Genomic DNA, 114540 nt, shown 5'->3' with positions numbered 1-114540 from the left:
GCCCGGCCGACGGATCCCGGCGGGGCGTCACCCGCCGGGGGTCACTGCTCGGAGAGCCGGGCCGGTGGGGTGGTCGGGAACAGCGGGAAGCCGGCGCCACCGCCGGAGGGTGTGGTGCCGGGCGTGGGGCTCGGCGTGTCGGACGGCGTCGGCTCGACCTGCGGCACGCTGACCACGATCGTCACCGTCCTACCCTTCGCGAGGTTGCTGCCAGGTTTCGGGCTCTGCGAGAGGACCCGCCCGGCCTCGGCCGCCGGCACCTCCCGGCCCTGCTCGACGTCGACGTCGTAGCCGGCGGCCTTCAGCTCGTCCTTGGCCTCCTTCTCGGTGGAGCCGACCACGTTCGGCACCCGGCCGACGTTGCCCTTGGAGACGGTGACGACGACCGTGGTGCCCTCCGCCACCCGCGTGCCCGAGGCCGGCGACACCTCCAGGACGATGCCCTCCGGCTGCGCGCTGTCCTTCTCTTCCTTCCTGACCTTGAAGCCCTCGGTCGTCAGTCGCTCCTCCACGTTCTCGAAGGTGGAGCCGACGAGGGCGGGCGGGATGGCCTTCGTGGCCGGGCCGCCGCAGACCTGGACGACGACCTCCCGGTTGGGCTCCAGGGCCGAGTTGGCCGCCGGCGACTGGTTGACCACCTGGCCCTTCTTGCAGGTGGCGTCGAAGTGCTGCTCGCCCTCCCGGGGCACCAGGTTGGCCTGCTGGATCCGGGTGAACGCCTCCTGTTGCGTCAGGCCGGTCACGGTGGGCACGGTGACCTTGTCGTCGCCCTGGTTCAGCAGGGCGGCGGCGAGCGCGATCACCGCGAGCACGCCCACCGCGGCGAAGGTCGCGATCAGCCAGGACGACGCCCTGCGCCGGCGGGGATCGCCGACCCGGGCCGGGATCTGCCGGGTCTGCGGGGCGCCGGGGGCGGCCGGGTAGCCGGCACCGGCCGGGACGACCCGCGTCGTCTCGTCGTGCGGCAGCACGGGGGTGGCCAGCACCGGGCGGCCGGCGGCGGCGCGGAGCAGGTCGGCCCGCATCTCGCCGGCGCTCTGGTAGCGGTTGAGCGGGTTCTTCGACAGCGCCTTGAGCACGATCGCGTCGACGGCCGGGTTGACGTCCGGGTTGATGTCGCTCGGCGTCGGCGGGGCCTCCCGCACGTGCTGGTAGGCCACGCTGACCGGGCTGTCGCCGACGAACGGCGGGTGGCCGCAGAGCAGCTCGAAGAGCACGCAGCCGGCGGCGTAGACGTCGGACCGGGCGTCGACCGCCTCGCCGCGCGCCTGCTCGGGCGACAGGTACTGCGCCGTGCCGATCACCGCGCTGGTCTGGGTCATCGTGGTGGCGCCGCTGGCCAGTGCCCGCGCGATGCCGAAGTCCATCACCTTGACCTGGCCGGTCTGGGTGAGCATCACGTTGCCGGGCTTGATGTCCCGGTGGATGATGCCGTGCCGGTGGCTGAACTCCAGCGCCGCGCACATGTCGGCGCAGATCTCCAGCGCCCGGCGCGGCTGGAGCCGCCCCTCGACGCCGAGGACCTCCTTGAGGGTCCGCCCGTTGACGAACTCCATCACGATGAACGGCAGCGTCTCGCCGGTCGGCGCGGTCTCCTCGCCGGTGTCGTAGACGGCCACGATCGCCGGGTGGTTGAGGGACGCCGCGTTCTGTGCCTCCCGGCGGAACCGCATCTGGAAGGTGGCGTCCCGGGCGAGGTCGGTCCGGAGCATCTTGATCGCGACGTCCCGACCGAGCCGGAGATCGCGACCGCGGTGCACCTCGGCCATGCCGCCGTAGCCGAGCAGCTCGCCGACCTGGTACCTGCCACCGAGCAGGCGGGCCTGCGCTGTCATCGCGTCTGTCGTCCTTCGCTCGTCGTCTCGTCGCCGCCCGGCCGGGGCAGTTCCTGTCGACGGTACGACGTCCGGGCCGGATCGTCGCGTCCGTCGGGCCGCAGCGCGCCGGACGTCACCGTCCGCGGGGCGACCGCGCCGGCTGCGCCGGACTGCGACTGCTCCCGCAGCTTGTAGGAAATCACGCCGGAGCAGACAAGGACCAGTACGGCCAGGAGGATGGCGAGTAACACCATCCCCGGCCGGGACCCTCGGCCGCCGGGCTGGGGCGCGGGAGGGGCAGCCTGCCCCGCGTACGCCATCGGACGGGCCGGCGGCACGGGCGCCGCACCGCGCGGGTAGCCGGGCGGGGCCCAGGGCGGGCGGGCCCCCCCCGCGGCGGGCGCGACGGTCGTGGGGCGGTGCGGCACGACGGCCGGGCGGGGGGCCGCCACGGGCGGGCGCTGCGGCTGCGGGGCGGCGGTCGGCGGCCGGTGCGGGGCGACCCGCGGGTGCGCCGCCGGTGCCGGCACCTGGGCGCGGCCGGGCGGGGCGGCGGGCGACGCCGGGGCCGCGGAGATCGGCCGACCACCGGCGCGGGCCTGCTGGGAGAGCTGGGCCTTCAGCTGCCGGGCCACCCCGGCCAGCGCGGCGGCGCTGGGCCAGCGGGCCGCCGGGTCCTTCGCCAGGGCCCGCTCCACCACGGCCCGGACCTGCGGCGGGATGTCGGCGGGCAGCGGGCGGGGGGCCTCCCGGACGTGCCGCATGGCGATCTCGAGGGGATTGTCGCCCTCGAACGGCCGCCGGCCGGCCAGGCACTGGTACGCGACCACGCCGAGCGCGTAGACGTCGGACGCGGACGTGGCGACGCCGCCGGTGGCCTGCTCGGGGGAGATGTACGAGGCGGTGCCGAGCACCGAACCGGCTGCGGTGAGCTGGGCGACCAGGTCAGACCGGGCGATGCCGAAGTCGGTCAGCACCAGGGTGCCGTTGGGCCGGACCAGCAGGTTGCCCGGCTTCACGTCCCGGTGCACGATGCCCTTCACGTGCGCCGCGTGCAACGCGTCGGCCGCCTGGGCGACCAGCGCCATCGTGCGGGCCGGGGTGAGCCGGCCCACCCGGGCCAGGGTGGCCGACAGCGCGTCGCCCTCGACGTACTCCATCACCAGGAAGGCGATCTGCTGGTCGTTGCCGAAGTCGTAGACGTCGACCACGCCGGGGTGGTTGATCGTCGCCATGGTGCGGGCCTCGCCGCGGAACCGCTCGGCGAAGTCGGGGTCGTCGAGCAGCGCGGGGAGCAGGCTCTTGACCGCGACCGTCCGGCCGAGCACCTGGTCGGTGCCGCGCCAGACGTCGCCCATGCCACCACTGGCGATCCGCTCGTCGAGGCGGTAGCGGTTGCCGAGCTGCACCCCGGGGCTGAGCATGTCAGCGGCCCCCGGGATCGGCGATGGCGGCACGCATGATCTGCCCGGCGATCCGGGCCGCCTCGGCGCTGCCGCCCGGGCCGGCCTGCTCCAGCATGACGCAGACCGCCGAGACCGGGTTCCCGTTCTTGTCGAGCGCGAAGCCGATGAACCAGCCGTGGTCCGGCCGGTCGGGCGCGGACTGCGCGGTGCCGGTCTTGCCGCCGACCGTGTAGCCGTTGATCCGCGCGTTCTCGCCGGTGCCGTTCTCGACGACGCTGACCATCATCTCCCGCAGGTCGCCGGCGACCTGGCCGCTGACCGGCTGGCGCAGCTCCCGCGGATTGGCGGTGTAGTAGCTGGTGGTGCGGTCCGGGCCGAGGAGCTGGCGGACCAGGTACGGTCGCATCTGGCTGCCGTCGTTGGCGACCGAGGCGGCGATCAGGGCCCCCTGCAGCGGGGTCATCCGGACGTCCCGCTGGCCGATGGAGGACTGGGCGAGCGCGGCGGGGTCGTCGCCGCCGTCGGCGTTCTCCATGCTGCCGGTGCGGCTGGCCGCCACCGGGTGGCCGCCCTCCCCGAGCTGGCCGACCGTGAGGTCCTCCTGCTCGAAGCCGAACTGCCGGGCCTTCTCCTTGATCTTGTCCGCGCCGAGCCGGACGCCGAGCTTGGCGAAGCCGGTGTTGCACGACTCGGTGACCGCGTTCATCAGGGTGACCTCGTCCTCGGGGCAGATCGACGACGCCGCGTTGCGGATCGGCGTGCCCGAGGTCGGCGGGGTGTAGCTGGAACCGGCCGGGATCCTGGTGTCCTGCCCGATGCCGTTCTCCAGCGCCGCGGCGGCCACCACGATCTTGAAGGTGGAACCCGGGGGCAGCACCTCGCCGATGGCCCGGTTCTTCAGCGGGCCGTTCGGGTTCTGCTCCAGCGCGTTGTACGCGGCCGTCGCCTCGTTGGTGTTGTGGCCGGTCAGCGGGTTCGGGTCGAAGCTGGGCATGGAGACCAGCGCCTGCACCGCCCCGGTACGCGGGTCGATGGCGATCGCCGCGCCCTTCGAGGCGTCGACGCGGTTGTTGCGCAACTGCTCGTACGCGACGTCCTGGGCCCGCTTGGAGAGGGTGAGCAGCACGTTGCCGCCACCGGTCTTGTCGCCGGTGAACATGTCCTTGAACCGGTCGATGAAGAGCTGGTCGCTGGTGCCGGCCAGGAAGTCGTTCTCGAACTTCTCGATGCCGGTGTCGGCCAGGTTGACCGGCTTGTAGCCGAGCACGTGCGCGTACTTGGCGCCGCCCGGGTAGGTGCGCTGGTACTTCAGCTCGCCGCTGGTCTCCTTGCTGGTGGCGAGGGCCGTGCCGCCGGCCTCGATGTTGCCGCGCTTGCGCTCGTACTCGGCGACCTGGACGCGGCCGTTGTAGTCGCTGGTGCGGTATTCGTCGGCCTTGTAGGCCTGGATCCAGTTCAGGTTGGCGAAGAGCAACCCGAAGAGGACCATCACGACGACGCCCACGCGGCGCAGGGGTGCGTTCACGGCCTGATCACCTCCGTGGGGGCACCGTGCAGCTGCTCCGGCGGGCCGCCGGACGGCCGGGCCGCCTTGCCGCCCCCGCCGGCGACGGGGCGGCGGGCCCCGTCGGAGACCCGGAGCAGGACCGCGATGAGCAGCCAGTTGGCCATCAGCGAGGAGCCACCGGCGGAGAGGAACGGGGTGGTCTGGCCGGTCAGCGGGATGAGCTTGCTGATCCCGCCGACGATCACGAAGACCTGGAGCCCGAGCGTGAACGCCAGGCCGCCGGCCAGCAGCTTGCCGAACGAGTCGCGGACCGCCAGCGCCGCCCGCAGCCCCCGCTCGACGATCAGCAGGTAGACGACGAGCAGCGCGGAGAGGCCGAACAGCCCGATCTCCTCGCCGAGGCCGGCGAAGATGAAGTCGTTCTGCACCTCGGGCAGCAGGCCGGGCTGGCCGCCGCCCGGGCCGGCGCCGAACAACCCGCCGGTGCCGAGCGCGAGCAGACCCTGGACCAGTTGGTAGCCGTCCTCGTAGGGGTCGGCGAACGGGTCCAGCCAGATCTGCGCCCGCAGGTAGAAGTTGGCGAACGGCCCGCCGACGACGTCGCCGAGGACGTACGCCAGGTAGGCGCCGCCGAAGAAGAGCACCAGGCCGATGAGCAGCCAACTGACCCGTTCGGTGGCGATGTAGAGCGTCACCACGAACATGCCGAAGTAGAGCAGCGAGGTGCCGAGGTCCTTCTCGAAGACGAGGACCAGGAGGCTGATCAGCCAGACCACGACCACCGGGCCGAGATCCCGCCCGCGGGGGAAGTCGATGCCGAGGAAGCGGCGGCTGGCCAGCGAGAGCACCTCGCGCTTGCGCACCAGGTAGTAGGCGAAGAAGACCAGCAGCGCCAGCTTGGCGAACTCGCCGGGCTGGATGGAGTAGGTGCCGATCCTGATCCACAGCTTGGCGCCGTTGATCTCGGAGAACCGGCTGGGCAGCACCGCCGGGATCATCACCAGCACGATGCCGGCCAGCCCCAGGGTGTAGGCGTAGCGCGAGACCGACCGGTGGTCGCGCATGATGGCCAGCAGCCCGGCGGCGAGGATCACCGAGAGAAGCGTCCAGGCCAGTTGCCGGCCACCGTCGCCAGCGAAGACGGCCAGGTCCGCCCGCTCCGCGGGGGCGGCGTTGCCCAGGTCGAGCCGGCGCAGGAAGCCCACCCCGATGCCGTTGAGCAGCGCGACCGCCGGCAGCAGGGCGGGGTCGGCGAAGGGCGCCAGGAACCGGATCACCAGGTGCAGGCCGAGGAAGACCGCGGTGAGCGCGGCGGCCGGCATCCAGAAGTCGGCGGTGACGGTGTCGAGCACCTTCGCCTCGACCATCGCCCCGTAAGCGGCCACCAGCACCATGGCCAGCAGCAGCAGCGACAGCTCGGCGTTACGCCGGGACCGGGCCAGGCGCACGCCGGGCTGCTCGCCCGTGGTGGCGGGCGAGGGTGCCGGGGTGGCCGCTGCGGTCACGGATCGTCCTCGGATTCGAAGCCGACACTCACTCCGGCGACCGGCAGGTGGCCGGGTCGAGCGTCGGCGAGACGGTGTCGGAGGGCAGGGCGTCGGGTGTGGTGGTCGGCGAGGCCGACGTGGTCGGACGGCCGCTGGCGGCCGGGCTCGCGCTGGCCGACGGCGGCGGGGTCGCCGGGCCGGCGGTCGGCGTCGGTGTCGTGGTGACGGCCACCGCGCTCGGGCTGGGCGGGCAGATCGGCTTCAGGTTCGGGTTCGTCGGGCTGTCGCTGGTCAGCTCGGCCAGCCGGCGCTCGGCGTCCGGCTCGCTCTTGGCCGGGATGCCCTGCTTCACCTGCTCCTGGGCGGCCAGGGTCAGGTCGTCCAGGTCGGCGGGGCTGGTGGAGTGCACGGTGGAGAGGTCCATCCCGGCGATTTCGCCCTGGATGCCCCGGAACACCGCGACCTGGCCCTCCTCCGTCGCCCCGACGTAGTACTGCCGCTGGGTGTAGCTCCAGCCGCCGAAGACGGCCCCGCCGAGCAGCACCAGCAGCGCCAGCGTCGTCGCGGCGGCGCGCACGGGCCGGCGCTTCGGGCGTTCCGGCTCGTCGTCGTCGCCGGCCGCGGGCTCCTCGGGGGCGGGGGGGCGGGGGGCGGAGAGCGCCGACGCGCGGGCGGCCGGGGTGGAGACGTCGGCGGAGGTCGCCATGCCCCGGTCCCGGGCCGCGGCGCCGCCGACGATCGGGCTCGCCTCGACGATGTCCTGGTCGGTGGCGTCCGCGATGATCACCGTGATGTTGTCCGGCCCGCCGCCGCGCAGGGCGAGTTGCACCAACCGCTCCACGCACTGCTGGGGGTCGGTGTACTCGCGCATGGTCTCGGCGATCGTGTCGGCGCTGACCACGCCCGAGAGCCCGTCGCTGCAGATCAGGTAGCGGTCGCCCGGCAGCACCTGGCGGACGCTGTATTCCGGGTCGATGTCGCGGCCGTCCAGCGCGCGGGTGAGCAGCGACCGCTGCGGGTGGCTGCTCGCCTCCTCGGCGCTGATCCGGCCCTCGTCGACGAGCATCTGGACGTACGTGTCGTCCTTGGTGATCTGCGCGAACTCGCCGTTGCGCAGGAGGTAGGCCCGCGAGTCGCCGATGTGGACCATGCCCAGCTTGCTGCCGGAGAAGAGGGTGGCGGTGAGCGTGGTGCCCATCCCCTCCAGCTGGGGGTTGGCGTCCACGGTGTCGCGGAGCTGCTGGTTGGCGGTGCCCACGGCCGAACGCAGCGCGTCGACGAGGGCGTCACCCGGGACGTCCTCGTCGAGCGGCGCCATGGCACCGATGACGATGTTGCTGGCGACGTCACCGGCGGCCATGCCGCCCATGCCGTCGGCGACGGCGAGTAGCCGCGGTCCGGCGTAGACGGAATCCTGGTTACCGTCTCGGATCAGACCGCGGTCGCTGTGGGCCGCATAGCGCAGGGTCAGAGTCATGGCCGTAATTCGAGAGAAGTGCGGCCGATCCGGATCGGCACGCCGAGGGGGACGGGGGTTGGTCCGGTGACCTTAGCGCGATCCAGGTAGGTGCCGTTAGTCGAGCCGAGATCCTCGACGAACCACTGCCCGTCGCGTGGCACCAGCCGGGCGTGCCGCGCCGAGGCGTAGTCGTCGGTGATGACGAGGGTGGAATCCTCGGCCCGGCCGATGGTGATCTGCGCTTCACCAAGGGTGATCCGCGTGCCCGCCAGTTGACCGGCGGTGACCACGAGCTGGTGCGCCGCCCTGCCCCGCTTCGCCTTCGCCGGTTTCGCCGCCTGCCCGAGCGAGGCCCCGACCGCCCGCGGGGCGGCCACCAGGCGGCCCGACCGGGCCCCCGCGAACAGGTCCCGGCGGATCACGCCGACCACCGTGAACACGAAGATCCACAGCAGGATGAGGAACCCGAACCGGGCGACGGTGATGACGAGTTCCGGCAAGGCGGGTCAGCCGTCCACGCGGAAGGTCAGCGTCGTGGTGCCGAGCTGGATCATGTCGCCGGGGTTGAGCGCGACGGCGGAGACCCGCTGGCCGTTGACCATCGTGCCGTTGGTCGACCCCAGGTCGGTCAGCACGACCTGGCCGCCGTCGAAGTCCAGCCGGGCGTGTCGCCGCGAGATGCCGACGTCGGGCAGGCGCAGGTTGGCCTGGTCGCCGCGGCCGATCACGGTCGAGCCCATCTGGAGGGGATAGGTGCGCCCGTCGCCAGAGACCAGCCGCACGTTGCGGCTGCCGCCGTGGCCGGGCGGGGGGCCGTAGCCGCCGCCCTGGTCGTACGCCGGGTAGGCGGGCGGGCCGGCGTCGTAGCCGGGCGCGGAGACCGGGGCGACCTCGCCGCCGGTGTAGACCTCGGCGGTGACCCGGAACATGCCCGTGTCCAGCCCCTCGCCGCGTTCGATCTCGACGATCACGTCGCCGTAGACCGTCCAGGCCTGCTCGCCGATGAACTCCGCCTGCGACTGGGCCAGCTCCTGGGCCAGCGCGGCAGCGTACGGCGCCAGCCGACTGTGGTCGTAGGGCGAGAGATCGATCACGTAGCGGTTGGGCACCAACGTGCGCCCACCGGCCAGGATCGCCTTGTGCGCCTCGGCCTCCCGCTGCATGGCGTTGAGGATCTCCACGGGGTGGACCACCCCTTTGAAGACCTTGGCGAAGGCTCCCTCGACCAGGCCTTCCAGACGCTTCTCGAAGCGTTGCAGCACGCTCACCGGCTCCTCCTCGGGTCCCGAGGACATGATGGTATCCGGCCGGAGCGTCCGCAGCTCACACGCCGCTCGGCCGGCTGGCGGCGGCCCGTTCGGTGGGGCCGTTGTCGTCGTGCTAGTCTTTCGTCCGCCGAGAACGGTACCGCCTCGACGGACGGTAACCGATCGACGCAACGATCACGGACTCCGTAGGATGTCCGGGGCCCGCTGGAGACAGCAGGACCGGCACAGACTACAGTGTTCGAGGTCAGGCCACGGGGAAGTGGCGGAATGGCAGACGCGCACGGTTCAGGTCCGTGTGCCCGAAAGGGCGTGGGGGTTCAACTCCCCCCTTCCCCACCAATACGCGAGGGCTCCGCAGCGATGCGGGGCCCTCGCGGCGTATCGGGGCCGTGCCGTACGTCACGCTATGCTCCGATGGATTCTGCCTCCGAGGACCAGGAGTGGCGTGTGAGTGTCGCATTCGTGACCGGGTCGGGCGGGCTGATCGGCTCCGAGGCGGTCCGGCACTTCGCCGGCCTCGGTCTCGACGTCGTCGGCATCGACAACGACATGCGGCAGGAGTTCTTCGGCGAGGAGGCTTCGACCGCCTGGAACGTGCGGCGCCTGACCGACGAGCTGGGGAGCGCGTACTCGCACCACAGCATCGACATCCGGGACCGGGCCGCGCTGGGCAAGCTCTTCAAGCGGTACGCGGGCGCCGTCGCCGTGGTGATCCACACCGCCGCCCAGCCGTCGCACGACTGGGCCGTGCGCGACCCGTTCACCGACTTCGACGTCAATGCCGCCGGCACGCTCAACGTCCTGCAGAACGTGCGCGAGCACTGCATCGAGGCGCCGGTGATCCACTGCTCCACCAACAAGGTCTACGGCGACCGGCCGAACAGCCTGCCCCTGGTCGAGCTGGAGACCCGGTGGGAGATCGAGCCGGGCCACCCGTACGAGCAGGGCATCCGCGAGGACATGTCCATCGACGGCTGCCTGCACTCGATCTTCGGCGCCTCGAAGGTCGCGGCCGACGTCATGGTGCAGGAGTACGGCCGCTACTTCGACATGCGGACGGCCTGCTTCCGGGGCGGGACGCTGACCGGGCCGGCGCACTCGGCCACCGAGCTGCACGGCTTCCTCGGGTACGTGATGCGCGCCAACATGGAGCGCCGGACGTACAAGATCTTCGGCTACCAGGGCAAGCAGGTGCGGGACGCGATCCACAGCTCGGACGTGGTCTCCGCGTTCGAGGCGTTCTTCCGCAACCCGCGTTCCGCGGCGGTCTACAACCTCGGCGGCGGCCGGCACTCCAACACCTCCAACCGGGAGGCGTTCATGCTGGCCGAGCAGATCACCGGCCAGGAGATGGTCACCGAGTACGTCGAGGCCAACCGGATCGGCGACCACAAGTGGTGGATCGGCTCGAACGAGGCGTTCCAGGCCGACTACCCGGAATGGAAGCAGGTCTACGACGTTCCCATGATCATGCGCGAGATCTACGAGGCCAACGTGGACAAGTGGGTGCCGGCAGCATGACCGCCAGGGGCAAGCGGAACGTCCTCGGCGTCCTGGTCGACGCCACCGACTACGCCGCGGCGACCGAGCAGGTGGTGGCGGCCGCGCAGGAGCGCCGCCCGCTGGCGCTGACGGCGCTGGCCGTGCACGGGGTGATGACCGGGGTGCTGGACCCGGCGCACAACGCCCGGCTGAACTCCTTCGACGTGGTCACCCCCGACGGCCAGCCGGTGCGCTGGGCGCTCAACGTGCTGCACGGCGCGGGGCTCACCGACCGGGTCTACGGGCCCACGCTGACCCTGCACGTGCTCTCCCGGTTCGCCGACGAGGGCCTCCCGGTCTACCTCTACGGCTCGACGGAGGAGACCCTGGCGAAGCTGATCCCGGCGCTCGAGCGGATGTTCCCGGCACTCAAGATCGCCGGCGTGGAGCCGTCCAAGTTCCGGGCGGTGCAGCCGGGCGAGGACGTCGAGATCGCCGACCGGATCAGGGCCAGCGGGGCCCGGCTCGTCCTGGTCGGGCTGGGCTGCCCGCGCCAGGAGGTCTTCGCGTACGCCATGCGGCCGCTGCTGGACATGCCGCTGATGGCGGTCGGGGCGGCCTTCGACTACCACGCCGGCCTGCTGCGCCAGCCGCCGCCGTGGATGCAGCGGGCCGGCCTGGAGTGGTTCTGGCGCCTCGGCCTGGAGCCGAAGCGGCTGTGGCGCCGGTACGTGATCCTCAACCCGGCCTACCTGGCCCGGCTCGCCGGGCAGAAGACCGGCCTGTGGAAGGCGGTGCCGCCGCCCCCGGCCGCCGATCGGCCGTCCACCTTCGCCGTCTGACCGGAACCGGCAGGCGTAGAAAGGGCCCCTTCCCGTCGCACAAGACGATGAGAAGGGGCCTTTCCTTGCACCTACAGCTAGAGGGTCAGGGTCCAGGTGTTGATGTAGCCGCTGTCGCCGTAGTAGACGTCCCGCACCCGCAGCTGCCAGGTGCCGTTCGCCGCCTCGCTCGACAGGTTCGCCGTGTAGGTGGTGTTGATGTTGTCCGCGCCGTCCCAGATGTTGCTGTTCTTCAGCCGGTAGGACGAACCGTCCGGAGCGACCAGGTCGACGACGAGGTCACCGCGGTAGGTGTGCGCGATGTTCACCGCGACGGTCGAGGCCGACGAGGCGTTGCGGGCGCACCCGGAGATCGGGATCGAGCTGCTCACCGTGACACCGGTGTCCGGGATCGCGACGTCGGTGCCGTTGGTGCCGGAGCAGCCGCCGCCGGTGCCGGTCACGGTCAGCGAGTAGGTGGCGCTCTTGCTGCCGGAGGCCGCCGTGCCCGTCACCGTCACGGTGTAGGTGCCGGGTGCCGTGCTCGCCGAGGTGCTGATGGTGAGCGTCGAGGAACCGCCCGAGGTGACGGTGGCCGGGCTGAACGAGGCGGTCGCCCCGGACGGCAGCCCGCTCGCGGAGAGGCTCACCGACTGGGCCGAGCCGTTGGTGGTGGCGGTGGCCACCGTCGCGGTCACCGAGCCGCCCGGCGCGGTCGAGCCGGAGGTCGGCGAGACCGAGACGGAGAAGTCGTTGGTCGGCGGCGGGGTGTCGTCGTTGACGACGTAGAGCAGCTTGTTCGGCGAGCCGGTGCCCGGGTTGCCCACCACGTTGTTGGTGGCGTTGTTCACCAGGTAGTCGCGGACCTGCTGCGGCGTCCAGGACGGGTTGGCGCTGGCCACCAGGGCCGCCGCGCCGACAACGTGCGGCGTCGCCATCGAGGTGCCGCTGATCGTGTTGGTGGCGGAGTCGCCGGTGTGCCACGCCGAGGTGATCGACGAGCCGGGCGCGAAGATGTCCAGGCAGGTGCCGATGTTGGAGAACGAGGACCGGGCGTCCGTGTTGGTCGTCGAGCCGACGGTGATGCCCTCGGCGGTCCGGGCGGGCGAGGTGTTGCAGGCGTTCCCGCCCGAGTCGTTGCCGGCCGCCAGGCCGTAGCTCACGCCCGAGTTGATGGAGTTCCGCACGGCGGTGTCGAGCGTGCTGTTCGCGCCGCCGCCGAGGCTCATGTTGGCCACGGCCGGCTTGACCGCGTTCTGGGTCACCCAGTCGACACCGGCGATGACGCCGGCGTTCGTACCGCTGCCCTGGCAGTTGAGCACGCGGACGCCGACCAGCTGGACGCCCTTCGCCACCCCGTACGCCGAGCCGCCGACGGTGCCGGCGACGTGCGTGCCGTGTCCGTTGCAGTCGTCGGCCGAGCCCCCGTCGACGGCGTCGTAGCCGGAGGTGGCCCGGCCGCCGAAGTCGCTGTGGCTGAACCGGATGCCGGTGTCGATGATGTAGGCGTGCACGTTGCTCGCCGTGTTCGGGTACGTGTAGGAGTTGTCCAGCGGCAGTGCCCGCTGGTCGATCCGGTCCAGGCCCCAGGACGGTGGGTTGGTCTGGGTGCCGGCGATCGACACGGTGTGGTTCTGCTCGACGTACGCCACGGCGGGGTCCGCGGCGATCCGGGCGGCGGCCCCGGCACCGACCCGGACCTCGAAGCCGCGCAGCGCGGCGCCGTAGGTGCGGGCCACCGTGCCGCCGTGCCGGCCGACCAGCCGTTGCGCGGTGTCACCGACGGTGGTACGGGCGACCGCGGTGTCCTTGAAGACGACGATGTAGCTGTCGGCCACGGCGGTGGCGCCGCCCGCGGCCCGGATCGTGCCGACGGGCTCGGCGGCCATGGCGGGCGTGGCGGTGGCCACCATGGCCATGGTGGCCACCCCGACGAGTAGGGACCTACGTGGAAGACCCATCTTCTACCTCCCTCCGACCGGCACCCGATCATCGACGTCCGTGGCGATAATCGATGAGTGCCGATCGAGCTGAGGGTAGAGCGGCGTCATCGGGATACAAACATGTCGAGTTCCCTATAACACCGGGAGGATGCCCCCTACGGGACGCCGTTACGGGAGGAACGGGGGCCGGCCCCGGATTCGCGTGCGTCGGGAACGGGCAATGCTCTCCGTCATGGAGAGTCACCTCACCGTGCTGGCGCCGCTGGCCGCCGTCTGGCTCGCCGCCGGCTGGCTGGCGGACGGGATGCCCCGGCTGGACCACGCCCGCGCCTTGCGCCGGCGTACCGGATGGGTGCTCGCCCTGACCCTGACCGGACTGGGCCTGACGGCCGCCGTGCTGGTTGCCGGGCTCTCCAGCGCCGGCGCGACCCCGGCGGACCGGGCCGCCGCCGGCCTCACCCTCGCCGCCGCGCCCGTGCTCGTCGTCGCGGCCTGCACCGTGCGCCGGGTGCGCCGGCTGCGGGCGGGCGCGGGGGCGTTCGCCGCGGCGCCCGGGACCCCGGCCCCGCACGGCTTGCGGGCCGCCGCGGCGCACCCGCTGGTCGGGCTCCCGTTGCAGGTCACGGGCCTGGCGATCCTGCCCGCGGTGGCGGCGGCGAGCGCCCCGGAACCGCTGTTCGGGCCAGGGGTCACCGGGCCGGCGATCACCGTCGGGGTGCTGGCGGTCGCCGCCATCGGCGTACGCCACGCGCTGCGGCACAGCCGCCTCGCCGAGCGGGCCGCGCCGCCCCGGCCGGCGTCACCGCGAGCGGCCGGAGCCCTGCACGTATAGCAGTTCCAGGATCGCCCGGGTCGCCTCGAACCAGCGGTCGAGCCACCCGGGCGGCGGGACGCTGCCCTTCGGCGGCAGCTCCATCAGCAACCCGCGGAGCAGCGGGTGGTCGGCAAGCGACTCGGTCGGCTCCATCGACCAGCCGCCCGGCGGGAACGACGGCTCGGTCAACGGGTTCGGATCCAGCGACGGCAGCGAGAGCGGCCCCGCCTGATCCGGCGCTGCCGTCGTGGCCTCCCGGCCACCGACCTCCGTGTCGGTCGACACCACCTCGGTCAGGACGGTGTCCCGGCGCGCCCCGCGGTACTTGCCCCCGAAGCGCTCCGGCTTGCCCGGTCCGTTGGTGAGGTTGTCTGACCCGATCGTCGTCATCCGTCTCGCCTACCTCGTTGGGTTGCCGATTCGTGCGGCGGGTTGTCGACCAGCGCCGTATCGAGGGGTACAACGACACGGGCCCGATGTGGCGACGGGATGTCCGGGCTTCTTCACGGCCAGACCGGACGCGGGCACGGCGATGCCCCCGCCCGGCTGCCCGCCGGACGGGGAACACCGCGTCACCTCCCGGTCGCGTCAGTCCCGGCCGAAGCCGCCGCCCCTGGCGCCGGCGACGAAGGCGTGCCAGTCGCCCGGGGCGAAGACCAGGGCCGGACCCGTCTTGTCCTTCGAGTCCCGCACGCCGACCGCCCCGGTCACGTACGCCACCTCCACGCAGTTGTCACAGTTCGGCCCGCTCTTCGAGCTCTTGAACCACGTTGCCTGCGTCAGGTCCACGGGGAACCCCTTGGTCGCCATTTCCACAACGGCTCCTCTGCCAGTTTCGCGATGTGTGCGATGGACTCCTCCGGACGAATGGCCGCCGCTCGGACGTGATCGAAGATGAAGCTGTACTTCTGCAGTTCGTCGCTCTTCTCCAGGAAGAGCCCACCCGTGGCGTTCTCCGCGTACACGACATCCGGATCACCGGGCTCGGGGAAGCTGAGGATCGTGAAGGTCCCGTCCATGCCGGCGTGCGCCCCCACCTCGAACGGCAGGATCTGCAGCGTCACGTTCGGCAGTTCCGCCACCTCGACCAGCCGGTTGAGCTGGTCACGCATGACCGCGTCCCCACCCACCGGACGGCTCACCACCGCCTCATCGAGCACCACCCACAGATCGACCGGATCATCCTGTGTCAGCAACGACTGACGGCCGAGCCGGACACGGACACGTTGTGCGACCTGGTCAGGGGTGAAGTCCGGCCGCGCGGCGCGGATCATCGCGCTCGCGTACGCCTCGGTCTCCAGCAGGCCGGGCACCACCTGCTGCTCGTACGCGCGGATCGAGCTGGCCGCGGCCTCCAGGCCGACGTACGCGCCGACCAGCACCGTGCTGTACGGGTGCCACCAGCCCTTCTGCCGCGCCTCCCGGGCGATCTGCACCAACTCGTCGCTCTCGGCGCCCACCACCCCGTAGATCCGGAGCATGTCCCGCACGTCGCGCGGCGTCGCCGTGGTGTGGCCGGTCTCGATCCGCGAGATCTTCGACGCCGAGCACTCAAGCTGCTCGGCGACGACCTCGATGGTGATCCCGGCCGCCTCCCGCTGCCGCCGCAGTTCCGCGCCGAGGCGGCGGCGCCGGATGGTCGGGCTGCGCCGCTCGCTCACGGCCTCACCACCCCGTCCGCTGGTCGGAACCACCGGCTGTCGGCCCTCACCGCCCCACCTCCGCGTCGCGCGCGCCGCTGCCGTCGCCCGCCGGGGGCGCGACCGTCGAACGGCGGGCGTCGTTCGCGGCGAGGGGGGTGGTGCCGGTCATCGGCCGGCCGCGACGGGCGAAACCGGACCCCAGTGTGCCGCCGATACGTGAACGGCTTCAAGCGTCGCTTGCGCGAGCCGCTCGCGTATCGGCAAAAGTCGACGTGCAACTTGCATGAAGCACGTCGCTGATGCACTCTGTGCGTATGGCACGGGTTACTCACCGTCTCCGTCCGCTCCCCCGCCGTGGTGATCCCACGGGCTCCGGGACGCGCGCCGGTGGGGCCGCCCGGCCTTCGACAACCAGACCTGCCCCGGGTTGATGACCCCGCCGCTGCACGCCAGTTGGCTGTGGCGGCGGGAGCGGTACCCGGAGCAGCCGGGTGATGGTCGGGTAGCGGTTCGCCACCAGCGGATACGGCCCGACCACCACCGCCCGCACCACCGGTCCACGACGGCACGACCCCGTGGCCGGCCACCGAGACGTCCCCCGACCCGCTCCCGCCGGCCCGTCCGCCGGCCGACCCTTCCCAGGAGCCCATGTGCTTCCCCGCTCCGGTGACGTACTGCACGTGACTCGCGCGGCGAGTGTCCAGTTCCTCAGGCCCATCACGTTCCGGGTCATCCGGGTGCTCGACTGGCCGACCTACGACGGCTGGATCTGGCTCGACGGCTACGAGTTGAACGCTTCGGGGGACGCGGTCAACCGGCGGTCGATCTTCGTCCAGCGGGAGGGTCTGCGCCAGTTGCAGGCAGCTCCCGAGCCCCGTACGCACGCCGTGCGGGCACCGCGGCGTCCTGTCGCCCGCACCCCGCTCCGGGTGGGCTGAGCTCCCGCGATCGGCAGCCGGGGGGCGTGCCCCGCCATAGAATGAGGTACGCCCACCCCGGCAGGTTCCACCCCGCGCGTCCAGGACCCCGAACCTGGGATGGCCATGGTCAATCAGTCCGCCGCGCGGCGGCACCACCGCTCCCGCATCGCCTACGCCTTCGGAATCCTGGCGCTGATCGGCGCCGCCACGACACTGGTGGTCGTCGTCCGCGACCCCGCCCTGTCGTCCACCACCCGGCTGACCACCCCGGTCCCCGCACCGGAGATCACCGTGGCCGACGACGACCCGTCGGACGACGACGGGCAGGACGCCGTTGACGCCCCGTACTCCCCGGACGGAGCGGGCACACTCGGCGCCGCCGACCAGCCCGGGACCGCGGTCGGGACCGACGAGCCGGTCGGATCGTCGGGCGACACCGCCGAGGCCGCCCGGCAGTCGCCGAACGACGTCCACCGTTCCCTCTTCTGGTCCGGGGTCTTCGGTCTCGCCATCTCGCTGGCCGGGCTCGGCCTGGTCGGAACCAGACGCCGGATGTGGTGACCCGGCCCGCCACCGCTCGTTCGTGCGCCACCCGGCGCGGTGACGGTCCCGCGCGGCCCGGTCAGCGGCGGATCACCTGGTGGCGGTCGGCACGGCCGTCGTCGGCGTGGGTTCGCCTCCGGACGGCGAGGGCGCGCCACGGGACACCACCAGGGTGACCTCCTCCCCGTCGGGGACGAGTTCCCCGGCCTCCGGGTCGGTGCGGATCACGGTGCCCTCGGGGCGGTCGGACTCCCGGTACTCCACCCGGTGACCCAGCCCGAGGTCGTCCAGGATCGCCTGCGCCGTCGCCAGCGGCAGGTTCACCACCGGCGGCATCGGCACCTGCGCCGCCGCCGAGGTGGTCGGCGGCGCGGAGGGCGAGGGGGTGGTCGGGACGGCCGAGGTCGGCGCGGGGGTCGTCGGCGACGCGCGGGTGACCGACGGGGAGGGCGACAGGCCCGGAACGGCCGGACCGCCGTCGTCCGCGGACTGGAGGGCCAGCCACAGCCCGACCCCGAGCAGGCCGAGCAGCAGCAGCACGACCACCCCCCACAGGATCGGCAGCCACCAGCGCCGGCCGCCGGGCTCCTCGGCGTACCACTCGGCGGCCTCGCGGGGATCCGCCGGCCGGGGCGGCGGCACCTCCGCGCGCCCGGACCAGGCCGCCGGGCCGGACCGCTCGGGCGGCATGGCGACCGTACGGTCCAGCGGGGCGGCGCGGTCGACGGGCATCGACCGGGTGGCGTCGCCCCCGGCGGGCGGAGGCCCCTCCGGGCCGGGCAGCCGCTGGGTGCGGTCGGCCGGCTCCGGCCCGCCGGACGGGGGCAGCGGGCGGGTCCCGTCGTCGTGTTCCCCGGCGGGCGGTTCCTGGCGGTCGTCGCTCATGCCGGCACTCCGCTCCGCTGCGTGCCGACACGAGACACCACCGCACTGTGCCGATGACTCGCTCGCTGACGCTCGCTCATGCCGGCACTCCGCTCCGCTGCGTGCCGACACGAGACACCACCGCACTGTGCCGATGACTCGCTCGCTGACGCTCGCTCATCGCGCGTCCCTTCCCGGCCCGGGGCGGGTGTCGTGGCCCCTGACCGCCAACCTAGCGGTCCGGACGGCCATCGGCCGGGATCAGCGTGCCGGACGCTCCGTCACGGCGTCGGGGTGGCGGAGCCCGAGCCCGCCGGCGCCGCACCGCACCAGATCCACACCTGGTCGTTCCACCTGCCCGTGCTGTCGCCGGGCGGGTTCTGGCGGGTGACGGTGCCGGTCCGGCCCGAACCGTACTGCGGGTAGAAGCCCTCGTCGACGAGGTCGTCCCCCGCCTCGTCGCAGTCGTCGCCCACCACGTCCGGCACCGTCGCGGCCGGGGCCGGACCGCTCACGTAGAGCGTCACGGTGCGCCCCGGCCGCACCTGCGTCCCGACCGCCGGGGAGGCGCGCTCCACCGTCCGCCCCGCGCCGCCCAGGAAGACCAGTCGCCAGCCCAACCGCCGCTCACGCAACTCGTCGCGGGCGTCGGCGAAGTCCTCCCCGACCACCTCGGGGACCGTCAGGCCGGCGGGGCGGGTCGGCGCGCTCGTCCGCGCCGGCGACGACGTCGACCGCCCCGGCGTCGGGTGGGCGGCGCTCCGGGTGCCGGTGGGCGCAGCGTCCGCCGCCGCGGCCGGCGGGGTGGGCCCGTCGTTCTCGCCGGCTAGGAGCCAGCCACCCGTCGCGCCGACGGCGGCGAGCAGCACGACGGCCAGCCCGCCGCCGAGCAGGGTGGTCGTCCGGCCCGCCCCGCCGTCGTCCCGCGCGCCGGCGCCCTCGCCCGTGTACCCGTCCGTCATGCCGTCCACCGCCTCGATCACCGGCGACCGTACCCGCCCCTGCCAAGCCCGACGCGGTCGCGGTCACCCCCGACGGAACCGTGACGAGTCGCCGCGCCGAGCACGGGACGTTACGCTCCCCAGCATGGCCAGACGGGGCTGGGGAGGATCGATCGCGATCGCGGTCGGCGTCGCTGCCGGCACGAGCGCGGCCCAACTGGGCTTCGGCTACGGGCTGGGCATCATCAACTGGGCACCGGCGGACGCCACCGCCGGCGCGACCGCCTGGGTGGCCGGCCTCGTCTGGGCCACCTGGATCGCGGCCACCTCGACGGTCTTCGGCGCGGTGTGCGCCCAGCGGCTGCGCGACCGCGCCCCGGTGCCCGGCGGCGCCCCCGACGACGCGACGGCGGTCGAGCCCGACGCCGGGCCCGGCGACGGCGTCCTCCGGCACGTCGCGCTCGCCGCGGCCGCCGGGGTGGGCGCGCTGGTCACCGTGCTGCTGGTGGCAGTGCCGGCACGGATGGCCGTGGCAGCGGACACCGGCTCTCCCCGGAACGTCGCCGCCACGTACGCGGCGGTCGGCGTCCTGGTCGGGGTGTCGGCGGCCGTCTGGGCCCTGCGCTCGCGGGCCGCCGCCAACAACGTGATCGCCACCGTGGGCTGGCTCTGGCTGCTCGCCGTGGTCGCCGTGCTCGACGGGGTGCTGGCCGGGCGCGGGCTGACCAGCGCCCAGCTCGGCATCTGGCAGCTCAGCTCCGACGACGGACGGTTCTGGATCCGGGACTACTTCTACTGGCCCGGGGCGCTGCTGTCGCTCGGCTCCGCGCTGGTGATCGGGGCCCTGGCCGCTCGGGGCAGCGCCCGGCACGCCGACCGGCGGGTCGGGGCGGTCGCCTCGGGCGCCGCCGGTCCCCTGTTGGTCGCGATCGCGTACTTCCTGGCGGTGCCGAGGGTGACCGCGATCAGCCCGGAGCAGGTGTCGGCACACCTGACCGCCCCGTACGCGGTGATCGTCGGGGTCGGCGGTTCCGTCCTGGTCGCCGCGCTCGCCCAGCGGGCCGCCCGGCGGGACGCTGGGCGCGGCCCGGTGACGGTGCCGCGACAGCGCACCGGCGAGCCGTCCGTCGTGCCCGGTGACCCGGTGCCGGAGGAGCACGGCCCCCCGGCCCGTGCCGACACCGGTGCCCTTCACCCGACGTCCGACGGGCAGCCCGTCGCGTCCCTGGACCCCGACCCGGAGGATCGCGGGCCCGACGGCCGCCGTCCCCGGGCCGGCCGCCGCACCCGCTGAGGGAGCGCGGGCGGACCTCACTGATGCCGGGCAGCGGCGCCACCACCGGGCCCGCCCGGGTCCCGCCCCGGCGGGGTCGGTCAGTCGACCGGCCAGGTGTGCACGGGCTCGTTGCCCCGTTGCAGCTCGGCGTAGCGCTGCACCATGTGGTGCAGGGCGGCGTCCCGGTCCATGCCCCGGTGCCGTTCGGCCGCCCAGACCGCCTCGGTCTGCCAGACGGCGCCGTTGCGGCCCGACCGGCAGCGCTGCTCGATGATGCCGAGCAGCCGGTCGCGTTCGGCCGACGCCACCCCGAACCGGTCCAGCCCGGCGGCGGCCTTGGGCAGCAGGACGTCCAGGACCAGCTTGGTCACCGGCACCTCGCCGAGGCGGGGCCAGTGCAGGACGGCGTCCATGCCGCGCCGGGCGGCGGCGTGGAAGTTCTCCTCCGCCGAGCTGAAGGTGAGCTGGCTCCAGATCGGCCGTTCCGCCTCGGCCAGCCCCCTGGCCAGGCCGAAGTAGAAGGCGGCGTTGGCCAGCATGTCGACCACGGTCGGGCCGGCCGGCAGCACCCGGTTCTCCACCCGCAGGTGCGGGCGGCCGTTCATGATGTCGTAGACCGGCCGGTTCCACCGGTAGACGGTGCCGTTGTGCAGGCGCAGCTCGCCCAACTCCGGTACGCCGCCGCCGTGCAGCACCTCGACCGGGTCCTCGTCCTCGCAAATCGGCAGCAGCGGCGGGAAGTAGCGGACGTTCTCCTCGAACAGGTCGAAGATCGAGGTGATCCAGCGTTCCCCGAACCAGACCCGAGGGCGTACGCCCTGGGCCTTCAGCTCGTCCGGCCGGGTGTCGGTGGCCTGCTCGAACAGGGCGATCCGGGTCTCCGCCCAGAGTTGCCGGCCGTAGAGGAACGGCGAGTTCGCCCCGACGGCCACCTGCACCCCGGCGATGGCCTGGGAGGCGTTCCAGTAGTCGGCGAAGCTGTCCGGAGCGACCTGGAGGTGGAACTGGAGGCTGGTGCAGGCGGCCTCGGGGGCGATCGAGTCGGTGTGGGTCTGCAACCGCTCGACACCCCGGATGTCGAGTTCGATGTCCTCGCCGCGAGCGCCGACGATCTGGTCGTTGAGCACCCGGTAGCGCTCGTCGGTGGAGAGGTTGTCCACCACCAGGTGCCGCTCGGTGAGGGTGGGCAGGATGCCGACCAGGACGATCTTCGCGTCCGACCGGGTCGCCCGCTCGTCGGCCCGGGTGAGGCTGCTGCGCAGGTCCCGCTCGTAGTCGGCGAAGCCCGACCCCTCGATCAGCCGGGGTGGCGCGTTAAGTTCCAGGTTGAACTGCCCCAGCTCGGTCTGGAAGAGCGGGTCGGCGATGTCGGCGAGGATCTGGTCGTTGCGCATCGCCGGCTCGGCGGACGAGTCGACCAGGTTCAGCTCGATCTCCAGCCCGGTCATGGGGCGGTCGGCGTCGAAGCCGAAGTCGTCCAGCATCAGGGCGAAGACGTCCAGGCACCGCCGGACCTTCTGCCGGTAACGGACCCGGTCCTCCCGGGAGAAGGCGCCCTGCTCGACGTCCCTGCCCATGTTTCCTCCCGGCGCGAGGCGCAGTCGGGACCACGCCGGGCCCGGAATGCGCGTGGTGAACCATCACGGTAAGAGCGCCGACCTCGCCGGGACCAGAGGCGGAACCCGGCTGTCCAGCGGCCGGGACGGCCGCAGCCGGCCGGCCAGCACGCTCCCGGCGGCATCTCTACCCAGCCCGTACGGCCCGCTACTCGGACCGGGCCGCGAATGAGTCGTGACAAATCGCACCGGCCGGGCTCTTGCCCGTGGACACACATCGGGCCCGCGCCGTGGTGCGGCGCGGGCCCGGCTGCGGTACGGCGGATCAGGCCTGGCGGACGGCCTCGCCCTCGATCTCGATCTTGATCTTCTTGCCGACCAGCACGCCGCCGGTCTCCAGGGCGACGTTCCAGGTCAGGCCGAACTCCTCGCGGTCGATCTCGGTCGAGGCGGAGAAGCCGAAGATGTCCTGACCGAACGGGCTGCGGCCGACGCCCTCGAACTCGACCTCCAGGTCGACCGGGCGGGTGACGCCCTTGACCGTCAGCTCGCCCGAGAGGACGAACTCGTTGCCGTCGCGGGACTTGACGCCGGTGCTGCGGTACTCCAGGGTCGGGAACGCCTCGGCGTCCAGGAACTCCGGGCTGCGCAGGTGTGCGTCCCGGTCGGCCTGGTTGGTGTTGATGCTGGCGGCCTGGATGGTCGCGGACACCGAGGACTGCAGCGGGTCGTCGGCGACGGTGATGGTGGCGGAGGCGTCCGCGAACTCACCGCGTACCTTGCTGACCATCATGTGCCGGGCGACGAAGCCCACGCGCTTGTGCGCCGCGTCCAGCGCGTAGGTGCCGGCGCTCGGGATGGTGAGGCCGTCCCAGTCGCGGGTAACCGGTGCGGTGCTGCTGGTCATGGAAACTGCCCTCCGTTGACGTTTGGTTCACTAGCTCAACGACTGCTGCAGCAACTATAGAGCCAGCAATATTCCTTGTGTCAAGTACTGCTAGGATGAACAGGTGAACCAGAACGCGTTCGACGATCCCCGGATCACCGCCGTCGGCCTGCTCTACGAGGCGCACGCCGGGCTGTCGGCCCGGTTCGCCGCCCAGTTCGAGGAGCACGGCCTCTCGCCCGTCGAGTTCGAGGTGCTGACCCGGCTCGCCCGCTCGCCGGGCAACCAACTGCGGATGACCGACCTGGCCGCGCAGACCTCCCTCTCCACGAGCGGGGTCACCCGGGTGGTCGACCGGATGGAGCGTGACGGCCTGCTCACCCGGCGCGCCTGCCCCTCCGACCGGCGCAGCTCGTACGCGGTGGTCACGGCCGCCGGCATGCAGCGGCTCGACGAGACCATGCCCGGGCACCTGCGGATCATCGAGCAGTGGTTCACCGGCCAGCTCGAGCCGGCGGCGCTGGACGCCCTGCTCGACGGCCTGCGCCGGGTACGGGACGCCGTCCACCCGGGCGCCACCGCCGGGAGCAGCGAGTCGACCCCGACCGGGGACGGCGCGACCGCCCCTGCCTGACCGGTCGATCAGGACGCGACCGGGCACCGGCAGAAAGAGCGGCAGAAGTGCCGCGCCCACGGGAGATAGTCGATCAAACCGGACGGGGTCGCGGGCGGGGGTGGGATCCTATGGGGCGGGTGGGCCCCCCCCGGGGGGGGAGGGCGCGGCCGCCGCGGGAGGGGTCGACCTTGGGGCTTCGGCCCCCGCGCCACCCCCGGCCCGCTCCGCGGGGCGCACCCACTCCCGGCCACGGCGCGGCCAGCCGTGGCCGGTCTACGTGGTCGCGGGGCCGCCGCCGCGCCGGCCCGCCGTCAGCGCGTAGAGCAGTTCCTCCTCCTGCGGCAGCAGTCGGATGCCGCTGCGACGGCAGGCCCGGTCGAGGCGGTCCAGCACGGTGGGGTCCGCCGTGCTCGCGGCCAGTCCCACCAACGCCTCCACCACGTCGCGCCGGTGCCGGCCCTCGGCGCCGGCCTCCGCGGCGGCGGCGAACCACTCCGCCGCCAGCTCGCGATCGCCCCGGCGCAGGGCCAGGTTCCCCTCGATCAACGCGCAGATCCCGTCCTCGGGGCGTGTCCCGCGCACCGGCGCCCGGCGCGCGCCCCCGGGCCACCCGGCCTCCCCGAGACGCGGCGACGGCGGCACCGGGGTCGCGGTCGGGCGCAGCTCGGCCAGCACCTCGGCCGCCTCGGTGGGGCGCCCGTCCCGGGCCAGCGCCAGGCCCACGGTGCCGAGCACCCGGCGACGGTGGCCGGGGTCGCCGGGGTCGCCGAGGTCGGCCAGCGCCGCCAGCACCCGCCGGCCCTGGTCGACGGCATCGGCGTACCGGCCCTCCAGGCGGGACACCTCGGCGAGGTCGGCCCGCGCGAGCACCCGCAGCCACTGCTCCCCGCACTGGGCGGCGAGCCGGTCGACCGCGGCCAGCCGGCGGCGGGCTGCCGCGAGGTCGCCGACCCGGATGTCGTGCCAGGCGAGGTTGTTCTGCGCCACCGCCATGTCCCGGACCCGGCCGCCCCGGGCGGCCAGCACGAGCACCGCCTCGGCCTGCTCCCGCGCCTCGTCGTGCCGGCCGACGGCGACCAGCAGCGCACAGAGCACCGTCCGCGCCTCCACCTCCCCGGTGACGTCGCCCGCGTCCCGGAACGCGGCCAGCGCCGCCAGCGCCGCCGGCACCTCCTCGGCCCCGGCGCCGTGCTCGGCGGCGAGCCGGGCCACCCCCAGGGACGCCCAGGCCCGCAGCACCGGGTCGGCGTCGGCGGTACGCGGGTCCGCCAGCAGCCGGCGCAGCCACTGCCGGCCGGGGACGTCCCGCCCCCGGAAGCGCCACCACCGGGACAGCGCCGCCGCCAACCGGAGCGCCGTCAACGGGTCGTCGACGGCGGCGTGCGCCAGGGCGGAGCTGATGTCGCCGCTCACCTCGTCCAGCCGGTGCACCGCGGCCGGCAGATCGGCGCCCGCCAGCTCCGGCGCGGTCCGGGCCACCAGGCGCGCGACGACCCGGGCGTGCCGACGCCGGATCGCGGTCAGCTCGCCGGCGCCGGTGGCCTGCTCGACGGCGAAGTCCCGTACGGCGTCGAGCAGGCGGAACCGGAACGGCCCGGTGCCCCGGACGCTCAGCAGGCCGAGTTCCAGGAACCGGTCCAGCAGCGGGACCGGGTCCACCGCGACCGTGCCGTCCCGGTCGGCGTCGTCGGCGAGCACCTCCTCGGCCAGCTCGACCGACCAGCGGTTGCCGAAGGCGGCGAGCCGGCGCAACGCGGCCCGCTCGGCGGGGGCGAGGAGACGATAGCTGGTGGCCACCGCGTCCCGCAGTGTCTCGGCCACCGCCGCCCGGTGGCCCTCCGGGCGGCTCGGCTCCGCCGTGTCCCAGCCCGGACGCTCGGCCGTCCCCGACGAGGTGGCCAGGTCGAGGACGTGGTCCCCGTACCGGTCGAGCAGCTCGTTGAGGTCGAGGATCCGGCCCCGGGCCGCCATCAGCTCGATGGCCAGCGGCAGGCCGCCGAGGCGGCGTACCAGCGCGGCCAGGGCGGGCAGCTCGGCCGGGCCGGGCGGCTCCCGGCGGACCTGGGCGAGCCGGGCGGTGAACAGCGCCACCGCGGGGTAGTCGGCCAGCGCCGACGGGCCGGCCCGCTCGCTCCCCGGCGGGGGTACGTCGAGCGGGGAGACCGGCCACACCCGCTCCCCGGGCAGGCCGACCGGGTGCCGGCCGGTGACCAGCACCCGCAGCGACGGCACCGCGCCGGCGAGCCGGTGCACCGTCTCGGCGACGGCATCGGGCGCCCGCTCGGCCGCGTCCACGAGCAGCAGCGCCGGCCGGCCGTCGAGTCGGGCGGCCAGTTCGGGCATCCGGCCGACCCCGAAGACGGCCACGGAGGCGGCGAGCACGTCGGCGGCGTCGGAGCCCTCGCCGATGAGCACGCCGGCCGCCCCGCCGGGGTACTGGTCGACGACCGCGTGGGCCACCGACAGGGCGAGCGCGGTCTTGCCGACGCCGGCCAGCCCGACCAGGCTCACCAGCCGGGGACCGCGCCCGTCGGTGAGCAGCCCGACCAGCTCGGCGAGGTCGGTGTCCCGGCCGATCAGCGCGACGGGGAGCGGGAGCGCGACCGGCGTACCGACGTGGTGGTCGGCGTCGAGGCGGGCCGGCGGCGCGCCGGCCAGGGTGACCGGCGGCGCGGCCGGCGCCTGTCCCCGGGCGGCGGCGAGGAACGCCGACCGGGCGGCACCGGTCAGCTCCAGCGCGCCGACGAGCAGCTCGACGGTGGTGCGCTGCGGCCGGGACGACCGGCCCCGCTCCAGGTCACGGACGGTGCGGACACCGACGCCGGCCTGGGCCGCCAGCTCGGCCTGGGTGAGGCCGGCGGCGAGCCGGTGCCCGCGCAACAGCTCCGGCAAACCGGTACGACCGCCCGGATGCCGCGAACGATCATGCACCGGAGTCATGGGCAGGAAGAGTACGGACGGGGTGCGACCGGCGGCAGCCGAGCGTCGCCCTGCCGACGCTGCCGTGCGGATATCCGACAGCGGGCCCGGCCGCGGGCCGGTTGACGGTGGCGCGGCGCCGGGGCCCGCCGTGGCCGGCCGCCGGAAGCGCGGGGGCCGGGACCGGCGGCGGGGGTCGACTGCCCGACGCCGCCGGACCCGGCGACGTCACATGCCCAGGTCGCGCGCGATGATCATGCGCTGCACCTCGGACGTACCCTCGCCGATCTCCAGGATCTTGGAGTCACGCCAGAAGCGCGCCACCGGGTACTCGTTCATGAAGCCGTAGCCGCCGTGGATCTGGGTCGCCTCCCGGGCGTTGTCGACGGCGACGGTGCTGGCGTGCAGCTTGGCGATGGCGGCCTGCCGCTTGAACGGCTCGCCGGCGAGCATCCGGGCGGCGGCGTCGTAGTAGGCCAGCCGGGCCGTGTGCGCCTTCATCTCCATGTCGGCGATCTTGAACTGGATCGCCTGGTAGTTGCCGATCGGCTGGCCGAACGCCTGGCGCTCCTTCGCGTACCTGATCGACTCGTCGACGCAGCCCTGGGCGAGGCCCACGGCCAGGGCGGCGATGGCGATCCGGCCCTCGTCGAGGATGCGCAGGAACTGGGCGAAGCCCCGGCCGCGCTCGCCGAGCAGGTTGGCCGCCGGCACCCGGCAGTCGTCGAAGGTCAGCTCGTGGGTGTCCGAGGCGGTCCAGCCGACCTTGGAGTAGCCCGGCGCGACGCTGAAGCCCGGGGTGCCGGAGGGGACGATGATGGTGGACAGCTCCTTGGCGCCGTCCGGGCGGATGCCGGTGACCGCGGTGACGGTGACCAGGGCCGTGATGTCGGTGCCCGAGTTGGTGATGAACGCCTTCGAGCCGTTGATCACCCACTCGCCCGTGGCCTCGTCGAGCACCGCGCGGGTCTGCGTGCCGCCCGCGTCCGAGCCGAAGCCGGGCTCCGTGAGGCCGAAGCCGGCCAGCGCCTCGCCGCTGAGCAGCTTCGGCAGCCACTGCGCCTTCTGCTCCTCGGTGCCGAAGCGGTAGATCGGCATCGCGCCCAGCGACACCGCCGCCTCCAGGGTGATCGCCACGCTGGAGTCGACCCGGGCCAGCTCCTCCAGGGCGAGGCAGAGCGCGAAGTAGTCGCCGCCCATGCCGCCGTGCTCCTCGCCGAAGGGCAGCCCGAACAGGCCCATCTTGCCCATCTGCCGGATCACCTCGTACGGGAAGGTGTGCTTCTCGTAGTGCTCCGCGATGACCGGGGCCACCACCTCGCGCGCGAATTCCCGCACGCTCTCCCGCAGCGCCTCTTGCTCCTCGGTGAGCCGGAAGTCCATGGATTCCTCCTGTGTGACGGGCCGCCGGGCGCTCGTGACGCCGGGACGGGTCGCTGGTGCGGGTCGGTCCCGCGCCGGCCGGGTGGGGCCGGCGGCGGGATCAGACCGGGGTGACGCCGTGCCGGCGCCGGGAGAAGTGCCGCTCCTTGGTGCGGGCGGCGGCGAACCGGCGGGTCAGCTCGGCGCGCAGCTCGTGCGGCTCGACGATCGCGTCCACCACCAGTTCGCTGGCGAGCCGGACGATGTCGATGTCGCGCTCGTACTCCTCGCGCTTCGCGGCGACGAAGGCGGCCCGCTCGGCCTCGTCGGCGATCGCGGCGATCTTGTTGGCGTAGACCGCGTTGACCGCCGCCTCGGCGCCCATCACCGCGATCTTGGCGGTGGGCAGCGCGATCGTGGCGTCCGGCTCGAAGCCGGGCCCGGCCATCGCGTAGAGGCCGGCGCCGTACGCCTTGCGGACCACCACGCAGATCTTCGGCACGGTGGCCTCGGAGATCGCGGTGATCATCTTGGCGCCGTGCCGGATGATGCCCTGCTTCTCCACCGCGCTGCCGACCATGAACCCGGGCACGTCGGAGAGGAAGAGCAGCGGCACGTTGAACGCGTCGCAGAGCTGCACGAACCGGGTCGCCTTGTCGGCCGAGTCGACGAAGAGCACTCCGCCCTTGAACATGGAGTTGTTGCCGACCACGCCGACGACCTCGCCGTTCAGCCGGCCGAAGCCGATGGTCAGCTCCTTGGCCCAGAGCGCCTGGATCTCGAAGAAGGAGCCGTCGTCGAGCAGACCCTTGACGTACCGCCGCATGTCGAACGCCTGCCGCTCGCTCGCCGGCACCAGCGCGGCGAGGTCGGCCTTCTCCGGTGCGGGCACGGCCTCGGCGGCCGGCGGCGCCTGCGTCCAGTTGGCCGGGAGGTAGGACAGGTAGCGCTTCACCACGTCGAGCGCGTCAGCCTCGGTCTTGCAGAGGAAGTGCCCGACGCCCGACTCGGCGCAGTGCACCTTGGCCCCGCCCATCGCCTCCAGGGTGGTCTTCTCCCCGGTGACCATCTCGACCATCCGGTCGGAGCCGAGGTACATGCTGGCGTTGCCGTCGACCATCGCGACCACGTCGCAGAACGCCGGAATGTACGCCCCGCCGGCCGCGCTCGGCCCGAACAGCGCGCAGACCTGCGGGATCGAGCCGGAGGCGCGGACCTGGTTCCAGAAGATCTTCCCGGCGCCGCGTCGGCCGGGGAACAGCTCGACCTGGTCGGTGATCCGGGCACCGGCCGAGTCGACCAGGTAGACCATCGGCACGCCGGTGGAGTAGGCCCGTTCGATGATCCGGATGATCTTCTCGACGGTCCGGGCGCCCCAGCTGCCGGCCTTGACCGTGGAGTCGTTCGCCATGAGGCAGACCTGGCGGCCGTCGATGGTGGCGGTGCCGGTGACCACGCCGTCGGCCGGCAGGCCCTCGGCCATCGCGTTGGCGTAGAGGCCGTCCTCGACGAAGGAGCCCTCGTCCACCAGGAGGGCGACCCGCTCCCGGGCGAAGAGCTTGCCCTTGGCGGCGTTCGCCGCGTGGTACTTGTCCGCACCGCCGGCCCGGGCCCGCTTGCGCAGCTGCTCCAGAGCCTCACCGTCGAGCGTCACGCCGACCCCCTACCGCCGCCACCGTGGCCCGCCGCCTCGTGGGCAACCGAACCGACCTGAACGATCGTTAGGCTAGCGCATCGGCCCGCCCCCGACACCCCTCAACCCCCACCCCGCCCCCTCGCGCCGCGATCTTGCACTTCCGGCCCCGTTTCTGCGGCATTCGTGACTTACGCCCGGGCGGGGTGAGGGTGGGGAAGGAGGGGTGGGGGTCAGGCGGGGTGGGGGGTCAGGCGGGTGCGGGGGCCGGCGCGGAGGACGCCGGAGGGGAGCTGACGGCCGACGAGGCGCTCGGCCAGCTCCGCCACCTCGATCAGGGCGGCCAGGTCGATGCCGGTGTCGATGCCCATGTCGTGCAGCATGTGCACCGCCTCCTCCGTGGCGAGGTTGCCGCTGGCGCCCGGCGCGTACGGGCAGCCGCCGAGGCCGCCGACGCTGGCGTCGAACTCGGTCACGCCCAGCTCCAACGCGGTGAGCATGTTCGCCAGCGCGGTGCCCCGGGTGTTGTGGAAGTGCAGCAGCACCGGAACCTGGGCGTTGCGGTCGCGGACGGCGGTCAGCAGTTCCCGGACGCGGCGGGGCGTACCCATGCCGGTGGTGTCGCCGAACGCCACGCGGTCGGCGCCGTCGCGGACCACCCGGTCCACGATGGCGGCCACCCGGGCCGGGTCGGTGTCCCCCTCGTACGGGCAGCCGAAGCTGGTCGCGATGATCACCTCGGCCTGCGCGCCGGCGCCGTGCAGCAGGTCGATCAGCTCGGCGATGTCGTCCAGCGACTCCTCGGTGGAGCGGTTGACGTTGCGCCGGTTGTGCGTGTCGCTGGCGGAGACCACCACCTCGATCTCGGTGAACCCGGCGGCGAGGGCGCGCTGCGCGCCCCGGGTGTTCGGCACCAGCGCGGAGTAGCGCACCCCGTCGGCCTTCGCGGCCCGCTGCCACACCTCGTCGGCGTCGGCCATCTGCGGGATCGCCTTCGGGTGCACGAACGAGACCGCCTCGATCCGCCGCACCCCCGTGCCCGAGAGGGCGTCGAGCAGCCGCACCTTGGCGTCGGTCGGGATCGGGTCCTCGTTCTGGAGCCCGTCGCGCGGCCCGACCTCCCGGATCGACACGAAGCCTGGCAGTTCCGTCATAAGGGGTCACCTCACTGTGACGTGGTGCGTGGTGGGTCCGTCCAGCGTCCCACCCGCACACCGCCCCCCGCGAGGTGGCTCACCGCACGTGCCGGTAACCGCCCCGATCGTCGGTCCACCGTCGTCGCCGACGGCCGTCGGAAATACTTCGGCCACCCGTGCAACCGGTCGACCACCCGCTGAGCACCTATCGGTGAAGGGAGCGGGATGCGCGACGAGGACGAGGAGCGGCGCCGGTTCAGCGAGTACTTCGCGGCCCGGCGTGAGCTGGTGCGGCGTACCGCATACCTGATGTGCGGCGACTGGCACTGGGCCGAGGATCTGGCGCAGGCCGCCTTCATCCGGCTCGCCGCGAACTGGCACCGGATCCGGGACCCGCAGGCGGTGGACGCGTACGTGCGCACCTGCCTGATCCGGGCCTACCTGTCGGAGACCCGGCGGGTGTGGCGACGCCGCGAGCGGACCGTCGCCGAGCCGCCCGACGTGGCCGGTCCCGACGACGCCGAGGCGACGGCCCGCCGGGTGGCCTTCGCCCAGGCGCTGCGACAGGTGCCACCGCGCCAGCGGGTGACCCTGATCTGCCGGTTCTACCAGGGGCTCGACGTGGCCGAGACGGCCGCCGCGCTGAAGTGTTCCGAGGGCACGGTCAAGAGCCAGACGGCGCGCGGTCTCGCGACGCTCCGCCAGCTTCTCGGCGACGCCGTTCCGAGCCTCGCCTGCGCCATGAAGGGAAGGGCATGACCGGGCTGCGTGAACTCTTCGAGGATGCCGCGGGCTCGTCGGCGCGGCCGAGCCGGCTGACGGCGAACGAGGTGTACGACGCCGGCCGCCGCCGGCACCGTCGACGGCTCGCGGCGGCGACCGTCGCCGGGGCCACCGCCCTCACCCTGGTCGCCGTCGCCGCCGTGAACCTGCTGGCGCCGGTACCTCCGCCGGTCGACGGGACGCCGATCGCCGGCCAGCCCACCACGACCGGGAATCCCGATCCGGCGTCCGGAAGGCGGATCCGGTGGGCCCTTGCCGCCGACCGGAACCACCTCTACCTGTCCCTGTCGACGTGCACCAACGGACCGTGCCAGAGCAAGCAGACCGTCGCCCTGGTGGGCTCCACGGACGGCGGCCGGACCTGGAGCGACCGGGGTGCGCCGATCACGGTCAGCGCGCTGGCGGTGCTCGGTCCCGACACGCTGATCGCAGCCGTGCCCGGCATCCGACCAGGCGCCGACCTGACCCTGCTGGCCAGCCTCGACGGCGGTCGCACCTGGGCCGCCGCCCGGTCCGCCGGTACGGCCGAGGCGGTGCCGGCCGGTGGTACGGCGATCTGCTGGTCGCCGCAGCTCGGGACGCCGTGCACCCTGCACGCCGTGGATCCGGCGACCCACGGGGTGGCACCACTGGCCGAGCAGCCGCCGCTGACGATGCGGACGGACGCGCTGCAGATCGAGGAGTCGGCCGGTCGCCTCCGGGTCGCGGGCACTGATCCTGTGACGGGCCGCCCCGCCGTCTCGACGAGTACGGACGCCGGCCGCAGCTGGTCCACCCACGTCTTCGCCGACGCGCCGGCCTGCCCGGAGGAGAAGTGCGAGGCACCGCTGCTGGCGGTGACCGGGACGGCGACGACGTACGCCACGACCACCGGCGGTGATGTCCGGGCCGTCTACCGCAGCGACGGCACCGGCGGACGGTGGCAGCGGCTCACCGACGCCCACCTGCCGGACGAGCCGGCCACGAACGGGTCGTTCGTGACCGCCGACGGCACCCACGTGCTGTTCCAGCTCGTGAACGGCCGGAACGCCGACGCCCGCCGCTACTGGGCGGCCCGGGACGGCGGCGCGTACCAGGCGGTCGAACTCGTGGGCCTGCCGACCACCGCCGGCCCGGTCCGTCGTACGCCGGACGGCTGGTTCTACGCCTCCGACGACGCCGTCGGCACCCTGTACGGCTCCACCGACGGCTGGCGCTGGTCGCCGGTGACCCGCCGCTAGCACTCACACCCCCCCGGAGGGGCGACCCGCTGCGCTCCTCCCTGCTCGAAAAGATAGGAAAACAGGTGATCTATTCCATGCCACCCCGCCGTCGACGGTCGTGGTTCGTCGGCCTCGGGGCCACCGCGTTGGTCGTCGCGCTCGCCGCCTGCGGCGCGGAGGACCAGCCACCGGCGGTCGCCACCGCTGCCGGCCCGGGCACCCCGCCGTCGACGTCGGCGGCCGTCACCGGAGTCGTCGCCGAGTACGTGGAGGCGCAGCGGCAGTGGGTCGCCTGCCTGCGCGAGCGCGGCTTCCAGGTGCCGGACCCGGATCCCCGGGGCAGGGTCGACCTGCGGGCGCCCGGTGTCCCGAAGAAGGGCGACCCGAAGTGGACGGAGGCCCAGAGGACCTGCGCGAAGTACAGCGTGCCGATCCCGGACGAGCTGGAGGAGAAGCCGCCGGCGCTGACCGCGGAGGAGGTCGGGCACCGGCGTGCGTACGCCAGGTGCATGCGCGAGAACGGGGTCGCGGACTTCCCCGACCCGGGCCCGGACGGCTACTGGCCGCAGGACAACGACAACGGCGGCGGCCCCACGGTCAGCGAGCAGCAGGCGGCCGCCCAGTACCGGGCCGGCCAGATCTGCGAGCCGGTGCTCCACGGCCAACCGTCGACCACACCCGACCCGAACGCCACCGGCCGCGGGTGAGCGACCCGATGGACCCGACCGAGGTGAGCCGCCGTCGCTCACGGCGGCTGCTCCGGGCCGCGGCCGGCGCCGGTCTCGTGTTGGTGACGCTCGCGCTGGCCGGCGCGGCGACCCTCGGCCTGGGTGGCCGCGGCGACACCCCGACGCCGGCCCGCACCGGACCCGCCGCCACCGCCCCGATCACCCGGCAGACCCTGGTCCGGTCCGTGGCGCTGGCCGGCGAACTCGGGTACGGCGTGGCCACCCCGCTCGCCGCGCTCGCGGCCGGCACGGTGACCTGGCTACCCGAGGTGGGGGCCACGGTCCGGCAGGGCGAGGCCCTGCTGCGCGCCGACGAGCAACCGGTGGTGCTGCTGTACGGTGCCCTGCCGATGTACCGGCCGCTGACCGTCGGCGTGCGCGGCTCGGACGTGCGGCAGTTCGAACGCAACCTCGCGGCCCTCGGGTACGGCGGCTTCACCGTCGACGACACCTTCTCCGCGAGCACCACCGCCGCGGTGAGACGGTGGCAGGACGACCTCGGGATACCGGACACCGGCACGGTGGACCGGGAGCGGGTGGTCTACGCCCCCGGCGCGATCCGCGTCTCCCGGCACCTGGTGCCCGTCGGCGCGAGCGCGACCGGCACCGTGTTGGCGTACACCGGCAGCACCCGGGTGGTGACGGTGTCCGCGGGCACCGGCGAGGCGGCCTGGGCGAAGAAGGGCACCAGGGTCACCGTCACCCTGCCGACCGGCGTCTCGGTCGCCGGGAAGGTCGGGACGGTGGCCCCGCCGACCGCGCCCGCCGGCGGTCAGGGGCCGGCCGATCCGGAGCGGCCCGGCACCGGCTCGGCCACCGTCCAGGTCACCATCGCCGTCGCCGACCAGCGGGCGCTGGGCGGGCTGACCGACACACCGGTCGACGTCCGGTACGTCGCGCAACAGCGCGAGAAGGTGCTCACCGTTCCGGTCGACGCGCTGCTCGCCCTCGCCGAGGGCGGCTACGGCGTCGAGGTCACCGGGCCCGGTGGCACCCGGATCCTGCCGGTGCGGGCGGGGCTGTTCGCCGAGGGACGGGTCGAGGTGCAGGGCGCTGGCCTGGCCGAGGGGCTGCTGGTGGGGGTGCCGGGATGAGCGGGTACGTCATCGAGCTGGCGGGTGTCTCCCGGACCTATCCGGACGGGGTGACCGCGCTGCGCGAGGTCGACCTGCGCATCGGGTACGGCGAACTGGTCGCCGTCGTCGGTCCGTCCGGCTCGGGCAAGTCGACCATGCTGCACCTGATCGGCACGCTGGACCGGCCGTCGTCCGGCTCGGTGCGGATCGACCGGCACGACGTCTCGGCCCTCACCGACCGGGAACTGTCCGCGCTGCGCGGCACCCGGATCGGGTTCGTCTTCCAGCAGTTCCACCTGGCCGCCGGGATGCCGGTGCTGGACAACGTGGCCGACGGGTTGCTCTACGCGGGCGTACCGCTGCGGCAGCGGCGGCGGCGTGCCGAGGCCGCGTTGCGCCGGGTCGGTCTCGGCCACCGGCTCGACCACCGGCCGCACGAGCTGTCCGGGGGCGAGCGGCAGCGGGTGGCCGTCGCCCGGGCGGTGGTCGGCGAACCGGCGGTGCTGCTCGCCGACGAGCCGACCGGCAACCTCGACTCCGCCTCCGGCACATCCGTGCTGGCGCTGCTGCGCGGCCTGCACGAGCAGGGCACCACCGTCGTGGTCATCACCCACGACCAGCAGGTCGCCGCCGACCTGCCGCGCCGGGTCGTACTGCGGGACGGTCGGGTCGTGCACGATTCGGGCCGGACACCGGCGGTGCCGGCGTGACCGGGCGCGCCGACCCCGGGGCGCACGGCACCAGCCTGCCGGCCGCCGGCGCGGGTGGGCCCGGGAAACTGCGGCCGCGTCGACTCTCCCCGGCCGACATCGCGCGGGTGGGCTCCGTCGGGCTTCGGACCCACCCGCTGCGGGTCGCGCTCACCGCCCTGGGCATCGCCATCGGCATCGCCGCGATGCTGGCCGTGGTGGGCATCTCCACCTCCAGCCGGGCCGAGCTGGACCGGACCCTGGACCGGCTCGGCACCAACCTGCTCACCGTGACGCCGGGGAAGACCCGGGCCGGGGAGAAGGCCGTCCTGCCCGAGCATTCGGTGGGCATGATCGCCCGGATCGGACCGGTCGAGTCGGTCGGCGCGACCGGTGCCGTCGACCGGGCCGTCTACCGCACCGACCGGGTACCGCCCGGCCAGACGGGCAGCATCGCGGTGTTCGCCGCGCAGCCGGAACTGCTCGACACGGTCGGCGCGACCGTCAGCTCCGGTTCCTGGTTCACCGCCGCGACCGCGGAGTACCCGACGGTCGTCCTGGGCGCCACCGCGGCGCGGCGGCTCGACGTGCCGAGGGTCGGGCTCCGGGTGTGGCTGGGCGGCGAGTGGTTCACCGTCGTCGGCGTGCTCGCGCCCGTGCCGCTGGCCGAGGAACTGGACTCGGCCGCACTGGTGGGCTGGCCGGCGGCGAGGTCCTATCTCCAGTTCGACGGCCGGCCGACCCGGGTCTACGTCCGCACCACGGAGAGCCAGGTCGCGGCGGTGCGCGCGGTGCTGGGACGGACCGCGAACCCGCCGGCACCGGATGAGGTGGTCGTGTCCCGCCCCTCGGACGCGCTGGCCGCCCGGCAGGCCACCGACACCGCGCTCAACGGGCTGCTGCTCGGGCTGGGTGCCGTCGCGCTCCTGGTCGGCGGCGTCGGCATCGCCAACACGATGGTCATCTCCGTCCTGCAACGCCGGGCGGAGGTGGGGCTACGGCGGGCACTGGGCGCCACCCGGGGCCAGATCCGCGTCCAGTTCCTCGCCGAGGCGCTGCTGCTCTCCGTCCTCGGTGGGATCGGCGGCACCCTGCTCGGGGCGGGGATCACCGCGCTGTACGCGTACAGCCGGCAGTGGCCCACGGTGGTGCCGGCCTGGGCGATGGCCGGCGGCCTGGGCGCGACGGTGCTGGTCGGTACGGCCGCCGGTCTCTACCCGGCGGTCCGCGCCAGCCGGCTCCCGCCCACCACGGCCCTGGCCGGTCCCTGACGCAGCACGATCAGCACGATCATGAGGTTGGCGGTGCGGTCCGGGAGGGACGCACCACCAACCTCACGATCGACCGGATTCCCCGGCGCCGGGCGCGGTCAGCGCATCCGGCCGACGATGCCGGTGTCGTAGTCGCCCGAGAGGAACTCCTCGTTCTCCAACAGCTCGGCGAAGAACGGAAGGTTGCACTTCGGGCCGGTCAGCTCGAAGCCGGCCACCGCGGCGCGGGCGCGGGCGATCGCCTCCGCGCGGTCCTTCCCGCTGACGATCAGCTTCGCCATCAGGCTGTCGTAGAACGGGGTGACCATGTTGCCGGCGACGTAGCCCGAGTCGACGCGGACGCCCTCGCCGGTCGGCTCCGTCCAGGCCGTGATCGCGCCCGGGCCGGGCAGGAACCGCTTCGGGTCCTCGGCGTTGATCCGCAGCTCGATGGCGTGCCCGCGCGGGGCGAGCGCGTCCGGGTCGAAGGTCGGCGCCAGGCCGGCGGCCACCCGCAACTGCTCCTCGACCAGGTCGACGCCGTAGACCAGCTCGGTGACCGGGTGCTCGACCTGGAGCCGGGTGTTCATCTCCAGGAAGAAGAACTCCTCGGACGCGGGGCCATCGCCCTCGAGGTCCCGCTCACGCGGGACCAGCAGGCACTCCACCGTGCCCGCGTTGCGGTAGCCGACCGCCTCGCCGGCGCGCACGGCGGCGGCCAGGAAGCGCTCCCGCAGCTCGGGCGAGACCGCCGGCGACGGCGACTCCTCGACCAGCTTCTGGTTGCGCCGCTGCACCGAGCACTCCCGCTCGCCGAGGGCCACCACCCGGCCGTCGGCGAGGCCGAGGATCTGCACCTCGACGTGGCGCACCCGGGGGAAGTAGCGCTCGATCAGCACCGAGCCGTCGCCGAACATCCGCTCGGCGAACGCGCGCACCTTGTCGTACTCCGTGCGGAGCGCCGCCTCGTCGTTCGCCACGCCCATGCCCATGCCCCCGCCGCCGGCCGCGGCCTTGACCATCACCGGGTAGCCGATCTCCGCCGCCGCGGCCACGGCCGCGTCCAGGTCGGCCGCCGGGTCGGTGGTGCCGGGCGCCACCGGCACCCCGGCCGCCGCCATCAGGTTCCGGGCGTTGATCTTGTCGCCCATCGCGGTGATCGCGTCCGCGCCGGGCCCGACCCAGATCAGCCCGCTCGACTCGACCGTACGGGCGAAGTCCGCGTTCTCCGACAGGAAGCCGTAGCCGGGGTGGATGGCCTGCGCACCGGTCGACTTGGCGGCGGCGAGGATGGCCTCGACGTTGCGGTAGCTCTGGGCCGGGTTCGCCGGGCCCACGCACACCGCCTCGTCGGCCTCGGCCACGAACGGCAGGCCGGCGTCGGCCTCGGAGTGCACCGCGATCGCGCGGACGCCGAGCCGCCTGGCGGTACGGATGATCCGGCGGGCGATCTCGCCCCGGTTGGCGACCAGCAGCGACTCGATCATTTTTCCTCCCAGCATCCGGGATCGGGACGGGTGCCAGGTAACCACGGCCGCCCGGTTACCGACGAGTCGCCCCCGGGACGCCCGGGGTCACCGTTCCAGGTGGGCCAGCAGGGCGGCCAGGGTGGCCGCGCGCAGCAGCTCGGCCCGGCGACGCCGGTCCACCTCGCCGCCGAGGAACGGCGTCGAGTTCATCAGGCCGAACGCGGCGTGGGCCAGCACCCGCGCCTCACCGTCGGGCATGCCCGGGTGCAGCGCGGTCAGCACGGTCACCCACTGCTCGACGTAGAGCCGCTGGAGCCGGCGGATCCGGCGGCGGGGCTCGTCGGGGAGACGGTCCAGCTCGTGCAGGTGCAGGGCGATCACCGCCGGGTTCGCCAGCGCGAACTCGACGTGGAAGTCGATCAGCGACTCCAGCGCGCCGCGCGGGTCGTCGGGGTGGCCGGCGGAGCGTTGCTGACCGCCGGCGAGCAGCTCCTCGCTGACCGGGATCAGCGCGGCGACCAGCATCGCCTCCTTGCCGGCGAAGTGGTGGTAGAGCGCCGGACCGGTGACCCCCGCGGCCGCGCCGATGTCGTCCATCGAGACACCGTGGTAGCCACGGGAGGCGAAGAGGCCGACCGCGATCTCCAGGATCTCGTCCTTGCGGGACCGACGCCGGCCCGACCCCGCGGTGCCGCTCGCCCTGCGTGCCTGCTGCTCGACCGTCACCGGGCAAGCGTAGACCGAGTCGCGGGCGACGTGGAGGCTCGGTTACCCACCGGTCGCCTCCGTCCGGGCCGGGCACCTGGGGAAACCCGGCCCGGACGGCGCGACCGTCAGTGCTCGGGGTCGAGGTCGTACTCGGCCCGCAGGGCGGCGGCCTCGGCCGGGCGGTCCAGCAGGTCCAACGCCCGGGCCAGCAGCCAGGCGGCCTGCTGCACCGGGCGGGATCCGGCCGGCAGGCCGCCGAGCACCTCGCGCAGCAGCCGCTCCGCCTCGGCCGGCCGTTCCAGCCGCAGCAGCAGCTCGCCGGTGAAGACCTCCACCTGCGCGGCCTCGCCGAACGCCTCGATCGACCGGAGCCGGGCGGGTACCCCGAGCAGCCGGTCGTACGCCTCGGCCTCCCGTCCCTCCACGGTCAGCACCCGCGCCCCGACCTCGGCCGCCAGGGCCAGCTCGTACGTCACCGGCGGCGGCTCGTCGGGCTGGCCGGCCAGCCCCGCCGCCAGCGTGTCCAGCAGCTCGACGGTGCGCAGGGCCGTCGCCTCGTCGCCCGCCCAGAACTCCGCGTACGCCTGCCGGCGGCGGGCCCGGAGCTCGTCGAGCGGCAGGTCGGCCTGCCGGTACGCGGTCGCCGCCGCCGCGAACCGCCCCGCCGCCAGCGCGTCCCGGTCGGCGCCGTAGAGGATGCCGCCGGCTTCCTCCAGCACCTGCGCCCGGTGCGGGAGGTTGTCCGGTCCGTCCAGGTTCTCGGCGAGCTGGTCGAGCAGGGCGAGCGCCGGGTCGATCTCACCCAGCCCCTCGTAGACGCCGGCCAGCAGGTGCCGGCACCGGTCCGCCTCGGCCTGTGCGCCGAGCCGGTCGAGCCCGAGCACCGCCTCCTCCGCGACCTCGGCCGCCTCACCCAACCGGCCCGCGACCCGGTACGCGTTCGCCAGCTCCCAGCGCAGGAAGGCGTCCCCCTCCGCGCCCCGCTCGACGCAGAGGGTCACCGCCTCGGCGAAGTCGTCCACCGCGTCGGCGGCCCGGCCGACGGTCATCAGCGCCCGCGCCCGGGCGACCCGGACCGGCAGCCACGCCTCCGTCGGCGCCACCCGCAGCGCCTCGTCGCAGGCGTCGACCGCCTCGGCCGGATCGTCGGCCGTCCGGGCGTACGCCAGGCAGGCGGCGGTGACGACGTCGCCGAGACCGAGGTCCCGGCCGAGGTCACGGGCCCGGTGGGCGGCGGCCCGGGCGTCCGCCTCCCGGCCGAGCTGTTCGAGCGTGTGGGCCCGGTGCAGCGCGATCCGGGCGGCCAGCCACGGGTCGCCGCCCGCCTCGGCCGGCACCCGGTCGAGGGCGTCGAGCGCCTCCGCCCAGCGCTCCCGGTGCATGAGCGCCAGCGCCACCCGGTCCAGCCCGGCGACCCGCTGCCGGTCGTCGCCCCGCCGGTCCAGCGCGTCGGCGGACGCCCGGACCAGCTCCAGCCCCTCGTCCGCGCTCTCGTCGGCCATGGCCAGCAGCACGCCGAGCCGCCCTGCGACGACCTGCGCCCGAACCTCGTCGCCCAGCTCCCGGTACGCCGCGATCGCCGCCCGGTGGGCCTCGACCGTGGCCGGCGCGTCCTCGTCGCCCAGCTCGGCGGCACGCAACTCCAACCGGTGGGCCGCCGTCCCCGCCGGGAGTTCCCCGGCGCCGAACCGGTCGTCCCAGGCGGCCAGCGCGGCCCGGAACGCCTCGCGGTCGTGGCGGCGCAGCCGCTCCTCGGCGAAGTCGAGCAGCTCGTCGGCGCCGGCGTCGGCCGGCACCGGGACGCTGGCGGGGCCTGCGGCACCCGGTGCCGGGGCGCGGTCGGCCGCGCCGGCCGGACCGGCCGTCGCCGGCCGGGCGGGCCGACGGCGCAGGCTGGCCGAGAGCGGCAGGTGCGCACCCGTCGGCTCGGCGGCGAGCCGACGGGCCACCCACTCGGACTGGTACGAGGTGCCGTTGCGGGCGTCGAACCGGGCGGCCAGCGCGGTCGCGGTGCCGGTCAGCTCGGCGGCGAGCGCGGACGCCGTGATCTCCCCGGCCGGCCGGTCGCCGGCCGCCCGCCGGTAGACGGTCAGCTCGCCGGCCCGGCGCAGCGCGGCGGCGCCGGCCGCGGCGAAGTGCATGGCGGCGGCCGGCGAGGGAGCCCGGTCCAGCCAGTCCAGGTGCCGCTCGACGATCTCCACCGCGCGGGCGTCGTTCCCGGTCAACGTGCAGAACTCGACGTGGTTGCCGATGTCCCACAGGTCCGAGAGGTTGCCCCGCAGCCGGCGGTACGCCTCCCGGTGGGCGTCGCGCGCCTCCTCCCCCCGCTCCGTGCGCAGGTACGGCACCAGCAGCGCGGTGAGGATGGCCTGCGGCTGCTCGGTGCAGCTCAGCCGGCCGGCGAGGACCGGCTCCGCCAACGCGACCGCCTCGGCGTGCCGGCCGGTGTCGGCGAGGTACTGCACCTGGGTGGTCGGGTCGCAGCCGGCGCAGTCGGACAGCTCGTCGCGGGGGGTGGTCTGCCAGAGCCGGTACCAGTGCGCGGCCGCGTCGGCGTCGCCCAGGTGGTCCGCCACCAGGAACCGGTGCTTGTGGACGGCCTGGAGGCTGTGGCCGCCTTCCCGGTAGCGGCGCTCCATGTCGTCGAGCACCGCGTACGTGCGGTCCAGCGGCACCTCGGGGAACCGGAGCAGGCCGGTGACCATGTACTTGACGTGCCAGAGCAGCTGGTGGGCGTAGCGCGGGTGGTAGGGCTGCGGGTCGCGGTCGAACTCGGCCAGGCACCACGAGAAGGTGACGAAGGACTTGGCCGGCTCACCGCCGTAGACGTACGCGGTGGTGGCCTGCATCCGGGTCACGAAGGCCAGCTCCCGGTCGTCGCCGGCGTCCACCCGGCGCAGCAGCTGCTCGATGGCGGCGATCTGCCCCGCGCCGTACGGCATGTTGCCGACCTCGCGGAGCACCCGCCACAGGTCCTCGTCTTCGGTGCTCACACTCACTCCTGTCCCGGCACGGCCCGGCCGAGCAGGCCGAGGAAGGAACTGTTCAGCAGCGCGGCGTCGGCCGCGCGGATCGGATGGTGCCCGAGCAGCAGCGCCTGCCCGTAGAGCGCCTCCACGGCCAGCCCGGCCAGCTCCGGGTCGGTCAACGTGGTGACCCGGCGGACCAGCGGGTTGCGGTGGTTGAGCACCAGTTGTGGCCGGTCCGGCGGCGCGGAGGCGGCGAGCGCGTCGAGCACGCCGCCCCACAGCTCGTCGGCCCGGTCCCGGGTCGCCGCGAGCTGGTCGTTGAACGCCGCCGACCGGCTCACCAGGTAGAGCGCCGGCAGCGAGACCGGGTCGTACGCCCGGACCACCACCTCGCAGCCGAGCCGTTCCAGGGCCCGCTGGGCGCCCGTGAGGAACGGCCGCAGGGCCAGCTCGACCTGCGGGTCGAGGCTGTCGAAGCGGGTGGTCAGGTCGCTGGGCTCCAGCCGCTCGATCAGCACGGAACGGTCCACCGTGGGCAGCCGCTCGATCAGCTCCGTGTCGTAGGTGTATCCGGCGTTCACCACCGCCAGGTCCTGCGCGGCGGCGACGGCGGCGAGCTGGCGGAACTCGTCCAGGCTGGCCGCGTAGCGGACCAGCCCGTGCCGCTGCCGGAACTCGGCCAGGGTGAGCGTGCCGACGTTGGTGTCCATCGGCCACCACTGGTCGACCAGGCGGAGCATCTCGTCGTCGTGCAGGGCGAGCGCCTTCACCCCGAGGTGGTGCACCTGGAGGAACTCGGCGAGCCGCCGCGGGTCGTGCTTGGCGAGCCGGACCAGCCATCCGCGCACCTGGTCGCCGAGGGCCTCCCGGGTGGCCGCGAGCAGGCCGTCCTCGTAGAGCGCCTCCCGGCTGGCCGTCGGCCGCAGCTCGCTGGCGTCCACCACGCAGTGCGCGAAGAAGGCCCAGTCCGGCAGCAGCCCGTCGGCGTGCTCGGTGAGCAGCATCCGCTTGAGGTAGACCTTGTGGCCGGCCCGGGACGCCGGGTTCACCGGGTTCGGCAGGATGAAGGCCGCCCCGGTCAGGCCGGCCTCCGGCACCGACAGCGGCAGCACGTCGAAGGGGTCGAAGCCGAGCGTCTCCCGGGCGTGGCGGACCAGCGCGGCCCGGTCGACCGGCGCGCCAGGGGTGGCCGGCCAGGGCGGCGGGCCGGCGGTGGTCACCACGTCGCCGACCCGGACGGTGACCGGCAGCAGCGAGCCGAAGAGCCGGGCCAGGTCGACCACCGTCGGGGTGCCGAACCACTGGTCGGCGTCCCGGCGCGGCACCAGCGTCACCGTGGTGCCCGGCTCGGCCCGCCCGGCGCCGGGCGCGGCCAGCTCGACGGCGTACCGGCCGTCGGAGTGACCCGTCCAGTGCACCGTCGGGTGGTCGCCGTGCCGGGTGACCACCCGGATCTCGTCGGCCACCAGGAAGCAGGAGAGCAGGCCGATGCCGAACTGGCCGAGGAACTCGTGCCGGGAGAAGCCCAGCTCGTCACGTTTGGAGCTGCGGCCGATGGTGGCGAGCAACTCGTGCACCTGCGCCTCGGTGAGGCCGATGCCGGTGTCGTGCACCCGCAGCGTGCCGTCGCCGGTCAGCTCCGGTGGCTCGACGCGCACCAGCGCGGGCGCGTCGGGGTCGGTCGCGCGGCGCGCGGTGATCGCGTCGACGGCGTTCTGCAGGAGCTCGCGGACGTACACCCGCGGGCTGCCGTAGAGGTGGTGACTGAGCAGATCGACCACGCCACGGAGGTCGACCTGGAAGGTGTGGTCCACGCTGGAGTGCTCCCCGGTCCGATGCCGGCGCCCACGGTACCGATGATCACCGACACGCGCGTCCCCCTTTCCCCGCGACTTGACCCTCGACCCGGTCGACCCCCGAGGCTCGCCGTCATGACCGCATCCCCGCTCGGCCGCGACTACCGGCTGCTCTGGTCCGCCGCCGTGTCCTCGCGCCTCGGCGACGCCCTGCGTACGCCGGCACTGGCGCTGCTGGCCGCGACGCTGACCCGCGATCCCCGGGTGATCGCGGCGGTGACCGTGGCCGGGCAGCTCCCGCCGCTGCTGTTCGGCCTGCTCGGCGGCGTGTACGCGGACCGCTGGGACCGCCGCCGCACGATGGCGGCGGTGGACGGGCTGCGCGCCGCCGTGGTGGGCGGGCTGGCGGTCGCGGTCGCCCTCGACCGGGCCGGCGTCGCGGCGCTGGTGGCGACGGCGTTCCTGCTCGCCGCGCTCGGCACCCTGTTCGACGCGGCCGCGTTCGCGATGCTGCCGTCGGTGGTGCCGCCGGCCGCCCTGTCCCACGCCAACGGCCGCCTCCAGGCCGGCACGGCGGTGGCCGGGGGCTTCCTCGGCGCCCCCGCCGCCGGCGTGCTCTTCGCCCTCGCCGCGCCCCTGCCGTTCGCCCTCGACGCCCTCACCTTCGCCGCCGCCGCCCTCCTCACCCTCGGCCTACGCCCGACCCGCCCCCACTCTCCGCGATCTTCGGACAGACCCGCCGACGCACCGCAGAGCGACGACCACAACCGCACGATCGCGGAGAGCGGGCGGGGACGGGGGCGCGGCGGGAGGAAGGGGGCCGTGTGGCGGGAGGTCTTCGAGGGTGTGCGGTGGGTGCGCGGGGATGTGCTGCTGTGGCGGATCACCGTGCTGACCGCCGGGAGCAACCTGGCGATCAGCGGGTTGCTGGCGGTGCTGGTGCTCTACGCGCTCGACGTGCTGCGGGTGCCGCCCGCCGGGTACGGGCTGTTCGCCGCGGCGGCCGTCCTCGGCGGGCTCGCCGGGGGGCTGGGGGCGGGCAGGTTGGCCGCCCGACTCGGCACGGTGCCCGCGCTCCGCGCCGTGCTCGCCGCCCAGGCCGTCGCGCTGACCGGGCTCGCGCTGGCCCGGCACCCGCTGCCCGGCGGGCTGGCGCTGGCCGTCTTCGCGGCCGGCACCACGGTGTGGAACAGCCTCTGGGCCGCGTACGGGCAGGGCCACGTGCCGGCCCACCTGCTCGGCCGGGTGGGTTCCGCCCAGCGGATGGTCGGCCTGCTCACCGCCCCGGTGGGGGCGGCGCTCGCCGGGCTGGCCGGTGCGGCGTACGGGGTCGGGCCGGTGGCGGCGGCGGTGGCCGGGATCTTCGTGCTGGTCACCCTCGCGGCGTGGCGGGTGCTGCGACCGGCCGCGCCGGTGCCGGCCGCCGCCCCGCCCACCACCGCCGCGACAGCAGACCGGCCAGGGCGGCACCCGTCGCGTTGAGCAGCACGTCGTCGACCGAGGAAACCCGGCCGAGGTCGAGCGCGTACTGCAACGACTCGACCAGCACGGAGCCGGCCGCGCCGAGCAGGAACAGCCGCCCGACGCCGGCCAGCGCGGCCAGGCGTACCGGGGCGAAGAAGCCCAGGGCGGCGAAGACCAGCAGGTTGCCGACCACCTGGACCACGGCGGTCGCCGGCGGCCCGGTCAGCAGGTCGACCAGGTCCCGCAGCGGCACCGCGTCGACCTGGCGGGGCGCGTCGCGCGGGGTGAGGATCATCCACACCCAGGGCAGGGTGCCGGCCACCGCGCCCACCTCGGCGACGCTGCGCCGCCACGCCTCCCACGCGGTCGCGGCGTCCCGCCGGCGGCGGGCGAGCACGGCGGTGGCCAGGACCAGCAGGGGCAGCCCGGCGAGCACGGCGAGCAGGACACCGCCCCAGTCCCGCCACACCTGTGCCATCGGCGCAGACTAGCCCGGCCTCCGCTCCTGCGGGTACGGGCCGGAGGGCGCATCGCGATTCGGTGCCGGGACCGCCCAACCTTTTCCGGTCCCCGTGCGTCTGCCAGGTGACACCTCACGCGACGGCCGGCCGGAGGGAGGGCGGATGGGACCGGCGACGACCGACGACGGGCGGGACGGCTACGTCACCTTCGTCGAGTGCCACCAGCACCGGCTGCTGCGCGCGGCCTACCTGGTCTGCGGCAACCGGCACCAGGCCGAGGACCTGCTCCAGGACGCGCTGCTCAAGCTCGCCCTGCGCTGGCCCACCGTGCGGCACGGCGACCCGGCCGCGTACGTGCGGGCCATCCTCTACCGCGACGCCGTCTCCTGGTGGCGGCGCCGCCGACGGGAGTGGCTGAGCGCGTACCCGCCGGAACGGGCGGCGCAGGAGGGCGACGGGGCGCTGCGGCTCGCGCTGCGCGACGCGCTCAACCACCTGCCGCCCCGGCAGCGGGCGGTGCTGGTGCTGCGCTACTTCGAGGACCTCACCGAGGCGGCCACCGCCGAGGCCCTCGGCGTCACCGTCGGCACCGTGAAGAGCCAGTGCCACGCGGCGCTGCGCCGGCTCCGCGAGGTCGCGCCGGAACTGGGCCGCGACGACGGCCTGGCGAGCGGGATGGAGGTGAAGTCGTGAAGGAAGAGGAACTGACCCGACTGCTGACCCTGGCCGCCGAGGACGTCCGGCCGGCACAGCCGGCGACGGCGGGCTGGGAACGGGCCCGGCGGGTCCGGCGTACCCGCCGCGCCGCCGGTGCCGGTGCGCTCGCGGTCGCGCTGCTCGCCGGCGGTACGGCAATCGCACTGCGTCCCGCCGACCCGCCGCCACCGGCCACCAGCGCGACACCGAGCCCGACCCGGCACCCCGCGCCCGTGCAGACGCCGCCGGCCGAGCTGAGCTACCCCGGTGATCCGCTGGGCCGGCTCGGTGACCCGGTCGGCGCGACGCTCTCGGCCAAGCCGGTCCGCCGGGCGCTGGCGCTGCACCAGCCGGTCGACCCGCAGACCGGCACCGAGGGGCGGATCCGGGTGCTCGGCGACGACGGCATCGTCCGCGACCTCGACGTGGTCACCCCGGCCCGGACCCGCGACGCCGAGGGCAACGAGGCGGTGCCGCTGAAGACCGGCAGCCTCTCCCGGGACGGGCGGACGGCCGCCTTCGCCCAGACCGACGAGGTGGTCGTGGTCGACCTGACCACCGCCGCGGTCCGCCGGTTCCCGCTCAAGGGCTACCTGGAGCACGTCCTCTGGTCCGGCGACCGGCTGCTCGTCGGCGACGACGCCACGACGTACGAGGTGGACCCGCGCACGGGCGCCGCCCGGAAGCTGCCGGTGTCGCCCTGGAACGTGGTGACGCCCGACCCGGCCGCCCCCGACCTGCGCGACCCGGCCGACCCCGGTCGGGGCGACCGGCCGAACGTTCTGCTCGAGCTGGGCGGTACGCCGCCGAGCCTGACGCGGATCGAGTGGGGCGACGGCACGCACCCGGGCGGCGGCACGCACCGGGGCAGCGGCCCGGTCGACGTCCGCGCGCTGCCCCCCGGCAACCTGGTCGAGGAGTTCTACGGGCGCGGCTGGCAGCGCGGCGACCTGGTGGCCCGGGCCGGCTGGATCACCACCGGCAACACGGGTTCGCTGGAGGGGGTCGCGGTGCTGAACGCCCGGACCGGGGTGGTGACCCACCTGCTCGTCCTGGGCCGGGACCGTTGGAAGGGCTGCTGCGAGGTGCTCGGCTGGGACCGCGACGGCGCGGTGCTGCTCCGGCACAACCCCGGCGGGTTGCTGCGCTGGCGGCCGGACACCGTCGAGGTCACCGGCGTGACGCGGAACCTGTACGGCGCGGTCTCCCTCGCCGCCGGCTGAGCGCGCCGGACCGGCCGGCGCGTCAGCTCGGCAGGCCGCCGGGCTGGTCGCCCTTCACGACGGGGGCCCGGACCAGGTTGCCCCACTCGGTCCACGAGCCGTCGTAGTTGCGCACCTGCGGGTAGCCCAGCAGGTGCCGCAGCACGAACCAGGTGTGGCTCGACCGCTCGCCGATCCGGCAGTAGGCCACGATGTCGTCGTCCGGGGCGAGCCCGAGCTGGTCGGCGTAGATCGCCCGCAGCTCGTCGGGCGACTTGAACGTGCCGTCGTCGTTCGCGGCGGACTTCCACGGCTTGTTCACCGCGCCCGGGATGTGCCCGCCGCGCAGCGCGCCCTCCTGCGGGTAGTCCGGCATGTGCAGCATCTCGCCGGTGTACTCCCCCGGCGACCGGACGTCGACCAGCGGGCGACCCGCCGCGACGTGCGCCATCACCTGCTCCCGGTACGCCCGCAGCGGCGCGTCGTTGCGCTGCGGCACCGGGTAGTCGGCGCGCGGCCGGGACGGCTTGTCCCGGGTCAGCTCCCGGCCCTCGGCGACCCACTTCTGCCGCCCGCCGTCGAGCAGCCGCACGTCCGGGTGGCCGAAGAGCGAGAACACCCAGAGGGCGTACGCGGCCCACCAGTTGAAGTTGTCGCCGTAGAAGACGACCGTGTCGTCCCGGCCGATGCCCTTGGCGGCGCAGAGCTCGGCGAAACTCCTCGCGTCGAGGTAGTCCCGGGTCACCTGGTCGTTCAGCTCGGTGTGCCAGTCCACCTTGACGGCGCCCGGGATGTGGCCGGTGTCGTAGAGCAGCACGTCCTCGTCGCACTCGATGACGACGAGGCCCTCGTCGCCCAGGTGGTCGGCGAGCCACCGGGTGGTGACGAGCCGCCGCGGGTCCGCGTACGACTGGAGTCGGGGATCGGGATCGCTCGGCACAGGCATGATCCCCAAGGTACGCCGGATCGCGGGCCTGCGGCCCGCCATCGGCAACCGGGTCGCCGGAGGCGGGTGCGGGCAGCGATGCGGGGTGCGGTCAGGCGCGGCGGTGGGCGATCCGACCGGCGACCACGGTCACCAGGCAGGCGCCGTCGGCGTCGAACACGGCCAGGTCCGCGCGACCGCCCGGCACCAGGGCCGGGGGCACGGCGGCGGGCAGCACCCGCAGGTCGCCCCGGTCCATGGCGGCCCGCAGCGCGGGATCGGCCACCTGTCGTGCCAGCACCGCGGTCACTCCCCGACGCAGCAGCGCGTGCACCCGCTCGCGCGGGGTGTCGGCGGCCGGCAGCGGGGCGTCGTGCAGCAGCCCCGGCCCGAGCGTGCCCGGCCAGCGGCGGACCCGGGCCCCGGCGTACGTCCCGGTCAGCTCGGCCAGCGGCCCGACCGCGACGATCCGGTCGTCCCGGACCGCGACGGCGGACCCGGCGGTCGGCGGGGCGTCGGGAGCGGTCCGCAGCAGCGGCGCGGTGTGCAGGGTGAGCACGGCTCAGTCCGTGACCGGGCCGAGCGACGGCCGCTTCGCGGTCACCGTGTCGCCGGACGAGCGGCCGGTGAGCCGGCGCTTGATCCACGGCGCCAGGTGCTGCCCGGCCCAGCGCAGGTCGGCGGCCCGGGCGGCCAGCCAGGGCGTCGGCGCCGGGTGCGGCGGCACCATCAGCCACTCCTCGTCGCAGCCCACGCCAAGCGCGGTCAGCACCTGCCCGGCCACCCGCCGGTGCCCGGCCGCCGAGAGGTGCAGCCGGTCGGTGCTCCACAGCATCGGGTTCAGGTAGGTGTCGTCGGCGTACAGATCGACCAGGATCGCGCCGTGCCGCTCGGCCGTCTCGCCGACGGCCCGGTTGAGCAGCTGCACCCGGGGCGCGACGAGCCGCTGACCGGGCAGCCGGGCCATCACGTCGGCGAACCGGAAGAGGACCACGTCGGCGCCGCCGGAGCGCAGGCCCCGCACCACGTCGTCGAAGCGGGCCACCAGCGCGTCCGGGTCGAAGGTGCGGCGCAGCACGTCGTTGCCGCCGGCGGCGAAGCTGATCAGGTCGGGCTTCATCGCGAGCGCCGCCGGCACCTGCTCGGCCACCACGTTCGGGAAGAGCCGGCCCCGGATGGCCAGGTTCGCGTACCGGAAGTCGGGGCCGGCCTCGGCGGCGAGCCGGGTGGCCACGAGGTCCGCCCAGCCCCGGTACGTGCCGTCCGGGTACGCGTCGTCCATGCCCTCGGTGAAGCTGTCTCCCACCGCCACGAAGCTGCGCCAGCGCACTGGTGACCCTCCGAACCTCCGGCGAACCGTAGCGCCGGACAGTCTGTCACCGCTTCCGCCGCGACCGGGGCCGCCTGCCCGACAAACGTGGCGGAGGTCATCGACGGCGTCAGGACGGTGGCGCCCGCTCGACCAGGGGCCGACGGTAGGGGCCCCGCAGCATGCGGAACGGCCGGCGAGCTGGCAAATCCGATCGCCCGTCCAGCACCCCCGCCGTACGCTGCGCCAATGCTGCTACGCATGTCGACCCTGCTGCTCCGGACCCTGCGCGAGGACCCGGCCGACGCGGAGGTGCCGAGCCACCGGCTCCTGCTGCGGGCCGGCTACATCCGGCGCGCCGCACCGGGCGGCTACACGTGGCTGCCGCTGGGCAAGCTGGTGCTGGACCGGGTCACCGAGGTGGTCCGGCAGGAGATGACGGCGATCGGCGACCAGGAGGTGCACTTCCCGGCGCTGCTGCCGGCGGAGCCGTACCGCACGAGCGGCCGGTGGACGGAGTACGGCGACGACATCTTCACCTTCGCCGACCGGCGCGGCGCCGAGCACCTGCTCGCGCCCACCCACGAGGAGCTGGCCGCGCTGCTGGTCAAGGACCTGTTCACCTCGTACCGGGACTTCCCGGTGACGCTCTTCCAGGTCCAGACGAAGTTCCGGGACGAGGCCCGGCCCCGGGCCGGCCTGCTGCGCGGGCGCGAGTTCCTGATGAAGGACGCCTACTCGTTCGACCTCGACGACGCGGGGCTGGCGGCGGCGTACGACCGGCACCGGGGCGCGTACCGGCGGATCTTCGACCGGCTCGGGCTGGAGCACACGATCGTGCGGGCGACGTCGGGGGCGATGGGCGGCTCGGCGTCGGAGGAGTTCCTGGCGGCGACGCCGGTCGGCGAGGACACCTTCGTCGGCTGCACCGCCTGCGACTACGCCGCGAACACCGAGGCGGTGACCACGCCCGCCCCGCCCGCCGGCGACCCGGACGCGCAGCCGGCGGCCCAGGTGCACGACACCCCCGAGACCCCGACCATCGCCAGCCTCGTCGAGTTGGCCAACGCCCGCCGGCTGGGCGGCCGGGACGACTGGACCGCCGCGGACACCCTGAAGAACGTGGTGCTCCGCCTGCGCCGACCCGGCGCGGAGGAGGCCGAGCTGCTGGTGGTGGGGCTGCCCGGCGACCGCGAGGTGGACCTGAAGCGGCTCGGCGCGGCGGTCGCACCGGCCACCGTGGACGTCTTCGACGGCTGGGACGCCCACCCCGAGCTGGTCCGCGGCTACATCGGCCCGCAGGTGATGGCGAAGCTCGGCATCCGCTACCTGGTCGACCCGCGGGTGGTGCCGGGCACCGCCTGGCTGACCGGCGCGAACGAGCCGGGCCGGCACGCGACCGGGGTGGTCTGCGGCCGGGACTTCGTCCCGGACGGCACGATCGAGGCGGCCGAGGTGCGGGCCGGCGACCCCTGCCCGGCCTGCGGCACCGGTGAGCTGACCATGCGGCGGGGCATCGAGATCGGGCACATCTTCCAGCTCGGCCGCCGCTACACCGACGTCTTCGCCGTCGACGTGCTCGGCCCGGCCGGCAAGCCTGTCCGGCCGACCATGGGCTGCTACGGCATCGGGGTGTCCCGGGCGGTGGCCGCGATCGCCGAGCAGCACCACGACGAGCGGGGGCTGATCTGGCCGGCGGCGGTCGCGCCGTGCGACGTACACCTGGTCGCCGCCGGGAAGGGACCGCAGCTGGAGGCGGCGCTGGAGCTCGGCGGGCGGCTCGCCGCCGCCGGCCTGCGGGTGCTGGTCGACGACCGGACGCACGTCTCGGCCGGGGTGAAGTTCACCGACGCCGAGCTGGTTGGCATCCCCCGCGCCGTCGTGGTCGGCCGCCGCCTCGCCGAGGGGTACGTCGAGCTACGCGACCGGGCCTCCGGCGAGCGCGTCGAACTGCCGGTGGACGGGCTGGCGGAGCGACTCGTCGCGGAGGTGCACCGGGAGCGTGGCGACGTGTAGCGGGCGCGCCACGGGGTACCGCAGTCGGATCGGCCGGATGTGTTCTCTGGAGGCTCTCATGACCGGTTACCGGGTCAGCGACGTGATGACGAAGCAGGTCATCTACCTGCCCGCCGAGACCACCCTGGACGAGGCGGCCCGGGTGATGAAGGAGGCGGACATCGGCGACGTGGTGGTCACCGACGGTGCCACCCTCGCCGGCATGCTCACCGACCGGGACATCGTGGTGCGGGCGGTGGCCGAACGCAGCGATCCGGCCGCCACCACGATCGGCTCGATCATCACCCGGGAGGTGGTGATGATCGAGCAGCACTCGACCGCGGCCGAGGCGGCGGCCCTGATGCGGGAGCGGGGCATCCGGCGGGTGCTGGTCTGCGACGCCGATCGCAAGCTGGTCGGCATCGTCTCCCTCGGCGACCTCGCGATGCAGCTCGATCCCCAATCGGCGCTGAGCGAGATCAGCGAGCAGGCCCCGACCGTGTGAGGCGCGAGGAGGGACCCTTCCGCACGCCGCCGGTAGCGGAGAGGGTCCTTCCGCTACCGGCGGTAGCCTCGAAGGCATGTCTTCCATGCCGGCCCGGCTGTCCGAGATCGTCGACGAGTTCGCCACCGCGCCCCGCGACGTGGTGCTGGAGATGCTGCTGGAGTACGCCGACGTCGTCCCGCCGCTGCCCGCCGGCTCCACCGACCGGGAGGGCATGGAGCAGGTGCCGGAGTGCCAGACGGCGTTCTTCCTGCGCGCCCGGGTGACGCCGGAGAAGATCGTCGAGACCCTCTTCGACTGCCCGCCCGAGGCGCCCACCACGCGGGCGTTCGCCGGCATCCTCGCCGAGGGGCTGGCCGGGGCGAGCCCGGACGAGGTGCTCGCCGTCCCCGACGACCTCTACCAGCGGATGGGGCTGGCGCAGGCGATCAGCCCGCTGCGGGTGCGCGGCGGCACGGCGATCCTGGCCCGGCTGAAGCGGCAGGTCCGGGAACAGATCGGCTGACCAGGGGGTTGTCAACCGGCATGGAGATCGAGATCTACGCCGACGTGGTCTGCCCCTGGTGCTACATCGGCAAGCGTCGGCTGGAGCAGGCCCTGGAGTCGTACGACGGCGAGGTGACCGTCCGCTACCGGCCGTACCAGCTCGACCCGTCGCCGGTGACCGAGCCGCGCCCGCTGGTGGAGGCGATGGCCGCCAAGTTCGGCGGGCAGGACCGCGCCCGGCAGATGTTCGGGCACGTCACCGAGGTGGCGGCGGGCGCCGGGCTGAAGCTCGACTTCGACCGCGCCGTCGCGGCGAACACCTTCGACGCGCACCGGCTGGTCTCCTGGGCCACCGACCGCGGCCGTGCCGCCGAGACGGTCGACGCGCTCTACCGCGCCCACTTCACCGACGGGGTCGACGTCGGCTCCCGGGACGCGCTCGCCGCGCTCGCGGGCGAGGTCGGCCTGGACGCGGCGGAGGCGCGCCGCTTCCTCGACTCCGACGAGCGGGTGGCCGACGTCTCCGCCGAGCTGGCCGCCGCCCGCCAGATCGGGGTGACCAGTGTGCCGACCTTCGTCCTGGCCGGCATGTACGCGGTCACCGGCGCCCAGGAACCGGAGACGCTGCTCGCCGCGCTGGCCGAGGTGGAGCGCCGCGAGTCCGCCGGCTGAACCGACCCGCCCGACCGGACGCCGATGTTTCACGTGCAACGGTATCGACGTCGGTCAGCGACTAGGCCGGTCTGGCCAGGTCCTCCACCACGCGGGCGCCGGGCAGCGCGCCGAGCGCCGGCCCCGGCAGCGCGATCTTGCTGTGCCGTACGCCGGACCCGATGATCACGTGCGGCGTGGCGACCACCCGGGAGTCGACCAGGATCGGCCACTGCTCCGGCAGGCCGATCGGGGTGATGCCGCCGTACTCCATGCCGGTCAGCTCCACCGCGTCGGCCATCGGCGCGAAACTGGCCTTGCGGACGTCGAGCGCCCGGCGGGCCACCCCGTTCACGTCGGCGCGGGTGGTGGCGAGCACGACGCAGGCCGCGTAGCGGACGACCCCCTCGCGCTTGCCGGCCACCACCACGCAGTTGGCCGACACGTCCAACCCCACCTCGTAGGCGGCGCAGAAGGCGGCGGTGTCGGCCAGCTCGGCGTCGATCGGCGCCACCAGCACGTCGTCGACGTCCACCGGAGCGTCCGCGGGCCACTGCCCGATGGCGGCGGCGACCGGCGGGGCGAGCAGGTCGAGCCGGGTGCGGGCGGGTTCGGTCTTCAGCGTCCCCATCACGCCTGCGATCCTCGCACCGCTCCGCCCGCCCCGCCCACCGGAGCCCGGCCCCGTCCCGGGAACCGGTCACCCAACCCGGGGACTGCCCGCCCGGCGAGCGCTCACCGGGCGGTCGGACGTCGGTCAGCTGCCGGTGAGAAAGCCGTTCTCGCGGAGCAGCGTCCGGTCCCGCGCGGCGGCCAACTCCTCCGCCCGCTCGGCCTGGATCCGGCGCACCTCCATCTCCTCCAGGGCGTGGCGGATGGCGAGTCGGATGACGCCGTACAGGAAGACGAACCCGGCGACGTAGAGGATGACGGTGGCGACCATGGCGAACATGGCGTCACGGTAGGCCGGACGTGAACGCGCAGGCCGTTCATCTTGCGCCGGTTCCCCCGTACGTGTCGGCCAGGTGGTCGGCCCAGGTCCGGGCACCCGTCGGGGTCGCCTCGGTGACCAGGCCGCCGGAGCGCAGGGCGCGGCCGAGCCTCCCCGGGATCCGCACCGGCAGCAGCGGGCGGCGGGACCGCCGGGCGGCGTTCCAGGCCCGGACCGCCTCGTCGAAGCGGATCACCTCCGGCCCGCCGTACTCCTCGACGCCGTGCAGCGGACCGGCCGTGAGCCGCTGGACCAGCCGGCCCGCGACCTCGCCGGGGTCGACCGGCTGGGCGAGCACCGCCGGGTCGCCGATCACCGGGCCGAGCCGGCTCGCGCCGCGCAGCATGCCGTCGAGGAACTCGGGGAACTGGGTGGCCCGCAGCACCGTCCAGGGCACCGGCCCGGCCGCCACGACCTGCTCGGCGGCGAGCTTGTGCCGGTAGTAGGGGATCGGGACCCGGTCCACCCCGACGATCGAGACGTAGCCGAGGTGCCGTACGCCCGCCCGACCGGCGGCGACGACCAGCCGGCGGGTGCCGAGCACGTCGACCCGGTGGGTCTGCCGCCCCCGGTTCGGCGACGAGGCCAGGTGCAGCACGGCGTCCACGCCGGCCACCGCCTCGGGCAGCCCTTCCCCGGTGGCCAGGTCGACCACCACCCACTCCGCCGACGGATCGGTACGCGGCCGCCGGCTCGTCGCCCGCACGCTCCAGCCCTCGTCGCGCAGCCGCGGCAGCACCACCCGCCCGAGCCGACCGCCCGCCCCGGTGACCAGCACCCGCATGGTTTCCCCCTTCTCCGGCGTCCCGCGCCCGCCGCGCGGCCACGGTGCTGACGGCGCCGCCCCGACGGGCGTGACCGGCTGTGCGCCGGCTCACCAGAGCAGATCGGCCACCGTCACGGTGTGACCGGCCGTGCCCCGCTCACCGGAGCAGGTCGGCCGCCGTCATCAGCACGAAGAACCCGATCACGATCTCGCTGACCACCCAGGAGTGCTGCCGGGCCCAGTCCCGGATCCGGGGCAGCACCGTCGCGGCCCGGTGCCCGAGCAGCAGCAGCGCCAGCAGCGGCAGGGCCAGCAGCGCGAGGGTGAGCAGGACGAACGGCAGCAGGTGCCACCAGGGCAGGTCGTGCCGGGCGGCGCTCGCCCCCACGGTGACCATCGTGAGGTCGTCCGACGGCATGGCCAGGAAGAGCAGCACGCCGAGCCGCAGCGCGTAGCCGGGGCCGGCCCGCTGGAGCCCGCCCATCCACTTCGGCGTGCCCGCGGTGTGCCGGCGCAGGAAGACGACCACCGCCAGGACGACCAGCAGCGCCAGCACCACCACGTCGATCCGGCTCTCGACCGCGCGACGCCCGCCCCCACCGGCCCCGACGTTGACCTTCACGGCCCGGGTGACCAGCCAGCTCGCCGTCACCCCGCCCGACACCACGAGCCCCGCGCCGGCCAGGTAGCCCAGCGAGGCGGCACGCGGCCGGTCGGCCGAGGCGAGGAAGACCGCCGCGACCAGCTGGGTCCCGGCGACCATCACCACGGCCATCGGCAGGACGGTCAGGAAGTTCATCGCCCGCCCATCCTCCCGGCCGCGCCGTCCGTCCCGGGCCGATACGCCACATCCCCGGAGCCGGCAGGGGGCGGACGGCGGCAAACCCGGGCCAGCACATCCCACCGCGCATCGGCCGAACCCGGTTCAGCCGGACGCGCGCACTCCGGACGTCCCGGGCACCACCCGGCCGGCGAGCAGGACGCCCACCAGGGCCAGTCCGCTCGCCACCGCGAGCGTGCCGGCGTAGCTGCCCGGTCCCGGGGCCGCGCCGGCGGCGAGCACCGCGCCGGTGAGCGCCAGCACGGTCGCCGCGAAGAGCGAGTCGCCCAGTTGCAGGGACGAGCTGTTGCGGCCCTGCTCGCCGGGGGCGGACAGCTCCAGGGTGAGCACCGACAGCGAGGGGTAGAGCAGGCCCATGCCGAGCCCCGCGCCGGCCCAGCCGAGCACTCCGACCCACACCGGCACGGCCGGCGCGACGGCAACCGTCACCACGGCGATGCCGGCCGTGATGCAGGCCAGCCCCGCTCTCGGCAGGGTGGCCCGGGAGCGCGGCGCGGGCATCCGCCCCTGCACCCAGGAGCCCACCGACCAGGCGAGCGCGCCGGTGGTGAGGACCAGGCCGGCCGCCGTCGGCGACAGCCCACGCTCCCGGGAGAGCATCAGCGGGATCACCACCTCGGCGCCGACGAACGCCGCCGAGGCCAGCCCACGCAGCCCGATCACCGTCGGCAGGCCGCGGCCGGCCCGCAGGAACCCGGCCGGCAGCAGCCGCGGCGCGCAGACCAGCAGACCGACCAGCGCCAGGGCCACCAGGCCGGCGGCGGTGGCGCCGCGCTGCTGGCCCCCGATGTGCAGCAGCGCGGCGCTCACCCCCGCCCCGCAGGCCCAGCCGATCCGGGCCGCCGCGCCGGCCGGCGGTCCCGTCGTCGTCGTGGCCGCGCCGATCGCGCGCAGCCCGGGGTGGATCAGCAGCACCGCCGGCACCGCCACCACCGGCACCGCCAGGAAGACCCACCGCCAGCCGAGGTACTCCACGATCAGCCCGGCCAGCGCCGGCCCGACCAGCGACGGTACGACCCACGCGGCGGCGAACGCCGCGAAGATCCGCCGGTGCAGCGTCTCCGGGTACGCCTGCCCGACGATGACGTAGAGCGCCACCGAGAGCAGGCCGGAACCGAAGCCCTGCACGATCCGGCCGGCCACCAGGGCGCCCATGGCCGTGGCACTGCCGGCGACGACCAGCCCCACCACGAACCAGACGAGCCCGTGCCACATCGGCGCCCTGGGGCCCCGGGCGTCGCACCAGATGCCGGAGGCCACCATCGCGAGCACGCCGGCCGCGAAGGGGCCCCCGAAGGCGATCCCGTAGAGGGCCAGCCCGTCGAGGCTGCGGGCGACGGTCGGCATCGCGGTGCCCACCGCGAGCGCCTCGAACGCGAGCAGCGAGACCAGCGCGACGCTGCCGACCGTCATCGCCCGCAGCCGGGGCGCGAAGAGGCCGGCCGCGGGCGGAGCCGGGACGGGCGGAGCCGCCGTGTCGGTCACCGCCGGCCTCGCGGGCGGGGCAGCCGGAGCGGCCGGTGGCGGGCGCGGACCCGGGGATCCGTCGAGCCCGCCTCGGAACGGAGCGGTTCGTTCAGCATGGGATCAGCCTCGGACCTCAACCCGTATTGAGGTCAAGGGTGACCCGGCTCTCAGGCCGTCTCCAGCGCCTCCCCGAGCCCCTTCGCCAGCCCGGACAGGTGCTGGTCGGCCAGCAGGTGGCCGGCGGTGATCACCAGCGCGAGCGGCCACTCGATGACCTGGAGCGCGGCGAGCACCCCGAGGCCCGCGTAGTAGGCGAGCTTGTCCGGCGGCGGGACGGCGACCTCCCCCAGCCCCGGGATCTCCACCCGCCGGGTGAACGCCCGGATCGTCTCGTGCGCCCCGCTGAGCGGTCGCGTCAGTGTGCTCATCCCGGCCTCCCCGATGACGGTGACAGTGGATCCGGGATTCCACCGGCACAGCCGTCCATGCACCGCCGTGGGGGCAGAAAATTCCCCTGCTCGGAGGGCATAACGGACGGCCCGCCGGGAAGCCAGGGCGCCGGAGCGGAGGCGTGGGAGGCGAGATGGCGTACGGCGGGAACAGCAGCAGCGGGGGGCCTGGCCGGCGCCTGTCCGGTCGTACGCCTCGATGACCCCGCTGGGCCGCGCCGCCGGCCGGCTCCTGCCGTCCGTCGCCGTGCCGCAGGTCGTCGGCGAGGCGTCCCGGACCGTCGGCGCCGCCGCCACCCGGCTGGCCCGCGTGGCCGGGCTGACCAAGCGTCGGGTCTGGTCCCGGCCCGGGCGGCACCACATCGAGGTGCACGGCGTCTGCCAGGACGGCGGCGACACCCTCGCCCGGCAGGTCGAGGCGGCGCTGGAGCGGATGCCGGGGGTGGAATGGGCCCGGGTCAACGCCCCGTCGGGCCGGGTGGTCGTGGCCGTCGGTACGCCGGAGCCGAGCCTGCGCGACCTCGTCGCGACCGTCGCCCGCGCGGAACGCACCTGCCCGCACGAGCCGGACCCGGAGATCCCGCCGCCGCACCCTCCCGAGGAGGGGCCGCGCACGCCGCGCACCCTCGGCGGGCTGGCCTCCGACGCCCTCGGCCTGACCATCTCCGCCGCCACGAGGATCCTGCCGTTCACGCCGGTGCCCGGAGAGGTCGCCGGGCTGCTCGGCGCGGTCGACCTGCACCCGAGGCTGCACGCGCTGGCCGACCGGGGCCTGCGCGCCGATCCGCGCGCCGACCTGCTGTTCCCGCTGGCCGAGGCGGTCGTGCAGGGCCTGACCGGCGGCTGGACCGGGATCGTGCTCGACGGCGCGCAGCGGGTGGTGCAGTGGGGTGAGGCGCGGGCCCAGCTCCGGGCCTGGGCGCAGGCGGAGCCACGGCTGACCGGGGACCCGGAGCGGGCCGTCGCCCGGACGCCGAAAATCGAGCGTCCCCGCCCGAAGCCGGACGGCCCGGCCGAGAAGTACGTCGTCCGGATGCTCACCGCCGGCGCCGCCGCCGCGGTCGCCGCCACGCCGGTGGTGGGCCGGAAGCGGGCCGCCGCGCTGGGGCTCTCCGCGCTGCCGAAGGCTCCCGGCAGCGGCCGCGAGGGCTACGCCGCGCAGCTCGGCCGGATCCTCGCCCGGCGCGGGGTGATCGCGATGGACCGCAGCGTGCTGCGCGAGCTCGACCGGATCGACACGCTGGTGCTGGACGCGGCGGTGCTCGGCTCCGACCGGGGCGTGCTGGCGGACCTGGCGCCACTGGACGGGGCGGACGTCGGACAGGTGGCGACACGCGCGTTCACGCTGTTCGACCCGGCCGCACCGTGGGAGCTGCGGCGCGCCGACGGCTGGCGGCTCGGGCCGCTGGACGCGCTGGACGTCGGGGACCCGGGTGACACCGCCGACAGCCGCCGGCTGCGCGAGGGCGGCGGGTCCCTGCTCGGCCTGGCCGACGGCGACACCCTCGCCGCCGTGCTGCGGGTCGACCCGGAGCCCGCGCCGGGCGTGGACGTCCTGCCCACCGCCGCCCGCCAGGCCGGCCTGCGGGTGGTCGTGGCCGGCGACGACGACCAGCGGTACGGCTTCGCCGACGCCCACCTGCCCGGCGGCGACCGGTTGGCCGAGTCGGTGCGGACGCTGCAGTTCGCCGGGGCGGTGGTGATGGTGGCCTCCGGCGACCGGGCCGCGCTCGGCGTCGCCGACTGCGGCCTGGGGATCTCCGCCCCGGAGGACCTGCCGCCCTGGGGCGCGCACCTGCTGGTCGGCACCGACCTGCGGGTGGTGGCGCTGCTGATCGAGGCGACCGGGGTGGCCCGCCGGATGACCCGGCAGAACCTCGGCCTGGCCCTGGCCGGCACGGGCCTCGGCGCGCTGGGGGCGTTCACCGCCGCACCCGAGCAGCTGCCCGGCCGCACCCTCGCCGCCGTGAACGGCGCGGCCGCGCTGGCCTTCGCGCACGGCGTCGTACGGGCGCGCCGCCTGCCCGACCGGGCGGACACCCCGGCGCCGGCGGTCACCGCCTGGCACCTGATGCCGTCCTCGGCCGTCCTCGACCAGCTCGGCACCGTGCCGGGCGGGCTGGCCACGGCCGAGGCCGAGCGCCGCCGGAGCGGCGGGACCGGGCAGCCCGCCGGGCCGACCGGGCTGCTGCGCGCCTTCGTCGACGAGCTGGCCAACCCGCTGACGCCGGTGCTCGCCGCCGGGGCGGTGCTCTCCGCCACCTTCGGCTCGCTGGTCGACGCCGCCCTGGTCGGCGGGGTGGTCGGCGGGTCCGCGCTGCTCGGCGCGGTGCACCAGCGCAACACCGAGCGGTCGCTGGCCGAGCTGCTGTCCCGCTCGGCGGTGACGGCCCGGGTGCGCCGGGACGGCGCGGAGCGGGTGCTGCCCGCCGAGGACCTGGTGCCGGGGGACGTCATCCTCCTCGAATCGGGGGACGCCGTCCCGGCCGACTGCCGGGTGCTGGAGTCGGCCGGCCTGGAGACCGACGAGTCCTCGCTCACCGGCGAGTCGCTGCCGGTCGGCAAGACCGACCAGCCGGTCGTCGCCGCGGCGGTCGCCGACCGGCGGTCGATGCTCTACGAGGGCACCACCGTCGCCGCCGGCCACGGCATGGCGGTGGTGGTGGCGACGGGCGCGGACACCGAGGCCGGGCGGAGCCTGGCGATGGCCCGGCAGGCCCCTCCGGCGAGCGGCGTGGAGGCCCGGCTGGGCAGGCTGACCCGGGCGGCGATCCCGCTGGCCGCCAGCTCGGCGGTGGCGGTGGCCGGCGCGGGTCTGCTGCGCGGCGTGCCGCTGGCGGAGACCGCCGCGACCGCCGCGAACCTGGCCGTCGCCTCCGTGCCGGAGGGGCTGCCGTTCCTGGTCAGCGCCGCCCAGTTGGCCGCCGCGCGGCGGCTGGCGGAGCACGGCGCGCTGGTCCGCAACCCACGCACCATCGAGGCGCTCGGCCGGGTGGACGTCCTCTGCTTCGACAAGACCGGCACGCTCACCGAGGGGCAGCTGATGCTCGCCGGGGTCGGCGACGACAGCCGGTACGCCCCGGTCGACCGACTCGACGACGGTCAGCGCGCCACCCTCGCCGCCGCCCTGCGGGCCACCCCGGCCGCCGCCGACCCGCACGAGCTGGCCCAGCAGACCGACCGCGCCGTCCGATACGGTGCCCAGGCGGCGGGGGTGGTCGAGCAGACCGGCGCGGACGGGTGGGAGGCGGTCGGCGGCCTGCCGTTCGAGCCGTCCCGTGGCTACCACGCCACGGTGGGACGCAGCGGCGGCCTGCTGCTGCTCAGCGTGAAGGGGGCACCGGAGTCAGTGCTGCCCCGATGCTCCGCCTGGCGTACGCCGGGGGGACGCGACGAGCCGCTCGACGACAGGGGGCGCGACGGGCTGCACGCGACGCTCGCCGACCGGGCCGGGGCGGGGCACCGGATCCTCGCCGTGGCCGAGTGCCGGGTCTCGTCGCCCGGCGTCACCGACGAGCAGGTGCGCGACCTGACCTTCCTCGGCTACCTGGCCCTCGCCGACGGGGTGCGGGAGAGCGCCGCCCCGGCCGTACGCCGGATCCGCCAGGCCGGCGTGCACACCATCATGATCACCGGAGACCACCCGGCGACCGCCGAGGCGATCGCGGCCACCATCAGCGACCACGACGACCAGCGGGTGGTCACCGCGACGGAACTCGACCAGCTCGACGACGAGGCCCTCGCGGCGCGGCTGGCCGCCACGGACGTGGTGGCCCGGTGCACCCCCGCGCACAAGGTGCGCATCATCCAGGCGTTGCAGAAGTGCGGGCGTACGGTCGCGATGACCGGGGACGGCGCCAACGACGCGCCGGCGATCCGGCTGGCCGACGTGGGAATCGCGCTCGGCCAGCGGGGCACCCCGGCGGCCCGCGCGGCCGCCGACCTGGTGGTCACCGACGACCGGTTGGAGACCATCATCGCCACCCTGGTCGAGGGCCGGGCGATGTGGTCGTCGGTACGCCACGCGCTCAGCATCCTGGTCGGCGGCAACCTCGGCGAGATCGCGTTCAGCGTGCTCACCGCCGCCGCCACCGGCCGGTCGGCGCTCACCGGGCGGCAGCTCCTCCTGGTCAACCTGCTCACCGACCTCGCTCCGGCGCTGGCGATCGCGATCCGGCCCCCGGCCGCGGACCGCACCGACGGGCTGCTGCGGGAGGGCCCGGACACCTCCCTCGGCGAGACGATGACCCGGGAGATCGGCCTGCGCGCGGCCGCCACCACGTTGGGCGCCACCGCCGGCTGGACGCTGGCCCGCTACACCGGGCGGCCCCGCCGGGCGGGCACGGTCGCGCTGGTGTCGCTGGTCGGCACCCAGCTCGGGCAGACCGTGCTGGCCGGCGGCACCAGCCCGGCGGTGCTCGCCTCCACCGCCGTGTCGCTCGGGGCGCTGGCGGCGGTCGTGCAGACGCCCGGGGTCAGCCAGTTCTTCGGCTGCACGCCGCTCGGCCCGGTCGGCTGGACCATCGCCACGGGCTCGGCGCTCGGCGCGACCTTCGCCAACGGCGCGCTCACCCGCCTGGTGGAACGCCTGCCGCAGTCCGGCCCGCACGGCTCCGGACAGCCCGACGCCGACGGAGCGGGACAGCCCGACGCCGACGGAGCGGGACGGCCCGACGCCGACCGGTGAGCCCGGTGACCGTCACCGATTCGCATGTCCGCCCCGATGACGGGTACGGCGATCAGTGGGGGTGGGCAGGTTGACGACGCAGCCGGAGGTCACGTTCATCGGCACCGCCACCACGGTGCTGCGCATCGGCGGGTTCACCCTGCTGACCGACCCGAACTTCCTGCACCGGGGGCAACGCGCGTACCTGGGCAAGGGGCTCTGGTCGCGCCGGCGCACCGACCCGGCGCTGCGGATCGCCCAGCTGCCGTCGCTGGACGCGGTGGTCCTGTCCCACCTGCACGGCGACCACTTCGACCGGATGGCCCGCCGGCACCTCGACCGGGAACTGCCGATCGTCACCACCCCCGAGGCCGAGCGGAAGCTGCGCCGCTGGGGATTCCGGGCCGCCGAGGGCATGCCCACCTGGCGCTCGTGGGAGCTGCGCCGCGGTGGCGAGACGCTGCGGCTGACCTCGATGCCGGAACAGCACGGGCCGGGCGCGCTGGACCTGCTGCTGCCCGACGTGATGGGCACGCTGGTCGACCTGGAGCGTGACGGCAACCGCGAGTTCCGCCTCTACGTCACGGGCGACACCCTCAACCGACCGATGCTGGCCGAGATCCCCGAGCGGTATCCGGACATCGACGCCATGCTGATCCACCTCGGCGGCACGCGGATCGCCGGCGTCCTGCTCACCATGGACGCCCGGCAGGGCGCGGACCTCGTCGAGCTGGTCCGGCCGAAGCTCACCGTGCCGATCCACTACGACGACTACCGGGTGTTCCGCTCACCCCTGGGCCACTTCGTGGCGGAGGCCCGCCGGCGGGGCCTGGCCGGCTGCGTCCGCACCATCGCCCGCGGCGAGACCGTCCCGCTCACCCCGCCAACCTGACCCCTGCTGCCGGGCCGAGGGCGTGGGGCGACCGCCGCCGAGGTTCCGACGTTCTCCGCGTACGCCGGTCGCCGCCTCCCGGCCGGGGCCGGAAAGCGGCGACCGGTCGTGCCGTGCGGTCAACCGCGCTCGGAGATGGCCTCGATGAGGTCACCCACGGGACGCTCGGGCAGGGAGCGGGCCACGTCGGCGACGGCCACGATGCCGACGAGGTCGTGCCCGTCGATCACCGGCAGCCGGCGCACCTTGTGCTGGCTCATGGTCCGCAGGATCTCTGTCGCGTCGTCGTCGGCACCGATGGTCACGGCCTCGCCCTGGGCCAGCTCACCGGCGGTGACGCTGCCCGGATCGCGGCCCTCGGCGAGCACCTTGACCACGATGTCGCGGTCGGTCAGCATCCCCTTGAGCCGGTTGTCGTCCCCGCAGATCGGCAGCGAGCCCACGCCCAGCTGGGCCATCTGCTTGGCAGCCGTCCTGAGGTCGTCCTGCTCACGGATGCAGGTCACGTCGTCCGTCATGATCTCGCGTGCGGTCGGCATTGGCATGACACCTCACTTCCGGGGGGGTTGTTGCCGTTTCTCCTACCCCCGCCGCCCCGGCCCATGCACCGGGCCGGGTTCGCGCGGACCACCCGCCCGCGAGGCGTCGAGCCCCGCCGACCCCGGCCGGGCGTCAGTCCGCCGGCTGCCAGGTGGCGGCGGCGCGGCGCAGCCGGTCGTTGATCGCGCGGCCGACGCCGACCTCCGGAACCGGCTCGACCACGATCTCGCCGACCCCGGTGGCGTCCAGTTCGTGCAGCGCGTCGAACAGCCGCGCGGCGGCCTCGGTCAGGTCACCGGCGGCGGAGAGCACCTCGACCGCCGCCCAGTCGCCCGCCGGCGGCTCACGGAAGGCCAGGAAGCCGCGCCGGACCCCGTCGGCCACCGGCGGCTCCCCACCAGACGCCAACCGCAACGGCGTACGCGGTGCGTAGTGCGCCGCCAGCGTGCCGGGCGCGACCGGCTGCCCCGAGCTGCCGGGGCGTACGGTCACCGGGCCGACGGCCTCCTCCAGCGCCTCCAACGGCAGCGCGCCGAGCCGCAGCACCACCGGCCGCTCGCCCCGGGCGTCCACGATGGTCGACTCGATCCCGCACCGCGTCGGCCCGCCGTCGAGCACCACGTCCACGGCCGCGCCCAGGCCCCGCACCACGTGCTCGGCCCGGGTCGGGCTGAGCTGACCGAACCGGTTCGCGCTCGGCGCCGCCACCGGCACCCCGGCCTCGGCGATCAGCGCCCGCGCGTACGTGTTGTCCGGCACCCGGACCGCCATCGTCGCCAGCCCGGAGGTGACGATCGGCGGGATCGCCGCCGGCCGGTCCACGATCAGCGTGAGCGGCCCCGGCCAGAAGCGCTCGGCCAGCGTCGCCACGGCCGGCGGCACCGCCCCGACCAGCTTCTCCAGCTCGGCCGCGTCGGCGAGGTGCGTGATCAGCGGGTCGAAGCTGGGCCGCGCCTTGGCCTCGAAGATCCGGGCGGCCGCACGGGGGTCCAGCGCGTTCGCGCCGAGCCCGTAGACGGTTTCGGTGGGAAAGGCCACCAACCCGCCGGTACGCAGGACGGAGGCGGCCTCGGCGATGCCGCTGCCGGCCGGGAGCACGCGCGGGGATCCGGTCACGCTCCGACGCTAACGTGCCGGGCCAGGCGGAGCGCAGGCGGCCGCCGATGTGCCTGAACGGTCCCGCGGCGGCACATGCCCGGTGGGATCCCTGCCAGTAGGCCGCCACCGCGCGCCGCAGTTCGCGCGGCTGCCTATCACGGCCGTCCGGCCCGTGGGGGAAGAGTTCGAATCAGCCGGCACGCCCGGGTCGTCCGTGGTTACCTGACGACGGGTCGCGCCCCACTTCAACAGGTGTTCACGGAGATTCCATACTTGGGGTGATTTTGTTGTCAATACGGACATTGGCCCGTGTCGGGGCAGCCACCATCCTGGCCGCCGCGATCGGCCTCGGGTCGGCCGCACCGGCCTGGGCCGACACCACCATCAACATCGACCCGGCGGACGTCGGCACGACAGCGGCCGCGTTCGGCACCCAGAAATGCGATCCGAACCTCGGCGGCGGCCCCTTCCAGGGTGAGGACGTCTGGGTCTTCGCCCTGCCGTCTCCCAAGCAGCAGGGCACCTTCACCTCGCTGACCATCGAGTTCGCCACGGAGGGTGGCCCCGTCACGGAGACCATCACGACCACACCCGCCGAGGACCGGGCGATCGTCGGCGACAAGGCGTGGATCAGGACGCCCGCCGGCCTGTCCTCGACCGGGGAGCTGGTGAACCCGTTCGCCCTCACCAACGCGACGGCGGTGATCACGGGCACCGACGGCACCTTCGACCTGGCGCAGACCTGCCCGGCGACCGGCGGGACAGCCCGCCCGAGCCTGCCCGTGACCGACGCGGGGATTTCCGGCCCGGCGCTCGGCAGGCTCGCCGCGATGGGTGGCAGCCTCGTCGCGGCCGGCCTCGTGCTCCTGCTTCTCATGCGGGTGCGTCGCCGCAACGAGGCATGAGTCGAGCGTGAGACAGACCTGACCCGCGGGACGGAACCAGGGGGCATGGCCCACGACGCGATGTCGTGGGCCATGTGCCGTCGCATCCGCCCACGCGACCGGCGCTGCCCCTGCGGTCTGGTCGCTGCCGACATTCCGGGTCAGCCTGGGCTGAGTTCTGGTGAAGTGGGTGTCACCGGCGGCGGGCTCACCTGGTACGGCTCATGGCTGGGAGAGGTCGTCCAGGAAGCCACCGCCGGGCCGGTCGTGGTGTTCGGGCATTCGTTCGGTGGCGCTGTCGCGCTCGCCGCAAATCATTCGCGGATTCGGGGCACGGTCGCCGTGGCTCCAGGAGGGCTTTGTCGGCTCAGGGTCACTCCTCGTGTCTTGCTGGCGTTCCTGAGCTGGCTGGTACGGCCACGGGCTGCTTCGAGCCTTCAGCGGCACAACAGCGGAGCCATGTCGACGCTGACATCATCCCCGCTGCCGGCCACCTGGTCACCGACGAGTACCCCGACAAGCTCGCCGCTCTGGTTGGCCGGCTAGTCAACTGACCGGCGACGCTCAAGCACCTCGCGTCGCACAGAATGTGGCGGTAGATGCTGACAACCTGCGGATCTCCTCGCCGGGCAGTCGTCGACCGGATCCTTGGCGAGAAGGGGACGGCGTGACCGCTTGGCTGTACTCGGAGCCGAGGTAAACCGAGGAAAGTGCTGGTGGAGCCCAGGGGACTCGAACCCCTAACCCCTGCCTTGCAAAGGCAGTGCTCTGCCAGTTGAGCTAGGGCCCCGGGGCGGACGTGCCGCCGGTGCTGGCAGTGATCGGTGCGGTCAGCGCAGGTCGGGCGCGGTGGTCGCCTCGTGCCAGAGGGCGCGCTCGTCGCTGGAAGCCTTGATCTTCCTGGCGACCACGGCCGCCACCCCGACGACGCCGGCCAGGATCAGAAGCTTCTTGAACATTGGGGCCTACCCCTCGCGCTCGACTGCCGTCGGACGAATGTGCGGTGGGGCTAGCTGGAATCGAACCAGCGACCTCAGAGTTATCAGCTCTGCGCTCTAACCGACTGAGCTATAGCCCCGCGTAGCGACGAGCGCAACATTAACCCATCCGCCCGCCCGGCCCCAAATCGGGGGCCACCCGGACATCGGTTGTCGCCGTCGCCCCCTGAACCTACCGGAGGCGCCGCGCCCGGCCCAGGCGATTTCGCCGGCCACGCGACACGGCGCCCCGGCATCTGCTCCCAGAAGCACGGAAGCCGGGGCTCCGCGCATCGGCGGTGCCCCGGCTACCCGAGGTGGATCAGTCGCGCTCGGCGAGGGTCAGCTCGATGCCCCCGACCAGGTCGGCGCAGACGTTGTAGACGAACGCCCCGAGCGTGGCGAGCGCCGTGAACAGCACGACGTTGACCAGGCCGATCAGCGCCGAGCTGAGGATCACGCCCTTGGCGGTGATCTGGAAGCCGCTGGTGCTCTGGCCGCCGCCCGCGCTGACCAGGTCGGTCAGGCTGTCGTTGACGCTGGCGAACACGCCCATCGCGTCGAGGGCCAGGTAGAGCACCGAGGTGGCCACCACCACGACGATGAAGAGCACCACCGAGACGGCGAAGGCGAACTTCATCACGGACCAGGGGTCGATCCGCTTGAGGTTCAGCCGGGCCCGGCGCGGTCCACGCGACGCGGCCGAGCTGACCGACGTACGCGCTGCGCGTACCGCCTCGCCCACGCGGGCGGCCCCGACGGCGGCCGCGCCGCTGATGCCCGGCGGCAGGCCGCCGCCGTTGGCCGGCCGGCCGGCCGCGGTCGGACGGCCACCGTCCGGCTGCGGCTTGGCCGTGCCGGTGACGCGGGGCTGGGTGCCGGTGGCGGTGCCTGGGACCCGCGGCTGTGTGCCGGTGGTGCCGGTCGGCTGGCCGGCACCGACCGTGAGCGGCTGGGTCGTCGTCGGCTTGGCGGCGGTCGCCGTGGCGGCGGGGGCCGGCTTGTCGACCCCCGCTGTCTCGGTCCTGTCCGCCGCGTCCGCGTCCTCGGAGGGCTTGTCCGGCGGCGGTGTCATGCCGGGAGCCCGGGTGAATTTCGGGGCAGGCGCGTCGGCGGGGACCGTTGCCCGGCCCACGGCCGCGCGGCCGGTCGCTGGTGTGCCGCTCTTGGCGGCCTCCTCGTCGACCGGGTTGGCCGAGGTCCCCGTGTTCCCCGACTTCGCCTGTGTCTCCGTCATTCAACTAGTCCTGTTCGTCAGGCTCGTCGGCATTGCGAGCAATCGCCACGATAGTCACGCCGTCCGGAAGGTCCATCAGCTTGACCCCCATTGTGTTCCGATCACGCGTACGGCGTACAGGCTTCACCGGAGTCCGAATAACACCACCGTTACTGGTGATCGCGAACAGCTCGTCGTCCGGGTCGATCACCACCGCGCCGACCAGACCACCACGTCGCTCCGTGATCTTCGCAGTCAGCACGCCCTTACCTCCCCGGCCCTGGACCGGGTATTCCTCGATCGGGGTACGTTTCGCGTAACCCCCGTTCGTGGCCACCAGGACGTCCAGCCCCTCGCGGACGACCTCCATGGCCAGCAGGACGTCGTCCTCGCTGAAGCGCATGCCGATCACGCCCGAGGTGGCCCGACCCATCGGGCGCAGCGCCTCGTCGCTCGCGTTGAACCGGATCGCCTGCGCGTTCTTGGAAACCAGCAGCAGGTCCTCCTCCGGGGCGACCAACGCCGCCCCGACCAGCTCGTCCTCGTCGCGCAGGTTGATCGCGATGATGCCGCCGGACCGGGGGGAGTCGAACTCCTCGAGCCTCGTCTTCTTCACCAGGCCGTTCTTCGTGGCGAGCACCAGGTAGGGAGCCACCTGGTAGTTCGGGATCTCGATGATCTGCGCGATCTGCTCGTCGGCCTGGAACGCGAGCAGGTTCGCCACGTGCTGGCCCTTGGCCACCCTACTGGCCTCGGGCAGCTCGTACGCCTTGGCCCGGTAGACCCGACCCTTGTTGGTGAAGAACAGGATCCAGTCGTGGGTCGAGCAGACGAAGAAGTGGCTGACGATGTCGTCCTGCCGCAGCGTCGCCCCGCTGACGCCCTTGCCGCCGCGCCGCTGGGAGCGGTAGAGGTCGACCTTGGTGCGCTTGGCGTAGCCGGTGCGGGTGATGGTGACGACCACGTCCTCGCGGGCGATGAGGTCCTCCATCGAGACCTCGCCCTCGAACGGCACGATCTTCGTCCGCCGGTCGTCGCCCCACTTGGCGACGATCTCGCCGAGCTCCTCGGAGACGATCTTCCGCTGCCGCTCGGGCTTGGCGAGGATGTCCTTGAGGTCGGCGATCTCCAGCTCCAGCTTGGCCAGGTCGTCCAGGATCCGCTGGCGTTCCAGCGCGGCGAGCCGGCGCAGCTGCATGTCCAGGATCGCGGTCGCCTGGATCTCGTCGATCTCCAGCAGCCGGATCAGGCCCTGCCGGGCGTCCTCCACCGTGGGCGAGCGCCGGATCAGGGCGATCACCTCGTCGAGGGCGTCCAGCGCCTTGGCCAGACCGCGCAGGATGTGCGCCCGCTCCTCGGCCTTGCGCAGCCGGAACGCCGTCCGCCGGCGGATCACGTCGATCTGGTGGTCGACGTAGTAGCGGATGAACTGGGCGAGGTTGAGCGTGCGCGGCACACCGTCGACCAGCGCCAGCATGTTGGCGCCGAAGGTCTCCTGGAGCTGGGTGTGCTTGTAGAGGTTGTTCAGCACCACCTTGGCGACGGCGTCGCGCTTGAGCACGAGCACGATCCGCATGCCCGTACGCCCGGAGGACTCGTCGCGGATGTCGGCGATGCCGCCGAGCTTGCCCTCCTTGATCAGCTCAGCGATCCGCTCGGCCAGGTTGTCGGGGTTGACCTGGTAGGGCAGCTCGCTGACCACCAGGCAGGGGCGGCCACGCTTGTCCTCCTCGACCTCCACCACGGCGCGCATCCGGATCGACCCGCGCCCGGTGCGGTACGCGTCCTGGATCGCCTGGGTGCCGACGATGAGGCCGTGGGTGGGGAAGTCGGGGCCCTTGACGATCTCGATCAGCGCGTCGAGGGTGGTGGCCTCGTCCTCGTCCGGGTGCTCCAGGCACCACTGCACCGCCGCGCCGATCTCGCGCAGGTTGTGCGGCGGGATCTTGGTGGCCATGCCGACCGCGATGCCCTCGGAGCCGTTGACCAGCAGGTTGGGGATCCGCGACGGCAGGATGGTGGGCTCCTTGGCCCGGCCGTCGTAGTTGTCCTGGAGGTCGACGGTGTCCTCGTCGATGTCCCGCAGCATCTCCATCGCCAGCGGGTCGAGCTTGCACTCCGTGTACCGCATGGCGGCGGCCGGGTCGTTACCGGGCGAGCCGAAGTTGCCGTTGCCGTCGACCAGCGGGTAGCGCAGGGACCAGGGCTGCGCCATGCGGACCAGCGCGTCGTAGATCGCCGAGTCGCCGTGCGGGTGGAACTGACCCATCACGTCGCCGACGACGCGGGAGCACTTCACGTAGCCGCGGTCCGGGCGGTAGCCGGAGTCGAACATGGCGTAGAGGATCTTGCGGTGGACCGGCTTGAGCCCGTCCCGGACGTCCGGCAACGCCCGCCCGACGATGACGCTCATCGCGTAGTCGAGGTAGGAGCGCTGCATCTCCACCTCGAGCCCGACCGGTTCGATGCGGTCGTGCGCGACGACGGCGCCGACCGTCTCGGGAACCTCGGACTCGTTCGGTGTGGACTCGGGGATATCGGTCACTGTTAACCCTTATCAGACTCAGAGTCGTTTTCGTGCTGTGGATAACGGCTGTGGAAACCGGCCATGCTGTGGATAACTCTGTGGATTGCCGGGCCGACCGGTGGATGACCGGTCGGCCCGCCGAGCCCCGTCAGATGTCCAGGAACCGGACGTCCTTGGCGTTGCGCTGGATGAACGAGCGGCGCGCCTCGACGTCCTCACCCATCAGCACGCTGAACAACTCGTCGGCGGTTGCCGCGTCGTCGAGCGTGACCTGACGCAGCGTACGCGTCGCCGGGTTCATCGTGGTCTCCCACAGCTCCGGGTAGTTCATCTCGCCGAGACCCTTGAACCGCTGGATGTCGTCCGGCTTCGCGTTCGGCTTCTTCTGCTGGCGCAGCGCGATCAGCCCGTCCCGCTCCCGGTCCGAGTACGCGTACTGCGCGTCGTCGCCCCGCTTGTTCCACTTGATCTTGTAGAGCGGCGGGGCGGCCAGGTAGACGTGCCCCAGCTCGACCAGCGGGCGCATGAAGCGGAAGAGCAGGGTGAGCAGCAGCGTCTGGATGTGCTGGCCGTCGACGTCCGCGTCGGCCATCAGCACGATCTTGTGGTAGCGCAGCTTCTCGATGTCGAAGTCGTCGTGGATGCCGGTGCCCAGCGCGGTGATCAGCGCCTGGACCTCGTTGTTCTTCAGCACCCGGTCGATCCGGGCCTTCTCCACGTTGAGGATCTTGCCGCGGATCGGCAGGATCGCCTGGGTGCGCGGGTCGCGGCCCTGCTTGGCCGAGCCGCCGGCCGAGTCGCCCTCGACGATGAAGACCTCGGACTCGCGCGGATCGGTGGACTGGCAGTCGGCCAGCTTGCCGGGCATCGAGCCGGACTCCAGCAGCGACTTGCGCCGGGCCAGCTTGCGCGCCTGCTGGGCGGCGATCCGGGCCCGGGCGGCCTGGGACGCCTTCTGGATGATGATCTTCGCCTCGGCCGGATTCCGGTCGAACCAGTCCACCAGCCACTCGTTGCAGACCCGCTGCACGAAGCTCTTCACCGGGGTGTTGCCGAGCTTGGTCTTGGTCTGGCCCTCGAACTGCGGGTTGGTGAGCTTGACCGAGATGATCGCGGCCAGGCCCTCGCGGATGTCCTCGCCGGAGAGCTTCTCGTCGCCCTTGAGCAGCTTCTTCTCCGCGCCGTACCGGTTGACGACGCTGGTCAGCGCGGCCCGGAAGCCCTCCTCGTGGGTGCCGCCCTCGTGGGTGTTGATGTTGTTGGCGAAGGTGTAGACCGACTCGCCGTACGACTCGTTCCACTGCATGGCGATCTCGACCGACATGCCCTCCTCCTCGGCGCCGAACTCGACCACCGTCCGGTGGATCGGGTTCTTCGAGGCGTTGAGGTGCCGGACGAAGTCCGCGATGCCGCCCTCGTAGCGGAAGGTGACCTCGCGGATCTTGCCTTCCTCGCCCTCCGGAACCCGCTCGTCGAGCAGGTGGATGGTGAGGCCGCGGGTGAGGAAGGCCATCTCCTGGAGCCGCCGGTAGATGGTCTGGAAGTCGAAGTCGACCGTCTCGAACACGTCCGCGTCGGGCCAGAAGGCGACCGCGGAGCCCGTCCGGTCCGTCGTCTCGCCCTTCTCCAGCGGGGTCGGCTTGGAGTTGTGGTACTGCTGCCGCCAGACGAAGCCGGACTTGTGGATCTCCACCGCCATCTTCGTGGAGAGGGCGTTCACCACGGAGACGCCCACGCCGTGCAGACCGCCGGAGACCGCGTACGCCTTGCCGTCGAACTTGCCGCCCGCGTGCAGCACCGTCAGCGCCACCTCGACACCCGGCTTCTTCAGCTTCGGGTGCAGGTCCACCGGGAAGCCCCGGCCGTTGTCGGTGACCCGGACCCCGCCGTCGGCGAGCAGCACCACGTCGATGGTGTCGCAGTGCCCGGCCAGCGCCTCGTCCACCGCGTTGTCGACGACCTCCCACACCAGGTGGTGCAGACCACGCTCGCCGGTCGACCCGATGTACATACCGGGCCGCTTGCGGACCGCCTCCAGACCCTCGAGAACGGTGATCGACTCTGCGCCGTACTCCTGCTTGTCCTGCGCTGCCACCCTCGGCCACTTTCTCGCGCCGTGCGCGCCTGGTGGCGCGTCGGGCGCGGGTTCGGCGGACAGGACGCGACGTCGGCACGCGGACCGGCACCGGGGACAATTCCGGGGTACGGGTCGAACGCGCCGGTCGCCGCGGTTGCCCGCGGATCGCGATCGGCTCGACCCGGTATGGAGAATGATCGCGGGCCCCGCACCGGGCCCGTGTCTCGTCGCTCCGCACCGGGTCTTCGTCTCGGCGTCAATCTTACTGTGCGGCAGCGACAGAACCACCACTCGGCACCCCTGCGAGGCGTCTCAGACCGACGTAGCCGGCCGAACCGCGCCGCCCGCGACTCCCCCTACACGCCAGGGCCCGATCGGGGGTGCGACCGGCCGACGATCGGTGCCGGCCGGCGGCCAGGAGAGATCCGCCCCGCCGCGCCGACGGCCCGGCCTTGATCTTTTCCGGCCGGAACCGGACGATCGACCCGATCGAACCGACACACGCTCATTAAGAGGTGACGCCAGATGGGGCTGGACAACGTCGCGGTGCAGTGGCCGCGGACCGGCCGCTTCTACGACCCGGTCGCGCCCGCGGAGTTCGTCGACTTCGGCGACATCGTCGACATGCCGCGCATCTCCGCGCCGACCGCGGCGCTCGCCGAGCTGATCGCCAAGACCGGCACCGTCCGGGCCACCGCCTACACCGAGCTGGTGGACCTGCTGCTCGGGCTCGAAGGTGTGCTCTACGCCACCGACGCCGCGGCCGAGGACGAGGACCCGGTGATCGACCCGGACGGCTGCGCCTGGATCGCCGGCGGCATCGAGCGGTTCGTGGCGGGCCACCGCCCGCACGGCGAGGCGGTGACCTTCGACTCGGTGAGCCAGGTGCTGCGGTCGCTGCTCGCCGACGGGCGGCTGGCCGAGCAGCAGTTGCGCTGGCTCGACAGCCGGCTGGACGCGCTGCGCGACGAGAGCGGCGCGCCGCCGCAGTGGAACTTCACCTGTGCGGAGCTGAGTGTGCTGGCCGCCTTCTACCGGCGCTGCGCCGACCGCGGCTTCGCCGTCTACGCCGACGCCTGACCCGGTGCCCCGCCCGACCCACGCGGCTCGGGCGGGGCCGCGGCGCCGGCGCGGTTGGCGGCGGTGATGACCCGGGTCAGCACGGTGTGCAGGTGACGCAGGTCCGCGATCGGCAGGCCCAGCCGCTCGACGATCGCGGGCGGGATCTGCTCCGCGCGCTCCCGCAGGGCCTCACCGGCCGGGGTCAGCGTCACCGCGAGGCTGCGCTCGTCGGCGGGGTCGCGCTCCCGCCGGACGTAGCCGTTCGCCTCCAGGCGCTTGAGCAGGGGCGACAGCGTGCCCGGGTCGAGCTGCAACAGGCGGCTGAGGTCGCGTACGGACAGTGGCGCGTACTGCCACAGGGCGAGCATCACCAGGTATTGCGGGTGGGTCAGCCCCATGGGCTCCAACAGCGGCCGGTAGACCGCGACCACGCCGCGCGCGGCGACGGAGAGCGCGAAGCACACCTGCTGCTCCAGCGCCAGGGGATTCCCGTCGAAGTCGTCGGGCACGGGCTGGACCTCCTGTCGTCGCTGCTATCGTACCAATGGTTGGTGTACTAATTATTTGCACGCTAACGGAAGGGTCAGTCGATGAGCGAGGAGAAGCCGGCTCCGAAGGGCTCTGGCGAGGGTGGCTGGCTGATGGCGTGGGCCTTCCGACGCTGGGCCGGCCCGCCGGAGGTGCAGGGCGCCGTGCAGGGTGGCTCCAACGAGGCCCGTGAGGCATGGAAGCAGGACCTGGAGCGCCGCAAGCAGTGGAGCCGCGAGCAGCGGGAGCGCAAGCGCGCCGAGCGGGAGGCCCGGCGCGGCGGTCACTGACCGTCGGCCGTGGCGGTCACCCGACCGTCAGCCGTAGGTGTCCCGGGGGCCGCGTCCGCGTACCCGGCGGGGGCCCTTGGACCAGGAGGGCGCGGCGGGGCCGTGGATGTGCAGCTTGCGCACCACGTTGTGGCCGACCTCGCGGGCGATCTGCTGGAGCAGCGAGCCGGCCAGCAGCCGTAGCTGGGTGGCCCAGGCGGTCGACTGGGCCTCCACGGTCAGCTCGCCGTCCTCCAGCTTGACCGGCCGGCTGTGCTGGGCCACCTCCGGGCCCACCACCCGCTCCCAGGCGCCGAACACGGTCGCCTCCGCCGCCGGCTGCTGCCAGCCGCGCGCCTTCACCAGCCGGTTGAGCACCGCGCCGAGGGGCTGCGGGTCCCGCGGGTCCGGCCCCGGGCCCGAGTAGCCGCGCAGGCGACGCTGCGGGCCGCTGTCGTCGCCACCCGCGCCTCCGCCGGGGGCACGCCGGCGCGTGCGCGCCGCCGCCTCCCGCCGGGCCCTGGCGGCGTCGAGCACCGCCCGGGCCAGCTCCGGCCCGCTGGCGCCGGCCGGGGCGTCCCCGCCGCCCGCCGCGCCGCCGGGATCACCTGTCGTCCTACCGGAGTCGCCGCCGGCCGGCCCGCCGCGCCCCGGGCCCAGGCGGGCGGGGGGCAGATGCTCATCCGACACGGCGCACCGTCCCCTCGCCGACGGCGTACCGGGTGCCGCGCAGGGACGCCGGCACGTCGTCGTCGACCGCGCAGGTCACCAGCAGCTGGCTCGCCCCGCCGACCAGCCCGGCCAGCCGCTCCCGCCGCCCGGCGTCCAGCTCGGCGAAGACGTCGTCGAGCACCAGCACCGGCTCGATGCCGTCGGAGCGGAGCAGGTCGTACCCGGCCAGCCGCAGCGCCAGCGCGTACGACCACGACTCGCCGTGGCTGGCGTACCCCTTTGCGGGCAACGGACCGAGAGTCAGCGCCAGCTCGTCGCGGTGCGGGCCGACCAACGTGGTGCCCCGCTCGACCTCGGCGGTGCGGGCCTCGGCGAGCGCGGCGGTCAGCGCCGCCGCCAGCGCCTCCCGGTCGGTGGTCGGCTCCGCCAGCTCCACCGAGGGCCGGTACGTGATCCCGGCCGCCCCCCGGCCCGCCGCCACCGCGTCGTACGCCTTGGCGACGTGCGGAGCCAGCGCGGCGACCAGCTCCAGCCGGCCGGCGAGCAGCTCCGCGCCGTGCCGGGCCAGGTGGGTGTCCCAGACCGCCAGGGTCGACAGGTCCCCGCCCCGAGACCCGCCCGTCTTGCGGGCGAGGTACGCCGTGCGCAGCAGGGCGTTACGCTGCTTGACCACCCGCTCGTAGTCGGCGCGCACCCCGGCGTAGCGGGGCTGGCGGCTGACCAGCAGGTCGTCGAGGTAGCGGCGGCGCTCCGCCGGGTCGCCCCGGACGAGCTCCAGGTCCTCCGGGGCGAACAGCACGAGCCGCAGCGCGCCGAGCACGTCCCGCGCCCGGCGGGCCGGGGAGCGACCCAGCCGGGCCCGGTTCGCCTTGCCCGGCACGATCTCCAGCTCGACCAGCAGTTCGCGCCCCTCGTGCACCACGGCGCAGCGGATCACCGCCGAGGCGGCGCCCATCCGGACGAGGGGGGCGTCCGTGGCGACCCGGTGCGAATCCAGGGTCGCCACGTAGCCCAGCGCCTCGACGAGGTTCGTCTTGCCGACGCCGTTGGCGCCGATCAGGACGTTCGCCCCCGGCTCCAGGTCCACGCCGACCCGCTCGTACGAGCGGAAGTCGACCAGTTCGAGCCGGCGGACGTACACAGCCTGTGGATACCGGTCAGCGCTTGCGGACGGCGTGCCCGCCGAACTGCTGACGCAGCGCGGCGACGGCCTTCATGGCCGGCGAGTCGTCCTGCCGGGAGGCGAACCGGGCGAAGAGCGAGGCGGTGATCACGTTCAGCGGCACGGCGAGCCGGACCGCCTCGTCGACCGTCCACCGGCCCTCGCCGGTGTCCTCCGTGTAGCCGCTCAGCTCGGCCAGCTCCGGGTCCTCGTCGAGGGCCCGGTCGAGCAGGTCGAGCAGCCAGGAGCGCACCACGGTGCCCTCGCGCCAAGACTTGAACACCCCCGGCACGTTGGTGACCAGCTCGGACTTCGCCAGCAGCTCGTAGCCCTCGGCGTAGGCGTGCATCAGGCCGTACTCGATGCCGTTGTGCACCATCTTGGCGTAGTGCCCGGCGCCGACCGGCCCGGCGTGCACGAAGCCGAACTCGCCCGCCGGCTTCAGCGACTCGAAGATCGGCATGAGCCGGTCGACGTGCTCCCGGGCGCCGCCGACCATCAGCGCGTAGCCGTTCTGCCGGCCCCAGACGCCACCGGAGACGCCGACGTCGAGGTAACCGATGCCCTGCTCGTTGAGCCGCTCGGCGCGCGGCGCGTCGTCGCTGAACCGCGAGTTGCCGCCGTCGATGATGATGTCACCCTCGCCGAGGACGCCGGCGAGCTCGTCGATGGTCGCGTCGGTGACACCGGCCGGGACCATGACCCAGACCGCGCGCGGAGACTCCAGCTTCTCCGCCAGCTCCGCCAGGGTCGCGACGTCGCTCAGCTCCGCGTTGTGGTCGAAGCCGACCACCTCGTGCCCGGCGGCGCGCAACCGCTCGCGCATGTTGCCGCCCATCCGGCCGAGCCCTACCAGGCCGAGCTGCATGTGTTCCTACCTCCGTGCGTCGGGGTCTTCTCGGGCGCGATCAGCGGGAGACGCGGATCGGCATGATGAGGTAGCGGTACCCCGGGACGACCTCGCCATCCTCGCCGGCGGGCGAAATCACCGCGGGCTTGAAGGCGTCGACGAACGAGAGCACGGCGAACTGGGCCCCCAGGTTGGCAAGGCCGTCGATCAGATACTGCGGGTTGAAGCCGATGGTGAGCGGGTCGCCGGTGAAGGTGGCCTCCATGGCCTCGCTGGCCCGCGCCTCCTCGGTGCCGCCGGCCTCGACCACCAGGCCGTCGGCGCTGAAGCTGAGCAGCACCGGGGTCGCCCGCTCGGCCACCAGGGCGACCCGCTTGACGACCTCGATCAGGGTGCTGACGGGCACCCGGGCCTCGGCGTTGTGGGCGGCCGGGAAGAGCGAGCGCACCGGCGGGTAGTTCGCGCCGTCGAGCAGCCGGCTGGTGGTGCGCCGGGTGCCGCCGGCGAAGCCGATCATCCCCTCGCCGGCCGCGCCCTGGGAGAGCGCCATGGTGACCTGGCCGCCGAGCGGGCCGAGGGCCTTGGCGGTGTCGTGCAGCGTCCGGGCCGGCACGAGGGCGTTGATGCTGACCTCGGGGTCGTCCGGGTTCCACTCCATCTCGCGCAGGGCCAGCCGGTAGCGGTCGGTGGCGAGCATGGCCAGCGTGCCGCCGGAGAGTTCGATGCGTACGCCGGTCATCATCGGCAGCGTCTCGTCGCGGCCGGCGGCGACGGCGACCTGGGCGACGGCGGCGGCGAAGGCGGCCGCGTCGACGGTGCCGGCGCTCTCCGGCATCTCCGGCAGGGACGGGTAGTCCTCGACCGGCATGGTGGGCAGGGTGAACCGGGCGCTGCCGCAGACCAGTTCGAGGTGCGCCCCGACGGCCGCGATGTCCACCGGCTTGGCGGGCAGCGCCTTGGTGATCTCGGCAAGCAGCCGGCCGGAGACCAGGGCGGCCCCGTCGGCGTCCCCCTGCACCTCGACGGTCACCTGGCTGGAGACCTCGTAGTCGAAGCCGGAGACCTGCAGGTTCCCGTCCGTGACGCGCAGCATCACGCCCGCGAGCACCGGTACGGACGGCCGGTTGGGCAGGCTCTTCGCGGTCCAGGCCACGGCCTCGGCGAGCGCGTCGCGCTCTACTCGGAACTTCATCAATGCCTCCGCGTCGACGTCAGCGACAACTCTCTCATGCCGACCGCTGCCTACCGACCCGCCTGTCCGTGCGGGTACCCATCGCACCTTAGGGCGCGCGGGCATCGGCTGTGCGCCCGACCCCGTGGACTCCCCGGTGCCGGAGGCCCGCCCACGGCGGGGTCCGGCCAATCCACAGGAAGTCCAACGGTGGTGATTGGTTTTTGTTGTCTTAGAAGAGATAACTCGTCATCTTCATCGCACCTGTGCAAACTGTGGAGAACCGCCGTCTGCGCAGGTCAGACACGTTATCCACCGGTGGTTTGCCTGTGGAGAACCAGGGGTACAACCCGTGTCGCGATCCACAGGCGGCGACTTCCCCCAGGTTTTCCACCGTTGTCCACCGGTTGTCCACCGGTAATCCACGGACTTTCTCCCCAGTCCTGTGGACAGGCGGAACCGCCTCGACGGGCGTCATCCCCAGAACCTTCAACAGCTCGCCCACAGGCGGACCGTCGTCGGTGGACAACGACGACGTTGTCCCCAGGCGTCCACAGCGTCGTCCCCAGGGTTTCTCCACAACCTGTGGGTAACCGAGGATTGTGCGGACGGTAGTTATCCACAGGCGGTGGACGACGAGCTGTGGACAACGATCCGGGCGGTGGACGGACACGGCTTCGACGGTGTGGTCTCCACCATGTCGAGGGTCAAGCCCGGGCCGGCTGTGGAGAAGGGAGACGCGCCCGGCCGTTGGTCCGGCCGGGCGCTTCCGTCACTCCTCGCCCCACCGTGCGCGACGGTGGGCGTACGCGTCAGGTGTTCTGCTTGATCCGGTTCGTCAGCTCGGCGATCTGGTTGTAGAGCGAGCGGCGCTCGGCCATCTGCTGGCGGATCTTGCGGTCCGCGTGCATGACGGTGGTGTGGTCCCGCCCGCCGAACGCCTGCCCGATCCGGGGCAGCGACAGGTCGGTCAGTTCCCGGCACAGGTACATGGCCACCTGGCGGGCGTTCACCAGCACCCGGGAGCGGGAGTGCCCCCGCAGGTCCTCCAGGCTGACCCCGAAGTACTCGGAGGTGGAGACCATGATCTGGTCGGCGGTGATCTCCGGCCCGGCGCCGTCGGGGATGAAGTCCCGCAGCACCTCCTCGGCGAGCGACAGCTCGACTGTGGACCGGGTCAGGCTGGCGAACGCCGTCACCCGGATCAGCGCGCCCTCCAGTTCCCGGATCGAGTTCGACACCCGCGAGGCGATGAACTCCAGCACGTCCGGCGGGGCGTAGAGGCGCTCCTGCGCCGCCTTCTTCTGGAGGATCGCGATCCGGGTCTCCAGGTCCGGCGGCTGGATGTCGGCGAGCAGCCCCCACTCGAACCGGGTACGCAGCCGGTCCTCCAGGGTGGCGAGCTGCTTCGGCGACCGGTCGGAGGTGATCACGATCTGCTTGTTGGCGTTGTGCAGCGTGTTGAAGGTGTGGAAGAACTCCTCCTGGGTGCGCTCGCGGGTCTCCAGGAACTGGATGTCGTCGATCAACAGGATGTCGACGTCGCGGTAGCGCCGCTGGAACGCGCTGGTCTTGTCGTCCCGGAGCGAGTTGATGAAGTCGTTGGTGAACTCCTCGGTCGAGACGTACCGGACCGAGCGGGCGTTGCCCAGCGTCGTGGCGTAGTGCCCGATGGCGTGCAGCAGGTGCGTCTTGCCCAGCCCCGAGCTGCCGTAGATGAACAGCGGGTTGTACGCCTTCGCCGGCGACTCCGCCACCGCGACGCTCGCCGCGTGGGCGAAGCGGTTGGACGAGCCGATGACGAACGTCTCGAACATGTACTTCGGGTTGAGCCGGTTGCCGCCGCTCTCGACGCCGCCGGGCAGCCGCCGGTCGTCCCGGCCGCCGGGCCGGTGATCCACGCCACCCCGACCCGGCCCGCTGTCGGTGCCGGTGTCCCGGGGCAGCGCCCGGATCACGTGCTGGTCCCGGGGGGAGACGGCGTCCTCGCGGTAACGCGGCTCGAACCCGCGGGTGTCCGCGGTCGGCGGGTCCAGCCGGGCGGCCTGCTCGTCGAAGCCGCGTCGGTCGGGCGCGCGCCGGGACGGGGCCGCCCGGTCGGGCCGCGGCGGCTCGGCGAACGCCGTGCTGAACAGGGCCTCCTGGCCGTCCCGGTCGTCCGGGCCGGGCCGGAGCCCGTCGTCGACCGGCAGCGCGGCCGGGACCGTGCCGTCCGGCCGCCGCTCCGGGTGCGCCTGCTCGGGGATGAGCGGCGTCTGCTGCCCGCGGTCGAGGGCCGCGCCGTCCAGCAGCCCCACCGCCGCGCCGTCGAACGCCACCGGCCCGTCGCCGAAGTCGCGCGGCCCGCCGTCGTGGTCCACCGGCCCCGGCTCCGGGGCGCTGCGGTAGACGGTGCCCGCCGGGCGGCCGGAGCTGTCGTCGGCCACGCGCACGGTCACCGCGACCTGGATCGGCCGGCCCAGCCGGCGGGTGAGCGCCTCGGTGATCGCCGGGCGCAGCCGGGACTCGATCACGTCCCGGGTGAAGGCGTCCGGGACGGAGAGCAGCGCGGTGTCCTCGACGATGGCCCGCAGCCGGGTCAGCCGCAGGTACGCCCGCTGCTGCGCGGAGATGATCTCGTCGGCGAGTTCGTCGGTCGTCGCCGTCCACACCGCGGCAAGGTCGGTCGTGCCGGTCACCGTCGTGCCACCCCCTCGCCTCTGCTCCGCCGACGCCGCCGTCTTCTCCGGTCGGTCGCCCCGGGCCCGCCGCGTTCACGGGCGGAACGACACCCACCCGGACGGCCGACCGGTCCTCGTCCACAAGTTATCCACAGCCTGTGTACGTACCGATTGTGGCCGCCCGCCGGATGCGGGTCGGACCTGCCCCCTGCCTGAACGGGCGCTGAAGCGGGTTCACCGTGCCGAACGATTCACTGCCTTGTCCGGTCTTGCCCGCCAGCGACGACCGGACCCCTCGACGCTGACCGCAATCGGGCACGGTAACAGCGTTGTCCGCGCGCCATCAACCGCCGACGCGCGGCGACCCTTGGCAACATCAGCGAAAACCGCCGCTTCGGTCGTCGGCGGAGCACCGGTGTCCGCCCTGGTGGGGGTGTTTGACGGTGGTTGCACGCCTGCGTAGGCTGGATCGGCTGCTCTCTCGCCCTCTGCTAGGGTGATGGGTGCTTGCTGTCCGCGGTCGCTTCCCCGCATCGCCGAGGTCCCGCATCGCCGGGCAGCACCGATCGGGGGCCACCGCCGAGGTGGCCTGGACCACCACACGACCCCGGCGACCCCTCGCCCGGGGCGTACGAAAACGGAGAGCCTGACGTGAGCAAGCGCACCTACCAGCCGAACACCCGCCGGCGCGCGAAGACCCACGGCTTCCGGCTGCGCATGCGCACCCGTGCCGGCCGCGCCATCATCTCGACCCGTCGCTCCAAGGGCCGCGCCCGCCTGTCGGCCTGAGGCCGACCGGGTCAGGTCCGGGGGGACGTGGGCAGTCGTGCTGGCGGCCGCACAGCGACTGCGGCGCAGCACTGACTTCGCCGCAGCGGTCCGGGGTGGCCGCCGCGCCGGCCGTGGCGCGATCGTCGTCCACCTGAGCCTGCCGTCGACCCCCGACGCCGCGACAGCAACCTCGCCGGAGCCGGCGCGGAGCAGCGGTGCGGAGCAACCCTCCGCGCCGGCCCGCGCCGGCTTCGTCGTGTCCAAGGCAGTGGGCAACGCGGTCGTCCGCAACCGGGTCCGCCGCCGTCTGCGGCACCTGGTCCGCGAGCGGCTGACGGAGCTGCCCCCTGGGAGCACCCTGGTCGTCCGCGCGCTGCCGGCCGCGGCCGAGGCGGCGTACCCGCGACTGGGCGCCGACCTGGACGCGGCGATCGCCGCCGCGCGGGTGCCCCGCGGACGGCGGTCGCGGTGACCGCCGGGCCGGCCGCGCCACGGCCTGCGACGATCGGTGCCCGGGTGCTGAGCGGGCCGATCATCGCGTACCGTCGGTGGATAAGTCCGGCTCTGCCGGCCCGCTGTCGGTTCTACCCGTCGTGCAGCGCCTACGCCCTCGAGGCGGTGGCCCGGCACGGCGCTGTCCGGGGAGCTGGCCTGACGGTCCGGCGGCTGTTGCGCTGCCACCCCTTCCACCCAGGTGGACACGACCCGGTGCCGGAGCCGGGCGGACGCCGCCGTGCCGATGTGACTGGAGCCTGAGAATTGAGTCTCGACTGGATCTACTACGCGATTTCGTGGATCCTGCTGGCCTGGCATGGGGCCTGGGACGCCATCGGGGTGCCGGACACGGCGGTGCTCGGCACCAACTGGGCCTGGATCCTCGCCATCGTCTTCCTGGTGGTCACCGTCCGGGTGATCCTCTTCCCCGTCTTCGTCAAGCAGATCAAGTCGCAGCGGGCGATGCAGGCGCTCCAGCCGCAGGTGAAGGCGCTGCAGGAGAAGCACAAGGGTGACCGGGAGACGCTCCAGAAGGAGATGATGGAGCTCTACCGGAAGGAAAAGGCCAACCCGCTCATGGGCTGCCTTCCGATGGTCCTCCAGATCCCGGTCTTCCTCGGCCTGTTCCACGTGCTCCGCCGACTCGATCCGGGGAAGAGCGAGAGCGGCAAGACCCTCTACGGCTGGACGGTCGGCCAGTTCGAGAGCGCCTCGGCCGCGAAGCTCTTCACCGCGCCGATCGCCGGCAAGTTCGGCTCGACCGCCGACGAGCTGGCGGCGCTGAACGCCAACGGCACCACCGTCAAGATCATCGCCGGCATCCTGGTCCTGTTGATGATGGGCACGACCTACCTCACCAGCCGCCAGATGATCCTCAAGACCGGCTGGGCCGAGGATCCGCAGCAGCGGATGATCCAGAAGCTGATGCTCTACGGCATCCCGCTGTCGCTGCTCGTCTCCGGCGCCATCTTCCCCATCGGTGTGATCATCTACTGGGTCACCAACAACCTCTCCACCCTGGCGCAGCAGCAGTGGGTGCTGCGCAAGTTCCCGCCGCCGCCGACCGCCACCACCGGCAAGCCGGGCACCTCGGCCCGCAACCCGGTGCAGCCGGCCAAGACCGGCCTGCTGGGCCGCGCCAAGCCGGCCCCCCAGGCCCCGGCCAAGCCGGCCGCGCCGAAGGTCGCCGGCCCCAAGCCGGGCGCCAAGCCGGCCAACCCCAAGAAGGGCCGCCCCGCCAAGCGGCAGGGCTGAGGACCTCCGGGCCGCCGTCGGGAGACCGGCGGCGGCCCGTTCCGCACCGTGCAGCCGCCGTACGGCCGGCGCCGGGCGGAACCCGCCGCGCGCGGCGCGGTCACGGGCGAGACTGCCCGTACGACAGACGTGCCCGTGGGCACCGGCGACCTCCCGCCGGCCCCGGGAAACCAGCGGACCCGACGGTCCGGCCGAGCGAGTACGGAGATGAGACCGTGACCGACACCAGCACCCCCCGCGCTGAGCAGTCCCTGGACTCCGAGGGGACCGAGCCGACCGCGGTGAACGGCGAGACCGAGGAGACCGACGAGGAGTCGGCCACCAAGGAGAAGAAGCCCGCCGGCGAGAGCGAACTGTTCCGGCAGAGCGAGATCGCGGCCGACTACGTCGAGGGCCTGCTCGACATCCTCGACTACGACGGCGACATCGACGAGCTGGTCTCCGGCGGCCGTCCGGTCGTCGAGGTGGTCGGCGGCCGGCTGCAGAACCTGGTCGGCCAGCGCGGTGCCACCCTGGAGGCGCTTCAGGAGCTCGCCCGGCTCGCCGTCTTCCGGCAGACCGGCACGCCGAGCCGGCTGCTGCTCGACGTCGGCGGCTACCGGGCGAACCGCCGCAAGGAGCTCGCCGCCGTCGCCAAGAACGCCGTCGAGAAGGTCAAGGAGTACGGCGAGCCCGTGCGCCTGGAGCCGATGTCCGCGTTCGAGCGCAAGTGTGTGCACGACGTGGTCAACGCGATGAGCGGCGTGGAGAGCGAGTCCGAGGGCGTCGAGCCGAACCGGCGCATCATCGTCCGGCCGGCGGACTGACCGGGTGGACCACGACGACACCGCGGCCGGTGCCGCGGCCGGCCCGGGTGGCACGCCGCCCGGGCCGTCGCCTGTCCGGCCCGACTCGCCCGTGTCTTCCGACGCCGCCGCGTCGTCGGCCGGCGGCCGTGCCCCGTCGCCGGCCGACGCGGTGCTGCCGCCCGAGCTGGCCGGCGCGGCACGCACCCTCTTCGGCGACCGGATCGACCTGGCCGCCGCGTACGCCGAGCTGCTGGTCACCGACGGCGTGATCCGCGGCCTGATCGGGCCGCGCGAGGCCCCCCGGATCTGGGACCGGCACCTGCTCAACTGCGCGGCGGTGGCCGAGCGGATCCCGGAGGGCTCGACGGTGCTCGACGTCGGCTCCGGGGCGGGACTGCCCGGTCTGGTGCTCGCGATCGCGCGGCCGGATCTGACGGTGACCCTGATCGAGCCCCTCGCCCGGCGCACGTCCTTCCTCATCGAGGCGGTGCAGCACCTCGGATTGGCGAAGACGGTCCGGGTGTTCCGGGGCCGGGCCGACGAGGCGGCGACCGGGTCGACCGGGGTGGGCCCGCTGAGCGGGGACGTGGTCACCGCGCGCGCCGTTGCCCCGCTGGACCGGCTGTCGACGTGGTGCCTGCCGCTGGCCGTTCCCGGCGGTCGGCTCATCGCCCTCAAGGGCGCGTCGGCTGCCGACGAGATCGCCGAGCACGCGGAGACGGTGGCGCGGCTCGGCGGCGGGGAGCCCGAGATGCACCGCTGCGGCGAAGGAGTCATCGACCCGCCGACGACCGTGGTGGAGATCGTGCGGGAGCGGGTGGTGGGACTGGTTCGGCCCAAGGCGCCGAAGAGGTCGCGCGGCGGTCGGTCCCGTCGACGCTGACTCCACGTCGGAGGCGGCGCCCGAGCGGGTGCCCGCCGGAGTCCCGGGCGGCGGTTGCTTCGTTGAACCGGTACGGGTGGACGGAAGGGATGAGAACCCGACGTGGACCGGCTGCGCCCGTGAGCCGTAGGCTGGCCGCGCGTCGATAGTGTGGAGCGGGCGGCAAACGGAGGTTCACCGGGTCCCGACCGCTCCCGCCGGCCGTACGCTCCGCGGTGCGAGCACCACGTGCGGCCGGTTGACGGGGTGCGGACCGACCATCCGAAGCGGGCAGGGATGACAGGTGCATGACGACGGCAGGTACGACGATCCACGCGTGACCGGATCAGCGGGCGATCCGGTTTCACGTGAAACCGACTATCCGAGCTGGTCGCCCGACGGGCCGTCCCACGGTTCGTCGACCCGACCGCCGGACTGCGATCCGATCGTCCAACGGGACACCGCCGACCCGGCCGGGCCGGAGCTGCCGGCCGCCCGCCCGGCCTCCGACGGGCTGCCGCGCCCGGGCAACTCCGCCGGCGGTCGGGTGATCCCCATCCGCCGCAATCCCTCGGCCTCGGCGCGGTTCGAGGCGGCCGTGCCACAGCAGCCGACCCCGGACGCGGTGCCGGACGCCGCCCCCGAACCCGTACCCGTCACGGACACGCCCGCGTCCCCGGCCGCCGCCTACGGGCCCGCCGCGGCCGAGGCCGCGTACGTTTCACGTGAAACCCCGACGCGCGAAGAGGATGACCCACCGTTGGCTATGGAGGCGATGCGCGCCGTGCAGATCCTGAATCCGAGTGGCGAGGTGACGATGCCTCGCCCGGAACGGACGCGGGTCATGTGCGTCGCGAACCAGAAGGGCGGCGTGGGAAAGACCACGACCACGGTGAACCTGGCGGTGGCGCTCGCCCTGCACGGCAACCGGGTGCTGGTGGTCGACCTGGACCCGCAGGGCAACGCCTCCACCGGGCTCAACGTCCCGCACCACACCGGGGTGCCGGACGTCTACGACTGCCTCATCAACAGCGTGCCGCTGGAGGAGGTCGCCCAGGGGGTGGAGGGCATCCCCAACCTCTGGTGCGTGCCGGCCACGATCGACCTGGCCGGCGCGGAGATCGAGCTGGTGTCGGTGGTCGCCCGCGAGTCCCGGCTGGCTCGGGCCATCGCCGCCTACCCGGGCCACTTCGACTACGTCTTCATCGACTGCCCGCCGTCGCTCGGCCTGCTCACGGTCAACGCGCTCGTCGCCGCGCAGGAGGTGCTCATCCCGATCCAGTGCGAGTACTACGCGCTGGAGGGCTTGAACCAGCTGATCAACAACATCAACCTGGTTCGGCAGCACCTCAATCCGAAGCTCGAGGTCTCCACGATCCTGCTCACCATGTACGACCGGCGTACGCGGCTGGCCGACGCGGTGGAGCAGGACGTCCGGAACCACTTCGGCGACAAGGTGCTCCAGGCGGTCATCCCGCGCAACGTCCGCGTCTCCGAGGCACCGAGCTACGGCCAGTCCGTGATGACCTACGATCCGGGATCGCGGGGGGCGACGAGCTACTTCGAGGCCGCCCAGGAGATCGCCGAGCGTGGCGTCAAGGAGCCGGTGAGCCGGAATGCGTAGTGCGGAACAGTCGCTGGGAGGCGTGGCATGAAGAACCGTCCTCGGGGCGGTCTCGGTCGGGGCCTGGGGGCCCTCATCCCGACCGGACCGGCGCCGACCGCCGACGTCGCCCCGGCTGAGCCGGCGGCACCGACGACCGCCGTCGTCGGCACGCCTGCCGAGCCGGCGCCAACGCCGGTCAGTCCGCCCGTCGCGGCGCAGCCCGAGCCCACGCTCAGCCCGGTCCCGGGCGCCCGGTTCGCCGAGATCCCGGTCGACGCGATCGTGCCGAACCCGAAGCAGCCCCGACACATCTTCGACGAGGAGGCTCTGGAGGAACTGAAGACCTCGATCCAGGAGGTCGGCTTTCTCCAGCCGATCGTCGTACGGCAGCTCGACGACGAGAAGTACGAACTCGTCATGGGCGAGCGGCGCTGGCGGGCCGCGCAGGCGGTCGGGCGGGAGAGCATCCCCGCCATCGTCCGGGACACCCGGGACGACGCCATGCTCCGGGACGCGCTGCTGGAGAACATCCACCGCGCCAACCTGAACCCGCTGGAGGAGGCCGCCGCGTACCAGCAGTTGCTGGACGAGTTCGGCGCCACCCACGAGGAACTCGCCCGCCGGATCGGCCGGAGCCGCCCGCAGATCTCGAACACCATCCGGCTGCTCAACCTTCCGGCGCCGGTGCAGAAGCGGGTCGCCGCCGGCGTGCTCTCCGCCGGCCACGCCCGGGCGCTGCTGAGCCTCGACGAGTCGGAGGCGCAGGAGCAGCTGGCGGCACGGATCGTCGCAGAAGGGCTCTCGGTCCGGGCGACCGAGGAGATCGTGATGCTGGCGGTGAGCGATGGCAGCGCCGGCAAGAAGGAGACGGCCAAGCGCCGACCGAAGCCACACGCGCCCGCGCTGACGGATCTGGCCGACCGGCTCTCCGACCGGTTCGACACCCGGGTCAAGGTGGACATCGGCCGGAGCAAGGGCAAGATCACCATCGAGTTCGCGACGGTCGACGACCTGGAGCGGATCGTCGGCCTCATCGGCGTCGGCGAGGAGGAGGAGTCGGAGGGCTGACCCTTCGGCCGCCGGCCGCGTGACCCCACCGGGCCACGCGGCCGTTCCATGTCCGATGGTGGCGTCCATCCTCGGCGGTACGCCTACCGGGCCGGCGCCTCCGGCAGCTCGGCGCAACCACCGCTGTCGACCGCGCCGGGGCCCCTCATTCGAGCGCCACGGGCCTGAGGCGGCCTTGCCCTACCCGACTCCTGCTCGCTCGCACTTCTGGCGCTGTGGGGCAGCAGGAGGCGTTTTCGTCCCGCCCCCAGAGTGGGCCCGCTGCCGGGAACCGGGGTGCGGGTGTGGTGGTAGCGGTGGCTCCCCGGTTTCACGTGAAACCGGCGAGCCCGCCAGGCTTTCGCGGTCGTGGACGCGGGTCGTTGGGCGGGCGGCTTTTCGGCTACCGACACGTGCGGCGTTGGTGGGTGTGGCTCGTGAACCTGCGCGCACCGGCTCCACTAACCGTGAACATGGAGGCGGGAGTTGCGCTGGCGCCGAGGCGTCGAATCTCGGCTGCGCGGTTTCACGTGAAACGAGGCGCAGCCACAGGCCGCCGCCTCCTCCCACGGAAGGTTGGCCGACGAGGCAGGACCACGCCCGTCTGTCACCGGCCTTCGGAGGCTGCCCGATGACACCGTTGCGCCCTTCCCGGTTCGGGCCTCGGCACCTGGCCCCGGCGCCCGGCCGTCGGTTCCGCCCACGCCTCCGGCGGTGTCCCCGCCGCCGCGCCCCTTGATTCCCGACCCGCGCCCGGCTGCCCGATTCCGGCACCGGCCTCTGCAGTCCGGCCCTGTACAGCCCGGCTTCGACGTATGGCCCCTGCCTTGGTGCCCGGCATCGGTCTGTATGGCCCCCAGCCTTCGACGCCCGGCATCGGCCTGTGCGGCCTCCGCCTTCGACGCCCGGCATCCGCCTGCGTGGCCCCCGGCTTCGACCTGTACGACGGCCTCCGCCTCCGGCCTCCGCCTCCGGCCTCCGGCGTCTGACCGGGTCTCCGGCGCCTGCCCCGGCCTCCGGGAGCCCGACACCTGCCTCCCGGACCGGCTCCGGCAGCGATTGGAGGAGTCCAGGCTTCCTGACCCGGACCGCCGGGCGACCCGACCTCGGCTTCCTGCTTCCGGCTTTCGGAGTTGGCCCTCGTCCGGCCTGTGGCTCCGACACTGGCTGCCCGGCTTCCGCTCTCGCTCGGCGCTGTGACCCCGCCGACGAGCCGATGAACCGAGCGGGACAGCGCGTCGGGCGGGACGTCGGCGGAAACGGCGTCAACGGGAAACGCCCCCGTCGACCGGAACGGCCTCGACGGGTAATGGCCTCGACGGGTAATGGCGCGACCGGAGGGCGGTCGGTGTTGACACGCGCGGAGGGTCTCACGACCGAGTGCGCGAAGGTCCGCGCGACGGCCCCGGGCCGGACGGCGTTTCACGTGAAACGGCCGCCCTCCCGCGACGCCCGGTCGGCGCGGATCGGGGGCCGGAAGTTATCCACACCAGTTATCCACAGCCGCGTCTCGTTTCACGTGAAACCCCGCGTGAAACCCGTTGCTGGCCTGTGGATGACGGGGTGTGTTCCGGGTCTCAGCACCCTGTGGATATCTGTGGACAAGCCCTCTGGGTGGCCGCCTCGCGGCGGCCGACGCAGCGCCGCTGTCGGCTCGTTCGGGGTAGGGACACCGGTGACGGAAGCGGTTAGTGTCAGCGTCGTGCACGACACCCCTCCCGCAGTCCCGGACTTCGCCCAGTGGCCGTCCTTCCCCTTCGAGGGCGACCTTCGCGTCAAGCAACTCGACGATCCGGTCCCGGTCGAACCGCCCCGCAAGGGCGAGGGGCACCGGGAATGCACGGCCTGCAACGCCCCCGACGACGCCTACATCTGGGTGGGCGAGCGCTGGCGGGTACGCGCCATGGACCGCCCCACGGGGCTGCCGATGGTGCTGATCCTGGAATCCCGCTCGCATCTGGACCTCGGCGACCTGCCGAACCTGCTCGCCGCCGAACTGGGCGTGATGACCGTACGCCTGGAACGGGCGATCCGGTCCCTGGACGGGGTCGCGAGGGTGCACGTCAACCGCTGGGGCGACGGCTCGGCGCACCTGCACATATGGTTCCTCGCCCGGCCCTACGGTCGACTCCAGCTCCGCGGGACCTTCCTCTCCCTGTGGGACTCGATCCTGCCGCCCATCTCCGAGGCGCAATGGCGAGAGAATCTCGCCCTGGTTGCGGCCTGGCTCGCGGAGTTCGGGGGGCGGCCCCTGGCCGAGCCGTCGCGCATCCAGTGGCAGGCCCCGTCCAGCTTCACCGGGCAGCCCTCACCGGGGGACGACGCCACCACGGGCGAGGCGCTGTCCGTGATCGAGTCTGCGGAGGAGGCGCACGTCCCGACGGCCGACAGCCGGGAGGCCGACGCCGCCGCTCGGGAGGGCAGGCAGTCCGACGACTGACGCGGTACGGGCGGCCGCCCGAGGTCGCGGGGCGGCCGCCCGTACCGGCGGAAGGAATGGACGGTCAGGCCCGGCGCGTCGCGGCGCGTGCCACCAGCGTCCCGATCATCTTGCCGAAGTCCAGACCGGCGGCCTGTACGGCGAGCGGCAGCAGTGAGGTCTCGGTCATCCCCGGCGAGACGTTGACCTCCAGCACGTGCGGCTGCCCCGCCGAGTCCACGATCAGGTCGACGCGGCTGAGGTCGCGCAGGCCGAGCGCGGTGTGGGCAGCCAGCGCCACGTCGGCGACCGTGCCGGCCACCTCCGGCGTCAGTCGCGCCGGCGTGTGCCACGTCGTCCGGCCGGCGGTGTAGCGGGCGGCGTAGTCGTACACCCCGTTGCGGGGCACGATCTCCACCGCCGGCAGGGCCTGCGGCCCGTCGCCCAGGTCGACCACGGAGACCGCCACGTCCATGCCGGGCACGTACCGCTCCACCAGCGCCGTCTGGTCGTACGCGAAGCAGCCGACCATCGCGGCCGGGAGGGACGCGGCATCCCGGACCACGGCGGCGCCCAGCCCCGAACCCCCCTGGGCGGGCTTCACCATGAGCGGCAGCCCCAGCCGGTCGACGATGCGGTCCAGCACCGCCACCGCGCCCAGTTCGGAGAAGCGGTCGTGCGGGAGGGCCACCCAGTCCGGGGTGGGGATGTCCGCCTCGCGGAGCACCGCCTTGGCCGACGGCTTGTCCCAGGCGAGCCGGGAGGCGCGGGCGTCGCACCCCACGTAAGGGACACCGCAGAGGTCGAGCACGCCGCGCAGCGAGCCGTCCTCGCCGGTCGCGCCGTGCAGGGCGATGACGACGGCGTCCGGCGGGTCGACGCTCAGGGCCGGCAGCAGGGTCACGTCGGCGTCCCGCAGCTCGGCGTCCATCCCGACGGCGCGCAGCGCGTCGAGCACCCGGCGGCCGGACCGGAGCGAGACGTCACGTTCGTAGGAGAGCCCGCCCGCGAGCACCAGCACCCGCAGGTCGGCGGTGACGGCGGAGTCGGTCACGACGGAACGGTCGGCAGCGGTGGGAGCCATGTCGGAATCATGCCAAGTCGGGACCCGGCGTGTCCGAGCCGGCCTGCCCCCGCCGCGATCCGGGGCGGCCGACCGCGCCGAACACCCGCCGCATGGCGATGTCCTGCTCCATGACGCCGGCCAGCCGGCGCACGCCCTCGCGGATCCGCTCCGGGGGCGGGAAGGAGAAGTTGAGCCGCATGTTGCCGCTACCCGTGCCGTCGGCGTAGAAGCCGGTGCCCGGCACGTACGCCACGCGGGCGGCGATGGCCCGCGGCATCATCGCCTTCGAGTCGAGGCCGTCGGGGAGGGTCGCCCAGACGAAGAGGCCGCCGCCCGGCGTCGTCCAGGTGGTGCCCGCCGGCATCAGGTCCTCCAGCGCGGCGAGCATCGCGTCGCGCCGTTCCCGGTAGACCTCGCGGTAGACCTTGAGCTGCTCCCGCCAGGGCATGGTGCCGAGGTAGGTGGAGACGGCGGCCTGCGCGTAGCCGCTGGGGCAGAGGATCTGCGCCTCGCTGGCGATGACCAGTTTGTCGCGGACGGCGTGCGGTGCCAGGATCCAGCCCACCCGCAGACCCGGGGCGAAGGTCTTGGAGAAGGTGCTGAGGTAGAAGACCCCGTCGCGGCGCCGCGCGCGCAGCGGCGCCGGCGCGTCCCCCTCGAAGCCCAGCTGACCGTACGGGTCGTCCTCGACCACCAGGAGGCCGGCGCGCTCGCAGATGTCGAGCACCCGTTCCCGCCGCTCCTCGGTGAGCGTCACGCCGGTCGGGTTCTGGTAGGTGGGGATGGTGTAGAGGAACTTCACCCGCCGGCCGGCGCGGGCCTGCTCGGCGATGGCCGCCTCCAGCGCCTCCGGGATCAGCCCGTCGTCGTCCATCGGCACGTGCACCACCTGCGCCTGGGCGGCTTGGAACACCCCGAGCGCGCCGACGTAGGTCGGGCCCTCGGCGAGCACCACGTCACCCGGGTCGAGGAAGAGCCGGGCCACCAGGTCGAGCGCCTGCTGCCCGCCGACGGTGACGACCACGTCCTCCGGGGAGGCGCCGCAGGCGGCGTCGATGCCGGAGAGTGCCATCACCTCGCAGATCCGCTCGCGCAGCTCCAGGGTGCCCTGGCCGATGCCGTACTGGAGGGTGGTGACGCCGTGCTCGGCGCCGAGCCGGCCGAGCATCTCACCGACGGCGTCGAGCGGCAGCGCCGCGATGTAGGGAGCGCCGCCGGCGAGCGAGACCACCTCCGGCCGGCTGGCCACCGCGAAGAGCGCGCGGATCTCCGAGGCGGTCATGCCCCGCACACGGCGGGCGTACCGGTCGGTGTAGTCGTCGAGCGTCGTGCCGGTCATGACATCACCTCGATGGCTGCTCGGGTGGATCCCGCCCCGCGTACCCGGGACAACGGCGACCATGGCGACGCGGGACGCCGGGTGCCGATCCTAGTCGCCCCTGCCAGGAAGGCCGCTACGACGTGACCAGCGTCCACATCGCGGACCACCGGCGGCCCTCCCGGAGGTGGTCGTTCGCGCGTCCCCTCCCGTGGCGTCCGGAACCGGCGTACGATCGCTCGTCGGGGGCAGGAAGGCGGCGTTGTCGTTCCGTGCCGGTCTCACCTCCGAGCCTAGTGTGGAGATGCGCCAATGTCGCGACGTCTGGTCAGCTTGACCCTCGACACCCTGGAGGACGTGCCCCGTCCGTGCCGGCAGTGCGTCTACTGGGAGCTTGACCCGGTTTCGGCGGACCGGGCCTGCGCCGCGGGCGACCCGGGGCTGGAGAAGGAGGCCTGGGTCTCGCAGACGCTGCTGGAGTGGGGGTCCTGCGGCAAGCTCGTCTACGTCGACGGGATGCCGGCCGGCTACGTCCTGTACGCCCCGCCGGCCTACGTGCCCCGCTCGATGGCGTTCCCCACCTCCCCGGTCTCGGCCGACGCGGCGCTGCTGATGACGGCCAACGTGGTGCCCGCCTTCGCCGGTGGCGGGCTGGGCCGGATGTTGGTCCAGGGGGTCGCCCGGGATCTCACCAAGCGCGGCATCAAGGCGATCGAGGCGTTCGGTGACGCGAAGTTCGGTGACGCGGCGGACCCGGCCGGCACCTGTGTCGCCCCGGCCGACTTCTTCCTCTCCGTGGGCTTCAAGACGGTCCGTCCGCACCCGCGCTTCCCCCGCCTCCGGCTGGAGCTGCGTACGGCCCTGAGCTGGAAGTCCGACGTCGAGTACGCGCTGGAGAAGCTGCTCGGCTCGATGAGCCCCGAGACGCTGCTCCGCCCGGTCCGCCCGGCCCCGGCCACCCGCTCCACCGCCGGCTGACCGCGCCGACCGCCCACCCGCTCCACGACAGCACCGGCCGCTGCCCGGCCCACGACCGCGCCGACCGCCGTTCAGTCCACCACCGTGCCGGCGGCCACGACCGCCCGCAGTTCGCTCACGTCGATCGAGCCGGTCGGCACGTCCCGCTCCACGGGGAAGTACATTCGCTGCACCGCGGCCACGACGGCCTCGGCCACCAGGTCCCGGAACCGGGGGTCGACCAGCCGGGCCCGGTCGCCGGGCGAGGTGAGGTAGCCGACCTCGACGCGTACGGCCGGCATCCGGGTCAGCCGGAGCAGGTCCCACGCCTTCGCGTGCGTACGGCAGTCGCGCAGCCCGGTACGGGCGACGATCTCCCGCTGCACGAGCCCGGCGAGCCGTTCCCCGGTCGCCGAGGTGACCCCGTTGTCGGTGCCGTAGTGGTAGGTCGCGACGCCCTCGGCCGCCGGGTTGGCGTGCCCGTCGAGGTGCAGCGAGATGAACACGTCGGCCCCGAGCGAGTTGGCCAGCTCGGCCCGGTCGACGTCCGGCAGGCAGTCCTCCGGGGCCGGCCCGCGGGTGAGCTGCACCCGGACGCCGGAGGCGGCGAGCCGGCCCTCCAGCCGACTGGCCAGGTCGTGCACCAGGTCCGCCTCGGTCCACCGCAGCCGCCCGTCCGGCACCACCACGCCCGGGTCGGTGCCCCCGTGACCGGGGTCGACGACCACGGTCCGCCCCACCAGCGTCGGGCCGGACTGCCGGATGGCGTCGGACTCGCGCAGCCACTGCGGCCGCCCGCCGACGACCTTGCGCCCGAGCCGGCGCAGCGCGTTCATGGTGTGCGGCCCGCACGAGCCGTCGGGCGTCAGCCCGACCTCGCGCTGGAACTGGGCGACCGCCCGGGAGGTCCGTACGCCGTAGATCGCGTCGGCGCGGCCCACGTCGTACCCCATCTCCAGCAGTCGTTCCTGGAGCGACCGGACGTCCTCGCCGGTGAGCGGCTCGGAAACCGAGTGGTAGAGGGTGCGGGCGCCGAGCCGCCAGCGGGCGGCGTCCAGGGCCCGCCAGGTCTCCGCGCCGACCCGGCCGTCCACGCTGAGACCCCGGGACTGCTGGAAGGCCCGTACGGCCCGTTCGGTGTGGGCGTCGAACTCGTCGGCGTCGGGTGCCATCGGCGCGAGCAGGTCGAGGCCGGTCAGCACCGTACGGATCTCGGTGACCGCGGGTCCACGGTCACCGGGTCGGATCGGACGCACGCACGACCCCCTCTGCACGGACGCTGGCTGGCCGGGCGGCCCCGGGGTTGAGGTTATGCGTTCCGGGGACCTCAGGTGGGCGCGCCGGGAAAAGACGTCGACCCCGTCCCCCGGGCGGACCGGGTACGGGGTCGACGTGCGTACGTGCAGCTCAGAGCGCCGATTCGATGAGCCTGACCAGCTCACCCTTCGGCTTGGCGCCGGCGATCGACTGCACCGGCTCGCCGTTCTTGAACACGGTGAGGGTCGGGACGGACATTACCCGGTACGCGCGGGCGGTCTCCGGGTTCTCGTCGATGTTGAGCTTGACGATGGTGACCTGGTCGCCCATCTCGCCGGCGATCTCCTCCAGCAGCGGCGACACCTTGCGGCACGGCCCGCACCACTCGGCCCAGAAGTCCACCAGAACCGGCTTGTCGGACTTCAGCACGTCGGCGGCGAAACTCGCGTCGGTGACCGACTTCGTTGCTCCCACTATGACTCTCCTCCGGAGTTCTTGGTTGTTCAGCCCTGCAGCGTGGCGATGAAGCGCTCGGCGTCCAGCGCGGCGGCGCAGCCCGTACCGGCGGCGGTGATGGCCTGCCGGTAGGTGTGGTCCACCAGGTCGCCGGCGGCGAAGACACCGGGCACGCTGGTCCGGGTGCTCGGCGACTGGACCTTCACGTAGCCCTCGTCGTCCAGCTCCACCTGACCCCGGAAGAGCTCGCTGCGCGGGTCGTGACCGATGGCCACGAAGACGCCGGTGACGTCGAGGACCTTGGACTCGCCGGTGTGCGTGTTGCGCACCCGTACGCCCGAGACCTTGCCGTCGTCGCCGAGGATCTCCTCGACCACGGTGTTCCACTCGACCTTGATCTTGTCGTTGCCCAGTGCCCGCTCGGCCATGATCTTGCTGGCCCGGAAGGAGTCCCGGCGGTGGATGATGGTGACCGACTCGGCGAACCGGGTGAGGAAGCTGGCCTCCTCCATCGCCGAGTCACCGCCGCCGACGACCACGATGTGCTGGTTGCGGAAGAAGAAGCCGTCGCAGGTGGCGCAGGACGAGACGCCGTGGCCCAGGTACTCCTGCTCGCCCGGGACGCCCAGCGGACGCCACGCCGAGCCGGTGCTGAGGATGACGGCCTTCGCCCGGTAGGCGGTCTGACCCACCCAGACGGTGCTGACCGCGTCGGAGCCGACGCTGCCGGTGTCCTTCAGTTCCACCCGCGTCACGTCGTCGGTGAGGAACTCCGCGCCGAAGCGCTCGGCCTGCTTGCGCATGTTGTCCATCAGCTCGGGGCCGAGGATGCCGTCGGCGAAACCGGGGAAGTTCTCCACCTCGGTCGTCGTCATCAGCGCGCCGCCGGACTGCACGCCCTCGATGATGAGCGGCTTGAGGTTGGCGCGCGCCGCGTAGACCGCCGCCGTGTAACCGGCCGGCCCGGAGCCGATGATGATCAGGTTGCGGACCTCGTCCACTGCCGTCTCCCGATAGTGTTGTTCGCCATCGGCGCGCGCACCGATGCCGATCCGATGCCGACGCCCCTCGCGGTGCCGGCAGTCTGATGTGCAGAACGTCATCGTACGAACCGGGAATTCCCGAGCCGGTCATCCGGTGGGTCAGGTCACGTGGACGGTCAAACGTCCGGTGGCCGCGAATTCACCCTACCCGCGTGCGGTAGCGGCTGTCCGAGCCGGATCCGGGCACCCCGCATTCCGGTCCGCTCACCCAGGCCCAGAGGGCGCCGCTGTTGTCAGTGAACCGGACGACCAGCGCCGGCTGGCCCTGGAAGCGGGCGTAGTCGACCACGTCGACCACCAGCGGCCCGCCGCCGTGCTCGGCGCCGATCTCGTGGATGCAGTCGCTCAGCGCGGCCGGGTCGGTGAGCCGGTCGAGGCCGACCGCGTCGCCGGGCAGCCGCCCACCCTCCGCCTGGCCGTCCGGCCCGGGGCCGGCGCTGAACTGCTGCGCCCGCATCGTCGGCGAGACGTCGGCCAGGGACGCGGGTGTGTAGTCCCTCCCACTGCGCAGTGTGGGCTCGCCCGCCCGGAACGGCGTGCCGGCGGGGGCGGCGACCTTCGGTTCGGTCGGCCGGGACAACGCCGTGTCCGCGGCCCCGTCCCCCTGCTCGCCGGTGAGCTGACTGACGCCCAGCCCGACCGCCGCGATCGACACCGCGGCGAGCGCGACCGGGCCGGCCAGCCGGGACCAGCGGCGACGCCGTCGGCCCGGCCCCGTGGTCGCGCCCCGGCCGGGCTCCGAGCGGGGTACGCCGGCAGGGCGCCGCGCGGACCCGCCGAACGGCTGTGCCGGCACGACCCCGCCCGACCTGCCCGTCCCCGGCTCGTCGGCCGGCAGCGCGTCGCCGCCCCCGGCCCCGGAGCGAACGTCCTCGGAGCGGGCCGGCACGGAGTCGCGCGGCTCGGGACGCACCAGGTCGGAGCGGGCCGGCGTCGGATCGAGCGGGCCGGAGTCGGGCGCGGGGGCGTTGGCCAGGGCCGCGACGAGCCGGTCGGTGACGTCCGTGGGCATCTCGGGGGCCGGGCCGGCCCAGGCGGCGGCCAGGTCGGCCCGGACGCCTGCCAGGGCCGGGGCCAGCAGCGCGTACGCCTCCGCCCAGGCCACGTCCTCGTCGACCAGCCGGGCGACGCGCGCTTCGTCCGGGGTGCCGTCCAGCGCCCCGCCGACGTAGTCGGCGAGCAGGTCGTGGTCGACCTCTCCGAACCCCCCGGCCGTCACACGTCCTCCTGGTGGGCATCCTGCCGGGACCGTCCCGACCCCGATCGGACGCCCTCGGGCGGTCGCGGGTTCCCTCCGGTGACGGCCGGCACGTTGGGGCCCGCCGCCGGGGCGGGCTGCGGCGACTCCTGCCGCTGCGGGGCGGGGCCCGGCGGCTCGGACTGCTGTGGGGCGGGCCGGGGGCGCAGGTGCCCGAGTTGCGTCGCGAGGCGGGCCCGGCCCCGGGCGCACCGGCTCTTGACCGTGCCCTCGGCGACGCCGAGGATCCGGGCCACCTCGGCCACCGGGTAGCCCTGCACGTCCACCAGGACCAGCGCCGCCCGCTGCTCGGCCGGCAGCCCGGCGAGCGCCTGGCGGACCACCAGCGCCGTGTCGTGGTCGTGGACGGGAGCCGCCGGCTCGACGCCGCCGGTGGCGGAGCCGGAGTCGCCGTCCCGGACCCCGTCCGGCAGCGGGACCGTGGGATGCGCCTGCCGGCGGCGGATCCTGTCCAGGCAGGCGTTCACGACGATCCGGTGCAGCCAGGTGGTGACCGCCGAGTCGCCCCGGAACCGGCCGGCGGCGCGATGGGCGGACAGCAGCGCGTCCTGGAGGGCGTCGGCGGCCTCCTCGCGGTCGCCGAGCGTCCGCAGCGCCACCGCCCAGAGGCGGTCGCGGTGCCGGTGGAACAGCTCGGTGAAGGCGTCCCGGTCGCCCGCCACGTGGGCGTGCAGGAGTTCGAGGTCCGTCGGCCCGGCCGGCGGCACCGACGACGCGACCGGTGGGCCGCTCGCTCCGCCCACCGGTCCACCGCCCGTCCGCTCCCCGCGTATGCCCATCACCACGTCCGGCGGGTGCGGTGCCCTGGGCGCGGCGGCCGGCTCACGATCCCTGGACCGTGATCTCCTGGACGCCGAGCTTGTAGCCGCCGTCGCTCGGGGGCAGCTCGGTGATCCAGAGCAGCAGGTAGCGGTACTTCTGGTCGGCGTTGAAGCCGTTGAAGGTCATCTTGGTGCCGTCGTGCTCCTCGAACGGCTGCCCGATCGGCTTCCCCTTGTATTCGGCGTAGAGCTGGCCGTCGCCCGTCGACGACGAGGGCGGGTTGGATGCTCCGGTGAGCAGTTCCGCGGAGGCGCCCCGGGCGGAGAGGAGCACCTGCACCGACTTGACGGTGTGCTCGCCGCCGAGGTCGATCCAGACCCCCATGCCCTTCTTCAGGTTGCCGAAGTTGGACCGGTTGTAGGTGTCGGTCTCCCAGCCCTTGTCCTCGTTGTTGTCGAAGACCTTCTCGGCTCCACCGAGCTCGTCCCGGGACTTGCTGTCCGGGTCGATGATCCGCGCCGCGCTGATCTTCAGCGGTCCGGTCGTGGTGGCGGCCGGGGTGGCTTCGCCGGCGGGCGGGGCCGACGAGGGGGCGGCGACCGGGCTGGGCCGTGGATCGTCACCGCCACGCAGCGCGCTGATGCCGACCAGCAGGCCGACCAGGGCGACCGCCAGCAGACCGGCGATGCCGATCGCGACCTTCCGGCCGCCGGCCGCGGCCAGCGGGGACGGCTCGTCGCCGGTGTCGGCGGCGAAGCGCAGCGGGCCCGTGTTGTCCAGGAACTGCTCGTCGGCCGGCACGTCCAGGCGGGCCAGCTCGGCGGCGAGCACGTCCGACGAGGGCGGCGCGATCTCGGCGTCGAGCAGGTCCATGGTGAGGTCGTCGAGGTACGCCGGCACGCCCGCCCGGACCTGCCGGGGAGCGGCGATCGCGCCGGCGGCGTCGCGGACGGCGTCGGGGATGGCGGCCCGGCCGTGGCCGGCGGTGGCGCCGCGCAGCGGGGCCTCGGCGTGCGGCCAGTGCCCGGTCAGGGCGAAGTAGAGGATCCCGCCGATCGCGCGGACGTCGCTCTGCTGGCTGTCGTCGCCGTCGGTACGCGCGTCGGCCAGCACCACCCGGCCGTCGTCACTGATCATCACCGTGCCGGGGTGGACGTTGCCGTGCACCATGCCGGTGGCGTGCACGGCGGCGAGGGCGCTGGCGACGGCGTTGCCGATGGTGGTGGCACGGGCCGGGTCCAGCGGGCCGTCGGCGGCCAGCTCGCGCAGGGACTGCCCGTCGACCCACTCGCGCACCACGTACGCCCGCTCGGCCTCGTCGATCGCGTCGTAGACGCCGACCAGGTTGGGGTGGATGACCCGGCTCGCCGCGACGGCGCCCTGGAGCATCTCGGTGGCGGAGTCGCCACCCGGGTAGCGCAGCACGACCGCGACGGGACGGCGGAGGATGACGTCGACGCCCCGCCAGACCAGCCGACCCGCGCTGTCGTTGTTGATGTGCTCGACCAGCTCGTAACGCTCGGCGAGGATCTCACCGGCCGTGGGAGCACCGAAGGTCATGACGTGCGGAGCGCTCTCCTCCGCCTCCTGACCCTCGCCGACCTGGGTCACCCGTCCTCCCTCGGTGATCGTGTCGATCGATGGACCCGCGCTGCTGGGCATGTGGCTTCCCGCTCTGCCTTCGAAGGAACCGGCCGACCGGTGTCGACGCGGAGCGTCGGCGCCTGCCGTACCCGTCGAGAGCGACCTTACCCGGGTTGGCGGTCTCCCCGACATGTCATCTTCGCGCCGCTCCCGGGTCGGGCTGCCGGCCGGCGATCAACTTGTCCGGTTGCGACCGTTGTCAGCCACGTTGCTGGCACATGTACTAACCAATCTAGACGTTGACCGCAAGTGCTCGCCGGAGGGGTTGACCTGTGTGGCGGCGACGCCGACGCCCCCGGGTTCCCTCCGACCGTGCCGCCATGCTCAGCCGTACGGCTGGTTATCCACAGGCCCGTCCGGCGGCTGAGCGGTGAATCGCGGAGTTATCCACAGGCGCATCCCCAGGCTGGTGATCCTCGTTCACAGAGCGTGCAGACCATCCGAGGGGCGTCGGCCCGCACCCGAGCGCGGCGCGTCAGCGGCCCAGCCGGCGGCGGACCATGCCGACGACCTCGGTGATCTCACCGATCCGCAGCGCCATCGCGAGCCCGAGGTAGGTCCCGCCGATCACCGCGCCACCGATCACGAGCTGGATGATCGCCTCCAGGCGGGTCGGCGTGTCGTCGCCCGGCAGCAGCTTGACCACGATCAGACCGACCACCGCCGCCCCGAGCGCCGCGACCAAGACCCGGCCACCGGTGCGCATGATCTCGCCGAGGCCGATCCGTCCGACCCGGGGGCGGAGCAGCCAGGCGGAGGCGATCGCGGCGGCCAGATAGGAAACCGCGTTGCCGATCATCATCCCGGCGCCGGCGAAGCTGGCCGAGAAGGCGGCGAAGAGCACGATCTGCACCCCGACGCGGAGCGCCACCACCGGGATGTTGATCAGCGCCGGGGTGCGGGTGTCCGGCAGCGCGTAGAAGGCGAAGGTGAACAGCTGGCTCACCGCGAACGGCACCAGCGCCAGTGCGGCGGCCAGCAGCACCACGGAGGTGGCGGTGGCGTTGTCCTCGTTGAAGGCGCCGAACCGGAACAGGGTGAACGCGATCGGGGTGGCGAGGACGGCGTAGCAGACCGCGATCGGGGCGAGCACCGCGGTGACCGTGCGTGTGCCCCGGGCCAGGTCGGCGGCGACGTCGGCGTACCGGCCGTCGGCGGCGGCGGCGCTCATCCTGGGCATCAGCGCGGTGATGATCGAGACGGCGATGATGCCGTGCGCTGTCATCAGCAGCAGGAAGACGTTGTTGTAGATCATGGGACCGGCGGCGTTCTCCTTGCCGGCCCGGGTCAACAGGTTGAACAGCACGATCAGGCCGAGCTGGCTGACCGCGACGTAGCAGAACATCCACGCCCCGAGCCGGCCCAGCTCACGCAGGCCCAGCTCCCGGAAGTCGAAGCGGAGCTTCCACCGGAAACCGACCTTGCGCAGCGCCGGCAGCAGCCCGGCCGCCTGGATCGCCACGCCGAGCAGGGTGCCGCCGCCGATCAGCAGGATCCGCCCGGTGGTCATGTCCTCCGGCTGGACGGTCGTCGCCCCGAAGACGGCGATGTAGAGCCCGGCGGTGCCGATCACCACCAGGTTGTTCAGGATCGGCGTCCACATCGGCGCGGCGAAGTGCCCCCGGGTGTTGAGTACCGCGCTGATCAGCGCGCTGAGCCCGGAGAAGAAGATCATCGGCAGCATCAGGCGCGACAGCCCAGTGACCAGTTGCGAATACTCGCCAGTCGACTCCCCGCTGCCGTAGAGCCTGGTTAGCGGCAAGGCCAGGGCGACCGCGAGCAGGGCCGCCGCGCCGAGCGCGAGCACCGCCAGGGTGAGCAGCCGCTGGGCGTACGCCTGACCGCCGTCGGCGTCGGTCTTGCGCCGGCGCACCAGCACCGGGATCAGCACGCTGGTGAGCACGCCGCCGAGCAGGAACTCGTAGACCATCCCGGGCAGGATCTGCGCGGTGGTGTACGCGTCGCCGACCAGCGCGCCGCCGAGCGCCCCCGCGATCACCAGGGTGCGCAGGAAACCCGTACCCCGGCTGACGAGGCTGCCGATCGCCATCACCGCGCTGTTGGTCGCGGCGCTGGCCTCGGCAACCTGCTCCTGCGGCGGCGCGGTCGACTCCATGGCCGGCTGGTTGAGCGGCTCGGCGGAGATGAACGTCGCGCCGTCCGACGGCCGGCCGGGCGCGGCGCCGCCCTGGGCGGCGTTCGCGCTGCGGTAGAGACCGCCGCTCATCTTGTCGCCTCCAAGGCAGAGGGGGTACGTCCGAGCCGGGCACGGGCCCGCACGTCACAGACGATAGTCAACAGTCGCCCGATACCCGCGCCCGGCGGACCGCATCCCCGCCGGGACCGATAGTCTGGCGCTCCCATGTCCGAAGCCTCCGCTCCCCACGCCGCCGACCGCCGCGAACTCACCGCCGCGCAGCGCAACGCCGTCGCCGAACTGCTCCGGGTCTCCCCGGTCGCCGACGAGCTGGGCCGCCGGTTCGCGCGGGCCGGCCACGAGTTGCACCTGGTGGGCGGTTCGGTCCGCGACGCCCTGCTCGGCCGCCTCGGCGACGACCTCGACTTCTGCACCGACGCGCACCCGGACGAGACCCTGCGCATCGTGCGCGGCTGGGCCGAGTCGATCTGGGAGACCGGCCGGGAGTTCGGCACCATCGGCTGCCAGCGCGACGGGCTGCGGCTGGAGATCACCACCTTCCGGGCCGAGTCGTACGACCAGGTCAGCCGCAACCCGATCGTCGAGTACGGCACCGATCTCGCCGAGGACCTGCGGCGGCGCGACTTCACCATCAACGCGATGGCGGTCAGCCTGCCCGAGCACCGCTTCACCGACCCGCACGGCGGGCTGGACGACCTCGCCGCCAAGGTGATCCGCACCCCGGGCACGCCCGGGGAGTCCTTCGGCGACGACCCGCTGCGGATGCTGCGCGCGGCCCGGTTCGCCGCCCAACTGCGCTTCGCGGTGCACCCCGACGTCCACGCGGCGATGACCCTGATGGCCGCCGACCTGGACCGGATCACCGCCGAGCGGATCCGCGACGAGTTCACCAAGCTGCTCTGCGGCGCGGACCCGATCACCGGGCTGCGGCTGCTGGTCGACACCGGGCTCGCCGAGCGATTCCTGCCCGAGCTGACCGGGCTGAAGCTCACGATCGACGAGCACGCCCAGCACAAGGACGTCTACGAGCACACCCTCACGGTGGTGAGCAACGCCGTCTCGTACGAGACCGACGGGCCGGACTTCATCCTGCGGATGGCCGCGCTGATGCACGACGTCGGCAAGCCGGCGACCAAGGCGGTGGGCCCGGACGGCCGGGTCAGCTTCCACCACCACGAGGTGGTCGGGGCCCGGCTGACGAAGGCCCGGATGAAGGCGCTGCGCTACCCCAAGGAGATCACCTCCAAGGTCACCGCGCTGGTCGCGCTGCACCTGCGGTTCTACGGCTACGGCCGGGGCGAGTGGACCGACTCGGCGGTGCGCCGCTACGTCGCCGACGCCGGCGACCTGCTGCCGCGCCTGCACAAGCTGACCCGGTCGGACTGCACCACCCGTAACCGGCGCAAGGCCGCCCAGCTCGCCGCGGACTACGACGCGCTGGAGGAGCGGATCGCCCGGATCGCCGCCGAGGAGGATCTGGCGAGGGTCCGGCCCGACCTGGACGGCAACGCGATCATGGAGCTGCTGGGCGTGCCGCCGGGGCCGGTCGTCGGGCGGGCCTGGAAACACCTCAAGGAGCAGCGCCTGGAGCGCGGCCCGCTGGACCGCGACGAGGCCGAGGCGGAGCTGCTGCGCTGGGCCCGGGACGAGGGCATCGTCGAGTAGTCGGCCACACGACCAGGGCGCCGCCCCCGGGCCGGGGACGGCGCCCTGTCGCGGCAACGGCCACACCGCTGCCCGGTGCGTCAGCGGGTCTCGACCGCCGTGGCGTCGACCGACGGCTTGCCGTTGCCGGGCGAGGACGACGCCGAGCCGAGCTTCGCCAGCAGGCCGGCCAGGTCGATCCCGGTCAGGTCGCTGCCGAGCTGGAGCCCCTGGGCCACGTTGCCCGCCACCGACTTCGTCAGCGACGAGGCGCCGTCGGTGGAGATGACGGTCATCTTGTCGATCGCGCCGATCGGGGCGCTGGCCGCCTCGACCACCTGCGGCAGCACCTTGACCAGCAGGTCCAGCACGGCGGCCTCGCCGTACGCCGCGAACGCCTCGGCCTTGCGGGCCATGGCGTCGGCCTCGGCCTGGCCCTTGGCCAGGATGGCCGCGGCCTCGGCCTGGCCCTCCCGCTCGACCGCCTCGGCGATGGCGGAGCGGCGGCGCTGCTCGGCCTCGCCCTCCTTGGCGCCCTCGATCGCGTTGGCCTCGGCCAGCGCGGCCCGGCGGGCCCGCTCGCCCTCACCGGTGAGCCGGGCCTGCTCGGCGGCGGCCTGCGCGGCGGCGATGACGGCCTGCCGCTGCGCGTCGGCGTTCAGCACGGCCGCGTTGCGGGCCGCCTCGGCCTCCTGCTCCACCTTGTACCGGGCCGCGTCCGCCGGCTTGCGCACCTCGGTGTCGAGCTGGCGCTGCTTGAGTTCGGCGTTGCGCTCGGCAACCTTCTGCTGCTCGGAGAGGATCGCCTGGTCCCGTTCGGCCTGGGCGAGCGGCCCGGCCGCGGCGGACTTGGCCTTGGCCGCGTCGATCTCCGCCTGGATGGCGGCCTGCTTGAGCGACAGGTTCCGGTTGGCCTCGGCGATGGCCTCCTCGGCGAGCAGCCGCTCCTGCTCGGCCTGCTGGCGGGCGCGCGCCTCGGCGATCGCCGCGTCCTTGAGCACCCGGGCCGCCTCCGGCCGGCCGAGGTCCTGCAGGTAGGAACCCTCGGCCAGGATGTCCTGGAGCTGGAAGGTGTCCAGCACCAGGCCCTGGTTGGTCATCGAGTGCTCGGCCTCCTCGGCGACCGCGCTGGCGAACGCCGCCCGGTCCCGGATGACCTCCTCGACGGTGAGCCGGCCGACGATCGAGCGCAGCGCGCCGGCGAGCACCTCCCGCGTGAAGTCCTCGATCTCGTCCTGCTGGTGCAGGAATCGCTGGGCGGCGGCGCGGATGGCGTCCTCGGTGCCGCCGACCTTGACGATCGCGACGCCGTGCAGCTCGGTGCGGATGCCCTGCTTGCTGACCGCGCCCTTGATGCCGACGTCGATCCGCCGGCTGGACAGGTCGAGCGACTGGAGCTTCTGCACCACCGGCAGGACGAAGACGGACGCGCCGAGCACGACCTTCTGCCCGGACATGTCGGTGGACCGGCCGCCGTCGGCGGTCTGGGTGGTGCGGCCCTTGCGGCCGGTGACGATGAAGGCCTCGTTCGGCCCGGCGACCTTGATTCGGGAGAGGACGAAGAGCGCGAGCACGATGACGAGGAGGACCGCGCCGCCGATGGCGATGAGAAGGGGCATGTGACCGTCCTGATCTGCGATGAGGGGGTTCAGTAGGTTTCGACGTGCACGCTGGTCTCGCTGAGTGCCTCGACCACGAAGATCTGGGCACCGACCGGGATCGGTCGGTCGGCCCGGGCGTTGAGCTTGACCGGCTGGCCGGCCACCCGGACCCGGACCTCGCCGTAGCCGTCGGCGGGCACCGGGGTGACCACCAGGCCGAGCGCGCCGACCAGGTGGTGGCGGGTGGGGGTGGGGTCGGTGCGCATGTCGCGGGCCGCCCGGCTCAGCCGGGACGCCGCCCACGCGGTGGGCACGGCGGCGACGAGGCCGCCGGTCAGCGCCACCGCGATCATCGCGGGGGTACGCCCGCCGAGCAGCTCGTTGGCGATCGCGGCGCCGAAGCCGAGCGCCCCGGTGAACCCGGCGACCGCCTCGACCGACACGGGACCGTCGAAGTCCGGGTTGCCGAAGTGCAGCAGCTCGGTGCCGAGCAGGGCGAGCGCCAGCACCGCGACGCCCGCTCCGCCGATGATGAGGAAGATCAGTGTCCCCGTGGCCACGACCTGCACCGTATCGATCTGGCGCAACGTGCCGCCGAACCCGCCCGACACGGAATCTAGCTGTTGACAAGATTCCGGCGAGCAGTCAATCTTGACAATGACAAGACGGAGGTGCCCATGTCCTCGGCAACCCTGACCACCGCCGGCATCCTGCTGATCACCGTCGTCACGGTGGCGTACGGCGGGCTGACCCTGCTCATGCACCTGACCCGACGCAAGGCCGGCTACCTCGACAATCCGGTCCGCCGGGGCCTGTGGACCGCCGGCCACGCGCACGCCGGGGTGCTGGTCCTCTTCGCGCTGGCCGTGCTGCCCTACGTCGACCAGGCCGACGCGTCCGACGGCACCCGCACGCTCATCCGCACCCTGCTCGTGGCGGCGCCGGTTCTGATGCCGCTCGGCTTCTTCCTCTCGGTGGCCCGGCCGCAGGACACCAGGCCCAACAAACTGATCTGGCTGACCGTCGCGGGCGGCGCCAGCCTCAGCGCCGGCGCCCTGCTGCTCGGCTTCACCCTGCTCTGATCAGGCCGTCCGGGGCGGGATGCCGGCGGCCACCCGACGGCGTCGCCGGGGCGCACCAGCCAGGCCGGACGCGACCGGGACAATGGGGAGATGCGCTGGACCGTGCTCGACTCCCCGATCGGCGAGTTCTCCGTCGCCACCGACGGGGCCCACGTGTGCCGGGCCCACTTCGGCCGGGTCGGCACGGCCGACGAGGAGCCGGGCGACGAGACGGCCCGGCAGGCCGTGACGGAGCTGCGGGCGTACTTCGCCGGCGAGCTGACCGAGTTCTCGGTGCCGCTGGCGGTGCCGGGCGGTTCCGACTTCGAGCGCGGCGTCTGGCGGGAGATGACCCGCATCCCGTACGGGGAGACGCTCACCTACGGCGAGGTGGCCCGGCGGCTCGGCGACCAGGGCGCCGCGCGCGCGGTCGGGGTGGCCTGCAACCGCAACCCGATCCCGGTGCTCGTGCCGTGCCACCGGATCGTCGGGGCGGGCGGCAAGCTGGTCGGCTTCGGCGGCGGCCTGGACCGCAAGGTGAAGCTGCTCGAACTGGAGGCCGGGGTCGCCCTGCGACGCGCCTGGTCCTGACGCGGGGTCGCCCTGCGCCCGGCTGGTGCTGATCTGGGGCGGAGTCGTCCCGCCGGCACCCGGCGAGGTCAGTCCGGGGCGGGCAGGCAGCCGCCGTCGGCGATGCGGGTGCCGATCTCCACGGCGACGTCGCCCGCGCGGACGCTGCCGAAGACGCACGCCCGGCCGGTCCATCCCGCGAAGAGCAGGCCGTCACCGGGGCCGAGGTCGAGCCGGCCCGGCGGCCGGACGGTGACGTCGGTCAGCCCGGTCGCGGCGACGGCCCGCCGGACGGATTCCTCCCCGGGAGCCTCCCGCCCACCGGCGGCCAGGAGGTTGAGGCTCCGCATGACTTCCGCCGCGCAGGCTCGGGCACCGCTGGCCGCCTCCGCATCGAGCGTGCCGCGCTGCCGGAAGGCGTCGTTGGCCGCCTGCTGACGGCGGAACTCCTCCGCGCGCCGCTGCTCGTCGGTTAGTGGCTGGCCGCCTGGTCGGCTCGGCATGGCGGTCGGGGCACCGTCGGCGGTCCGGGTGGCCCCTCCTGGGCGCGCGACGGGGGTTCTCGCGCCGACGCAGCGGGCCTCGGCGACCGTCGCAGAGGTGGCCGGCAGGGCCGGTGCGATGCTGCCGTTCGGTGCGGAGGCCGGACCGGTGCCTGGAACGGTGCCCGGAGCCGCGCAGCCAGCGAGGACCGGAAGAAGCACGGTGCCGCCGACCGCGCCGATCGCCCATCGCGCCGCTCGGTGGCCGGGGCGTGGGACGGACGTCACGGCGATCAGCCTAACCGCGCGTCGCCGATCGCTCGACCCCGTGTGACGCCGGTGGTCGTCGCGCGTACGGCGGTGGGAGAGCCGGACACGGCGAAGGCCGGGTCCGTGCGGACCCGGCCTTCGGTGGTGCTGGTGGTCGGCGCGTCAGCGCTCGACCTCACCGGCGATGAACGCCTCGACGGCGGCGTGCGCGTCGTGGTCGGCGTACTGCACCGGCGGGGACTTCATGAAGTACGACGAGGCCGACAGGATCGGGCCGCCGATCTTCCGGTCCAGCGCGATCTTCGCGGCGCGGACGGCGTCGATGATCACGCCGGCCGAGTTCGGCGAGTCCCACACCTCGAGCTTGAGCTCGGCGTTGAGCGGGGTGTCGCCGAAGGAACGACCCTCCAGACGGATGTACGCCCACTTGCGGTCGTCGAGCCACGGCACGTGGTCCGACGGGCCGATGTGCACGTCGCTCTTGCTCATCTCGTGCGGGATCTGGGACGTGACCGACTGCGTCTTCGAGATCTTCTTCGAGACCAGCCGGTTGCGCTCCAGCATGTTCATGAAGTCCATGTTGCCGCCGAAGTTGAGCTGGTACGTGCGCAGCAGCTCGACCCCGCGGTCCTCGAAGAGCTTCGCCAGCGCGCGGTGCACGATGGTGGCGCCGACCTGGCTCTTGATGTCGTCACCGACGATCGGCAGGCCCGCGTCCTCGAACTTCTTCGCCCACTCGGGGTCGGAGGCGATGAAGACCGGCAGGGCGTTCACGAACGCGCAGCCGGCGTCGATCGCGGCCTGCGCGTAGAACTTGTCGGCCTGCTCGGAGCCGACCGGCAGGTAGGAGACGACGACGTCGACCTGCGCGTCGCGCAGCGCCTGCGCCACGTCGACCGGCTCGGCGTCGGACTCTTCGACGATCTCGCGGTAGTACTGGCCCAGACCGTCGAAGGTCGGGCCGCGCTGCACGGTCACGCCGGTCGGCGGCACGTCGCAGAGCTTGATGGTGTTGTTCTCGCTGGCGACGATCGCCTCGGCGAGGTCCATGCCCACCTTCTTGGCGTCCACGTCGAACGCCGCGACGAACTGCACGTCCGAGACGTGGTAGTCGCCGAAGGTGACGTGCATGAGACCCGGGACGCGGTCGTTCGGGTCGGCGTTCCGGTAGTACTCCACGCCCTGCACGAGGGACGAGGCGCAGTTACCCACACCGACGATGGCGACGCGGACGGAGCCCATAGCGTCTGCCTCCTTCTTCTTCATCACGGCCGCTCTTTCCTGGACTCTCCAGGCGGAGGCGGGCTGTTGTCTTCTCGTCGGCCGCCGGCCGTCCCGGTTTCCGGGACCGTCGGGGCACGGCCGGAGCGCTCGTTGGCGATGAGCTCCTCCAGCCAGCGGACCTCGCGCTCACAGGCGTCCAGGCCATGGCGCTGCAGTTCCAGCGTGTACGCGTCGAGGCGTTCGGCCGCGCGGCCGAGCACGTCGCGAAGCCCTTCGCGACGCTCCTCGATCTTTCGCCGGCGACCCTCCAGGATGCGGAGTCGGGTCGCCTGGTCGGTCCGGGCGAAGAACGCGAAGTGCACGCCGAAGCCCGTGTCGTCGTACGTCTCGGGCCCGGCCTGTGCGATCAGTTGGGCGAAGCGTTCCTTGCCCTCCGCGGTGATTTTGTAGACCACCCGACCTCGTCGGCTGGTCAGCGCGGGAACCTCCTCGGCGGTGGCGGGTGTCTCGGCGGCCTCGGTGATCCACCCCGCCGCCTGCAACCGACGCAGGGTCGGGTAGAGCGAGCCGTAGCTGATCGCCGCCCGGATCGCCCCGAGTTTGGCGGTCAGCTCCTTGCGCAGCTCGTAGCCGTGCATCGGAGACTCCTGCAGGAGGCCGAGGATGGCGAGCTCGAGCACGGGCCATCCTCTCTGTACCCTCTACGCGGAGTGGTAACCGCCGCGATGTATCGGACCGATACATCGCACGCTAGCGGATCACCGTGATCAGGGCAAACCCCCGTTTCCGCGGTTCTGTGGTCACGCATCGTCACCGTGGTCGCCCCGTCCGGCGAGACCGCGTACCCTCTTCCGCATGCGTACGCAGCGCCAGATGGTGGACTACTCGCTCCGGAAGCGAGCGGTGCTGCGTGAGCTCCTCGCCGGTCGGGTCGGCACGTACGACGTCTGCGACGCGTCGCCGTACCTGAAGAACGCCGCCCGCTACCACGGCGAACCGACGGACGAGCGGTGCCCGATCTGCCGGAGCGAGAACCTGACGCGCGTCCACTACATTTACGGCGACGAACTCAAGCAGTCCGCCGGCCAGGCCCGGACGCTGGCCGAGTTGCCCGTACTGGCGATGACGCTGCGTGAGTTCCAGGTCTTCGTGGTGGAGGTGTGTCTCGGCTGTGACTGGAACCATCTCGTCGAGCAGTACCTGCTCGGCCGGGACGGGCTGGCCGAGGGCGCGGAGGGCGGGCCGGAGCAGGACGCGGTGGGCGGCGCGGCCGCCTCGGGCACCGGTGCGGCCGGTCGACGGAGGCGAGAGGCGCAACGGTGATCCTGGCTCGATCGGCCGACCCCGGCCAGCACGTGCGCGCCCGGGGTGACCGACGGATCGTTGGTCTGATTGGCCCGATTGATTCACAACTGACACCGGTCGACCGGCACGCGTGTGCCACCCCGGCGGGTGTCCCATCTCACGGCAAACCGGTGGCGGCGCGGTCGCGCCCCACCGCGACGGCAGGGTGTGAGGAATGAACTCGTACGGCGATCCCAGTTCCCCGCGCGGGCGGGCCCATGTTCCGGGCCGGCACGGCGACCTCGGCGGTGACGCCCGCGGGGGCGGTTGGTCGGCTGCACAGGAGGGTACGGCACCCGGTCGCGCCTCGGTCGCGCCCCGGGGTGCCGCCGGTGGGCGGGCCTCGGTCGGCGGCTCGGCGTCCGTGCCGCCGCGCGGTCCGGCCGCCGGCTCGGCTTCGGTGGGCTCCGCCTCCGCCGGTCGTGCCGGCGCCGGCCGGGCCTCCGTCCCGGTCTCCCCCGCACCGGGCGCGGGCCGGGCGGGAGCGGGCCGCGCGTCGGTGCCGGTCTCCCCGGCGGCCGGCGGACCGGCCGGCCGCGCCACGGTGGGCGCCGCGGCCGTCGGCGCCGCCTCGGCCGGGCGGGCCAGCGTCGGGTCGGCCGCCGTCGGCGGCGTCGCCGGCCGGGCGTCGGCACGGGCGAGCGTCTCGGGCGGCCCGGGTGGGCCCGGGGGACCGACCGGCCCCGGTCGCGGCGGTCGCGGCGGGGACGACCCGGCCAAGGCGGCGCGGGCGAAGAAGCGCAAGCGGGTGAACATGCTGATCGCCGCGTTCGCGGTCGTCATCATGCTCGCGGGCCTCGGCGTGGTGGGCTTCACCTACTACTCGACCACCGTCGTGCTCCCCGAGGACACCACGCCGCCGCAGGCGACCACCCTCTACGCGTTCGACAACAAGACGGTCATCGCGAAGGTCGGCACGCAGAACCGGACCCTGGTCACCATCGACCAGATCCCGAAGCATGTGCAGGACGCGGTCGTGGCGATCGAGGACCGGAACTTCTACAAGCACTCGGGTGTGGACTACAAGGGCATCGCCCGCGCCGCGTGGAACAACCTGACCGGCGGCCACCGGCAGGGCGCCTCGACCATCACCCAGCAGTACGCCCGCAACGCGTACGACAGCCTGGAGGGCGACACCTACGGCCGGAAGGTCAAGGAGGCGATCTTCGCCTCCAAGCTGAACGACGAGTACAGCAAGTCCGAGATCATGCAGCACTACCTGAACATCATCTATCTCGGGCGGGGTGCGCACGGCATCGAGGCGGCGGCGCAGACCTACTTCGGCAAGCCGGCGAAGAACCTGAGCGTCGCCGAGGGGGCCGTCCTCGCCGCGCTGATCAAGCAGCCCGAGGCCGGCGCGGGTCACAAGGGCTACGACCCGGCGGTCAACCCCACCGAGGCCAAGTCCCGCTGGAACGACGTGATCCGCGCCATGATCGAAGAGGGCATGCTGAACGCCCCGAACAAGCCGGCGGCGCCGACCGAGTACCCGACGGTGAAGAAGCCGAACCAGGGCCCCGGCCTCGACTACGGCGTCGACACCCCGTACGGCAACGTGATCAACTACGTCAAGCAGGAGATGCGGGACCAGGGGCTCTGCGTCGACGACGAGACCAAGGTCACCGACAAGAAGAAGCTCTGCTCGCAGGCGCTGATGTCCGGCGGCTACCGGATCCGCACCACCATCGACACGAAGATCCAGAAGGCGGCGGTCGAGACGGCCCAGCGCAAGTCCAAGGGCTCCGAGCTTGCCGGCCAGCGAAGCAACCTGATGGCGGCGCTGGTGGCGATCCACCCGGACAACGGCCGGGTGCTCGCCTACTACGGCGGCGACAACGGCACCGGCACCGACTACGCCGGCAAGAACACCGACCCCAGCGGCAACGTCACCGGCGGTCACCCGCCAGGCTCCAGCTTCAAGATCTACACCCTGGCGGCGGCACTCAGGGAGGGCAAGTCCCTGGAGTCGTACTGGAAGGGCCGGGCGTTCAAGCCGACGGGCACGTTCAAGGTCAGCAACGCCGGCACCGACAACCCGTCCTGCGGCGACTCCTGCACCCTCAAGGAATCCACGCTGAAGTCGCTGAACGTGCCCTTCTACCACGTGACCGCGGAGATCGGGCCGGACAAGGTCATCAAGGCGGCCGTTGACGCCGGCGTCACCACCATGTGGCGGACGGACACCGACCCGCAGAAGGGATACAACCTGGTCGGGACCGACCTGAAGAAGGTCGCGCCGGACCCGTTCTTCCACGTGGTCGGCTACGGCCAGTACCCAATCACCGTCCTCGACCACGCCAACGGCGTCGCGACCTTCGCCAACGAGGGCGTCTACAACAAGGCCCACTTCCTCTACTCCGTGGAGGAGCGGGACGTGGACACCGGGAAGTGGAAGAAGGTCGGCGGGGAGAAGCTCGCCCCGAAGCAGCGTATCGAGAAGGACGTCGTCGCCGACGTGACCTCGGTGCTGGAGCAGTACCCGGCGCGGGTCAACCACCGGCTGGAGGGCGACCGCAAGGCCGCGTCCAAGACCGGCACCTGGGAGCTCAAGGGGGGCAGCGATGACAACGGCGACGCCTGGATGATCGGCTACACGCCGCAGATCGCCACTGCGGTCTGGGTCGGCAACAAGGACAAGCGGCTGGCGATCAAGCTGAAGGATGGCTCACCCATCAGCGGTTCCAACCTCCCGGGTGACATCTGGGAACGGTTCATGGAAGAGGCGCACAAGACCTCGGACGCCTATCAGGAGAAGAAGGACTTCCCGCCGGCGGCGAACATCGGCGACCCCAACTCCGGCAACGGCGAGGCGCCCCCGCCGTCCGCGCCCCCGTCGAACCCGCCGGGCTGCCCCGACCCGTTGAACCCGTTCTGCCCGCCGAGCGGCAACAACGGCGGTGGCAACAACGGCGGCGGCAACAACCCGGGCGGTCCCACCAGTCCCACCGACCCGAACGATCCTCGGCCGGGTGGCGGCGGTGGTGGGCTGATGCCGAGCATCACACCACGGCCCGGCGACGACTGAGCCACGAACGCCGCCGGCGGCCGGACGACCTGTCCGGCCGCCGGCGGCGTTTCCGCGTACCGACGTGTCGGGTGCTGAAGGGGACGTGGAGGCCGGTCGTACGGCAGGATGCACCCTCATGAGCACGCAGCCGACGCGAGGCATCGACGACGCCGGTGCCGCCGACCATCCGTCCCGGTCCGACGGCTTCGTCCGGGGCGTCTCCGGCGTCATCGGCGGCCCGTTGGGCGACCACGCCGTCGCGCTCGACCGACCCGCCGGGCGGGAGAGCCGGTTCTGGACGGCGGCCAGGATCGTCCTGGCCCTGGTCTGCCTGACCCTGGCGCTGCACTGGGTGCAGAAGTCGCCCTGCCAGGACGGCGCCTGGCAGAACAACGTGCAGTACACCCGGTTCTGCTACACCGACGTGCTGGCGCTCTACTACGCCGAGCGGCTCAACGAGGGCGCGGTCCCCTACCGGGACCACCCCGTCGAGTACCCGGTGCTCACCGGCTACTTCATGGGCGCGCTCGGCCTGCCCGTGCACGCCCTAGGCGAGAACGACCCGGGGATCAACCAGGGCCAGTGGTTCTACAACCTGAACGCGCTGGTGCTCGGCGCGCTGGCGGTCGCCACGGTGGCGGTGATCCTCGCCCTGCGCCGCCGACGACCCTGGGACGCCGCGCTCTTCGCGCTCGCCCCCGCGCTGATGCTCACCGCCACGGTCAACTGGGACCTCCTCGCGATCGGATTGGCCGCCTTCGGCCTGCTCGCCTGGGCCCGCAGTCGGCCCCTGCTCGCCGGCGTCCTGCTCGGCCTCGCCGGGGCGGCCAAGATGTGGCCGCTGTTCGTCCTCGGCCCGATCCTGGTGCTGGCGCTGCGCGCCGGGCGACTCCGCGCCGCCCTCACCGCCCTCGGCGCGGCCCTGGTGTCCCTGGTCGCCGTGAACCTGCCGGTCGCCGTCCCGTACCGGGAGAACTGGGACCGCTTCTTCGAGCTGAACTCGACCCGGCCGATCGACTGGGGCACCCTCTGGTACATCGGGCGCTACCTGGACGGAAAGGTCGGCAGCGCCAACCCCGCCGACCTCGGGCCCTTCGAGTGGCTGAACGTCAACATCCCGGCGCTGAACGCCCTGTCGTACGCCCTCTTCGGGCTGGCCTGCCTCGGGGTGGCCGCACTGGGGCTGCTGGCGCCGCGCCGCCCACGGCTCGCCCAGCTCGCGTTCCTGGTGGTCGCCGCGTTCCTGATCTTCAGCAAGGTGTGGTCGCAGCAGTTCGTGCTCTGGCTGCTGCCGCTGGTGGTGCTGGCCCGCCCCAAGTGGGGCGCCTTTCTTGCCTGGCAGATGGCCGAGGTCTGCTACTTCGCGGCCTTCTACGGGGAACTGCTCGGCGCGTCGACCGGCAAGCCGGTCTTCCCGGAGGGCGTCTTCGTGCTGGCGGCCACGCTGCGCCTGACCACCGTGGTGGTGCTCTGCGTGCTGGTCGTGCGGGAGATCCTGCGGCCGGAACTCGACCCGGTGCGGGCCACGTACGCCGACGACCCGGACGGCGGTCTCCTCGACGGCGCGCCGGACGCACCCTGGCTCGACCGCTGGCGGCGCCGGCCCACGGCCCCCGCCGAGCCGGCACCCCTCCCGGCGTGACCCGTCCCGCCGGGGGCCCCCCGCCGCCACCACGGGGGGGGCCGCGGGGCGCCGGGGTGGGGCGGGCGGAGCCCCCCCGGGCCCTCGGCGCGCGGGGGGTGGGGTG

At 73.5% G+C, this 114540-nt stretch carries 100 protein-coding genes, 3 tRNA genes and 1 pseudogene; 43 read left to right on the top strand and 61 right to left on the bottom strand.

Annotated features, from left to right (window positions below; genetic code table 11):
• Positions 1-41: 41 nt before the first annotated feature.
• The 7 genes from pknB to AB0L34_RS01860 form a co-directional block, all read right to left on the bottom strand.
• Positions 42-1835: a Stk1 family PASTA domain-containing Ser/Thr kinase gene (gene pknB, locus AB0L34_RS01890; RefSeq protein ID WP_363701059.1), complete on the bottom strand. Its 1794-nt coding sequence runs from the start codon at positions 1833-1835 to the stop codon at positions 42-44.
• Positions 1832-3241, bottom strand: a complete 1410-nt coding sequence (locus AB0L34_RS01885) for a protein kinase (protein ID WP_363701057.1) — start codon at positions 3239-3241, stop codon at positions 1832-1834. Before AB0L34_RS01885 ends, pknB begins: the two co-directional genes overlap by 4 nt.
• A gap of 1 nt (position 3242) precedes the next feature.
• Entirely contained in the window at positions 3243-4748 is a 1506-nt protein-coding gene (locus tag AB0L34_RS01880) for a penicillin-binding transpeptidase domain-containing protein (protein ID WP_363701055.1), read from the bottom strand.
• Complete coding sequence (locus AB0L34_RS01875) at positions 4745-6124, bottom strand: FtsW/RodA/SpoVE family cell cycle protein (protein ID WP_363701082.1); 1380 nt, start codon at positions 6122-6124, stop codon at positions 4745-4747. Before AB0L34_RS01875 ends, AB0L34_RS01880 begins: the two co-directional genes overlap by 4 nt.
• 139 nt (positions 6125-6263) lie before the next feature.
• Entirely contained in the window at positions 6264-7694 is a 1431-nt protein-coding gene (locus tag AB0L34_RS01870) for a PP2C family serine/threonine-protein phosphatase (protein ID WP_357450054.1), read from the bottom strand.
• Positions 7691-8176 (bottom strand): FHA domain-containing protein, encoded by a 486-nt coding sequence (locus AB0L34_RS01865; protein WP_111134465.1) that lies wholly within the window; start codon positions 8174-8176, stop codon positions 7691-7693. Before AB0L34_RS01865 ends, AB0L34_RS01870 begins: the two co-directional genes overlap by 4 nt.
• Before the next feature lie 6 nt (positions 8177-8182).
• Positions 8183-8971 (bottom strand): DUF3662 and FHA domain-containing protein, encoded by a 789-nt coding sequence (locus AB0L34_RS01860; RefSeq protein ID WP_091100240.1) that lies wholly within the window; start codon positions 8969-8971, stop codon positions 8183-8185.
• 226 nt (positions 8972-9197) lie between these two features.
• Here AB0L34_RS01860 and AB0L34_RS01855 point away from each other — a divergent pair.
• The 3 genes from AB0L34_RS01855 to AB0L34_RS01845 all read left to right on the top strand — a co-directional run bounded on the left by AB0L34_RS01855 (position 9198) and on the right by AB0L34_RS01845 (position 11268).
• Positions 9198-9283 (top strand) — tRNA-Leu (locus tag AB0L34_RS01855).
• Positions 9284-9391: 108 nt separating this feature from the next.
• A complete protein-coding gene (locus tag AB0L34_RS01850; protein WP_357450060.1) occupies positions 9392-10465 on the top strand; it encodes an NAD-dependent epimerase/dehydratase family protein in 1074 nt (357 codons plus the stop codon).
• On the top strand, positions 10462-11268 hold the full coding sequence (locus tag AB0L34_RS01845) for a WecB/TagA/CpsF family glycosyltransferase (RefSeq protein ID WP_363701052.1): 807 nt from the start codon (positions 10462-10464) through the stop codon (positions 11266-11268). Before AB0L34_RS01850 ends, AB0L34_RS01845 begins: the two co-directional genes overlap by 4 nt.
• 77 nt (positions 11269-11345) lie before the next feature.
• Here AB0L34_RS01845 and AB0L34_RS01840 read toward each other — a convergent pair whose 3' ends face one another.
• Positions 11346-13208: a S8 family serine peptidase gene (locus AB0L34_RS01840; RefSeq protein ID WP_363701050.1), complete on the bottom strand. Its 1863-nt coding sequence runs from the start codon at positions 13206-13208 to the stop codon at positions 11346-11348.
• Between the two features lie 214 nt (positions 13209-13422).
• Between AB0L34_RS01840 and AB0L34_RS01835 the strand changes: the two genes are divergently transcribed.
• The gene (locus AB0L34_RS01835; RefSeq protein WP_363701048.1) at positions 13423-14022 is read left to right on the top strand and encodes a hypothetical protein; all 600 of its coding nucleotides are present in this window, start codon (positions 13423-13425) and stop codon (positions 14020-14022) included.
• On the opposite strand, the gene AB0L34_RS01830 is transcribed toward AB0L34_RS01835, so the two are convergent.
• The 3 genes from AB0L34_RS01830 to AB0L34_RS01820 all read right to left on the bottom strand — a co-directional run bounded on the left by AB0L34_RS01830 (position 13990) and on the right by AB0L34_RS01820 (position 15665).
• Positions 13990-14394, bottom strand: a complete 405-nt coding sequence (locus AB0L34_RS01830; RefSeq protein ID WP_363701046.1) for a hypothetical protein — start codon at positions 14392-14394, stop codon at positions 13990-13992. The genes AB0L34_RS01835 and AB0L34_RS01830 overlap by 33 nt on opposite strands.
• Positions 14395-14592: 198 nt before the next feature.
• On the bottom strand, positions 14593-14814 hold the full coding sequence (locus tag AB0L34_RS01825; protein WP_350702335.1) for a DUF397 domain-containing protein: 222 nt from the start codon (positions 14812-14814) through the stop codon (positions 14593-14595).
• On the bottom strand, positions 14784-15665 hold the full coding sequence (locus tag AB0L34_RS01820; protein WP_350702337.1) for a helix-turn-helix transcriptional regulator: 882 nt from the start codon (positions 15663-15665) through the stop codon (positions 14784-14786). Before AB0L34_RS01820 ends, AB0L34_RS01825 begins: the two co-directional genes overlap by 31 nt.
• A gap of 632 nt (positions 15666-16297) precedes the next feature.
• On the opposite strand from AB0L34_RS01820, the gene AB0L34_RS01815 reads away from it, so the two are divergent.
• Together AB0L34_RS01815 and AB0L34_RS01810 are read left to right on the top strand one after the other, a co-directional pair.
• Positions 16298-16585 carry a hypothetical protein gene (locus AB0L34_RS01815; protein ID WP_357450074.1) on the top strand — a complete coding sequence of 96 codons (288 nt, stop codon included), beginning with the start codon at positions 16298-16300 and terminating at the stop codon, positions 16583-16585.
• Between the two features lie 99 nt (positions 16586-16684).
• Positions 16685-17128 (top strand): hypothetical protein, encoded by a 444-nt coding sequence (locus AB0L34_RS01810; protein WP_363701043.1) that lies wholly within the window; start codon positions 16685-16687, stop codon positions 17126-17128.
• A gap of 72 nt (positions 17129-17200) precedes the next feature.
• Here AB0L34_RS01810 and AB0L34_RS01805 read toward each other — a convergent pair whose 3' ends face one another.
• Positions 17201-17995, bottom strand: coding sequence for a PASTA domain-containing protein (locus tag AB0L34_RS01805; protein ID WP_363701041.1), 795 nt, complete (start codon positions 17993-17995; stop codon positions 17201-17203).
• Positions 17996-18255: 260 nt separating this feature from the next.
• On the bottom strand, positions 18256-18936 hold the full coding sequence (locus tag AB0L34_RS01800) for a PASTA domain-containing protein (protein WP_363701039.1): 681 nt from the start codon (positions 18934-18936) through the stop codon (positions 18256-18258).
• A 124-nt stretch (positions 18937-19060) separates the two neighbouring features.
• Here AB0L34_RS01800 and AB0L34_RS01795 point away from each other — a divergent pair, with 124 nt between their 5' ends.
• Entirely contained in the window at positions 19061-20209 is a 1149-nt protein-coding gene (locus AB0L34_RS01795; RefSeq protein WP_363701037.1) for a hypothetical protein, read from the top strand.
• Positions 20210-20289: 80 nt separating this feature from the next.
• On the opposite strand, the gene AB0L34_RS01790 is transcribed toward AB0L34_RS01795, so the two are convergent.
• Complete coding sequence (locus AB0L34_RS01790; RefSeq protein ID WP_357450089.1) at positions 20290-21768, bottom strand: glutamate--cysteine ligase; 1479 nt, start codon at positions 21766-21768, stop codon at positions 20290-20292.
• Between the two features lie 304 nt (positions 21769-22072).
• Complete coding sequence (locus AB0L34_RS01785) at positions 22073-22654, bottom strand: YceI family protein (RefSeq protein ID WP_357450092.1); 582 nt, start codon at positions 22652-22654, stop codon at positions 22073-22075.
• 103 nt (positions 22655-22757) lie between these two features.
• Between AB0L34_RS01785 and AB0L34_RS01780 the strand changes: the two genes are divergently transcribed.
• Positions 22758-23267: a MarR family transcriptional regulator gene (locus AB0L34_RS01780; RefSeq protein ID WP_363701035.1), complete on the top strand. Its 510-nt coding sequence runs from the start codon at positions 22758-22760 to the stop codon at positions 23265-23267.
• 255 nt (positions 23268-23522) lie between these two features.
• Here the strand turns inward: AB0L34_RS01780 and AB0L34_RS01775 are convergent, their stop codons facing one another.
• The 4 genes from AB0L34_RS01775 to AB0L34_RS01760 all read right to left on the bottom strand — a co-directional run bounded on the left by AB0L34_RS01775 (position 23523) and on the right by AB0L34_RS01760 (position 30317).
• Complete coding sequence (locus tag AB0L34_RS01775) at positions 23523-26189, bottom strand: helix-turn-helix domain-containing protein (protein WP_363701033.1); 2667 nt, start codon at positions 26187-26189, stop codon at positions 23523-23525.
• Between the two features lie 207 nt (positions 26190-26396).
• On the bottom strand, positions 26397-27551 hold the full coding sequence (locus tag AB0L34_RS01770; protein ID WP_357450099.1) for an acyl-CoA dehydrogenase family protein: 1155 nt from the start codon (positions 27549-27551) through the stop codon (positions 26397-26399).
• A 100-nt stretch (positions 27552-27651) separates the two neighbouring features.
• Positions 27652-29184: an acyl-CoA carboxylase subunit beta gene (locus AB0L34_RS01765; RefSeq protein WP_357450102.1), complete on the bottom strand. Its 1533-nt coding sequence runs from the start codon at positions 29182-29184 to the stop codon at positions 27652-27654.
• Between the two features lie 212 nt (positions 29185-29396).
• Entirely contained in the window at positions 29397-30317 is a 921-nt protein-coding gene (locus AB0L34_RS01760; RefSeq protein ID WP_357450105.1) for a hydroxymethylglutaryl-CoA lyase, read from the bottom strand.
• A gap of 207 nt (positions 30318-30524) precedes the next feature.
• Between AB0L34_RS01760 and AB0L34_RS01755 the strand changes: the two genes are divergently transcribed.
• The 6 genes from AB0L34_RS01755 to AB0L34_RS01730 all read left to right on the top strand — a co-directional run bounded on the left by AB0L34_RS01755 (position 30525) and on the right by AB0L34_RS01730 (position 36048).
• The gene (locus tag AB0L34_RS01755; RefSeq protein WP_363701030.1) at positions 30525-31058 is read left to right on the top strand and encodes a SigE family RNA polymerase sigma factor; all 534 of its coding nucleotides are present in this window, start codon (positions 30525-30527) and stop codon (positions 31056-31058) included.
• A complete protein-coding gene (locus AB0L34_RS01750; protein WP_363701028.1) occupies positions 31055-32302 on the top strand; it encodes a hypothetical protein in 1248 nt (415 codons plus the stop codon). Before AB0L34_RS01755 ends, AB0L34_RS01750 begins: the two co-directional genes overlap by 4 nt.
• A 65-nt stretch (positions 32303-32367) precedes the next feature.
• Entirely contained in the window at positions 32368-32991 is a 624-nt protein-coding gene (locus AB0L34_RS01745) for a hypothetical protein (protein ID WP_363701026.1), read from the top strand.
• Entirely contained in the window at positions 32988-34106 is a 1119-nt protein-coding gene (locus AB0L34_RS01740) for a peptidoglycan-binding domain-containing protein (RefSeq protein ID WP_363701024.1), read from the top strand. The genes AB0L34_RS01745 and AB0L34_RS01740 overlap by 4 nt, the downstream gene beginning before the upstream one ends.
• Positions 34103-34798, top strand: a complete 696-nt coding sequence (locus tag AB0L34_RS01735) for an ABC transporter ATP-binding protein (RefSeq protein ID WP_363701022.1) — start codon at positions 34103-34105, stop codon at positions 34796-34798. Before AB0L34_RS01740 ends, AB0L34_RS01735 begins: the two co-directional genes overlap by 4 nt.
• 68 nt (positions 34799-34866) lie before the next feature.
• The gene (locus tag AB0L34_RS01730) at positions 34867-36048 is read left to right on the top strand and encodes an ABC transporter permease (RefSeq protein ID WP_357450618.1); all 1182 of its coding nucleotides are present in this window, start codon (positions 34867-34869) and stop codon (positions 36046-36048) included.
• Between the two features lie 98 nt (positions 36049-36146).
• On the opposite strand, the gene AB0L34_RS01725 is transcribed toward AB0L34_RS01730, so the two are convergent.
• The 4 genes from AB0L34_RS01725 to AB0L34_RS01710 form a co-directional block, all read right to left on the bottom strand.
• Positions 36147-37514, bottom strand: a complete 1368-nt coding sequence (locus AB0L34_RS01725; protein WP_363701020.1) for a biotin carboxylase N-terminal domain-containing protein — start codon at positions 37512-37514, stop codon at positions 36147-36149.
• Between the two features lie 87 nt (positions 37515-37601).
• Positions 37602-38222, bottom strand: coding sequence for a TetR/AcrR family transcriptional regulator (locus AB0L34_RS01720; RefSeq protein WP_350702372.1), 621 nt, complete (start codon positions 38220-38222; stop codon positions 37602-37604).
• A 107-nt stretch (positions 38223-38329) separates the two neighbouring features.
• Complete coding sequence (locus AB0L34_RS01715; RefSeq protein WP_363701018.1) at positions 38330-41197, bottom strand: hypothetical protein; 2868 nt, start codon at positions 41195-41197, stop codon at positions 38330-38332.
• A 2-nt stretch (positions 41198-41199) separates the two neighbouring features.
• Entirely contained in the window at positions 41200-42987 is a 1788-nt protein-coding gene (locus tag AB0L34_RS01710; RefSeq protein ID WP_363701016.1) for an HSP90 family protein, read from the bottom strand.
• 117 nt (positions 42988-43104) lie between these two features.
• On the opposite strand from AB0L34_RS01710, the gene AB0L34_RS01705 reads away from it, so the two are divergent.
• Complete coding sequence (locus tag AB0L34_RS01705; RefSeq protein ID WP_363701014.1) at positions 43105-44451, top strand: MFS transporter; 1347 nt, start codon at positions 43105-43107, stop codon at positions 44449-44451.
• On the opposite strand, the gene AB0L34_RS01700 is transcribed toward AB0L34_RS01705, so the two are convergent.
• A complete protein-coding gene (locus tag AB0L34_RS01700; RefSeq protein ID WP_363701012.1) occupies positions 44342-44911 on the bottom strand; it encodes a VanZ family protein in 570 nt (189 codons plus the stop codon). The two genes, AB0L34_RS01705 and AB0L34_RS01700, sit on opposite strands and share 110 nt — an antisense overlap.
• Positions 44912-45056: 145 nt before the next feature.
• Here AB0L34_RS01700 and AB0L34_RS01695 point away from each other — a divergent pair, with 145 nt between their 5' ends.
• Both AB0L34_RS01695 and AB0L34_RS01690 read left to right on the top strand, forming a co-directional pair.
• Positions 45057-45587 (top strand): SigE family RNA polymerase sigma factor, encoded by a 531-nt coding sequence (locus AB0L34_RS01695; RefSeq protein ID WP_363701010.1) that lies wholly within the window; start codon positions 45057-45059, stop codon positions 45585-45587.
• Entirely contained in the window at positions 45584-46813 is a 1230-nt protein-coding gene (locus AB0L34_RS01690) for a hypothetical protein (protein ID WP_363701008.1), read from the top strand. The genes AB0L34_RS01695 and AB0L34_RS01690 overlap by 4 nt, the downstream gene beginning before the upstream one ends.
• A 22-nt stretch (positions 46814-46835) precedes the next feature.
• Here AB0L34_RS01690 and AB0L34_RS01685 read toward each other — a convergent pair whose 3' ends face one another.
• From AB0L34_RS01685 to AB0L34_RS01675, 3 genes are all read right to left on the bottom strand, one after another.
• On the bottom strand, positions 46836-47738 hold the full coding sequence (locus AB0L34_RS01685) for a sulfurtransferase (RefSeq protein ID WP_363701006.1): 903 nt from the start codon (positions 47736-47738) through the stop codon (positions 46836-46838).
• 91 nt (positions 47739-47829) lie between these two features.
• Complete coding sequence (locus tag AB0L34_RS01680) at positions 47830-48276, bottom strand: hypothetical protein (protein ID WP_363701004.1); 447 nt, start codon at positions 48274-48276, stop codon at positions 47830-47832.
• A 3-nt stretch (positions 48277-48279) separates the two neighbouring features.
• Entirely contained in the window at positions 48280-49047 is a 768-nt protein-coding gene (locus AB0L34_RS01675; RefSeq protein WP_350702390.1) for an SGNH/GDSL hydrolase family protein, read from the bottom strand.
• A 228-nt stretch (positions 49048-49275) separates the two neighbouring features.
• Between AB0L34_RS01675 and AB0L34_RS01670 the strand changes: the two genes are divergently transcribed.
• From AB0L34_RS01670 to AB0L34_RS01655, 4 genes are all read left to right on the top strand, one after another.
• The gene (locus AB0L34_RS01670; protein WP_363701002.1) at positions 49276-51042 is read left to right on the top strand and encodes a proline--tRNA ligase; all 1767 of its coding nucleotides are present in this window, start codon (positions 49276-49278) and stop codon (positions 51040-51042) included.
• Between the two features lie 58 nt (positions 51043-51100).
• Complete coding sequence (locus AB0L34_RS01665) at positions 51101-51526, top strand: CBS domain-containing protein (RefSeq protein ID WP_350702398.1); 426 nt, start codon at positions 51101-51103, stop codon at positions 51524-51526.
• A 76-nt stretch (positions 51527-51602) separates the two neighbouring features.
• Positions 51603-52031 carry a SufE family protein gene (locus AB0L34_RS01660; RefSeq protein WP_363701000.1) on the top strand — a complete coding sequence of 143 codons (429 nt, stop codon included), beginning with the start codon at positions 51603-51605 and terminating at the stop codon, positions 52029-52031.
• Positions 52032-52051: 20 nt separating this feature from the next.
• Complete coding sequence (locus AB0L34_RS01655; protein ID WP_363700998.1) at positions 52052-52684, top strand: DsbA family oxidoreductase; 633 nt, start codon at positions 52052-52054, stop codon at positions 52682-52684.
• Between the two features lie 61 nt (positions 52685-52745).
• Here the strand turns inward: AB0L34_RS01655 and AB0L34_RS01650 are convergent, their stop codons facing one another.
• The 6 genes from AB0L34_RS01650 to AB0L34_RS01625 all read right to left on the bottom strand — a co-directional run bounded on the left by AB0L34_RS01650 (position 52746) and on the right by AB0L34_RS01625 (position 57156).
• Positions 52746-53294, bottom strand: coding sequence for a YbaK/EbsC family protein (locus tag AB0L34_RS01650; RefSeq protein ID WP_350702718.1), 549 nt, complete (start codon positions 53292-53294; stop codon positions 52746-52748).
• A 126-nt stretch (positions 53295-53420) separates the two neighbouring features.
• Complete coding sequence (locus AB0L34_RS01645) at positions 53421-53615, bottom strand: hypothetical protein (RefSeq protein WP_350702403.1); 195 nt, start codon at positions 53613-53615, stop codon at positions 53421-53423.
• A gap of 37 nt (positions 53616-53652) precedes the next feature.
• Positions 53653-54438, bottom strand: coding sequence for an NAD(P)H-binding protein (locus tag AB0L34_RS01640; RefSeq protein ID WP_363700996.1), 786 nt, complete (start codon positions 54436-54438; stop codon positions 53653-53655).
• Between the two features lie 139 nt (positions 54439-54577).
• Positions 54578-55219 carry a GAP family protein gene (locus AB0L34_RS01635; protein ID WP_363700994.1) on the bottom strand — a complete coding sequence of 214 codons (642 nt, stop codon included), beginning with the start codon at positions 55217-55219 and terminating at the stop codon, positions 54578-54580.
• A 126-nt stretch (positions 55220-55345) separates the two neighbouring features.
• Entirely contained in the window at positions 55346-56746 is a 1401-nt protein-coding gene (locus tag AB0L34_RS01630; protein ID WP_363700992.1) for an MFS transporter, read from the bottom strand.
• 149 nt (positions 56747-56895) lie between these two features.
• Positions 56896-57156 (bottom strand): hypothetical protein, encoded by a 261-nt coding sequence (locus AB0L34_RS01625; RefSeq protein ID WP_363700990.1) that lies wholly within the window; start codon positions 57154-57156, stop codon positions 56896-56898.
• A 220-nt stretch (positions 57157-57376) separates the two neighbouring features.
• On the opposite strand from AB0L34_RS01625, the gene AB0L34_RS01620 reads away from it, so the two are divergent.
• Both AB0L34_RS01620 and AB0L34_RS01615 read left to right on the top strand, forming a co-directional pair.
• On the top strand, positions 57377-61864 hold the full coding sequence (locus tag AB0L34_RS01620) for a cation-translocating P-type ATPase (protein ID WP_363700988.1): 4488 nt from the start codon (positions 57377-57379) through the stop codon (positions 61862-61864).
• 70 nt (positions 61865-61934) lie between these two features.
• A complete protein-coding gene (locus AB0L34_RS01615) occupies positions 61935-62735 on the top strand; it encodes an MBL fold metallo-hydrolase (protein WP_363700986.1) in 801 nt (266 codons plus the stop codon).
• Positions 62736-62854: 119 nt separating this feature from the next.
• Here AB0L34_RS01615 and AB0L34_RS01610 read toward each other — a convergent pair whose 3' ends face one another.
• Together AB0L34_RS01610 and AB0L34_RS01605 are read right to left on the bottom strand one after the other, a co-directional pair.
• Positions 62855-63274 carry a CBS domain-containing protein gene (locus AB0L34_RS01610; protein ID WP_363700984.1) on the bottom strand — a complete coding sequence of 140 codons (420 nt, stop codon included), beginning with the start codon at positions 63272-63274 and terminating at the stop codon, positions 62855-62857.
• Positions 63275-63407: 133 nt separating this feature from the next.
• Entirely contained in the window at positions 63408-64391 is a 984-nt protein-coding gene (locus AB0L34_RS01605) for an L-threonylcarbamoyladenylate synthase (protein WP_363700982.1), read from the bottom strand.
• Between the two features lie 284 nt (positions 64392-64675).
• Here AB0L34_RS01605 and AB0L34_RS01600 point away from each other — a divergent pair, with 284 nt between their 5' ends.
• Entirely contained in the window at positions 64676-65278 is a 603-nt protein-coding gene (locus AB0L34_RS01600; protein WP_363700980.1) for a hypothetical protein, read from the top strand.
• Between the two features lie 45 nt (positions 65279-65323).
• Complete coding sequence (locus tag AB0L34_RS01595; protein WP_363700978.1) at positions 65324-65803, top strand: alpha/beta fold hydrolase; 480 nt, start codon at positions 65324-65326, stop codon at positions 65801-65803.
• Between the two features lie 168 nt (positions 65804-65971).
• On the opposite strand, the gene AB0L34_RS01590 is transcribed toward AB0L34_RS01595, so the two are convergent.
• From AB0L34_RS01590 to gyrB, 6 genes are all read right to left on the bottom strand, one after another.
• Positions 65972-66047, bottom strand: a tRNA-Ala gene (locus AB0L34_RS01590).
• A 40-nt stretch (positions 66048-66087) separates the two neighbouring features.
• A complete protein-coding gene (locus tag AB0L34_RS01585) occupies positions 66088-66216 on the bottom strand; it encodes a DLW-39 family protein (RefSeq protein WP_363700976.1) in 129 nt (42 codons plus the stop codon).
• Between the two features lie 45 nt (positions 66217-66261).
• A tRNA-Ile gene (locus AB0L34_RS01580) sits at positions 66262-66335 on the bottom strand.
• A gap of 221 nt (positions 66336-66556) precedes the next feature.
• Entirely contained in the window at positions 66557-67471 is a 915-nt protein-coding gene (locus AB0L34_RS01575) for a DUF3566 domain-containing protein (protein WP_363700974.1), read from the bottom strand.
• Between the two features lie 4 nt (positions 67472-67475).
• Entirely contained in the window at positions 67476-69995 is a 2520-nt protein-coding gene (gene gyrA / locus AB0L34_RS01570) for a DNA gyrase subunit A (RefSeq protein WP_363700972.1), read from the bottom strand.
• A gap of 130 nt (positions 69996-70125) precedes the next feature.
• Positions 70126-72072 carry a DNA topoisomerase (ATP-hydrolyzing) subunit B gene (gene gyrB / locus AB0L34_RS01565; RefSeq protein ID WP_357450208.1) on the bottom strand — a complete coding sequence of 649 codons (1947 nt, stop codon included), beginning with the start codon at positions 72070-72072 and terminating at the stop codon, positions 70126-70128.
• A 507-nt stretch (positions 72073-72579) separates the two neighbouring features.
• Between gyrB and AB0L34_RS01560 the strand changes: the two genes are divergently transcribed.
• Positions 72580-73134, top strand: coding sequence for a hypothetical protein (locus tag AB0L34_RS01560; protein WP_350677718.1), 555 nt, complete (start codon positions 72580-72582; stop codon positions 73132-73134).
• On the opposite strand, the gene AB0L34_RS01555 is transcribed toward AB0L34_RS01560, so the two are convergent.
• Complete coding sequence (locus tag AB0L34_RS01555) at positions 73119-73625, bottom strand: MarR family transcriptional regulator (protein WP_357450212.1); 507 nt, start codon at positions 73623-73625, stop codon at positions 73119-73121. The two genes, AB0L34_RS01560 and AB0L34_RS01555, sit on opposite strands and share 16 nt — an antisense overlap.
• Before the next feature lie 81 nt (positions 73626-73706).
• Here AB0L34_RS01555 and AB0L34_RS01550 point away from each other — a divergent pair, with 81 nt between their 5' ends.
• The gene (locus AB0L34_RS01550; protein WP_350702432.1) at positions 73707-73934 is read left to right on the top strand and encodes a hypothetical protein; all 228 of its coding nucleotides are present in this window, start codon (positions 73707-73709) and stop codon (positions 73932-73934) included.
• Positions 73935-73961: 27 nt separating this feature from the next.
• On the opposite strand, the gene AB0L34_RS01545 is transcribed toward AB0L34_RS01550, so the two are convergent.
• The 5 genes from AB0L34_RS01545 to dnaA all read right to left on the bottom strand — a co-directional run bounded on the left by AB0L34_RS01545 (position 73962) and on the right by dnaA (position 80446).
• Complete coding sequence (locus tag AB0L34_RS01545; RefSeq protein WP_363700969.1) at positions 73962-74603, bottom strand: DciA family protein; 642 nt, start codon at positions 74601-74603, stop codon at positions 73962-73964.
• On the bottom strand, positions 74593-75726 hold the full coding sequence (gene recF / locus AB0L34_RS01540) for a DNA replication/repair protein RecF (RefSeq protein WP_363700967.1): 1134 nt from the start codon (positions 75724-75726) through the stop codon (positions 74593-74595). The genes AB0L34_RS01545 and recF overlap by 11 nt, the downstream gene beginning before the upstream one ends.
• A 16-nt stretch (positions 75727-75742) precedes the next feature.
• Positions 75743-76615: a phosphogluconate dehydrogenase (NAD(+)-dependent, decarboxylating) gene (gnd, locus tag AB0L34_RS01535; RefSeq protein WP_363700965.1), complete on the bottom strand. Its 873-nt coding sequence runs from the start codon at positions 76613-76615 to the stop codon at positions 75743-75745.
• Positions 76616-76655: 40 nt separating this feature from the next.
• Positions 76656-77789 carry a DNA polymerase III subunit beta gene (gene dnaN / locus AB0L34_RS01530; RefSeq protein ID WP_363700963.1) on the bottom strand — a complete coding sequence of 378 codons (1134 nt, stop codon included), beginning with the start codon at positions 77787-77789 and terminating at the stop codon, positions 76656-76658.
• A 791-nt stretch (positions 77790-78580) separates the two neighbouring features.
• On the bottom strand, positions 78581-80446 hold the full coding sequence (gene dnaA, locus AB0L34_RS01525) for a chromosomal replication initiator protein DnaA (protein ID WP_363700961.1): 1866 nt from the start codon (positions 80444-80446) through the stop codon (positions 78581-78583).
• A gap of 633 nt (positions 80447-81079) precedes the next feature.
• Here dnaA and rpmH point away from each other — a divergent pair.
• The 9 genes and pseudogenes from rpmH to AB0L34_RS01480 form a co-directional block, all read left to right on the top strand.
• On the top strand, positions 81080-81217 hold the full coding sequence (rpmH, locus tag AB0L34_RS01520) for a 50S ribosomal protein L34 (RefSeq protein WP_091100492.1): 138 nt from the start codon (positions 81080-81082) through the stop codon (positions 81215-81217).
• Between the two features lie 37 nt (positions 81218-81254).
• Entirely contained in the window at positions 81255-81671 is a 417-nt protein-coding gene (gene rnpA, locus AB0L34_RS01515; RefSeq protein WP_357450234.1) for a ribonuclease P protein component, read from the top strand.
• 44 nt (positions 81672-81715) lie between these two features.
• On the top strand, positions 81716-81955 hold the full coding sequence (gene yidD, locus AB0L34_RS01510; protein ID WP_350677800.1) for a membrane protein insertion efficiency factor YidD: 240 nt from the start codon (positions 81716-81718) through the stop codon (positions 81953-81955).
• Positions 81956-81958: 3 nt separating this feature from the next.
• Entirely contained in the window at positions 81959-82948 is a 990-nt protein-coding gene (yidC, locus tag AB0L34_RS01505) for a membrane protein insertase YidC (RefSeq protein ID WP_357450237.1), read from the top strand.
• A 215-nt stretch (positions 82949-83163) separates the two neighbouring features.
• Complete coding sequence (locus AB0L34_RS01500) at positions 83164-83754, top strand: R3H domain-containing nucleic acid-binding protein (RefSeq protein ID WP_363700958.1); 591 nt, start codon at positions 83164-83166, stop codon at positions 83752-83754.
• A gap of 151 nt (positions 83755-83905) precedes the next feature.
• Positions 83906-84619 carry a 16S rRNA (guanine(527)-N(7))-methyltransferase RsmG gene (gene rsmG / locus AB0L34_RS01495; protein WP_363701079.1) on the top strand — a complete coding sequence of 238 codons (714 nt, stop codon included), beginning with the start codon at positions 83906-83908 and terminating at the stop codon, positions 84617-84619.
• A gap of 283 nt (positions 84620-84902) precedes the next feature.
• Positions 84903-86222, top strand: a complete 1320-nt coding sequence (locus tag AB0L34_RS01490) for an AAA family ATPase (RefSeq protein WP_363700956.1) — start codon at positions 84903-84905, stop codon at positions 86220-86222.
• Positions 86223-86249: 27 nt separating this feature from the next.
• Positions 86250-87272 (top strand): ParB/RepB/Spo0J family partition protein, encoded by a 1023-nt coding sequence (locus tag AB0L34_RS01485; RefSeq protein ID WP_363700954.1) that lies wholly within the window; start codon positions 86250-86252, stop codon positions 87270-87272.
• Between the two features lie 1681 nt (positions 87273-88953).
• Positions 88954-89562 (top strand): annotated as a pseudogene (locus AB0L34_RS01480) (hypothetical protein); the annotation flags it as partial.
• Between the two features lie 193 nt (positions 89563-89755).
• Here AB0L34_RS01480 and AB0L34_RS01475 read toward each other — a convergent pair.
• Positions 89756-90754, bottom strand: a complete 999-nt coding sequence (locus tag AB0L34_RS01475) for a D-alanine--D-alanine ligase (RefSeq protein ID WP_363700952.1) — start codon at positions 90752-90754, stop codon at positions 89756-89758.
• Positions 90755-90761: 7 nt separating this feature from the next.
• Positions 90762-92075 carry a PLP-dependent aminotransferase family protein gene (locus tag AB0L34_RS01470; protein ID WP_357450255.1) on the bottom strand — a complete coding sequence of 438 codons (1314 nt, stop codon included), beginning with the start codon at positions 92073-92075 and terminating at the stop codon, positions 90762-90764.
• A gap of 291 nt (positions 92076-92366) precedes the next feature.
• Between AB0L34_RS01470 and AB0L34_RS01465 the strand changes: the two genes are divergently transcribed.
• The gene (locus AB0L34_RS01465; protein WP_357450258.1) at positions 92367-93032 is read left to right on the top strand and encodes a GNAT family N-acetyltransferase; all 666 of its coding nucleotides are present in this window, start codon (positions 92367-92369) and stop codon (positions 93030-93032) included.
• Positions 93033-93103: 71 nt separating this feature from the next.
• On the opposite strand, the gene AB0L34_RS01460 is transcribed toward AB0L34_RS01465, so the two are convergent.
• From AB0L34_RS01460 to murJ, 7 genes are all read right to left on the bottom strand, one after another.
• Entirely contained in the window at positions 93104-94267 is a 1164-nt protein-coding gene (locus tag AB0L34_RS01460; RefSeq protein ID WP_363700949.1) for an N-acetylmuramoyl-L-alanine amidase, read from the bottom strand.
• A 151-nt stretch (positions 94268-94418) separates the two neighbouring features.
• Positions 94419-94742: a thioredoxin gene (gene trxA / locus AB0L34_RS01455; RefSeq protein WP_132235478.1), complete on the bottom strand. Its 324-nt coding sequence runs from the start codon at positions 94740-94742 to the stop codon at positions 94419-94421.
• Between the two features lie 29 nt (positions 94743-94771).
• Positions 94772-95725 (bottom strand): thioredoxin-disulfide reductase, encoded by a 954-nt coding sequence (trxB, locus tag AB0L34_RS01450; protein ID WP_363700947.1) that lies wholly within the window; start codon positions 95723-95725, stop codon positions 94772-94774.
• 181 nt (positions 95726-95906) lie between these two features.
• Positions 95907-96986, bottom strand: coding sequence for a hypothetical protein (locus AB0L34_RS01445; RefSeq protein ID WP_363700945.1), 1080 nt, complete (start codon positions 96984-96986; stop codon positions 95907-95909).
• On the bottom strand, positions 96983-97804 hold the full coding sequence (gene sigM / locus AB0L34_RS01440; protein WP_363700943.1) for an RNA polymerase sigma factor SigM: 822 nt from the start codon (positions 97802-97804) through the stop codon (positions 96983-96985). The genes AB0L34_RS01445 and sigM overlap by 4 nt, the downstream gene beginning before the upstream one ends.
• A 43-nt stretch (positions 97805-97847) precedes the next feature.
• Positions 97848-99449 carry a protein kinase family protein gene (locus AB0L34_RS01435; RefSeq protein WP_357450273.1) on the bottom strand — a complete coding sequence of 534 codons (1602 nt, stop codon included), beginning with the start codon at positions 99447-99449 and terminating at the stop codon, positions 97848-97850.
• A gap of 457 nt (positions 99450-99906) precedes the next feature.
• A complete protein-coding gene (murJ, locus tag AB0L34_RS01430) occupies positions 99907-101658 on the bottom strand; it encodes a murein biosynthesis integral membrane protein MurJ (RefSeq protein WP_363700941.1) in 1752 nt (583 codons plus the stop codon).
• Between the two features lie 135 nt (positions 101659-101793).
• Here murJ and AB0L34_RS01425 point away from each other — a divergent pair, with 135 nt between their 5' ends.
• Positions 101794-103254: a CCA tRNA nucleotidyltransferase gene (locus AB0L34_RS01425; protein ID WP_357450279.1), complete on the top strand. Its 1461-nt coding sequence runs from the start codon at positions 101794-101796 to the stop codon at positions 103252-103254.
• An 80-nt stretch (positions 103255-103334) separates the two neighbouring features.
• On the opposite strand, the gene AB0L34_RS01420 is transcribed toward AB0L34_RS01425, so the two are convergent.
• Entirely contained in the window at positions 103335-104852 is a 1518-nt protein-coding gene (locus AB0L34_RS01420) for an SPFH domain-containing protein (protein WP_363700939.1), read from the bottom strand.
• Positions 104853-104881: 29 nt separating this feature from the next.
• Positions 104882-105403 (bottom strand): hypothetical protein, encoded by a 522-nt coding sequence (locus tag AB0L34_RS01415; RefSeq protein ID WP_363701077.1) that lies wholly within the window; start codon positions 105401-105403, stop codon positions 104882-104884.
• Between the two features lie 108 nt (positions 105404-105511).
• Here AB0L34_RS01415 and AB0L34_RS01410 point away from each other — a divergent pair, with 108 nt between their 5' ends.
• Together AB0L34_RS01410 and AB0L34_RS01405 are read left to right on the top strand one after the other, a co-directional pair.
• Entirely contained in the window at positions 105512-105916 is a 405-nt protein-coding gene (locus AB0L34_RS01410; protein WP_363700937.1) for a hypothetical protein, read from the top strand.
• Positions 105917-106006: 90 nt separating this feature from the next.
• Complete coding sequence (locus tag AB0L34_RS01405; RefSeq protein WP_363700935.1) at positions 106007-106486, top strand: methylated-DNA--[protein]-cysteine S-methyltransferase; 480 nt, start codon at positions 106007-106009, stop codon at positions 106484-106486.
• A gap of 68 nt (positions 106487-106554) precedes the next feature.
• Here the strand turns inward: AB0L34_RS01405 and AB0L34_RS01400 are convergent, their stop codons facing one another.
• The 3 genes from AB0L34_RS01400 to AB0L34_RS01390 form a co-directional block, all read right to left on the bottom strand.
• Positions 106555-106968 (bottom strand): hypothetical protein, encoded by a 414-nt coding sequence (locus AB0L34_RS01400; protein ID WP_363700933.1) that lies wholly within the window; start codon positions 106966-106968, stop codon positions 106555-106557.
• Positions 106969-107379: 411 nt separating this feature from the next.
• On the bottom strand, positions 107380-108459 hold the full coding sequence (locus tag AB0L34_RS01395; RefSeq protein ID WP_350677805.1) for an inositol-3-phosphate synthase: 1080 nt from the start codon (positions 108457-108459) through the stop codon (positions 107380-107382).
• Between the two features lie 23 nt (positions 108460-108482).
• Positions 108483-109121, bottom strand: a complete 639-nt coding sequence (locus AB0L34_RS01390) for a PadR family transcriptional regulator (protein WP_350677787.1) — start codon at positions 109119-109121, stop codon at positions 108483-108485.
• Between the two features lie 175 nt (positions 109122-109296).
• Between AB0L34_RS01390 and AB0L34_RS01385 the strand changes: the two genes are divergently transcribed.
• The 3 genes from AB0L34_RS01385 (at position 109297) to AB0L34_RS01375 (ending at position 114434) form a co-directional block, all read left to right on the top strand.
• On the top strand, positions 109297-109764 hold the full coding sequence (locus tag AB0L34_RS01385; protein ID WP_363700930.1) for a DUF5318 domain-containing protein: 468 nt from the start codon (positions 109297-109299) through the stop codon (positions 109762-109764).
• 196 nt (positions 109765-109960) lie between these two features.
• Complete coding sequence (locus AB0L34_RS01380) at positions 109961-112810, top strand: transglycosylase domain-containing protein (protein WP_363700928.1); 2850 nt, start codon at positions 109961-109963, stop codon at positions 112808-112810.
• Positions 112811-112928: 118 nt separating this feature from the next.
• Entirely contained in the window at positions 112929-114434 is a 1506-nt protein-coding gene (locus AB0L34_RS01375) for a glycosyltransferase 87 family protein (RefSeq protein WP_363700926.1), read from the top strand.
• The last annotated feature ends 106 nt before the right edge of the window (positions 114435-114540 follow it).

The organism is Micromonospora sp. NPDC052213 (assembly GCF_040679695.1).
Classification (GTDB): domain Bacteria; phylum Actinomycetota; class Actinomycetes; order Mycobacteriales; family Micromonosporaceae; genus Micromonospora.
Note: the sequence above shows the minus strand (reverse complement) of the source record. Positions and strands in the feature narration are given on the sequence as shown.

Coding starts and splice junctions, on each gene's coding strand:
- pknB (WP_363701059.1), bottom strand. CDS start 1,835: ATGACAGCGCAGGCCCGCCTGCTCGGTGGCAGGTACCAGGTCGGCGAG.
- AB0L34_RS01885 (WP_363701057.1), bottom strand. CDS start 3,241: ATGCTCAGCCCCGGGGTGCAGCTCGGCAACCGCTACCGCCTCGACGAG.
- AB0L34_RS01875 (WP_363701082.1), bottom strand. CDS start 6,124: ATGGTGCTGGTGGCCGCTTACGGGGCGATGGTCGAGGCGAAGGTGCTC.
- AB0L34_RS01870 (WP_357450054.1), bottom strand. CDS start 7,694: ATGACTCTGACCCTGCGCTATGCGGCCCACAGCGACCGCGGTCTGATC.
- AB0L34_RS01860 (WP_091100240.1), bottom strand. CDS start 8,971: ATGTCCTCGGGACCCGAGGAGGAGCCGGTGAGCGTGCTGCAACGCTTC.
- AB0L34_RS01845 (WP_363701052.1), top strand. CDS start 10,462: ATGACCGCCAGGGGCAAGCGGAACGTCCTCGGCGTCCTGGTCGACGCC.
- AB0L34_RS01840 (WP_363701050.1), bottom strand. CDS start 13,208: ATGGGTCTTCCACGTAGGTCCCTACTCGTCGGGGTGGCCACCATGGCC.
- AB0L34_RS01835 (WP_363701048.1), top strand. CDS start 13,423: ATGGAGAGTCACCTCACCGTGCTGGCGCCGCTGGCCGCCGTCTGGCTC.
- AB0L34_RS01830 (WP_363701046.1), bottom strand. CDS start 14,394: ATGACGACGATCGGGTCAGACAACCTCACCAACGGACCGGGCAAGCCG.
- AB0L34_RS01825 (WP_350702335.1), bottom strand. CDS start 14,814: ATGGCGACCAAGGGGTTCCCCGTGGACCTGACGCAGGCAACGTGGTTC.
- AB0L34_RS01810 (WP_363701043.1), top strand. CDS start 16,685: ATGGCCATGGTCAATCAGTCCGCCGCGCGGCGGCACCACCGCTCCCGC.
- AB0L34_RS01805 (WP_363701041.1), bottom strand. CDS start 17,995: ATGAGCGACGACCGCCAGGAACCGCCCGCCGGGGAACACGACGACGGG.
- AB0L34_RS01800 (WP_363701039.1), bottom strand. CDS start 18,936: ATGACGGACGGGTACACGGGCGAGGGCGCCGGCGCGCGGGACGACGGC.
- AB0L34_RS01795 (WP_363701037.1), top strand. CDS start 19,061: ATGGCCAGACGGGGCTGGGGAGGATCGATCGCGATCGCGGTCGGCGTC.
- AB0L34_RS01790 (WP_357450089.1), bottom strand. CDS start 21,768: ATGGGCAGGGACGTCGAGCAGGGCGCCTTCTCCCGGGAGGACCGGGTC.
- AB0L34_RS01785 (WP_357450092.1), bottom strand. CDS start 22,654: ATGACCAGCAGCACCGCACCGGTTACCCGCGACTGGGACGGCCTCACC.
- AB0L34_RS01775 (WP_363701033.1), bottom strand. CDS start 26,189: ATGACTCCGGTGCATGATCGTTCGCGGCATCCGGGCGGTCGTACCGGT.
- AB0L34_RS01770 (WP_357450099.1), bottom strand. CDS start 27,551: ATGGACTTCCGGCTCACCGAGGAGCAAGAGGCGCTGCGGGAGAGCGTG.
- AB0L34_RS01760 (WP_357450105.1), bottom strand. CDS start 30,317: ATGACGGAACTGCCAGGCTTCGTGTCGATCCGGGAGGTCGGGCCGCGC.
- AB0L34_RS01755 (WP_363701030.1), top strand. CDS start 30,525: ATGCGCGACGAGGACGAGGAGCGGCGCCGGTTCAGCGAGTACTTCGCG.
- AB0L34_RS01750 (WP_363701028.1), top strand. CDS start 31,055: ATGACCGGGCTGCGTGAACTCTTCGAGGATGCCGCGGGCTCGTCGGCG.
- AB0L34_RS01735 (WP_363701022.1), top strand. CDS start 34,103: ATGAGCGGGTACGTCATCGAGCTGGCGGGTGTCTCCCGGACCTATCCG.
- AB0L34_RS01725 (WP_363701020.1), bottom strand. CDS start 37,514: ATGATCGAGTCGCTGCTGGTCGCCAACCGGGGCGAGATCGCCCGCCGG.
- AB0L34_RS01705 (WP_363701014.1), top strand. CDS start 43,105: ATGACCGCATCCCCGCTCGGCCGCGACTACCGGCTGCTCTGGTCCGCC.
- AB0L34_RS01700 (WP_363701012.1), bottom strand. CDS start 44,911: ATGGCACAGGTGTGGCGGGACTGGGGCGGTGTCCTGCTCGCCGTGCTC.
- AB0L34_RS01695 (WP_363701010.1), top strand. CDS start 45,057: ATGGGACCGGCGACGACCGACGACGGGCGGGACGGCTACGTCACCTTC.
- AB0L34_RS01685 (WP_363701006.1), bottom strand. CDS start 47,738: ATGCCTGTGCCGAGCGATCCCGATCCCCGACTCCAGTCGTACGCGGAC.
- AB0L34_RS01670 (WP_363701002.1), top strand. CDS start 49,276: ATGCTGCTACGCATGTCGACCCTGCTGCTCCGGACCCTGCGCGAGGAC.
- AB0L34_RS01665 (WP_350702398.1), top strand. CDS start 51,101: ATGACCGGTTACCGGGTCAGCGACGTGATGACGAAGCAGGTCATCTAC.
- AB0L34_RS01660 (WP_363701000.1), top strand. CDS start 51,603: ATGTCTTCCATGCCGGCCCGGCTGTCCGAGATCGTCGACGAGTTCGCC.
- AB0L34_RS01655 (WP_363700998.1), top strand. CDS start 52,052: ATGGAGATCGAGATCTACGCCGACGTGGTCTGCCCCTGGTGCTACATC.
- AB0L34_RS01650 (WP_350702718.1), bottom strand. CDS start 53,294: ATGGGGACGCTGAAGACCGAACCCGCCCGCACCCGGCTCGACCTGCTC.
- AB0L34_RS01645 (WP_350702403.1), bottom strand. CDS start 53,615: ATGTTCGCCATGGTCGCCACCGTCATCCTCTACGTCGCCGGGTTCGTC.
- AB0L34_RS01640 (WP_363700996.1), bottom strand. CDS start 54,438: ATGCGGGTGCTGGTCACCGGGGCGGGCGGTCGGCTCGGGCGGGTGGTG.
- AB0L34_RS01635 (WP_363700994.1), bottom strand. CDS start 55,219: ATGAACTTCCTGACCGTCCTGCCGATGGCCGTGGTGATGGTCGCCGGG.
- AB0L34_RS01625 (WP_363700990.1), bottom strand. CDS start 57,156: ATGAGCACACTGACGCGACCGCTCAGCGGGGCGCACGAGACGATCCGG.
- AB0L34_RS01620 (WP_363700988.1), top strand. CDS start 57,377: ATGACCCCGCTGGGCCGCGCCGCCGGCCGGCTCCTGCCGTCCGTCGCC.
- AB0L34_RS01610 (WP_363700984.1), bottom strand. CDS start 63,274: ATGCCGACCGCACGCGAGATCATGACGGACGACGTGACCTGCATCCGT.
- AB0L34_RS01595 (WP_363700978.1), top strand. CDS start 65,324: ATGGCCCACGACGCGATGTCGTGGGCCATGTGCCGTCGCATCCGCCCA.
- AB0L34_RS01585 (WP_363700976.1), bottom strand. CDS start 66,216: ATGTTCAAGAAGCTTCTGATCCTGGCCGGCGTCGTCGGGGTGGCGGCC.
- AB0L34_RS01575 (WP_363700974.1), bottom strand. CDS start 67,471: ATGACGGAGACACAGGCGAAGTCGGGGAACACGGGGACCTCGGCCAAC.
- AB0L34_RS01560 (WP_350677718.1), top strand. CDS start 72,580: ATGGGGCTGGACAACGTCGCGGTGCAGTGGCCGCGGACCGGCCGCTTC.
- AB0L34_RS01550 (WP_350702432.1), top strand. CDS start 73,707: ATGAGCGAGGAGAAGCCGGCTCCGAAGGGCTCTGGCGAGGGTGGCTGG.
- gnd (WP_363700965.1), bottom strand. CDS start 76,615: ATGCAGCTCGGCCTGGTAGGGCTCGGCCGGATGGGCGGCAACATGCGC.
- dnaN (WP_363700963.1), bottom strand. CDS start 77,789: ATGAAGTTCCGAGTAGAGCGCGACGCGCTCGCCGAGGCCGTGGCCTGG.
- AB0L34_RS01485 (WP_363700954.1), top strand. CDS start 86,250: ATGAAGAACCGTCCTCGGGGCGGTCTCGGTCGGGGCCTGGGGGCCCTC.
- AB0L34_RS01475 (WP_363700952.1), bottom strand. CDS start 90,754: ATGGCTCCCACCGCTGCCGACCGTTCCGTCGTGACCGACTCCGCCGTC.
- AB0L34_RS01470 (WP_357450255.1), bottom strand. CDS start 92,075: ATGACCGGCACGACGCTCGACGACTACACCGACCGGTACGCCCGCCGT.
- AB0L34_RS01465 (WP_357450258.1), top strand. CDS start 92,367: ATGTCGCGACGTCTGGTCAGCTTGACCCTCGACACCCTGGAGGACGTG.
- sigM (WP_363700943.1), bottom strand. CDS start 97,804: ATGGGCATACGCGGGGAGCGGACGGGCGGTGGACCGGTGGGCGGAGCG.
- AB0L34_RS01435 (WP_357450273.1), bottom strand. CDS start 99,449: ATGCCCAGCAGCGCGGGTCCATCGATCGACACGATCACCGAGGGAGGA.
- murJ (WP_363700941.1), bottom strand. CDS start 101,658: ATGAGCGGCGGTCTCTACCGCAGCGCGAACGCCGCCCAGGGCGGCGCC.
- AB0L34_RS01425 (WP_357450279.1), top strand. CDS start 101,794: ATGTCCGAAGCCTCCGCTCCCCACGCCGCCGACCGCCGCGAACTCACC.
- AB0L34_RS01420 (WP_363700939.1), bottom strand. CDS start 104,852: ATGCCCCTTCTCATCGCCATCGGCGGCGCGGTCCTCCTCGTCATCGTG.
- AB0L34_RS01410 (WP_363700937.1), top strand. CDS start 105,512: ATGTCCTCGGCAACCCTGACCACCGCCGGCATCCTGCTGATCACCGTC.
- AB0L34_RS01405 (WP_363700935.1), top strand. CDS start 106,007: ATGCGCTGGACCGTGCTCGACTCCCCGATCGGCGAGTTCTCCGTCGCC.
- AB0L34_RS01400 (WP_363700933.1), bottom strand. CDS start 106,968: ATGCCGAGCCGACCAGGCGGCCAGCCACTAACCGACGAGCAGCGGCGC.
- AB0L34_RS01395 (WP_350677805.1), bottom strand. CDS start 108,459: ATGGGCTCCGTCCGCGTCGCCATCGTCGGTGTGGGTAACTGCGCCTCG.
- AB0L34_RS01385 (WP_363700930.1), top strand. CDS start 109,297: ATGCGTACGCAGCGCCAGATGGTGGACTACTCGCTCCGGAAGCGAGCG.
- AB0L34_RS01380 (WP_363700928.1), top strand. CDS start 109,961: ATGAACTCGTACGGCGATCCCAGTTCCCCGCGCGGGCGGGCCCATGTT.
- AB0L34_RS01375 (WP_363700926.1), top strand. CDS start 112,929: ATGAGCACGCAGCCGACGCGAGGCATCGACGACGCCGGTGCCGCCGAC.